Raw genomic sequence first — 112,371 nt, 5'->3', positions numbered from 1 at the left:
GGCTTTGGCGAAACTGCATGCTGGGGCGCAGGTCGATGGCTGCGATGCTGCCGTCGGCCAGCCCGGCCGCCAGTGCTTTTGTGCTGATTCCGGGCAGCGCGGGCAAGGCTGCGGGCGCTGGGGCGGGCAGGGCCAGGCCGCTGGCTAGGCCGTGGTCCAGCACGCTGGCGTCATGGCCCAGCTGGCGCAGCCAGCTGGCCACTGTGAGTGCACGTATGCCGTCCGCATCAAATAGCACCAGCCGCGCCCGGCGCACGCCGATGTACTGGTCGGTCGCCTGGATCAACTGGCCGCCCGGCGTGTGCTGTGCGCCGGGCAGGCTGCCGCGCGTGAATTCCTCGGGGCTGCGGACGTCGCACAAAAAGAGCGTGCGCTGCGTGTCGCCGGCCCAGCCGCGCACCGTCTGCGCATCGACCACGGGTACGTTAAAACGTTTTGCCAAGGCCTGTGCTGCCGCGCGCATGCCAACGGGCTCGCCGGGCTGTGCTGATTCCGCGTAGCGGCGTGTGCCGCCGTGCTCCAGTTTCAGGTCGGCCAGGTACCAGCCCTGGGTGCCGTTCTCGAGCGCCGACACCGGGTTGCTCAGGCCCAGGTTGATCAGTGTTTGTGCGCCTATGATGCTGCGCGTGCGGCCCGCGCAGTTGATCACGATGTGGGTCGTCTCACTGGGCACAAGGTCCCGTATGCGCAGGGCCAGCTCACCGTTGGGGCAACTGATCGCTGTCGGGATGTTCATCTTGCGGAACTCAGAGAACGGTCGCCCGTCCAGCACGACAACATCGTCCTTGCGATCCAGCATGGCCGCCAGCTCGGTCGCGCTGACGCGCGGCGTGTGATAGACCTGCTCGGCCAGCTCGCCGAAGGTTTTGGACGGTACGTTGACGCCGGCAAACAAGGCGTGGCCGGCGGCCTGCCAGCCGGCCGTGCCGCCTCGCAGCACGTGCACACCGGAATAGCCGAGCGCGGTAAGGCGTTGTGCGGCCAGGGGCGCTGCACTGCTGCCGTCGCTGTCATAAACCACCAGCCGCACACTTTGGCGCGGCGCCAGGCGCGGCGCGTCCGGCTCCAGCCGGCTGTAGGGCAGGGTAATGCCGTAGAACAAATGCGACTGGCCGTACTGGCCGTGTTCGCGCACATCAAACAGGGCGATTTCTTCGCCGTCGTGCAGCCAGGTTTTCAGCGTGGCGGCGTCTACAAAACGTGTCATGAATGGAAAGTGATGTTCGAAAGATTCGAGAGGAAGAAACGGGGAGGAAACGGCGAAGAAGCCGGCGGATGCTCAGCGGCGCGTCTGCACGCCGATGCCCATGGTTTCGTACGTGCCTTTTTCCAGGTCGTAGCCGGTGCGTGTGTTCAGCGTTTCAAGTGCGCGGCCATACATGTGCAGGTGGCGTATCACCTGGCCGGCGGGGATCTCCACCGAGTGAATGTCTTCGGGCATCAGCGCGATGCCTGTGCCGGGCTCGACCACGACGGAGCTGACCTCCTTGAGCTGTGCCTTGCCCGGCACCGAGCCGTCATCCTGGCGTTCATACACGCGGTTGATCTCGGTGCCTTCGACGGCGCTGATGCAGGCCCAGGTCGTGTGGTTGTGCGGCACGATGCGTTTGCCTGGACGCATCACGTTGAGGTACAGCGCAAAGCTCTGGTCGGCGTCTTCGGCGATCAGGTAGCGCGCCTGCAGTTCGGGGCTGACGGGCGAGGTGAAATCGGCGTCGCTCCATAGCTCCTTGCGGCCGGCCAGCTGGTTCAGCACCGCCAGTACTTTGGCCAGGGACTGGCGGTTTGCTTCGCCGCTTCCAACAATAAACTTAATGTTTTGAATGGCGGCGCCAACCACCTCACTGCGTTCTGCTGCTGCGTTCATGGGCGTTTTCCTGAGAGAGATTTCGAATTAATGGACTTAATATAGTCAAGCCGTATTGTTCAAACAACTCAGAAATTGAGATAAACGCATTAGCTTTTGTAATATGAAGATGGCGCAGAGGAGCTTCCCCACATGAAAACCCTTGACCTGGAATTGCTGAGGTCCCTGGTCGCCATCGACGAGCAAGACAGCTTCGCCGGTGCGGCGATCCATCTCGGAAAAACGCAGTCGGCGGTGACGCAGCAGATGCAGCGCCTGGAAGACCAGATAGGCCACCCCCTGTTTGAAAAGCAGGGCCGCAACAAACGCCTGACGCCGCATGGGCAAAAGCTGCTCGACTACGCGCGCCACCTGCTGGCCATCAATGACGACGCACTGCGCAGCCTGCAGCAAGGCAACCTGGAAGGTGTGCTGCGCATTGGCGCGCCGCACGATGTGGCCGATACCATGCTGCCCACGCTGCTGGCGCAGGTGGCGCGCGCGTCGCCGCTGCTGCAGCTCGACATCCATGTAGGGCGCAGCCCCTTCCTGATGGAGTCGCTCAAGCGCGGCGAGATCGACATGACGATTTCCAACCGCAACGATCCGGGGCTGGACGGCGTGGTGCTGCGCACTTCACCCACGGTGTGGCTGTGCTCGGCCAGCTATGTGCATGACCGCGCCAAACCGGTGCCGCTGATTCTGGTGGAAGGCCCCAGCGTGTTTCACCGGCTTGCGCGCGAAGCACTCGATGCAGCCGGCATTGCATGGTCGCCCAACTACACGGCGTCGAGCCTGATCGGCATCAAGGCCGCGCTGCGTGCGGGCCTGGGCGTGACCGCGCGCAGCATTGAAACCGCGGGCCCTGACCTGCGTGTGCTCGGAGAAAACGACGGCCTGCCACGATTGCCCGATCTCGATTACTACCTTTTCATTCGCAGGAATGTCATCAACCCGGTGACGCGCAAAGTGTTCGACATGCTCAAAGCCAACCTCGGTTTGATACGCAGTGCGTCGGCTCCACCTTCGCAGAGCGCGTAGTAGAAGCCAAAAATTCAAGCACCAAAAAATGTTTTGAGGTGCACGACGCAAGCCTTCGATGTGACGTTGACTTTCTGATTACTTTGCAAAAAAAGTGCGCGCTAATTTTTTGACGGGCGCACGCTTATGCACAAACAAACATACGGAAAAATGTTGGACGTGAACCACATGAAGGTGCTGTACCCGCGCGGTAACGCTACGGTTTTTTCTATCCAAGGTGTACGCTCGCCGAACGCTGACGATGTCCAAGAGGAGGTGGAATCGTCAGACGTATTCGACCAATACAACAGGAGCATTCATGTCAGTTCGAACATTCCCCATCAAGCGTCGTACCCTGCTTGCAGGTTCCGCTGCGACTCTGGCGCTTGGCGCGGCACCCGCATGGGCTGCTTACCCGGACAAGCCCATCAAGATCATCGTTCCCTGGGCAACAGGCGGCAGCACGGATGCCATTACCCGCGTGCTGGCACAGCGCCTGAGTGAAGGGCTGAAGCAGCCGGTCATCGTCGACAACAGGCCGGGGGGCGCGGGCCACGTGGGGATTGATCAGGCTGCCAAGTCGGCGCCCGATGGCTACACACTGGCGATCGTCGAGTTGTCTCATGTGTATGCACCCGCGGTTGTCGCCAACCTGCCTTACGACATGCTGCGTGACTTCACGCCGATCACGCTGGTGGGCACTTCGCCCATGGTGCTGTTCACCGGCATGGGCCCCGAGAATGCAGACTTCAAGACCTTCCTGAAAACCGCCTCGACGACCAAGGGTGGGCCGCCTGCGATGGCGAACAGCGGCACGGGGTCCATCAGTCACCTGGTGGGTGAGCTCTTTTCCCAGGAAACCAAAATCAAGTTCAACATGATTCCCTACAAGGGCGGCGCACCGGCCATGGTGGACCTGGCTGCAGGACAGGTGGGCTCCTACTTCGCCACGCTGGCGACGGGCTCCAGCCTGATGGCTTCCGGAAAAGTCAAAGCCCTGGCGGTGACGGGCCGCAAGCGTTCTGATGTTCCTATCCTGCGTTCCTTGCCGACGATGACGGAACTCGGCCTGAAGAACATGGATGTGGCCCAGTGGTGGGCGCTGGTGGCCCCGGCGACCACGCCGCTCGAGGTCACCGAGAGGCTTCGCCTGGAACTCCTGACGTCGATGTCGGATTTCAAGGTGGTGGAGCGCATGTCTGCGCTTGGGGTTGAGATGAAGGGCACCTCGCGCGACCAGCTGCGTGGATTCCTGCGGTCGGAGTCGGAGCGTTGGCGCACCCTTGCGCGCAATGTGGGGCTGAAGCCGCAATAAGCTCAGGTCAAATCTGAACTTGTGAATCCTCGGTGTCGATCCTTCAAGCCGGCGCTACAGGTTCAGCCAACGTTTCGCTGCGGCGTTCAGCGCTTCTTGCGGTCCCGTCGCCAGCAGCGTGACGCTGCCGGGTACGCTGCCTTGCCGCAGCTGCCCGGCGGCTTCAAGCAGGCGTCGGGTTTGCCGCGCAACCGGCTCGCCGGTTTCGATCAGGCGTACATCGGGGCCCACCAGCGCCTGCAGTGTGTCCCACGCGAAGGCGTAATGCGTGCAACCCAGCACCAGGGCGTCGACTTGCCCTGGCTGGTTGCCGAAGGGCCCGATCGCTTGCGTGTATTGCCCGCACAGCGCATTGATGCGCGCGACATCGTGGTTCTGTATCGCGTCGGCCAAACCGTCGCAGGGCTGCAGGATGAACTCGGCCTGGCCTTTCAGCGAGTCGTGCAAGGCGCGCAGCTTGCTGCTTTGCACCGTGCCGCGCGTCGCCATCACGCCGATGCGACCTGTCTTGCTTAATGCGACCGCAGGCTTGAGCGCCGGTTCGACGCCGACCAGGGGCAGGTCGGGGTGCTCGGCTCTCACGAGGTGGATTGCTGCCGCGGTCGCAGTGTTGCACGCGATCACCAGCGCCTTGATTGCATACTCATCACGCAATTGCCGCACAACGGCACGGGTGCGCTCGATGACAAAAGCATCGCCCCGCTCGCCGTAGGGCGCAAACCGGCTGTCGGCCAGATAGACAAAAGCCTCGGCGGGCATGTGCGCCCGCAGCGCCTTGAAGACGCTGAGGCCGCCCACGCCGCTGTCGAACACGCCGACTGGCCGGGTCATATCGGCCTGGCTTTGGGTCACGCGGCTGCGACTGGGATTTTCTTGAACTCGCCGGTGGCGATCTTCTTTTGCCACTCGGCCGGGCCGGTGATGTGGGCGCTGGTGCCGCCCGCATCCACCGCTACCGTGACCGGCATGTCGACCACGTCGAATTCGTAGATCGCTTCCATGCCCAGGTCGGCAAAGCCGATGACCTTGGCAGTCTTGATGGCCTTGCTGACCAGGTAGGCCGCACCGCCGACGGCCATCAGGTAAGCGCTCTTGTGCTTCTTGATGGCTTCGATGGCAACCGGGCCGCGCTCGGACTTGCCGATCATCGAGATCAGGCCGGTTTCGGCCAGCATCATTTCAGTGAAGCCGTCCATGCGGGTGGCGGTGGTCGGGCCGGCGGGGCCCACGGCTTCATCACGCACAGGATCGACCGGGCCGACGTAGTAAATGACGCGGTTGGTGAAATCCACCGGCAGTTTTTCGCCCTTGGCCAGCATGTCTTTGATGCGCTTGTGCGCGGCGTCGCGGCCGGTCAGCATCTTGCCGTTGAGCAGCAGGGTCTGGCCGGGCTTCCAGCTGGCGACTTCTTCTTTCGTGAGCGTGTTGAGGTCGACCTTCTTGCTCTTTTGGTAGTCGGGCGTCCAGTTCACGTTGGGCCAGAGGTCCAGCGACGGCGGGTCCAGGTAGACCGGGCCGCTGCCGTCCATCACGAAGTGCGCATGGCGCGTGGCGGCGCAGTTGGGGATCATCGCCACGGGCTTGCTGGCCGCGTGTGTCGGATACATCTTGATCTTGATGTCGAGCACAGTGGTGAGGCCGCCCAGGCCCTGCGCGCCTATGCCCAGCGCGTTGACCTTTTCAAACAATTCAAGTCGCAGCTCTTCGGTCTTGGTCAGCGTGGCGCCCGAAGACGATTTGGCTTGCAGCTCGTACATGTCGAGATCGTCCATCAGGCTTTCCTTGGCCATCAGCACGGCTTTCTCGGCGGTGCCGCCAATGCCTATGCCCAGCATGCCGGGCGGGCACCAGCCGGCGCCCATGGTGGGCACGGTCTTGAGCACCCAGTCGACCACCGAGTCGCCGGGGTTGAGCATGACCATCTTGCTTTTGTTTTCACTGCCGCCGCCCTTGGCCGCCACGGTGACGTCGATGGTGTTGCCGGGCACCAGCTCGGTGAAGATCACGGCCGGTGTGTTGTCCTTGGTGTTCTTGCGGTCGAACTGCGGGTCGGCCACCACCGAGGCACGCAGGGTGTTGTCGGGGTGGTTGTAGCCGCGCCGCACGCCCTCGTTGATGGCGTCGTCCAGGCTGCCGGTAAAGCCTTCCCAGCGCACATCCATGCCGACTTTGAGGAACACATTGACGATGCCGGTGTCCTGGCAGATGGGGCGCTGGCCGGTCGCGCTCATCTTGCTGTTGGTGAGAATCTGCGCGATTGCGTCTTTGGCTGCGGGGCTTTGCTCGCGCTCATAGGCGCGTGCCAGGTGGGCGATGTAGTCGGTGGGGTGGTAGTAGCTGATGTATTGCAGGGCAGCGGCTACGGATTCGATGAGGTCGGCTTGCTTGATCGTGGTCATGGTGGGGTCGTCGTGAGGGATCGTTTCGAGGGGCGTTATGGGAATTCCGGGCAAACCCTGCAATTATCCCCGGCGCCCGGCCCGGCCGACGGCTTTCGGCAAAACCCTTTAGATGAGAATCTTTCTCGTTTGCCGTCATACTTGCATCCTTACCCTTTTGTTTTTCCTCTTTTCTCTCCCCTCTCTCCTTCTTTTTGACAGCGCAGGACATTCCATGACGACAAGCAGCACCACGCGCACGGAGCGCGACACCTTCGGCCCCATCGAAGTGCCGGCCAACAAACTCTGGGGCGCGCAGACGCAGCGTTCCCTGCAGAACTTTGACATCTCCGGCGAGCAGCAGCCGCGCGAAATCATCAAGGCGCTGGCGCAGGTCAAGCGTTCGTCGGCCAGGGTCAACCACGCGCTGGGCTTGCAGGACGAGAAGAAGACGAAGGCGATCGTGGCCGCGGCCGACGAGGTGATCGCCGGCAAGCACGCGGACGAATTTCCCCTGGTGGTCTGGCAGACGGGCTCCGGCACGCAGACCAATATGAACGTCAACGAAGTACTGGCCAACCGCGCCAGTGAAATTTTGGGCGGCGAGCGCGGCGAAGGCCGGCTGGTGCACCCCAACGACGACGTCAATCGCAGCCAGTCGTCCAATGACGTGTTTCCCACCGCCATGCATGTGGCTGCGGTGGAGGCGTTGACGCACAAGCTGCTGCCGGCGATTTCGAAGCTGCGCGGCACGCTGGCGCAAAAGGCCAAAGACTTTGGCGGCATCGTCAAGATTGGCCGCACCCACCTGCAGGATGCGACGCCGCTCACCCTGGGCCAGGAGTTCTCGGGGTATGTGGCGCAGCTGGACCATGGCGAAAAACATGTGCGCGCCGCCTTGCCGCATCTGTATGAACTGGCGCTGGGCGGCACCGCCGTCGGCACTGGCCTGAACGCACCCAAGGGCTATGCGGAGCAGGTGGCGGCTGAGCTGGCTGCTCTTACCGGCTTGCCCTTTGTCACCGCGCCCAACAAGTTTGAAGCATTGGCCTCTGTAGACGGCCTGGTGCATGCGCATGGTGCTTTGAAGACGCTGGCTGCCAGCATGATGAAGATCGCCAACGATGTGCGCTGGCTGGCCAGCGGCCCGCGCAGCGGCATCGGCGAACTCAGCATTCCCGAGAATGAACCCGGCTCGTCCATCATGCCGGGCAAGGTCAACCCGACGCAGAGCGAAGCCGTCACGATGCTGGCGGCACAGGTGTTCGGTAACGACGTCGCCATCAACTTTGGTGGAGCATCGGGCAACTTTGAACTCAATGTGTTCAGGCCCATGGTGGCGCACAACTTTTTGCAAAGCGTGCGCCTGCTGGCCGATGGCATGGTGAGTTTTAACGACCATTGCGCTGTGGGCATAGAGCCGAATCGTGAACGCATCACCGAGCTGGTCGATCGCTCGCTGATGCTGGTGACGGCGCTCAACACGCACATCGGCTACGACAAGGCCGCCTTCATCGCCAAGAAGGCCCACAAGGAAGGCAGCAGCCTGCGCGATGCAGCGCTGGCCTCCGGCCATGTCACTGCCGAGCAGTTTGACCAGTGGGTGGTGCCGGGGAATATGGTGGGCTGAGCCTGGCGACAAGCCGGTTTTGAGGGCGGTTGATTGACGAAATTAAGGGTTTACCCTAAGATCTCCTTTTTAGGCTATCCACGCCGGCCACAAAGGAAAATCATGACCGCTTTCGCCCTCTATTCGAAGATTGCCCAGCCTCTGCTCAGCGCACACACGCGTCTCTTGTTGCGTGAATTGATCGCTGCGACGCCTCTCTCGATTTTTATCAGCGCTGCGCGAGGCCGCTGATCATCATGGGCGGTTTGCGCCGCCCGTGATAAACCGCGTGATGCGGTTTGCATTTTTTATTTTTGCTTTTGTTTTGATGTCTCTCAAGCCCGGTGCAATGCCGGGTGTTTGCTGACCTTCGCATTGCGCGCTCAGGTTCAGCCTCGTTGATACGCACTCCCCATCTTGTGAATCAAGTCCGCTGCAGCGGATGGGGCTTTGCGCCCGGTGAATCTTTCAATCAGCTTTCGTTTTTTTGGCGTTGCGTAAAGTTTTTTTCAAACTTGATCACGGTCAAGCGGGCTTGCAAATGCACGCTCTCACAATCCGCTCACAACAACAGCATCAGCGATTGCAATTGCAATTTCCTCGGCATAAAACGACTGGAGACTTTCATGACTTACGCCAACAAGGCAACCCCCACAACATCCAGCGCTTATCGCTGGATGCAACTTCTCTTAGGCATCGTCTGTATGGCGATGATCGCCAACCTGCAATATGGCTGGACACTTTTTGTGAATCCAATTGCCGACAAGTACGGCTGGAGCAAGGCGGCCATACAGGTGGCCTTCACGATTTTTGTTTTGACCGAGACCTGGCTTGTGCCGATTGAAGGCTACCTGGTCGACCGCTTCGGCCCTCGTCCGGTCGTGATGATCGGCGGCCTTCTTTGCGGTGTGGGCTGGGTGATGAATTCTTATGCCGATTCGCTGACACTGCTCTACATCGCTGCTGCAATCAGCGGTATCGGCGCCGGCGCGGTGTACGGCACTTGCGTGGGCAATGCCTTGAAGTGGTTCCCGGATCGCCGCGGCCTGGCGGCGGGCTTGACGGCGGCGGGCTTTGGCGCGGGTTCTGCGCTCACGATTCTTCCGATCTCGGCCATGATTAAGGACAGCGGCTACCAGTCGGCCTTCCTGTACTTCGGCATCATTCAGGGCGTGGTGGTATTCGTCGTGTCCTTCCTGCTGACGCGCGCACCGGAGAACCTGGCCAAGAGCGGTGCCATCTCCACGATCAATGTGCAGCAGAGCCGGCGCGACTACAAGCCGTCTGAAGTCCTGCGCTCGCCGGTGTTCTGGGTGATGTACGTCATGTTCGTGATGGTCGCGGCCGGCGGTTTGATGGCCACTGCCCAGCTCGGCCCCATCGCCAAGGATTTCCATGTCGGTGATGTGCCTGTCAGCATCATGGGCCTGGCGCTGCCCGCGCTCACGTTTGCCCTCGCCATCGACCGCGTGCTTAACGGCCTGACCCGTCCTTTCTTCGGTTGGGTGTCGGACCAGATCGGCCGTGAAAAAACCATGCTGATCGCCTTTGGCATCGAATCGATCGGCATCCTGGCGCTGTACCAGTTCGGTCACAACCCGGTGGCCTTTGTGGTCCTGACGGGCATGGTGTTCTTCGCCTGGGGCGAGATCTACAGTCTCTTTCCGTCGACCTGCGCCGATACCTTTGGCTCCCGGTACGCCGCTGCCAACGCCGGCCTGCTGTACACCGCCAAGGGCACTGCGGCACTGCTGGTGCCTCTCTCTAGCGTGCTTACCGCGATGACCGGCAACTGGCACGCCGTGTTCATTGTCGGCAGCGTCATGAACGCGATCGCGGCGCTGATGGCCTGGTATGTGTTGCGCCCGATGCGGCGCGCCGAGATGGAAAAGGCCGTGTTGCCGGCCGCCGCGCCGGCCAGCGCGGCCGGCTTCAATCCCATTCCGCGTTCCGCGCAATAAGGCAACAAGAACAGGTCTTGCTGCGGCCCGCGGCCCTCAGTGGCGCCGGGCCGCAAGGCCTCACGGCTGAGCCGGATCTGCGGCCCGCTGTGTCTGGGACAATAGGGGCATGCTCAAGTTTGTCCACCGCACACTGAACCAGTTCATCAATTCGCAGTCGCTTTCGGGCGTGGTGCTGGCGCTCGCAGCAGTGCTGGCGCTCATCGCCAGCAACTCACCCTGGGGTGATGCCTACCAGCGCCTCGTGCACCTGCCTGGCGAATTGCGCGTAGGCGAGGGGTTGGTGCTTTCCAAGTCACTGCTGCACTGGGTCAATGACTTGTGGATGGCGGTGTTCTTTTTTCTGGTGGGGCTGGAGATCAAACGCGAATTGATCGAAGGTGAACTGGCCTCGCGCGCGCAGGCACTCTTGCCGGCGGGCGCTGCCTTGGGCGGCATGGTGGTGCCGGCCCTTATCTATATGGCGATCAATGCCGGCGATCCCGTCGCGCTGCGCGGCTGGGCCATCCCGGCGGCCACCGACATCGCATTTGCGCTGGGCATCCTGGTGCTGCTGGGCAGCCGTGTGCCGGCGTCACTGAAGGTGTTTTTGACGGCCGTGGCCATCATCGACGACCTGGGCGCCATTTTGATCATTGCGTTTTTCTATACCGACGGCCTGTCGCTGTCGGCACTGGCTGCGGCCGGCGTGGGTGTGCTGGTGCTGCTGGCTCTCAACCGCGCCAAAGTCATGGCAATAGGACCTTATGTTGCAGTGGGGCTGGTGATCTGGCTCTTTGTCTACAAGTCCGGCATTCACGCGACGCTGGCGGGTGTGGTGACTGCGCTGGCAATTCCTTTGTCCGACGGTAAAGGCGGCTCGCCTTTGAAAGCAGCCGAGCATGCGCTGCACCCATGGGTTGCTTTTGCCGTGTTGCCGGTGTTTGCCTTTGTCAATGCCGGTGTTTCGCTGCAAGGCGTCACCGTGTCGACCTTGCTGCAGAGCGTGCCGCTGGGCATCACGGCGGGCTTGTTGCTGGGCAAGGCCATGGGCGTGTTTGGCGCTTCGTGGCTGCTGATCCGCTTTGCCGGTGCGCGCCTGCCCGCAGGGTCCGGCTGGAGCCAGTTCTTTGGCGTATGCCTGTTGTGCGGCGTTGGCTTCACCATGAGCCTTTTTATCGGCGCGCTGGCCTTTGCAGGTCAGGATGCGGTGTACGAGACGCAGCTCAAGCTGGGTGTGCTGTGCGGCTCGCTGCTCTCGGGGGTGTTGGGGGCGCTGATGCTGATGCGCACCAGCAGCGCTGAAAAGGCGCCGGACTGACTGCCCGGCGCGGTGCGTTCAGTGCTTTTGTGCGGCGATGCCCGACATGATCTTGTCGGTGTAGGCAATCGCAATCGCTGACAGCAGGAAGGTGATGTGGATCACTGTCTGCGCGATCAGCACCTTGTTGGTGTAGTTGTCGGCGTTGATGAAGGTTTTCAGCAAGTGGATGGAGCTGATGCCGATGATGGCGGTGGCCAGCTTCACTTTCAGCACCGAGGCGTTCACATGGCTCAGCCACTCGGGCTGGTCGCGGTGGCCTTCAAGGTTCATGCGGCTCACAAAGGTTTCATACCCGCCCACGATCACCATGATCAAGAGATTGGAGATCATCACCACGTCGATCAGCGCCAGCACCACCAGCATGATGACGGTCTCATTGAGCGACACGATGGGGGTGGCGGTTTTGTAGCCGATGCTGGTGATCAGCGACTGCAGGGCGGTCTGGCTGCCGAAGGCGGCCTCAATCAGGTGCCACAGCTCGACCAGGAAATGCACCACATATACCGCCTGTGCGGCAATCAGGCCCAGGTAGAGCGGCAATTGCAGCCAGCGGCTGGCAAAAATCAGGTTGGGAAGCGGGCGCAGCGGAGAGATTTTGGTGGAGCCGGGGGGTAGGGTAGGTTCAGTCATGATGGCGTAAGCTGGGAGGTTGCGGCATTGTAGAGGGAGGGCGGTTACCGCCCGAATTTGACGAATTTGTAAGGTTCAAGCCAGTCAGTGGCTTGTAAGTGCGGCAGATGACAGTACCACGCATTCAGTGACAAACAGGAGACAAAACCAATGAGCGCCCCTAACTCCGCGATCGAATCCACCCTGGTCGAGAATCGCATTTTCCCGCCGGCACCGGCCACCGTGAAGGCTGCGCGCATTTCAGGCATGCCGGCTTACCAGGCACTGTGCGCGGAAGCCGAGAAGGATTTCGAAGGTTTCTGGGCCCGCCTGGCGCGCGAAAACCTGAGCTGGAAAAAGCCCTTTACCCAAACACTGGACGAGTCCAAGGCCCCGTTCTACAAGTGGTTTGCCGACGGCGAGCTCAATGCCTCGTACAACTGCCTGGACCGCCACCTCGGCACGCCGACCGAAAACAAAAAAGCCATTATTTTTGAAAGCGATGACGGCAAGGTCACCAACGTCACCTACAAAGAGCTGCACGCCAAGGTCAGCCAGTTTGCCAGTGCGCTGAAAGGCGCCGGCATCAAGAAGGGCGACCGCGTCATCATCTACATGCCGATGACGGTCGAAGGCGTGGTAGCCATGCAGGCCTGCGCGCGCATAGGCGCCACGCATTCGGTGGTGTTTGGCGGCTTCTCGGCCAAGAGCTTGCAGGAGCGAATCCAGGACGCTGGCGCTGTGGCCGTCATCACCGCCAACTACCAGTTGCGCGGTGGCAAGGAGCTGCCGCTCAAGGCCATCGTCGATGAAGGCATCGCCATGGGCGGCTGCGAGTCGATCAAGAATGTGATCGTCTACCAGCGCACGGCGACCGCCTGCAACATGGTGGCCGGGCGTGACAGCCTGATGCACGAAATCACCGCCAAGGCGGCGCCGGTGTGTGAGCCCGAGTTCGTCGGCGCGGAGCATCCGCTTTTTATCCTCTACACCTCGGGTTCGACCGGCAAACCAAAGGGCGTGCAGCACAGCACCGGCGGCTACCTGCTCTGGGCCAAACTGACGATGGACTGGACCTTCGACATCCAGCCCGCCGATGTGTTCTGGTGCACGGCCGACATCGGCTGGATCACCGGGCACACCTATGTGGCCTACGGCCCGCTGGCAGCAGGCGCGACGCAGATCATCTTTGAAGGCATCCCGACTTTCCCGAACGCCGGCCGCTTCTGGCAGATGATCGAAAAACACAAGGTCACGATCTTCTACACCGCGCCTACGGCGATCCGCTCGCTGATCAAGGCCGCCGAGGCTGACGAGAAAGTGCACCCGGCCCGCTCCGACTTGAGCAGTCTGCGCATCCTGGGCTCCGTCGGCGAGCCGATCAACCCGGAAGCCTGGATGTGGTACTACAAGAACGTGGGCGGCGAGCGTTGCCCCATCGTGGACACCTTCTGGCAAACCGAAACCGGTGGCCACATGATTACGCCGCTGCCCGGCGCAACACCGCTAGTGCCTGGTAGCTGCACGCTGCCCTTGCCCGGCATCATGACCGCCATCGTCGACGAAACCGGCAAGGATTTGCCCAATGGCGCGGGTGGCATGCTGGTGGTGAAGCGTCCCTGGCCTTCGATGATTCGCACCATCTGGAATGACCCGGACCGCTTCAAGAAGAGCTATTTCCCCGAGGAAATGGGCGGCACGATTTACCTGGCCGGCGACGGCGCGGTGCGCAACGTGGATAACGGTTACTTCCGCATCACCGGCCGCATCGACGACGTACTCAATGTGTCGGGCCACCGCATGGGCACCATGGAAATCGAATCGGCGCTGGTGGCGCATTCCGCACTGGTGGCCGAGGCTGCAGTGGTGGGGCGGCCCGATGACCTGACGGGCGAGGCCATCGTGGCTTTTGTGGTGCTCAAGCGCTCACGCCCCACGGGCGATGAAGCCAAGGCGATTGCCAAGGAGTTGCGCGACTGGGTCGGCAAGGAAATCGGACCCATCGCCAAACCCAAGGACATCCGTTTCGGCGACAACCTGCCCAAGACCCGAAGCGGCAAGATCATGCGCCGCCTCCTGCGCGGTATTGCCAAGGGCGAGGCGATTACGCAGGACACTTCTACTTTAGAGAACCCCGCCATCCTCGATCAGCTGGCTGAAAAACAGTGAAGTGAATCAGGCATTAAAAAAAGCCCGTCGATGACGGGCTTTTTTGTGGGCGTGTGAACTGCTTATTTGACTGTCAGGATCCAGGCTGCCAGTTTCTTGGCTTCATCGGGGCTTACCTGCGGGTTGGCAGGCATTGGCACCGGGCCCCAGGCACCTGAGCCGCCTTTGATAACCTTGGCGGCCAGCTTGTCGACAGCGTCTTTCTGGCCGGCGTATTTGGCGGCCACGTCTTTGTAGGAAGGACCCACCAGTTTCTTGTCGACGGCGTGGCAGGTCATGCAGTTTTTGGCAGTTGCCAGTTGCAGGTCAGCCAGGGCGGGAGTCGATACTGCAAGACCTGCAGCCATGGAAGCGATTACCAAAAGAATACGTTTCATGAAGAGTCCTCGTGGGGTAGTTATGGATTCGGTTACAGTCAATTAACGTGATTGTAGTGATGTCGGTTGACCCTTGTTTCGAGGGGATACCCCTTGGTTTCGGCCGGCATTTTCAGGAATATTCTCAGGAGAAACCCATGTATTTTTTATTGATTGGCATTGCGGCGCTGGCGCTGAAGTACCTGGAAATCGGACCCGTCGCAACGTGGAGCTGGTTCATTGTGCTGTCACCGTTTGTGCTAGCCGTCGTCTGGTGGTGGTACGCTGATGCATCGGGTTACACCAAGAAAAAAGAAATCGAAAAAATGGAGCAGCGCAAGCAGGACCGCATCGACAAGCAGCGTGATGCCATGGGCATGCTTTCAGCCAAGAAAAGGAAGAAATAAACGGAGCTTGCACGGGCAGTTGCAAGCTACCTGATAAGAACCAATGTAGTGGCGTTCCATGAGCGGTATGTGACCCGCAAGCAAAGAGCCCGTGAAGTATGTAACTTCACGGGCTCTTTGTTTTCCAGCGTGTCACCGACCCAAACCTGGGTCGGGATAAGCGCTCAATAGTCGTCCAGCACAGCGCCCTTGCTGGCGCTTGACGCATTGAACGCGAATTTGGCCTGCACACCGCGGGTGTAACGCGGCGCGGGGGCCTTCCAGCCCACCTTGCGCTTGGCCAGCTCCGCGTCGCTGATGTTCAGTTGCAGCAGCAGTTGCTTGGAGTCGATGGTGATGGAGTCACCTTCGTGGATGAAGGCGATGTTGCCGCCGGCTGCGGCTTCTGGCGCGACGTGGCCGACCACCATGCCCCAGGTGCCGCCCGAGAAGCGCCCGTCGGTGATCAGGCCCACGCTCTCGCCCAGGCCGGCGCCTATCAGCGCGCCGGTGGGGGCCAGCATTTCAGGCATGCCGGGGCCGCCCTTGGGGCCGAGGTAACGCAGCACCATCACATCGCCAGCCTTGATCTTGCCGGCCAGGATGGCGGCCAGTGCGGACTGCTCGTCATCAAACACGCGGGCCGGGCCGGTCATCACTGGGTTTTTCAGGCCGGTGATCTTGGCCACGCAGCCTTCGGGCGAGAGGTTGCCTTTCAGGATGGCCAGGTGGCCTTGCGCATACATGGGGTTGTTAATGGGGCGGATCACGTCCTGGTCGGCGCGCGGCACTTCGGGCACGTCCTTGAGTGTCTCGGCGATGGTCTGGCCCGAGATCGTCAGGCAGTCGCCGTGCAGCAGGCCGGCGGCCAGCAGTGTTTTCATCACTTGCGGGATGCCGCCGGCGCGGTGCAGGTCGACCGCGAGGTATTTGCCCGACGGCTTCAGGTCGCACAGCACGGGTGTGCGCTGGCGCACGCGCTCGAAGTCGTCAATGCTCCATTCGACGCCGGCGGTGTGGGCGATGGCCAGGAAGTGCAGCACGGCATTGGTGGAACCACCGGTGGCCATGATCACCGCCACGGCGTTTTCGATCGCCTTTTTGGTGACGATGTCGCGCGGTTTGATGTCCTTCTTGATAGCTTCAACGAGCACCTTGGCCGACTCTTTGGCCGAGTTCATTTTTTCGTCATGCGGATTGGCCATGGTGCTGGAGTAGGGCAGCGAAATGCCGAGCGCTTCAAAAGCGCTGGACATGGTGTTGGCCGTGTACATGCCGCCGCAGCTGCCGGTGCCCGGAATGGCGCGGCGCTCGATCTGCAGCAGGTCCTCGTCGCTCATGCGGCCGGCGGCGTTTTCACCCACAGCTTCAAACACGCTGACGATGTTGAGGTCCTTGCCCTTGTAGCTGCCGGGCAGGATGGTGCCGCCGTAGACGTAAATCGACGGCACATTGGCGCGCAGCATTCCCATCAGGCCGCCGGGCATGTTCTTGTCGCAGCCGCCGACTACCAGTACGCCGTCCATCCACTGGCCTTGTACGCAGGTTTCGATGCAGTCCGAGATCACTTCGCGGCTCACGAGGGAGTACTTCATGCCCTCGGTGCCCATGGCCATGCCGTCGGAGATGGTGGGGGTGCCGAACACCTGGGCGTTGCCGCCGGCTTCTTCAATGCCGGCAATCGCCGCGTCGGCCAGTTTTTGCAGGCCGCTGTTGCAGGGCGTGATGGTGCTGTGGCCGTTGGCCACGCCGATCATCGGCTTCTTGAAATCGTCCGCCTCGTAACCCATGGCGTAGTACATGGAACGGTTGGGCGCGCGCGATTTGCCCTCGGTGATGTTTTTGCTGCGCGGATTGGCGACGATGTTGACGGTTTTGGTGTTCATGGCTGTCTCGTGGGTGGGTTGCTTGCCGGGCGTCTGATAAGGCCCAGGCATGTTCTCGGGAAACCAGAGTATGCGTGCTTTGATTGATTCTTTCCAATCCATTATGTGTGGTGTATTAATATGTATTGCATATAAGTGATGCCGTGAAAGCGACCCGAGTCCCGAGAACCCTATGGACACAAATTTCCGCAAAACGCCTTTGATCGAGCTTCGCCTGTGGCGCCAGTTTCTGGCTGTGGCCGAAGAGCTCCATTTCGGCCGCGCGGCCCAGCGCCTGAGCATGACCCAGCCGCCGCTGACGCAGGCCATTGCGCAACTGGAAGTGCTGCTGGGCTTGCGGCTCTTTGATCGCACCAAGCGCAGCGTGCAGCTCACGGCGGCGGGCGCTGCCTTGGTGCCTGAGGCACGCGACCTGCTGGCGCGCGCCCAGGCCCTGCCTGCCTACGCACGTGCCAGCGCCGACGGCGAGGCCGGGCGCCTCAGGCTGGCCTTTGTCTCGACGGCGGGTTTTGACCTGCTGCCGCGCTGGGTGCGGGCTTTTCGCGAGCAATACCCCAAGGTGCAGCTGGAGCTGATCGAGGCGACCGGTGACGTGCAGCTACAGGCTTTTGAGCGCGGCGAGATCGATGCGGGTTTCATGCTGCATTCGCCCGGGTTTGCGCCGCCAGGTCTCGCATCGCGGCGCATCAGCCAGGACCCGCTGGTGGTTGCCATCCCGGAGCAGAGCGAACTCGCCGGCCAGACGGCGCCGGCCCTGAAAGACCTGCTGGCGCAACCGCTGGTGATCTTTCCCCGGCGCATCCTGCCTTCGCTGTACGACGCGATCTTTGCCATGTACCACGGCGCCGGCAATTTGCCGCGGGTCGCGCAGGAGGCCATCCAGATGCAGACCATCGTCAACCTGGTGTCGGCCGGGCTGGGCGTGGCCTGGGTGCCTGAAAGCGTGCGGCAGTTTCAGCGGCCCGGCGTGGTGTACCGCAGCGCAGCGGCCGGGGCTGTGCGTTCAGGTTCGCGTGCTGCCGGTGTGGTGGTGCCGGGGTGCGAAACCAGCCTGGTCTGGCCCGCCGCCAGCGCCAACCCTGCGCTGGCGCGCTTCATGGCCTTTATCGATTCATCGACCGGTTAAAAGCCTCTTCGCGCTCGCGCTGCCGGCGCGCCGCTACCGCACTTTGCTGCTGCTGCCTTTCCGCCGGAGTGAGCTCGCGCTGTTCCATCCTGCGCTGCGCGATCTCTCCGGCGCTGCTGCAGCGGGCGCCGTGACTGGCTTCACAGCTGGCAATGATCTGTTTATCGGTGGGCGCGGGCGTAGGTGCGGTGCCGCCTTTGCGCAACCCGCCCACGGCGGCGGTCTGCCGCGATCCGCCAGCGGAGGCGTCTGCCGCTGCCGCCCGTGCATTGGCCGCCGCGTTTTCCGCTGCCCAATCCTTGGGTGGTGGCGTGCCGGCTACCGGTGCCGCCGGCGCGACGGGTGCTACAAACCCGGGCGCCCGCATGATGAGCTTTTCATCTTTGGCGGCCGGCGATGCACAGGGCAATTGCGAGAAAACTTTTTTTCCGCTGGCGTCAAGGCATTGGTAGACCTGTGCTGCAGCGTGTTGCATGAACAGCAGGCCCAGGAGGCCTGTAACAAGGGCAGGGCGGAAAGCAGGGCGCATGGCGGCTCCGGTTAGTGTTCTTTGCCAAGTCTAATCCAGCACGGCCTGTGTGTAAGCCCTTTTGGTGACTCTGTTTCGAGGCTTGCGTGCAAAATACCGTATGCTTACTCATCCCCAAATCAATCCCGTCGCGCTTCAGCTCGGCCCTGTCGGCATCCACTGGTACGGCCTGACTTACCTGGCGGCTTTCGGCCTGTTTTTCTTTTTGGCGACGCGGCGCCTTCGCCATGAGCCTTTTGCGTCCATCACCGGCCCCGGCGCCTGGTCGCGCAAAGACATCGAAGACATCCTGTTTCTCGGCGTGATGGGCGTGGTGCTTGGCGGGCGCATTGGCTACTGCCTTTTCTACAAACCCGGCTATTACCTTTCACACCCGCTGGAGATTTTTTTCGTGTGGCAGGGCGGCATGAGCTTTCACGGCGGCATGCTGGGTGTGCTGGCCTCGCAGTGGTGGTTTGCGCGCTCGCGCCAGCGGCCCTGGCTGCAGGTGATGGACTTTGTGGCGCCTTGCGTGCCGACGGGGCTGGCGGCGGGTCGCGTCGGCAACTTCATCAACGGCGAACTGTGGGGCCGTTTCAGCGACCCGGCGTTGCCCTGGGGCATGGTGTTTCCGGGCAGCGGCTCCATGCAGCCGCGCCATCCTTCGCAGGTCTACCAGTTCCTGATGGAAGGGCTGCTGCTTTTTGTGCTGTTGTGGCTGTACGCGCGCAAACCGCGCAAGACAGGGCAGGTCTCCGGCGCTTTCCTGCTGGGCTATGGCGTGTTCCGCTTCATTGCCGAGTTCTTCCGCGAGCCCGACGAGTTCCTCGGCATCCTCGCCCTGGGTATGAGCATGGGTCAGTGGCTGTGCGTGCCCATGATTGTGGGTGGCGCCTGGCTCTGGGTTTGGGCTTCAAAGCGGCCCCAGGCCTTATAGGACGAGCGTAGGCAGCTATCTGTTTGATAGCGGGCAGGGTGGCCGCGTGCAGGCGGCCTGCCCGGGCAGGCCCACTCCGGTCCGCCTGTCCGCCTGGCCCGGCGTACCCCCAAGCTCCCAAGCTCCCAAGCTCCCAAGCTCCCAAGCTCCCAAGCTCCCAAGCTCCCAAGCTCCGGTCTGGCGTCTACGGGTTTTTCCCTGTCGTTTTCAGGCACATACCACTTGATGGCGTGCTTGTTATTTTTCATAATTACAGGTAATTACTTGAAATTATTGCTGCTTCAGGCGATACGCCAGTCGTGAAATGAGTTTTCGGGCGGGTGTTTGCAAAGGGCCGTCTCGCCGACGGGTTGTGTGTCAGTCAAGGGGTCATGCCATGCGTCTTGTCCAGAGTTCATTGCACCAGGAAGTCGCCGACACGCTGCGGGAGCAAATCTTTGCCGGCCAGCTGGCGCCCGGAAGCTTTCTGGACGAGGTGGCGCTGTGCGAGCGCCTGGAGATCTCCCGCACGCCGTTGCGCGAGGCGCTCAAGGTGCTGACATCGGAAGGCTTGCTGCGCCACGAACCCCGGCGCGGCTGCTTCGTCAATGAAGTCACCGAAAAAGACCTTGACGACATCTTCCCCGTCATTGCGCTGCTGGAGGGCCGCTGCGCCTACGAAGCGGCGCGCAACGCCACCGATGCCGACCTGGCGGCGCTCACCACGCTGCATGAGCGCCTGAACAGCCACGCCAGCGCCGGCAGGATCAACGAGTACTACGCCACCAACTTTGCCATCCACGAGGCCATCATCCTGTTGGCCGACAACCGCTGGCTGGCGCAGGCCATTGCCGACCTGCGCAAGATCCTCAAGCTGGCCCGGCTGCAACAGCTGCACGCGCCCGGCCGTCTGGCGCAAAGCCTGTCGGAGCACATGACGGTGTTCGCCGCCCTCAAAAGCCGCGACAGCGAGGGCGCCGAAGCCGCCATGCGCACCCACCTCACGCGCCAGCGAGAGGCGCTGCGCGACCTGGCCCGCAACCAACGCTCGCGGGTGGCCTCATGAGCGCCGCCGACTGGCTCAGCCGCAACGTCTCCCGGCTCACGTCGGGCGACAAGGCTTCTACAGAAAAAACCGCTGCCGCGTCCGCGGATAAAGCACAAGCCGCCGGTAAAAAGACTGCGGCGAATGCAGTCCTGCCATCACGCAACACACACGAGCGTTTGCAGGCCACGTTGAGCCAGAAAGACGAGGCGCTGTCGCCGCGCGTGCTGCGCCGCACGCTGCAGGAGTTGCAGGCCATCATCGACCCGCGTGTGAGCGAGGTGGAAGGCGGCCGCCGGGCCATGTCGATTGCCGCCTGGTACGAAGGCGCCACACCCGCGCGCCGGCGCGACCTGTGGATGCTGATGAGCGAGCAATTCGTCGCCAATCCGCAAAAGGTCAAGGCCGCGCAGGCGCAGTTTGCCGCGGCGGTGGGCACGCCTGAAGAAGCGGTGGCCGAGGTGCGCTACCGCCGCGCCACGGTGTCGCCGCGCCGGCGTTTGCTGCAACGCTTCAGCGTCTACCCGGGCGGCATCCAGTTTCTGGTCGACATGCGTGCCGACATGCAGCCCAGCCTCAAGGCCGACAAGCGCCTGCTGGCGCTGGACGTCGAGATGGAATACATGTTTTCCACCTGGTTCGACGTGGGCTTTCTCGACCTGCGCCGCATCACCTGGGATTCACCAGCCTCGCTGATTGAAAAGCTCATCAAGTACGAGGCCGTGCATGACATCAAGGGCTGGGCTGATGTAAAGAACCGGCTCGACAGCGACAGGCGCTGCTACGGCTTTTTCCACCCGCGCCTGCCCGAAGTGCCGCTGATCTTTGTGGAAGTCGCCATGGTCGAGCAGATCGCTGGCGACATCATGCCGCTGCTTGACGAACTGGCCGCGCCGTCGGACCTGAGTCGCGCCACCACCGCGATTTTTTATTCCATCAGCAACACGCAGGCAGGCTTGCGCGGTGTGAGTTTTGGCGATTCATTGATCAAGCGTGTGGTCGAAACACTCAAGGAAGAGTTCCCCAAGCTCAAGACCTTTGCGACGCTTTCGCCGATTCCGGGCTTTCGCGGCTGGCTGGGCAAGAATGCCGGCGCGATGCTCGACAAGTTGAATGAGAAGGAACGTTCGGCTCTCGGCCGTGCCGTGGGTTTTGAGCCTCCGGGCGCGGGGCATTTTCTCAGCGCGATTGAAGACCCGCTGCAACTGGCCGATAAATCGCCGGTGCGCAAGATGCTACTGCAATGCGCGGCGCACTACCTGGGCCGTGCGATGGAAGAGGGTAAGCCGCTGGATCCTGTGGCGCGCTTTCACTTGGGCAACGGCGCGCGCATAGAGCGCATCAACTGGGCTGGTGACCCAACGCCCAAAGGGCTGAAACAGTCTTATGGCCTGATGGTGAATTACCTCTATGACCTGAGGCGCCTGGACCGGCACCGCGCGCTGCTCGCACAGGGGGAAATCCCCGTATCAGGTGACATTGAAGATTTGTACATTTGAATGTGTACTTAGGATTGCGGCGGGTAATCGTCGCACCGTGTTGAGTGTGCTTTTTTTACTGGGTTTATTTTTCTGATTCAACAACGACAGGAGACAGAGATGACTTTCAATTTTGAAGCCAGCGGTTCCCGGCGCGATATCTTGCGCGCTGCGGCGGCCGGTGCAGCCACGATGTCCTTCGGCGCCTATGCCCAGTCGGCATGGCCCACCAAGCCGGTGACGATGATCGTGCCGTTTCCGGCCGGCGGCGGCACCGACGCGTTCGCGCGGCCCTTGTCGTCCCAGTTCGCCAAGCTCACGGGCAAGACGCTCATCATCGACAACCGCGGCGGCGCCGGCGGCACGCTGGGCGCCAGCATCGCCGCCAAGGCGCAGCCCGATGGCTACACACTCTTTATGGGCGCGGTGCATCACACCATTGCACCGTCGATGTACCCCAAGCTGGACTACGACATCGAAAAAGACTTTGCGCCCCTGGCGCTGATGGCCAACGTGCCGCAGGTGCTGGTGGTCAACCCGCGCAACATGCCTTTCGCCGACTTCAAGGCCTACATCGAGGCCGTGCGCAAGGCGCCGGGCAAGTACAACTACGGCTCGGCCGGTGCAGGCACGTCGCACCACCTGGCGGGCGAGCTCTTCAAGCAGCAGACCAAAACCTTCATCACGCACATTCCTTACCGCGGTGCGGGCCCGGCCCTGCAGGACTTGATCTCCGGCAACGTCGATATGATGTTTGACGGGCTGGGTTCCTCGGCGGCGCATATCAAGGGCGGCCGCATCAAGGCGCTGATGGTGGCCGGCACCAAGCGCAACCCGGCCTTCCCCGATGTACCTTGCGCCGGCGAGCTCGGTTTGCCCGAGTACACCGTGACCACCTGGTACGGCATCTGGGCGCCCAAGAACACACCGGCCGACGTGCAGGCGCGCATCGTGGACGACCTGCGCAAGGCCTCCGCCACCGATGAACTCAAGACCATCTGGGCCAGCAACGGCGCGGACTTCGGCAACCTCACGCCGCAGCAGTTCGGCACCTTTGTGAGCAATGAGGTCAAACGCTGGTCGGCCGTGGTGAAGGCCTCCGGCGCCAAACTTGAATGACCTTTGAATGACCGGCGCCGTTCTGCTGGAAGTGAAGGGCGCCCTTGCCTTCGTGACCCTGTCTCACCCCGGCAAGCTCAATGCGATGTCTCGCGCCATGTGGCGCGAGCTGCGCGCGGTGTTTGAAAGCATCCAGCAAAACGCAGCCTTGCGCTGCGTGCTGATGCGAGGCGAGGGCGGGCACTTCTGCGCCGGTGGCGATATTTCGGAGTACGCCGGTTTCCGGTTTGAAGAAACCGGCCTGCGCGAATTTCACGAGGGCGATGTCTGGGGCGGCTTGCAAGCCATGCTGGACTGCGATGTGCCCGTGGTCGCGCAAGTTGAGGGCAACTGCATGGGCGCCGGCATGGAGATCGCCAGCTGCTGCGACATCCGCGTTGCCGGTGACACGGCGAAATTCGGCGCGCCCATTGCGAAGCTTGGGTTTCCCATGGCGCCGCGCGAGGCCGCGCTGGTGATGCGTGTGGCTGGCGAGTTGACGGCCCGCGAGATGCTGCTGTCGGCTGCAGTGCTGGGCGCCGCGGAGATGAAGCAGCGCGGCTTCCTCAACCAGGTGGTGGCAGCTGGCGATGCGAGCGCTGCGGCCATGGAATACATGAACCGCTGCGCGACACTTGCACCGGGCGCCGCGCGGCTGAATAAACAGGCATTTCGGGCTCTGGCCCCCGCCGGTAGCCCGCAAGCGGCTACCGAATTAATAGCAGGCGCTTACCGCTACGCTGCGTCGCCCGAGCACCGCGAAGGCGTGACCGCCTTTATTGAAAAACGCCCGCCCCGGTTTGACGCCCCGGAGCACTGACTTCCGCTGATCTTTTTATTACTGACCGTCTGACTTATGAAAAACCATAATTTGTTTGCCGCGCTGCGGGCCGCTTTCCCTGCTTCGCTGGATGAGGTCGCCGTTGAAACCGACACCGGCCTGAGCTATTCGTGGCGTGACCTCGAACGCGGCACCGCAATGATGGCCAACCTGCTGGCCTCGCTCGGCTTGCCTGAAGGCGCCAGGGTGGCGGTACAGGTTGAAAAATCGGTGGAGGCCATGATGCTTTACCTGGCGACCTTGCGCGCCGGTTATGTGTTTTTGCCGCTCAACACTGCCTACCAGAGCGCCGAGATCGAATACTTCATCGGCAACGCCGAGCCCTCGGTGATGGTGTGCAGCGGCAAGAACTTCGGCTGGGTCAGCAAGATCGCCTTCAAGGCCGGCACACAGAATGTGTTCACGCTGGACGATGACCGCACCGGCTCGCTGCTGGACCGGGCGGCGCATTGCAGTGACCAGCACGAGGCGGTGGCGCGGCAGGCAGATGACCTCGCCGCCATCCTCTACACCAGCGGCACCACGGGCCGCAGCAAAGGCGCAATGCTGACGCACGGCAATATGCTGAGCAATGCGCTCGTGCTGAAAGACTACTGGGGCTGGAAAAAGGGCGATGTGCTGATCCATGCCTTGCCGATCTTTCATGTGCACGGCCTTTTTGTTGCGATTCACGGTGCGCTCATCAACGGCAGCAAGATGATCTGGCTGGCGAAGTTTGACCCCAAACTGGTGGTGAAAAAACTGCCCGAAGCCACAGTGTTCATGGGCGTACCCACCTTGTATGTGCGCCTGCTGGCGGAGCCGGGGCTGACCCGCGAGGCCTGCCGCAACATGCGCCTCTTTGTGGCGGGGTCGGCGCCTTTGCTCATCGAAACCTTCAACGAATGGAAAGAGCGCACCGGCCACACCATCCTGGAGCGCTACGGCATGTCGGAGACCGTCATGCTCACCTCCAACCCGTATGAAGGCGCCGAGCGGCGCGGCGGCACTGTGGGCTTTGCGCTGCCCGGTGTCAGCCTGCGTGTACAGGACGAAGGCGGGCAGTCCTTGCCGGCCGGCGAGATAGGCGGCATCCAGGTCAAGGGTCCGAACATCTTCAAGGGCTATTGGCGTATGCCGGAGAAGACGAAAGAGGAGTTCACCGCAGACGGCTACTTCAAGACGGGCGACGTCGGCAAGATCGACGAGCGCGGCTACATCGTCATTGTGGGCCGAAGCAAAGACCTCATCATCAGCGGCGGCTACAACGTCTATCCGGCGGAGATCGAGGGCTACATCAACGACATGCCCGGCGTGGCCGAAAGCGCGCTGGTCGGCGTGCCGCATCCGGATTTTGGCGAAGTCGGCGTGGCAGTCGTCATTGCCAAGCCAGGCGCCTCGCTTGAGGGCGGCAGGATTGTGGGTGAGCTGAAGTCGAAGCTGGCCAACTTCAAGATTCCCAAGCAGTGCTTTGTCGTCAATGAACTGCCGCGCAACACCATGGGCAAGGTACAGAAGAATCTGCTGCGCGAGCAGTACAAGGCGCTATTCGCCTAGAGGGCCGGCGCCGCCAGCCGCGGCGAACAGCCGCACGCCCTCAATCAGCCTTGCCAGGCCGAAGGCAAAGGAGCGCGCAGGGTCGGTGGTGCCGCCGTACTCAGCGCCGGCCTTGGCGCCTATCCTGACGGCGAGTGGGAACACCTGCGGATCGACCAGCTGCTGCATCAGGCCCGCATGCAGCGCCCACCACTCTTCATCGGAGTTGCCGGTGACCTGCATCGCAGTCCGGGCATCGATGGCGTTCCTCGCGGCGCCGCGCACAAAGTCGGACACGGCCGCAACCACCAGGTCCATATCGAGATCGCCAAGGCCCGCATCGGCCACCGCGCTCAGTTCGCGCTCGTATTTGCGGATCGAGTGCGGCCCCAGCGAAGCGCGGTAGGTTGATACCTCCAGCATCCAGGGGTGGCGCTGGTACAGCGCCCAGGCATCGCGCGCCACGCACTGAAGGCGTGTCTCCCAGCCGGCGTCCGGCAATGTTTCGGGCAGCTCGGCATAGGCGAGTTCAACGATGAGGTCCAGCAGCTCCGGTTTGCCGGGCACATAGCGGTAGAGCGACATGGCGGACACGCCTAGCCGCTCACCCAGCGTGCGCATGGTCAGGGCCTCCAGGCCGGAGGCATCGGCCAGCGCCATGGCCTGGGCGCCTATGAGCGACGGCGTGAGGCCGGGCCTGCGCCCGGGTTTGGTGCTGCGGGGCAGGTCCCACAACAGCGTGAGCGTGGTCTGCGGATCGCCACGACCCGTGAATCTGGATGGCACCTTGTTCGCTCCTTCATTTGACATTGGGTGTCGATATTATGCACAATGGCGTACGTTGTAAACAAAAAAGGAATCCATTGAAAGCTTTCGAAGAACAGCTTGATCGCCTGGTGGCGCTCGGGTATCCGGCGATGCTCGGTTGCTCAGCAGGAGAATTCCGCGAACACCTTGATGGTTTGCGTGCCCATGTTTCTGCCGAGGCGCCGGGGCTGGACGTGGCAGAAGGGACGGTTGCTTATGTGCTGGTCGTGAATTGCGCGGCTGCGCCGGTAGCCAAGACCTTGCCGCTGGTCGTGCGTGACGGCCGGGCGGCGATTGAGCGGCTCTTTCCCCGCAAGCCCGATTTCTTCCGGCCGGCCCCGTCCCTGGCGATTCCGTCAGGGCACGCCTATTTGCTGCTCGATGTCGACCGGGGCAACAGCTCCCTCAATGCAGTGCCAAAGGACGCGCGGGCCCGGATCGCCGCCGAAGGCAGAATGCCGCTCACGATCGAAGAGGGCGTGGCCTTGCTGACGCAGTACCCGGAGTTCCTTCAGCCCAATCACTGCTTCATGATGCTGGGCTCACGCGGTGACGACAAGCGGGTGCCGGCGCTCTGGCTCAGCGGCAAGCAGCCCAAGCTCGGCTGGTGCTGGGAGGGCAACCCGCACACATGGCTTGGCTTCGCTTCGTGCAGCGGCCGGTCACCGGGCGTGGCTATTCCTGGCTAGGAAAGTCGTCGACCTGGATCACCTTGTCGGCGGCGCGCAGGTAGGCCAGCGCCAGTTCGGGCCGGCTTGAGGCCTGCGCGGCGCGTTCCATCGACTGGTTGCTGCGCACGGCTTTGTTGAGTGTCACGGTGTCTTCGCCCAACTGCGCCGCCAGATCCAGCGCATCCATCAGGTTGCGCAGCCCGCCGCTGGTGGGTGTGGCCAGGTCCGGGCACAGGCGCTTCGCCACAGCGGGGCTGGTTCGTAGCAGCTTGGCAAGTTCGAGCAACTGAACATCGCGAAGCGGCGCCAGGCGCGTGCTGCGGTTGAGCACCATCGCGCCCACTACACGCCTGAGCGGTGACGGGAAGTTGGCGTAAAGCGCCTCCAGCGCATCGCCGGCCTGGTCGAGCTGCATGCGAATCGCGGCGCGCGCAACCGGCAGCATGTCCGCATCCTTTTCGTAGGCGTAACGCCACAGGCTGGCACTGGCCATGTAAAGGTGGGCCAGCACGTCGCCGAGCCGGGCCGAGAGTAGCTCCATGCGCTTGAGTTTCCCGCCCAGAAGGCCCATGGCCAGGTCGCAGGTCAGCGCGTACTGGCTGCTCAGGCGGGCGATCAGCCGGGCTTCTTTTTCGAGCCCCGCGGGCGGCGTGCCTTGCAGCGGCGCGCCGGCAATGCTGTGCCAGAAATTGCGCAGTACGTGGCCGCCGTGGCCCATCAGCGCTTCGCCCAGTGCCTCCGCATTGTTGTCACGCACTGCCTCCATTTCCTTCATCACATAAGGGTGGCAGCGCACGGCGCCCTGGCCAAAAATAATCAATGAGCGGGTGAGGATGTTGGCGCCTTCCACCGTGATGGCGATGGGCGCGCCGCGGTAGGCCACCGACAGCAGGTTGGACGGGCCCTGGATGATGCCCTTGCCGCCCAGGATGTCCATGCCGTGGTTAACGGCCCGCCGGCCGGCTTCCGTGAGATGCACTTTCAGGATGGCGCTGGCCACGCTGGGCTGCTCACCTTTGTCGAGCACGGCCGCGGTGTAGCGGCGGGCGGCGTCGGTTGCGTAAAGCTCGCACGCCATTTCCGCAATTACGCCGGCGATCGCGTCAAAGCGGCCAATTGGCAGGCCGAACTGCTCGCGCACCTGGCCGTAGCCGTTGGCGACAAAAAGGGCTGTTTGCTGCATGGCCGAGCCCAGCGCCGGCAAGGAGATGGCGCGCCCGGCCGCCAGGCATTCCATCAGCATGCGCCAGCCCTGGCCGACTTGCTGCTCGCCGCCGATGATCCATTCCATGGGGATAAAGACTTCGCGGCCTTCGATGGGGCCGTTCATGAAGGCGGCGTCCATGGGACGGTGCCGCCGGCCGATCTGCATGCCGGGCTGCGGCACCGGGATCAGCGCGCAGGTGATGCCCAGGTTGCGCTGGCCTTCCGGCAGAGTTTCGTCGATCGCGTTAAAGGCCAGGCCGACGACAGTGGCGACAGGCGCCAGCGTGATGTAGCGCTTGGAGAAATTGACGCTGAAGCCGCGCACCATGACGCCATCAATTTCCCGCTCGGTGAGAACGCCCCGGTCGGGGATGGAGGCGGCGTCGGAGCCTGCGTAGGGCGAAGTCAGGCCGAAGCAGGGCAGGTCGCGGCCGTCGGCCAGGCGGGGCAGGTAGTGCTGCTTTTGCACGGTGGTGCCGTAGCGCAGCAGCAGTTCGGCCGGGCCCAGGGAGTTGGGCACCATCACGGTCACGGCGGCTGAAATGTTGAGGGTGGCGATGCGCGTCACCACGGTGGCGTGGGCGTAGTGGCTGAAGCCCAGGCCGCCCCATTCCTCGGGGATGATCATGCCGAAGAAGCGTTTGTCGCGCATGAAAGTCCAGACTTCGGCCGGCAAGTCGCCGGCCTGGTCGATGGCGAAATCATCCAGCAGGGCGCACAGCGCGCGGACTTCGTTGTCCAGGAAGGCCTGTTCCCTGGCGGTGAGCACATTGGGGCCGGCAGCCAGCAGCGCATCAAAATCGGGCGTTCCCGAGAACAACCGGCCTTCAAACCCGACGGTGCCGGCTTCCAGTGCGGCCCGTTCGGTGTCGCCCATGGCGGGCAGGGCACGGGCAAAGGGTTTCATGGCGGCCTGGCCTAGCCACTGGGCAAATCCCATGGGTTTCTCCTGAGTTGAAGGTAAAGGACTGGCCTTTAGCGTACGCAGGGTGGGCCCGGGTGTCAGGTGCCTATGGGCGTGTCCTGCTGTAGGCGGATTTGCCACGTTAGCGGACAGGGCGCCCGGTTGGGGCCTCCGGAGAGGGATAAAAAGCCCCCGGGCCGTAAGCCCTCTTATACAATTGCTCCGGTCTGATTTTTGCTTGTATTTTTGCGTGTGTTTCCTGGTTTCACTTCCAAGTTTTAAGAGGAGTAGCGGACATTATGAAAAAGCATCTTGGGTATCTGGCGTTCTCGACCATCCTGTTAGCCGTGCTGGCAGGTTGCGGTAAAAAAGAGGAAGCGCCTGTCGCTGCCACACCGGCCCCCGCTGCCAGCGCACCCGCTGCGGCGCCCGCCGAAGAAAAGGTGCTCAATGTCTACAACTGGCCCGACTATGTCGCCAAAGACATGGTTGCCAACTTCGAAAAAGAAACCGGCATCAAGGTCAACTACCAGACCTTTGAAAACAACGAAGCCTTGCATGCCAAGCTGGTCGCGGGCAACACCGGCTACGACATCGTGGTGCCGGGCGCCGTCTTCGCCAAGCCGCAAATCGACGGCGGCCTGCTCGCCAAGCTCGACAAGTCCAAGGTCGCCAACTACGGCAACCTCGACCCGGCCATCATGGAAAAGCTGGGCACCATCGACCCGGGCAATGCCTACCTCGTCCCCTGGGCCTGGAGCTTCACCACCGTCGGCATCAACAAAGCCAAGGTGACCAAGGCGCTGGGCTCCACCCCCATGCCTGAAAACGCCTGGGACCTGGTGTTCAACCCGGTCTACACCGCCAAGCTCAAATCCTGCGGCATCGCCTACCTGGATTCGCCAACCGAAGTGCTGCCGCCGGCCATGCACTACCTGGGCAAAAACGCCTACTCCAACGACCCGGCCGACCACAAGGCCGCCGCTGAAATGCTGGCCAAGGTTCGCCCGCACATCCGCATGTTCTCCAGCACCATGATTGATGACCTGGCCGGCGGCAAGGCCTGCGTGGCCCTGGCCTGGGCCGGCGACATCAACATCGCGCGCGGCCGCGCCATTGAAAACAAGAGCGGCAACGACGTTGAAGCCCTGCTGCCCAGCACCGGCGGCCTGATCTTCTTCGACACGCTAGCCATTCCGAAGGATGCCAAGCACCCGAACAACGCGCTGGCCTTTATCAACTACTCGCTGCGCCCTGACGTCTCTGCTTCGCTGACCAACGAGCTGGGCTACGCCACGGCCAACAAGGCCAGCATTCCCAACGTCAAGCCTGAAATCGCGCAAGACAAGGCTGTCTTCCCCGATGCAGACAACCTGAAGAAGATGGTGTCCCCGGCCAGCTTCAGCAACGAGGCGCGCGAGTCGATGAGCAATGTGTTCACCGCCTTCAAAAAAGGCAAGTGACGTTTTACTGATCTCTGGCAAGCGCTGATTTCAGTGTGACCCCGGCTGTGCATGCAATGCGTTGTGTGCGCAGCTTTTTTTCATCTTGTTGAGTCGGCAGGAAACCCTGTTCATGAATCTACCCCTCTCGGCCGGCGACGGATTTTTGCGGACAGACCAGCTGGTCAAGCGGTTTGATGGCGTGGCGGCAGTCGACGATGTGTCCCTGTCCATCCATAAGGGCGAAATCTTCGCGCTGCTCGGCAGCTCCGGTTGCGGCAAATCGACCTTGCTGCGCATGCTCGCCGGTTTTGAAAAACCCACCGAGGGTTCAGTGATCCTGGACGGCGTGGACATCGCGTCATTTCCACCCTACGAACGGCCCATCAACATGATGTTCCAGTCGTATGCGCTCTTCCCCCATCTGACGGTGTGGGACAACATTGCCTTCGGCCTCAAGCGTGAAGGCATGCCCAAGGGCGAGATCGAGGCGCGCGTGCAGGAGATGCTCAAGCTGGTCCAGCTGGAGACTTTTGCCAAACGCAAGCCGCACCAGCTCTCAGGCGGTCAGCAGCAACGCGTGGCCCTGGCGCGCAGCCTGGCCAAACGGCCCCAGTTGCTGCTGCTGGACGAACCGCTGGGCGCTCTCGACAAGAAGCTGCGTGAACGCACGCAGTTTGAGCTGGTCAATATTCTTGAATCCGTGGGCGTGACCTGCGTCATGGTGACGCACGACCAGGAAGAGGCCATGGCCATGGCCTCCCGCATTGCCGTGATGAGCCACGGCCGCGTGCTGCAGGTGGGCACGCCCAAGGAAATCTACGAACATCCCAACTGCCGTTTTGTGGCCGACTTCATCGGCAACGTCAACATGTTTGAAGGCGAGCTCACGGTGGACGAGGCAGATCGCTGCGAGGTCACGACGGAGCAGGGCGTGGTCAATGTCGGCCACGGCATCAGCGGGACGCTGGGCATGTCGGTGGCCATCGCGGTGCGGCCTGAGAAGATCCATATCGACAAAACCAGGCCGGACGTGAACGTCAATCTCTTCACCGGCAAAGTGCGCGAGATTGCCTATTTCGGCAGCTACAACACCTTCATTGTGGAAATGCCGGGCGGGCGCAGGGTGAAGATCACCGAGACCAACACCACGCGTCATGAAAGCTCCCTGATCACCTGGGAGGATGCGGTGTTCTTCTGGTGGGACGATTCGGCGCCTGTGGTGCTGACCCAATAAGCCGCTGTAGCGATGAAAATCCCTTCCTGGCTTCAACTCAACCTGGGGCGGCGCTTCGTGATCGGCGTGCCCTATGCATGGCTGCTGCTTTTCTTTGTGCTGCCTTTCCTCATCCTCTTGCGCATCAGCGTGACGGACATGGGCAACGGCGTAGACCCCTTTGCACCGCTGATCGAGACGGTCGAAGGATCGTGGCATGTCATGCTGCGCTACAACAACTACGCATCGATCTTTATCGACAGCGCGGCCGATGCGGTGGGCGGCTTCGGCAACACCATCTATATGGAGGCCTACAAGACCTCGCTGAAATACGCCTTGCTGACCACGCTGTCGTGCTTGGTGATCGGCTACCCCTTTGCCTACTTCATCGCCCGCTCGCGGCCCTCGATTCGCCCGGCCTTGCTGATGCTGGTCATGCTGCCGTTCTGGACGTCCTTTTTGCTGCGCGTGTATGCCTGGAAGGGCATCCTGGCCGACCAGGGCGTGCTCAACAACCTGCTGATCTCGCTGGGCATCATCCATGAGCCTATGGTGATGCTCTACACCGATGTGTCGATGCTGGTGGGCATGACCTATGTGTATTGCCCCTTCATGATCCTGCCGCTGTATGCCAATCTGGTGAAGATGGATTTCCGCCTGCTGGAGGCCGCCCATGACCTTGGCGCGAGCGCCTGGAAGGCCTTCTGGCTGATCACCGTCCCGCTCAGCAAATCGGGCATTGTGGCCGGCTCCATGCTGGTATTTATTCCCAGCGTGGGTGAGTTCGTCATCCCCTCGCTGCTGGGGGGCGCCGAAAACATCATGATAGGCCGCGTGGTGTGGGATGAAATGTTCAGCAGCAACAACTGGCCGCGCGCATCGGCGCTGGCGGTGGTGATGATCCTGCTGATTCTGGTGCCGCTGGCGTTTTACTACCGCTCCAGCAGCGACCGCGATGCAAAAGGGCGCCACTGACATGAAGAGCGGCATGAGAACTTTCCAGCGCCTTGTAGAGGGCAACGTAGGCCGGGTGTGGATGGGGCTGGTCTATCTCTTCCTGTATATCCCGTTGATCTTCCTGATCGTCTTTTCCTTCAACAGCACGCGGCAGGACGGTGTCTTCACCGGCTTCTCCCTGCGCTGGTATGAGGCGCTTTTGTCGGATTCGCGGCTGGTTGAGGGCTTTTTCCTGTCGCTGAAAGTCGCGCTGATCACTGGCACCTTGTCGGTGGTGCTGGGCAGCTTTGCCGCCTTTGTGCTGGTGCGCTATTTGCGTTTTACCGGCCGCACGCTGTTTTATGGGCTGGTGAATGCGCCGCTGGTGATGCCCGAGGTCATCATCGGCCTGGCCCTGCTGCTGTTGATGGTGGCGGTGCAGCGCACCATAGGCTGGCCGGACCGGGGCTTTATCACCATCGTGACGGGGCACACGCTGCTGGGCATGGCTTACGCCACAGTGGTCATCCAGTCACGGCTCAGTGAAATGGACCGCACGCTGGAAGAAGCTGCCATGGACCTGGGCTGCCGGCCCATACAGGTGTTCTTCCTGGTGACTTTGCCTAGCATTGCGCCGGCGCTGGTGTCGGCCTGGCTGCTCACGTTTACGCTGTCGTTTGACGACGTGGTGATTTCCGAGTTTTTGTCGGGGCCTGGCGTGACGACCTTGCCGCAGGTGATCTTCAGTTATGCCCGGCGCGGCGTGAACCCGTCGATTTATGCGGCGGCCACGATTTTGATCACGGTGGTGTCGCTGGGCATCATTGCCTACAGCATCTCCGTGATGCGCCGGCAAAAGCGTCTGGACCGCGAGATCAGTGCGGCGGCCCGGCCTGAGCAGGCGTTTCCCGACCCCGACCCGGCAAAGTAGCCAGCACCACACCGGCCAGCGCGATGCCAAAGGCGCCGATCTGCGTCGGGTTCAATGTTTCACCGAGAACGATGACACCGACGGCCGCGGCGCTGACCGGCAGCATGACGGTAAACACACCGGCCTGATTGGCGGGGATGGTTTTGAGTCCGGTCATCCAGAGCCAGACCGTCCAGACGCTGGCGGCCAGCGAGTAAAACAGCAGCAGCATCCAGGACGAAGGCGCCACGCGGCTGAAATCAAAACTCCAGGCCATCCAGATCCCTAAAGGCGTGATCAGCGCAAAACCCCAGAGATTGATCAGCGCCGTGATGCGTTTGGGGCTGAGCACGCCGGTCAGTTTCTTGCCGATCACGGCATAGGCGGCTTCGCACAGTACCGCCCCCACCAGCAGAAGATTGCCCAGCCAGGCCTTTTTGGACGCTAAATCGGCCTCCAGCCCAGTAGCGACGTGCGCAGGAAGCTCATTTTTTGATAGCGATACCAAGCCGATGCCAATGACGGCGCAGGCCACGGCGCCCCATACCCGCAGGCCGATGCGCTCGCGCAGGAACATCCAGCTCATCAGCGCCACGGCCGCCGGAATGGACGCCATGATGACGCCGGCGGCCACCGCGCTGGTCATGCTCACGCCAAACAGCATGCAGATCGAAAAAAGGAAGTTGCCCAGGAAGGACTCGAGGAATAGCAACTGGCCGGTTTGCCGGCTCATGGGGGCTTCTTCTGCGGGTTTTTTCAGCCAGTGCAACATGGCCGCACCGCCGATGCCAAAGCGCAGCCAGGCCAGCAAAAAGACGGGCAGGGCGGCGACCAGGGGCTTGGAAAGCGCTACATAGCTGCCTACCAAAGACATGCTGAGCGCGAGGCAGGCGTACGCCACAATGCGGTTCATTAAACTGGGAATTCCTGTTGCAGCGGCCTTGCAGCCCGTCGATTGAATAGATCGCCTGACGTTGCCAGGCGCAGGCTGAAATCATGCCTCAATTTTCAGTGCTCGATCCGAATCACCGATGAAGCCCGAAGCGATGTCGCCATCTACTCCCCGTTATGTTTTTGTCTATGGCACCCTGCGCAAGGGAGAAGAGCGGGACATCAACCGCCTGCGGCCGGCGCCGCGCTGGATAGGGCCGGCTTGCGTGACCGGCGTGATGCACCATCTGGGTAGTTATCCCGGGCTGGTGCTGGGCGCGCAGGGTACGGTGCACGGCGAGGTGTATGCCGTTGAGGCCGAACTTGAACGGGTGCTCGACGAGATCGAAGAGGTTTGGCCGCAGCAAACCGGTGAATACGCCAAGCGGGAAGTGGCGGTGCGGCTCGATGCGTCGGACGCTCTACCCGGGGCGATTGACGCAGCCCGTGAGCTCGTGTGCGTTCTCTATGAGATCGCGCCTGAACGCACGCAGGGCAAACCCATCATCGCCGGTGGTGACTGGGTTGCGCATCGAATGAGCCACAAGACCTGAGTCAAACCATCTGAGATCCAGTGGCCTGCCCCGAAGGGCGTGCGTGCTTCACTTCGCGCGGCAAGCGCAGCAGTCGCTTCTGATGCATTTCATCATTCGATAAATTCATTCCGTAATATGGAATGAAAGAATGGTGCGCTGCAAAAATATTTCTCAATGCAAGAAATTGAATTTTGTATTGCGATATTTAAAGTAAATATTGTTGATTTTATTGGATTTTATTTTTATCTTATATAAGACATAAGAGCTTCACAAAGTCTTGTAGAAGACTTAAAGTTAACCCATCGAGTTAGCCAATTTCTTCTCTTTTCTTTTCAACCTACGGAGCCCACCATGCCGCAAACCCTGACCGAACAATTGAGCCGCGACCAGCAGATTTCCGCCCTGGAAAAAGACTGGGCCACCAACCCGCGCTGGAAAGGTATCAAGCGCGGCTACAGCGCTGCCGACGTGGTCCGCCTGCGCGGCTCGTTCCCCATCGAGTACACCCTGGCCCGCCGCGGTGCAGAAAAGCTCTGGAACATCCTGCACAGCGAACCCTACGTCAACTGCCTGGGCGCGCTCACTGGTGGCCAGGCCATGCAGCAGGTCAAGGCCGGCGTCAAAGCCATTTATCTGTCGGGCTGGCAAGTTGCCGCTGACAACAATACCTATTCGTCGATGTACCCCGACCAGTCGCTGTATCCGGTGGATTCGGTGCCCAAGGTCGTTGAAACCATCAACAACACTTTCCGCCGTGCTGACGAAATCCAGCACTCCAAGGGCATTGATGCCGGTGACAAGGGCTACATCGACTACTTCGCTCCCATCGTGGCAGATGCCGAAGCCGGCTTCGGCGGCGTGCTCAATGCGTTCGAACTGATGAAGGCCATGATCCGCTCCGGCGCAGGCGGCGTGCACTGGGAAGACCAGCTCGCATCCGTCAAGAAGTGCGGCCACATGGGCGGCAAGGTGCTGCTCCCGACCCGCGAATCCTGCCAGAAGCTGATCGCAGCCCGCATGGCGGCTGACGTGTGCGGCGTGCCCACGCTGGTGATTGCCCGCACCGATGCTGAAGCGGCCGACCTGCTGACCTCCGACTACGACGAGATCGACAAGCCTTTCCTGACTGGCGAACGCACGGCTGAAGGCTTCTACAAGACACGCAAGGGCCTGGACCAGGCTGTTGCCCGCGCCAACGCCTACGCCGAGTACGCCGATCTGGTGTGGTGCGAAACCGGCACGCCTGACCTCGACTTCGCGAAGAAGTTTGCCGACGCCGTGCACAAGGTTCACCCCGGCAAGATGCTGGCCTACAACTGCTCGCCGTCGTTCAACTGGAAGAAAAACCTGGACGACGCCACCATCGCCAAGTTCCAGCGCGAACTCGGCGCCATGGGTTACAAGTACCAGTTCATCACGCTCGCCGGTATCCACTCCATGTGGTACAACATGTACGACCTGTCGCAAGACTACGTCAAGCGCGGCATGACCGCCTATGTCGAGAAGGTGCAAGAGCCCGAATTCGCAGCACGCGACCGCGGCTACACCTTTGTGTCGCACCAGCAGGAAGTGGGCACCGGTTACTTCGACGAAGTCACCACCACCATCCAGGGCGGCAAGTCCAGCGTGACCGCGCTGACCGGCTCCACCGAAGAAGAGCAGTTCCACTGAGCTGACTTCAACCCGATAAATTACCCAGACGCTTGTGCCTTCACAGGTACAGCTTTAGCCCGGACAGGAACTTAGGGCCTGTCCGGGCTTTTTTGTGGGCGCTTTTTGGCGTAGAGTGCAGTTTGTTACATAAAACACGACTGTGAACATCAATTCGAGGAGGCTGCCGTGTCGGAACTAACCGTGGGGTTCAAGCGTATTTCGTGTCCTGATTGCCAGGGGTCTGGCGAGTTGCGCATCGAAAGTGAAAACATCAACGAAGATTTCGAAGTCGAAAAGCAGACCGTCATCACAGAATGCCCGCGTTGCCTGGGCCTCGGCTTTTTGCCGCCCGGCTCGCCGCAATAACAACAACCGCACCTGCTTAAAGGGCCCGATGTGAATGGGCCTTGCCAACCTGCCGTAAAATAACGGCATGCAATCAATCAAGCTGGAAACAGGAAGGATCGTTCGGGTTATGACACCGCGAACTACGACTTCGTCCGTTTTCTGGAGTCATCCAGGGCGCTAGTCCGCACCCCTTGGTGATTGTTAGCTACAAATTTCATAGCTTAAATCCAAATCTCCCCATCAAAGCGCGGCATGTTCCGCGCTTTTTTGTTGCGTTTTCCTGTTTTCTGTTTGTCCTGAAAAGATACTCCCATGATTCAAATCACGCTCCCCGATGCCTCCAAACGAGAGTTTCCGCAAGCTGTCACGGTCGCTGAAGTCGCCGCTTCGATCGGCGCCGGCCTGGCCAAGGCCGCGCTGGGCGGCAAGGTCGACGGCAAGGTTGTCGACACCAGCTACCTGATAGCCAGGGACAGCGCGGTTTCCATCATCACGGCCAAGGATGCCGATGGCCTGGACATGATTCGCCATTCCACGGCGCACTTGCTGGCCTATGCCGTCAAAGAGCTGTTCCCGGATGCGCAGGTCACCATCGGCCCGGTGATTGAAAACGGCTTCTTCTACGATTTCTCGTACAAGCGTCCGTTCACGCCGGAAGACCTGGTGGCCATCGAAAAACGCATGACAGAGCTTGCCGCCAAGGATGAGCCCGTCACACGCCGCGTGTTGCCGCGCGACGAGGCCGTCGCGCATTTCAAGAGCATCGGCGAGCATTACAAGGCTGAAATCATCGCCAGCATTCCCGCCAACGAAGATGTCTCGCTTTACCGCGAAGGCGCCTTTGAAGACCTCTGCCGCGGCCCTCACGTGCCGAGCACGGGCAAGCTGAAATTCTTCAAACTGATGAAAGTGGCCGGCGCCTACTGGCGCGGCGACCACCGCAACGAAATGCTGCAGCGGGTTTACGGCACGGCCTGGGCCACCAAAGACGAGCTGCAGCAGTACCTGACGATGCTGGAGGAGGCGGAAAAGCGGGACCACCGCAAGCTCGGCAAGGAGCTGGACCTGTTCCACATCGACGACCATGCTCCCGGCCTGGTGTTCTGGCATCCCAAGGGCTGGACGGTCTGGCAGGGCGTTGAGCAGTACATGCGCAAGGTCTACCAGGACAACGGTTATCAGGAGGTCAAAGGCCCGCAGATCATCGACAAGACGCTGTGGGAAAAAACCGGCCACTGGGACAAATACCGCGACAACATGTTCACCACGGAGAGCGAAAAACGCGAATACGCGCTCAAGCCGATGAACTGCCCCGGCCATATCCTGATCTTCAAGCAGGGTATCAAGAGCTACCGCGACTTGCCGCTGCGCTACGGCGAATTCGGCCAGTGCCACCGCAACGAACCTTCGGGTGGCTTGCACGGCATCATGCGCGTGCGCGGTTTCACGCAGGACGACGGCCACATCTTCTGCACCGAAGACCAGATCCTCAAGGAATGCGTGGATTACACGACCTTGCTGCAGAAGGTGTATGCCGACTTCGGCTTCAAGAACATCATCTACAAGGTTGCCACGCGTCCCGAGGCCCGCATCGGCTCCGACGAAAGCTGGGACAGGGCCGAGCACGCCTTGATGGAAAGCCTGCGCGCGTCGGGCTGCGAGTTTGAGATCGCCCCTGGCGACGGCGCCTTTTACGGCCCCAAAATCGAATACACGCTGAAAGACGCGATCGGCCGCCAGTGGCAGTGCGGCACCATGCAGGTCGATTTTTCGATGCCGGAGCGCCTTGACGCCGAATATGTAGGCGAAGACGGCAACCGCCACCGCCCGGTGATGCTGCACCGCGCGATTGTGGGCAGCCTGGAGCGTTTTATCGGAATTTTGATCGAGGAACACGCCGGCGCCCTGCCGACCTGGCTGGCCCCGGAGCAGGTTTCGGTCCTCAATATCACCGATTCCCAGGCCGAATATGCCCAGGAAGTTGCCAAAACGCTGCAAAATCAAGGGCTTAGGGTCCACCTCGACCTGCGCAATGAGAAAATTACGTATAAAATACGGGAGCACTCGATGAAAAAGCTGCCGTACATCCTGGTCGTGGGCGACAAGGAGAAGGCAGCCGGAGCCGTTGCAGTGCGCGCCCGGGGTAACAAAGACCTTGGAGTGATGCCTCTCGATGCGTTTGCCCAGCAAATTGCCTCTGACATCGCACAAAAAGCCTGAATCGCCGACAAACTCACCAGAGTTTGCAGGGATTGAGCTTCTCGTCCTTGTGGGACGGGCGCAAGCCGCTATAGCTTTTATAGCAAGAGTTAAAGGATAGAACCATCGCTACTGAATTTCGTGACCGCCGTCACCGTGAAGAACGCAAGCACCGCTTGAACCGTGAAATCATGGCCCCCGAAGTGCGTCTGACCGGGCCAGACAACGAGCCTTTAGGCATTGTCAGCATCATGGAGGCCTTGCGCCTGGCAGGTGAGGCCGACGTGGATCTTGTTGAAATCTCCCCCACAGCGGTTCCCCCGGTGTGCAGGTTGATGGATTACGGCAAGTTCAAGTACGCCGAGCAGAAGAAGGCGGCGGAAGCGAAGTCCAAGCAAAAAGTGATCGAGATCAAGGAAGTCAAATTCCGGCCCGGCACTGACGATGGGGACTACAACATCAAACTGCGCAATATCAAGCGCTTTTTGGAAGAAGGCGACAAGTGCAAGATTACCTTGCGCTTTCGCGGTCGTGAAATCACGCACCAGGAACTGGGCTTGGCCCTGCTGGCGCGTATCCGCGACGAGTTGGCTGATTTGATTGTGGTGGAGCAATTCCCCAAGCTTGAAGGCAGGCAGATGGTCATGATGATCGCGCCGGGCCGTAAAAAGCCGGGTGGCGCCAAGTCGGCAGCCGATGCGGCTCCAGCTCCGGCACCGTCCGCAGCCTGAGGCCGGTGGGTAGAGAAAAGATCAGGGGCGCTTAGCTGCGTTCCGGTGAAAGCAGGCGAAAGCCCGCTTTCCAAAAGCAGAAGGGTCAAACCTTTTGCGACCGGTGAGGAGTCGAAAGACTCCTTGCTTAACAAGTGTCTCGGGGCCATCAAGTCTGCGGAAGGTTCGCAGCGCCTCACGAGCACAAATGAAAAGGAGCATTTATATGCCCAAAATGAAGACCAAGAGTAGCGCGAAGAAACGCTTTCGCGTTCGTCCGGGTGGTACCGTCAAGCGCGGCCAAGCCTTCAAACGTCACATCCTGACCAAGAAGACCACCAAAAACAAACGCCATCTGCGCGGTGCGGTGACTGTTCATGAGACCAATATGGGTCACATGGCACAGATGCTCCCAGGCCAGGGCATTTAATTTAACGACGAACAAGGAGTACACACATGCCTCGCGTCAAACGTGGTGTAACGGCTCGCGCCCGCCACAAAAAAGTTCTAGCCCTTGCAAAAGGTTTCCGCGGCCGCCGCGGCAATGTCTTCCGTATCGCCAAAGAAGCGGTAATGAAGGCTGGGCAATATGCCTACCGTGACCGCCGTACCAAGAAACGCGTGTTCCGCCAGTTGTGGATCGCCCGTATCAATGCAGCAAGCCGTTCATTTGGCTTGACCTACAGCCAGTTTGCCAATGGCCTGAAGAAAGCCGGCATCGAGATCGACCGCAAGGTTCTGTCCGACATGGCTATCAATGACAGCGCCGCTTTTGGCGCCATCGTTGAACAGGTGAAAGCCAAGCTGGCCGCCTGATTTTCAGGCCAGGCAGTATTGATGCTATCAAATCAATAGCTGCTTATCCAGAAGATTAAAGGGCTGGAGCTTGAAAAGGCTCTGGCCCTTTTTTATGGTCTTTTCCGCAGCGCTTGCGACTCCCGACGGGATGAGAGTGCTGCCGAAAGTGCCTTTGCTGTTTTGTATTTCGACCAAGAGAATTTATGAATCCACCTGACGCCCTCAATGAACTGGTCAGCAGCGCCAAGTCGAGTTTTGCGCAGGCCCTGACGCCCGCTGACCTGGAAAACGCCAAGGCCCAGTTCCTGGGCAAGACCGGCCGCGTGACCGAACTGATGAAGGGTATGGCTGCGCTCAGCGTCGAAGAGAAGAAATCCCGGGGCGCTGCCATCAACCTGGCCAAGCAGGCCATCGAGGCCGCGCTGACCGAGCGCCGCCAGGCGCTGGCCGATGCAGAACTGCAAAAGCAACTCAAGGCTGAAGCACTCGACGTCAGCCTGCCAGGCCGTCAGCGTACGCAGGGCGGCTTGCATCCAGTGTCGCTGACACTGGAGCGCATTGAAGGCATTTTTGGTTCCATGGGCTTTGATGTCGCCCAAGGCCCCGAGATTGAAACCGACTGGTTCAATTTCACGGCGCTCAACACGCCCGAAGACCATCCGGCGCGCTCCATGCACGACACCTTTTATGTCGAGGGTGGCACCGAAGCCGCGCCCAACCTGCTGCGCACCCACACCAGCCCCATGCAGATCCGCTACGCGGTCCAGCATGTCAAAAAGCACCGCGCAGTGATCGATGCCGGCGGCCGCATGCCGGAGATCCGCGTCATCGCGCCGGGCCGCACCTACCGCGTCGACAGCGACGCCACCCACTCGCCCATGTTCCACCAGTGCGAAGGCCTGTGGATCGGCGAGAACGTGAGCTTCAAGGATCTCAAGTTCGTCTTCACCGATTTCTGCCGCACCTTCTTTGAAAGCGACGATCTGGTGCTGCGCTTCCGGCCCAGCTTTTTCCCGTTCACCGAGCCCAGCGCCGAGATCGATATCCAGTTCCAGACCGGGCCGCTGGCTGGCCGCTGGCTGGAAGTGGCCGGCTCCGGCCAGGTGCACCCGAACGTGGTGCGCAACATGGGGCTGGACCCCGAGAAGTACATCGGTTTTGCCTTCGGCATGGGCCCCGACCGCCTGACCATGCTGCGCTACGGCGTGAATGATTTGCGCCTGTTCTTCGATGGCGACATCCGCTTCCTGTCCCAGTTCCAGTCCTGAAATACAAGAACAAGAAAAACAAGGTTAGACCATGCAATTCCCAGAATCCTGGTTGCGCGAATTCTGCAACCCGCCTTTGAATACCCGGCAGCTCGCCGACACGCTCACCATGGCCGGCCTGGAGGTCGAAGAACTCAAGCCGGTGGCGCCGCCGTTCACCAAGATCGTTGTGGGCGAAATCAAGGAGGCCGTCCAGCACCCCGACGCCGACCGCCTGCGCGTCTGCCAGGTCGACGTGGGGCAGGGCAGCCTGCTCAACATCGTCTGTGGTGCGCCCAATGCCCGCGTGGGTATCAAGGTGCCGTGCGCATTGGTCGGTGCGGAGTTGCCGCCCGGTGAAGACGGCAAGCCTTTCCTGATCAAGGTCGGCAAGCTGCGCGGCGTGGAAAGCCAGGGCATGCTGTGCTCCGCGCGCGAGCTCAAACTCTCTGAAGACCACGGTGGCCTGCTCGAGTTGGCCGCTGATGCGCCGCTGGGCCAGGACATCCGCGAGCACCTGAAGCTCGACGACACCCTGTTCACCCTCAAGCTCACGCCCAACCTGGCGCATTGCCTGAGCGTTTTTGGCGTCGCGCGTGAAGTGGCTGCACTCACGGGTGCGCCGTTGAAGACGCCGGCCATTCCCGCAGTGAAGGCTACCGATGCCACGAAGCTGCCGGTCAAGATCAGCGCGCCCGACTTGTGTGGCCGCTTTTCCGGGCGTGTGGTGCGCAATGTCAACACCAAGGCCGTTACCCCGCAATGGATGGTTGACCGCCTGGCCCGTTGCGGCCAACGCAGTGTGACGGCGCTGGTGGATATTTCCAACTACGTGATGTTCGAGCTGGGCCGCCCCTCGCACATCTTTGACCTCGACAAGATCCACGGTGGGCTCGACGTCCGCTGGGGCAAGCCCGGCGAGACGCTGAAGCTGCTCAACGGCAATACCGTGACGGTTGACGAAAAGGTTGGCGTCATTGCCGATGACGTGCAGGTCGAGTCGCTGGCCGGCATCATGGGCGGCGACGCAACTTCCGTGTCTGACGACACAAAACACGTTTACGTCGAAGCCGCCTTCTGGTGGCCGAAAGCCATTGCCGGCCGTTCACGCCGTTACAACTTTTCGACGGACGCGGGTCACCGTTTTGAGCGAGGTGTAGACCCCGGCCAGACTGTCGAACACATCGAGCGCATCACGCAGCTGATCATCGACATCTGCGGCACGGCAGATACCGTCTGCGGCCCCATGGACGACCAGCAAGTCAATGTGCCCAAAGCCGCGCCAGTCACCTTGCGTGTGGCGCGCGCGGCCAAAGTGATTGGCATGCCGCTGACACAGGCGCAATGCCTGGATGCCCTGCAACGCCTCGGCCTGCCGGTGACGCAAGGTGCTGGCGGTGAGGGCACACTGACCGTAACCCCACCCAGCTACCGTTTTGATCTGCAGATCGAAGAAGATCTCATTGAAGAAGTCGTGCGCATGGTGGGCTACAACCAGCTCCCCGAAACGCCACCGCTGGCGCCCATCACCGCCAGCTTGCGCGCTGAGGCCGAGCGCAGCCCCTTTGGTGTGCGCCGCGCACTGGCATCGCTGGGCTACCAGGAAACCATCAACTTCAGCTTCGTGGAAGAGCGCTGGGAGCATGAGCTTGCCGGCAACCCCAATCCCATCAAGCTGCTCAATCCCATTGCCAGCCAGATGAGCGTGATGCGCTCCTCGCTGCTGGGGTCGCTGCTGCAAGTGCTCAAGTTCAACCTGGACCGCAAGGCGCCACGCGTGAACGTGTTTGAGCTCGGCCGCGTCTTTCTGCGTGATGCGCAGGTCCAGAACACAGACACCACTGTGGCGGGTTTCAACCAGCCCATGCGCGTGGCTGGCCTGGCTTACGGTCCGCGCGCCGCGCTGAACTGGAGCCAGTCTGACAAGGCCGTGGATTTCTTCGACATCAAAGCTGACGTGGAGGCATTGCTCGCGCCACTCCAGGCCATCTTTGCGCCGGCTGTACACCCCGCCATGCACCCCGGCCGCTGCGCCAGCGTGTCCGTGGGCGGCAAGCCGATCGGCTTTGTCGGTGAATTGCACCCGCAGTGGCGCCAGGGCTATGACCTGGCCCAGGCGCCGCTGCTGTTCGAACTGGACCTTGAAGCCGTGCTGCAGCGGCCTGTGCCGGAGTTCAAGCCCGTCAGCAAGCTCCAGCCGGTTGAGCGCGACATCGCCGTCATCGTGGCCGAAAGCGTCACCCATGCCGCGCTGATGGCGGCCATCCATGGCGCCAATACACAGGGCCTGCTCAAAGGCGCGACGCTGTTTGACGTCTATCGCCCCCAGCAGGCCAGCGCCAGCATGCAGATGGGTGAAAAAAGCCTGGCGGTGCGCTTGGTGCTTTCGAGCGACGCCGCTACACTGACCGACGAGGAGATTGAGGCGGCCGTTCAGGCGGTTCTCGCAAATCTGCAGGGTCAGCTGGCGGCACGCTTGCGTGCCTGACCCGCCACGACAAGCTTTCAAAAATAAAAATCGCAGGAGTACCGCCGCATGGAATTTTCTGTAGAGAGCCTGGAAACCCCGGCGCTGACCAAAGCTCACCTGGCCGAGTTGCTGTTTGAGCAGATCGGGCTCAACAAGCGCGAATCCAAAGACATGATCGACGCGTTTTTTGACCTGATCTCAGACAGCCTGGTGGACGGAAACGATGTAAAAATTTCCGGTTTCGGCAACTTCCAGATCCGCACCAAGGCCCCGCGCCCTGGCCGCAATCCCCGCACCGGGGAGGCCATCCCCATCCAGGCCCGCCGCGTGGTCACATTCCACGCCAGCCACAAGCTCAAGGACCAGATCCAGGGCGAAAATCCGGCTGAGTAGAGTAGGGGGCGGCAGTCCGCCGCCGGTTGCCGTTTATTGCACCGTCGGCGTGGCTTTGTAACGCCATGTCAGTTGTGTGACGGAACAACACATTTCAAAAAACCCAAGCAACTCTTTGCGCTAAGTTTCGACTTAGAGTAGATTTGGAGGTTTCCTCCTTAGCGCATTGATTTAATTGGAGAAAACCCTTCCACCCATCCCGGCGAAACGCTATTTCACCATCGGTGAAGTCAGCGATTTGTGCGGCGTCAAACCTCACGTGCTCCGTTATTGGGAGCAAGAGTTCACGCAGCTACGCCCGATGAAAAGGCGCGGCAACCGCCGCTACTACCAGCACCATGAGGTGCTCATGATCCGCCGCATCCGTGATTTGCTCTACGACCAAGGCTTCACTATTAGCGGCGCGCGCAACAAACTCCAGGAAATCGTCCAGATCGAACGCGACAAGCGCCGCAACGGCGAAGTCATGCTTGACGGTGTTGAAGTGCTTGAAGGCGGCGATTCCTTGCTTGAGGATTTCGAAGACTCCGTGGACCACTCCGATTTCGAAGACAGTGAACCCGAAGGCGCTGACCTGCCCACGGGCACCGCCGCGCAGCAAAGGCTGCAACTGGTACGCCGCGAGTTGTTCGAAATCCGCGATCTCCTCGGCACCAACCACTGAGAAGCACTCAGCGGCAGGCTATAATCTGAGGCTTGTCGGTGTGTGGCGCAGCCTGGTAGCGCACTTGCATGGGGTGCAAGGGGTCGAAGGTTCGAATCCTTTCACACCGACCAATATTGATAGGGGTTAGCAGATTAGCGTCTGCTAACCCTTTTTCATTGGCGGGCCAGAAACCGCAAAGAGCAGGGTGTGCAAAAGGACTGCAAGCGGCCTACGCTGCGGCGGCAATGCCCTGCGTAGCGCGCTGCAGCGCAGCCCGCGCCAGCAAGCGTGTGGAGTCCAGCGTCGGCAGCGGTGAATTCGCGTCGCTCATGATCAGCGGGATCTCGGTGCAGCCCAGCACCACCGCATCACAGCCTTCGCTTTTCATGCGCGCCATGACTTGCTGGAAATAGGCAATCGCTTCAGGCTTGAAGACGCCGTACACCAGCTCATCCATGATGATGCGGTTGATTTCATCGCGTTCGGCGTCGGCAGGGCGCAGGTATTGCAGACCGCGCGCCGACAGCTTTTCAGGATAGACCTCGCTGTTCGTCAGCCAGCGGGTGCCCGTGATGCCGATGCGCCGGTAGCCACGCTGCGCTGCTTCTTCCGCGACGACTTCTGCGATGTGCAGCCATGGCAAAGGTGAACGCTCCTGAACATAGGCAAACGCCTGGTGAATGGTGTTGTCGGGGCAGATCAGGAAGTCGACGCCCGCTTTGGCCAGCTTGTGGGCTGAGGCCAGCATCACGTCGCCCACGCCCTGCCAGTCGTCCCGGTAGATGTGCACCATATAGTCCGACAGCGAAGGCGTGTGCATCGACACCTCCGGATGGGCGTGCGGCCCCAGGTGTTTGGCGCCTTCCGCGCAAATGGTCTGGTAACAAAGCGCTGCGCCTTCCGCAGAGCAGCCGACGATGCCGATGTGCTGGGGTTTCGTTGTGGAGTTCATGGGCTTGAGTGAGGTAGGTGCCGCGCTGGCCTGATTGCGTGTCTGTTTGATCAGCTAGCGCCGCGACCGCCTGTTTTCAACCCCGCGGAAAACCCTGAGTGGTGTCTGTCCACCCACTTGTTTTTATTTGCCTATCGAATCGGCAAGAAACCCAATCAGGTGGCGTTGTGCCGTGTTGAGCGGCATGGGTGACGAGATCAACGCAAGCTCGGTGGGCGCAAGCACCGGAAAGCCCTCGTCTTCACGCAGCGCGCGGTGTTCCGGCAATACGGCTGTGGTCGGCAGCACGGTGATGCCCAGCCCCGATGCGACAGCGGCCTGAATGCCGGTGAGGCTATGGCTGCCAAACACCACGCGCCATCGTTTCCCGATTTTGTCCAGCGCCCGGATGGCGCGCTGCCGATAGACGCAGCCCTGTGGAAACACGGCCAGCGGCACTTCGTCTTCGTTTTGCAAAGCCGCTTTTCCGGCAACCCATACCAGGGATTCGGGCCACGACGCGATGCACTCCCCGCTGCCGGGTTCGCGTTTGATCAAGGCGATGTCGATCTCGCCAAGGTGCAGCTTGTGGCTCAGGTCCGTACTCATGCCGCTGACGGTTTCCAGCCGCACGCCTGGGTGGATGGCCAGGAAGTCCGACAACATCGCCGACATGCGTTGCGCGTTGAAGTCCTCGGGCACGCCCACACGAACGGGAGTCAGCGCCGTGGGCGCCGACAGCACGTCTTCCGCCTCCTGCGCAATCGCGAGCAGGCGGCGCGCGTAGGCCGCGAGTATCTCTCCATGCTCGGTGGGGCTGACACGCTTGCCTGTCCTGTCGCGAACCAGCAAGGCACGTCCGACGCTTTCCTCCAGCTTGTTGATTTGCTGGCTGACGGTTGACTGGGTGCGGTGCACGCGCTCTGCGGCCCGCGTGAAGCTGCGCTCGTCGACAACACAGACCAGGGTTTTGAGGAGTTCGAGATCGAGCATAGATGCTTATTGATAAATCAACTGATAGACAAATGATAATTTAATTTGCAAATATCAAATGGGGATTGCATAGTCCCTGGCGTACAAGACTTACGGGACCGATTCATGACCCTTGAACACACGCCAAGGCCAAGCTGGCTCACCTTTGACTGCTATGGAACCCTGATCCAGTGGGACGAAGGCCTGCGCGCGGCGGTCCAGAAAATCCTCAGGCTCAAAGGTGCGCCCGACATTCCTCCCGCCGACTTGATTGCCCTGCACGACCGCTACGAGCACCAACTTGAGCAAGAGAGGCCGCACCGCTCGTTTCGCGAGGTGTCTGACCAATCGGTGCGCATGGCGCTTGAGGCGCTGGGCTTGCGCAGCGACGCCGGGGACGGCCGCATCCTGACCGACGGCATCGGTGCGATGCCGCCGTTTCCCGAGGTTGTCGGCGCACTGCGGCGGCTCAAAGAACTCGGCTTCAAGCTGTGCATCGTGTCCAACACCGATGACGACATCATTGCCGGCAACGTGGCGCAACTGGGCGGGACGATAGACCGTGTCATCACGGCCCAGCAAGCCGGCGCCTACAAACCGGCAAGGCGCCTGTTCGACTACGCCCATGCAGAACTGGGCGTGAGCAGGCATGACGTCGTGCACATCTGCGCAAGCCCGCATCTTGACCATGCCGCCGCGCGCGACATCGGCTTCAGGTGTGTGTGGATAGACCGCGGCGTCAGGGCGCCCTTGCCGGACTACACGCCTGATGCAACACTGGCCAGGCTGGATGAAGTGCCTGGCCTGTTTCAGAAGCTTGGCTGGTAACCGGCAATCAATCGCTCAATGTGAAGGAGATTCTTGAATGGCCCATACCCTATCAGTAGCGGCGCCGGCTGTGAAGGGCCGGCGCGTCGACCTGGCCTCCGATGCCGTGCAGCAAACCCGCTTCGAGCTTGCCGCCTGCTTTCAGCTTGCGGCTAGGTTCGGCTTTGAAGAAGGCATCTGCAATCACTTCTCGGCCCTGGTGCCTGGCCATGACGACCTGTTCTTCGTGAACCCCTATGGCTATGCCTTTCGCGAGATCACAGCGTCGCGCTTGCTGGTCTGTGACTTTGACGGCAACGTGCTGGACGGCGAGGGGCAACCCGAAGCCACCGCATTTTTTATTCATGCGCGCCTGCACCGCCTGCAGCCGCGGGTGCGCGTCGCCTTTCACACCCACATGCCCAACGCCACCGCGCTGAGCATGCTGGAAGGACCGCCCCTTCTGTGGCTGGGCCAGACGGCCCTGAAGTTCTACGGGCGCGTCGCTGTTGACGAGCACTACAACGGCCTGGCGCTCGACAACTCCGAGGGCGACCGCATCAGCGCTACATTGGGAGACGCCGACGTGGTGTTTCTGAAGAACCACGGCGTGATCGTGACAGGCCCCACCATCGCCGAAGCCTGGGACGATCTTTATTACCTTGAGCGCGCCGCAGAAGTCCAGCTCAAGGCGATGAGCACCGGGCGGCCGTTGCGCAGCATTCCTCATGAGGTGGCGCAGCGCGCCTACGAGCAGATGCGGGTGGGCGACCCTGCCAGTGCGCGGGCGCACCTTGACAGCATGCTTCGCATGTTGAAAGAGGGCAGCGCGTAGCGGCCGTTCGTGTTGGGCCCGCCGTCAGGCGGGCTCGGGCGCCAGTTCCGCCGCAGCTTCAGCTTGCCCGGCCTCGGCCTCACCATCGCCGAGTTCACCGCCCAGTGCGTCCAGCACGTCAGGGATCAGCGACGACAGCTCGCCGGTGATGATGGCCGCGTCGGTGTCAAAGCCATCGTCGTCCTTGCCGCTTTCCTGCACGCCGTCCAGCACCACATCCAGCAGCTTGAGTTTTTTGAGTTGCGCGGTTTCCGTCAGCACAAAAGACACGCGCTCGTTCCACGTCATCGCCAGTTGCGTCGGCAGTTTGCCGGCGGCGATGTGCTGGGCCACTTCGTCAATCTCCAGCGTGTGGCGTGAATAGCGCACTGTCGATTTCTGATCGTCCGGTGTCTTGAGTTCGCAGTCGCGGTCTACCGTGAAGTTGTAGGGCGCTTCGCGGGTCGACAGCCAGTGCGACATCGCCGCCGCGGCCGACATCTGCGTCTGGATGGGGCTGGCCTTGAGGCCGGGCAGGGCGCCTGGCACTTCACTCAGCGCTTCCACCAGGTAACTCACGATTTTGTCGGCGCCTGTGAGGTTGCCGGCGTCGACCACCAGGAATCTGTTGGTCATGTCGATCCAGAGCGTGGTCGTTGAGCGCTTGGTGAAGGCGCGCGGCAGCAAGTCGAGCATGACTTCCTGCTTGAACTCCTTCTTGATCTTGGCGCCCACCCGTTCGCGGCCGGTTTCTTCCTTGTATTTCTCGATGCGCTCTTCCACCGCAGCCTTGATGGCCGACGAGGGCACAGGCCGGCGTTCGGTGCACAGCCGGGCGATCAGCTGGCGGCCCACGCTTTCGAGCAGCACCGTGCTCTTGTTGCCGCGCGGCGGCACCCAGCCGCTGGATTCGGGCTCTGTGGCGCCGCAGGGCACAAAGCGATGGGACTGGAAAATTTCTTCAAGCGCTTCCAGCGGTGGAAGCACAAAATCGTCGGCAATGCGAAAAAAGATTGCGGTGTTGAACATGGAATCCGGGGAAGGGGTTGAAAGAAAGAAGAGGGAGGCGGGCTGAAGGCCGGGGGAGTGGCTTGCCGCTTGCGGGGAAATTCTAGCGGTGCTTTTTTTGCAAGGCGTCGAATCCGGCTCAGGCTCAGATGAGAAGGCTGTCGTTAACCTTCATTCAATATCAAAGGCGTGGATACCGTAGGCGCCCTTGCGGCGGTCTTCAAAGTACTGCTCTAGCGTCTGCTTGACTGTCTTGAAGGCAATTTCGTCCCAGGGGATTTCGGCCTCGGTGAACAGTTTTGCTTCCATGGTCTCGTGGCCCGGGTTGAACTCGGTGCTCAAGAGTTTTGCCCGGTAGTACATGTGAACCTGGCCGACGCGCACCACGTTCATGAGGGTGAAAAGGCCCAGCAGCTCATACTGGGCGCCGGCCTCTTCATCAGTCTCGCGGGCCGCACCCTGCGCGGTGGTTTCGCCCAGCTCCATGAAGCCGGCGGGCAAGGTCCACTTGCCGCGGCGCGGTTCGATATTGCGTTTGCACAGCAGCACCTGGGCGCCGTCTTCGCCCCAGGTAGGCACCGTACCGACCACATTGAGCGGGTTTTCGTAATGGACCGTATTGCAGGCCGGGCAGACGGCCCGCTCTTTTGTGTCGCCGTCATCCGGCAAACGGTACACCACGGCGGTGCCGCAGACGCGGCAGTGGTTCAGGGGCGGGCGTTGCATTCAATGAGTGTAGCGGCTTTGCGCCTGCCGACGCCCGCTGGGGCGCATGGCAGGTTGGCTGATGCGCTATAAAAAAAGTAGCACCTTACGCCCGCTCCTATTGGGTTGAGTGGATTTTTGGTTGATTCACGCTATTTGAGCGACGAGTAATTCACCGGTACCCAGGTGTAAGCCTTGCCTGCACCCTTGCGCACATGGCCCAGGCCGGGGAATGCGATATGCGCCGCGCCGACCAGGTAGCCGTTTTTTGCGGCATCGGCATAGGCCTTGGCGCGCTCTTTGGCAGCCGGGGGCGATTCCGAGTCAAACTTGATGGTGACTTCCGGGTTGTCGAACTGAACGGCCGCCACATGCATCAGGTCGCCCCACAGCACCAGCTTTTCGCCTTTGCTTTCCACCACATACACGCTGTGACCGGCAGTGTGGCCGTGGGTGGGTTGCGCCTTGACACCGGGCACCAGCTCGGTGGCGCCTTCAAAGGTCTTGAGCTTGCCGGCCGCGGCATAGGGCTTGATGGACGCCATGGCGCCCTGGAAGAAGCCCTGGGACTCTTTGGGCGCTGCGTTCATTTTGGCTTCGTCCAGCCAGAAGTCGGCGTCTGCCTTGTCCACACGCACCACGGCATTCGGGAAGGCCATGGCGCCGTTGACCACCAAACCACCCACATGGTCGGGGTGCAGGTGGGTGATGTAGATCTCGTCGACCTGCTCGGGCTGGTAGCCGGCGGCCTTGAGGTTGGCCTGCAGGCTGCCCAGGGTAGGGCCGAAGAGGCCGGAGGCGCCGGTGTCGATCAGCACCAGCTTGCTGCCTGTGTTGATGAGGTAGGCGTTGACCGAGGTCTCGACTGCATCAGGCAGGAACGAACGCTTCAGTGCCGCGCCGACCTTGGCCGGTGTCGTATTGGTCAGCAAGTCTTTCACCGGCAGCTTGACGGTGCCGTCCGACAGGGCGGTGACTTCAAAGTCGCCGAGTGGCAGGCGGTAATAGCCGGGGGCCTGGGTTTTGACCATGGGGCCGGCGGCCAGGGCCGGTGCTGCAAAACCTGCCAGGCCGCATAGCAGGGCGGTGGCTGCAAGATTTTTCAAAGAACGTGACATGAAATGACTCCCTTGGGTTGAATGCAATGTTGGGGCGGTGCGGGGTGGATTCTTATGCAGCTGCGCCGTGGGTGAAGGCGCAGCCGCAGTAACCCGGCTTGCGGCACAGGTTTTCCGGCAGACGGGTGGCTATGAAGTTGATAGCCGTTTTCCGGTGTATTAACTGGGTAAAAGGCCAATCCGGCATAAAAAAACCGGGCATGAGCCCGGTTTCCTGGATGCGTACCTGACGCAACTGCAGCCTCTTGATCAGGCCTTCGTCGTCTTGGTGTGCTTTTCGATCAGGCTGCGTGCCGTGTCCAGCAGCTTTTTGCCGTCAAAGCCCTTCTTGTTCATGTCTTCCACCCACTCGACTTCCACCGTGCGGGATTTGCGGCGGAACTCCTGGGCTTCGGCGGCGCTCACGGTGTAGATCGTGTTGCCGCGGTCGCTGGCGGTCTTGCGGCCCGGGACATCATTGCCCTGCTGCACCTTGCCCAGCCAGGCCGAGGTGGCCATGCCAGAGTTGTTGTCGATGACTTTCTTGAGATCGGGCGCCAGCGAGTTGTACTTGGCCTTGTTCATTGCCATCACAAAAGTGGTGGTGTAGAGGCTGCCGCCGGCAGGGTCGAACTCTGCGTGGAACTTGGTGAGCTCGTTGACCTTGACCGAAGGCACGACTTCCCAGGGAATCACGCAGCCGTTGATGGTGCCCTTGCTCAACGCGTCGGGAATCTGCGGCAGCGGCATGCCGACGGGCGTCGCGCCCAGCACGCCCATCAGCTTGGTGACCTGGCGGGTCGGCGCGCGCAGCTTGAGGCCGCGCATGTCGGCGATGGACTTGACGGGCTTGTCCACCGTGTGAATGACGCCAGGGCCGTGCACCTGCAGCGCCAGCACCTGGGTGTCTTTGAACTCATCGGGTGCGACCGTCTGCACGTATTCCCAATAGGCCTTGGAGGTGGCTTCGGCATTGGACATCATGAAGGGCAGCTCAAACACCTCGATGCGCGGGAAGCGCCCTGCGGTGTTGCCGGGCAGCGTCCACACCACGTCGACGACGCCATCTTTGGCCTGGTCATAAAGCTGCACGGGCGTGCCGCCCAGCTGCATGGCGGGGTAGCCTTCAAACTTGATGCGGCCGCCGGATTCTTTTTCGACCTTGTCCATCCAGGGTTTGTGCATGGCCAGCCACACATTCGATTGCGGCGACATGAAGGTGTGGAACTTGAGCGTAACGGCCTGTTGCGCCAGGCCGCTCAGGGCCGGTGCACCCAGCGCCACGGCGGCGCCGGATTTCAGAAGTGTGCGACGTTGAATCATGAGGGTCTCCTGGGATGGTCTTAAGGTAACGTTAAAAGCGGCCTGCGGCGTCTGGTGCTTACCCCAGTCCTGCCCGGGTAAAAGTCACTGGATCCGTTAACGACAGTGTCATTTGATGAACCCCACCAGCCATAAGGGAATGATGGGAAAGAACAAAAAGAGCATGGTGCGGATCACGTCGCTGATGAGAAATGGCATCACGCCGCGGTAGGTTTCGCCCATGGGCACCTTTTTGGCCAGGCCGTTGACGATGTAGACGTTCAGGCCCACCGGTGGGGCGATCAGCCCGAAGCCGACCGTCATCAGCACCATGATGCCGAACCAGATCGCCACCGACTCCTTGGCCATGCCGAAGTCCAGCGCCATCACCATGGGGAAAAAGATGGGGATCGTCAGCAGCAGCATCGACAGCTCGTCCATCACCGCGCCCAGCAGCACGTAAAAGAGCAGGATGGCCACCACCACGATCAGCGGCGAGAGGCCCCAGCCACCGACAAGCGCCGCCAGCTGGTTGGGCACCTGCGTCAGCGCCAGCGCGGAGTTCATCAGGTCGGCGCCGATAAAGATCAGGAAAATCATCGCCGCGCTCACGGCCGTGCCGTAAAAACATTCCTTGAACTTTTGCAGCGTCATTTCGCCCTTTAGCAGGGCGGTGATGAAGGTAGATGCGGCGCCTACGGCAGCGCCTTCCGTCGGCGTGAAGTAGCCGCCGTAAATGCCGCCAAACACCAGCAGGAAGATGATCACGATGGGCGCTACACCGATCAGCGACTTCATGGTGACGCCCTGGTGGCCGGCCTGCACTTCAGGTGCATGGCCGGGCACCACGCGCACATAAATCGCCACGGCAATCATGTAGCCGCACATCGCGATGATGCCGGGAATGATGGCGGCTGCAAACAGCTTGCTGATGTTCTGCTCGGTCAGGATCGCATAGATCACCAGCACGATGGAAGGCGGCAACTGGATGCCCAGCGTGCCGCCGGCGGCCAGCGTGCCCGTGGCGAGGCGCCCTGAATAGCCGTGGCGCTGCATCTCGGGCAGGGCCACGCCGGTGATGGTGGCCGCCGTGGCCACCGACGAGCCGCTGATGGCGCCGAAGGCCGCACAAGCCAGCAAGGACGCCATGGCCAGCCCGCCCTTGAAGCGGCCCATGACACCCGCCGCAAACTCAAACAGCGACTTGCTGATGCCTCCCTTGGTGGCGAAGTGGCCCATCAGGATGAAGAGCGGGATGACGGAGAGGTCGTAACCGGCAAAGCGCGCAAAGGCCTGCGAATTCAGGAAGCTGGCAAAAGGCGGCCAGCCGGTCTGCGTGACATAGCCGATGGCCCCTGCGGCAAACATGCTGACGGCAATCGGCACGCGCACGGCCATCAGGGCCAGCATGCTGCCGAAGATCAGCAGCGTCAAACTCAAGGAACTCATATCGGGGTCTCCACAGCTTCAGTCTTGCCGAAGCCGAACACGGTTTGGTGCAGCGCGATCAGGCCCGTCAGCACAAAGGGCGGGACCATGGAGGCATACACCACCCATTCAGGAAAGCCCATGATCTGTGTCTCTGAATGGGCGGACCACACATTGAGCCCGCCCAGCGTGGTGCGCCAGGCCAGCAGGCCGAAGATCACCACCAACAGCAAAGTGCCGAAGCGATCCAGCTTGTCATTGACTTTGTCGCTCAGGTTGGCGGTGAAGAAATCCACAATGATGTTGCCGCGGCGCAGCTGGCATAGCGGCATAAAGAGGGCAATCGCGGCGCCGGCGGCCACGCCGGTGAGCTCAAACGCGCCGACGATGGAGTCGCCGGTGGTGTTGCGGCCTATCAGGCTGGCGCAGGTCATCAGCGTGATGCAGGTCAGCAGCACGCCGGCCAGGATGGCGCACAGCTTGGCAAGTTTTTCAAGAATCTTCAAACGCGTCTCCAGTGATCCAGTGATTTTGTACGGGAGGGGAACAAGGCATACGGGTTGCCATCATTGCTGCATTTTGCAGGCCTTGTGACAGCCCCCGGTATCTGGCGGATTATGAAGAAACCCGCCCGCAGGCGGCAGGTGGGTTACCCCGGGGCTTCCGGGGTAATTGCGCGGTGATTAAAACAGGTGCGCGGTGATCGCGCAAGCTGCCACCTCCTGTTTTTGCCATGCAAAACGGCCGCACAAGGCGGCCGTTTGTCTCATCTCTGCATTCGCAGCAGGTGCGGTGCAATGTCTGTTTGTTTGCTTGCGCTTATGCAACCTTGACGGTCAGCGTGGTCAAACCCGCTACACCGCCCACCATGGTGTCACCCGACACCACGGCATTCACGCCTTCGGGTGTTCCGGTGTAGATCAGGTCGCCGGGCTGAAGCTCCCACGCGGCTGACAGGTGCTCGATGGTTTCAGCCACATTCCAGATCAGCTTGGAGACATTGCTGCGCTGGCGGTCCTTGCCGTTGACCTGGATATAGATCTCGGCGTTGTTCACGTCACCGGCCTGGGCCGCGGGTGTGATGGGGCCGATGGGCGCTGAGTCGTCGTAGGCCTTGCCGATGCACCAGGGGCGGCCCTGCTTTTTCATCTCGCCCTGCAGGTCGCGGCGCGTCATGTCCAGGCCGACGGCGTAACCATAGATGTGCTTTTGCGCGTCTGCCGCCTTGATGTTTTTGCCGCCCGTGCCGATGGCCACGACCAGTTCAATCTCATGGTGCAGGTTCTTGGTGAGCGACGGGTAGGGAATGGTGCCGGTGGCGCCGGCGTCTACCACGACGGCGGCATTAGCGGGCTTGAGGAAGAAGAAGGGCGGCTCGCGGCCGGTGAAACCCATCTCCTTGGCGTGCTCTTCGTAGTTGCGGCCCACGCAGTAAATGCGGTTGACCGGGAAGCGGTCTTTGGTGCCGACGACGGGGACGGACACTGCGGCCGGTGGGGTGATAACAAAACTCATGACAACCTTTCTTCTCTGTGTATGCCCAATGCCTGATGCACCGGGCGGTCTGAAAAACTGAACAGCACACAACCCTGCGCCGAACGCAATTGCGCAGTGTGCCACGACGGAATCACAAAATGGTCTCTGGGGCCAAACTCGAAAGTCGAAGTCTTGCCGCCTTGCTCAATGCTGACGGAACCGGTACCTTCGACCACGCTGAAAACAGCCCCGTCGGTCTGCCGCCAGGGCTTGCCCGCAAAGCCCGCCGGCAGGCGCTGCATGAAGGTCGCCATGGTCGGCATGGGCGAGCCGCCGGTGGCCGGGTTTACATAGCGCAGCTTGACGCCGTCCCAGGCATCGATGTCGGCATGGGTTTCCAGCTGGTGCAGCGTCTCGCGCGTGCGGTCGTAGGGGTAGCTGAAGATGGGCGAGGTCTTGCCGCCGAAGGGTGCGTCATAACGCATCGGCAGCATGTTGGCGCCATAGCGGTGGGTGCTGATGCCTTCGGGCTTGGTGACCTCTTGTTGCTTGGCCGTGCCGTTTTCGGCAAAGCCCGCATCAAAGAAGCGCAGCATGGGAATGTCCAGGCCGTCCAGCCAGACCACGGGCGTGTCGGATTCCACGCGGCCTTCGTGCCCGTGGTCGTGCCAGGTCCAGCTCGGGGTGATGATGAAGTCGCCCGGTTTCATTTGTGTGCGTTCGCCGTCCACCGCGGTGAAGGCGCCATGGCCTTCCACCACAAAGCGCAGCGCGCTTTGCGTGTGGCGGTGGCTGGGCGCGATTTCGCCCGGCATGATGACCTGCAGGCCCGCGTACAGCGACTGCGTGATGCACGACTGCCCGCGCAGGCCCGGGTTCTCCAGGATCAGCACGCGGCGCACCGCTTCTTCAGCGGTGATCAGTTCGCCCGACTTCATCAGGAAGGGATGCACGTCAGCGTACTTCCACAGCGCCGGCTGGCACGGCGTGCTGGGCGACTGCGGCACCAGGGCATGCAGCACTTCCCATAGCGGCGTCATGCTGTGTGCCGAAATCGCATCGTAAAAAGCTTTGCGCGCGGCGCTGTTGGGCGCTGTGCTCTGGCCGTGGGTGGGTGGGGGCGTCATGTCCATGGTGGGTGTCCAGTCTCTGGTTTTAAAGATCGCCGTTGTCGAAATCGTTGTCGAAGTACACGCCGTCATGCGTGAGCAACTGCTGCAGTTGTTTCACGTCTGTATCGGAAAAAGATTGCCCGGCAGACAGCATCGCCGCCGCCGTGCCCGCGGCCTGGCCCATCACAAAGCAGCCGCCGCTGGCGCGTGCGGCCGACTGGCCCTCATGCGTCATCGAGGCGCAGCGGCCCGCCACCAGCAGGTTGGCCACGCCCTGGGGCACCAGCATGCGCCAGGGCAGGTCGTTGTAGGCGCGGCCTTGCGCGGCATCTACATTGCGCGGAAATTGCCAGTCGATACGGCCATCGGCATGCAGCTCCATCGGCCAGGCGTTGATGCCGATGGCATCGTCAAAGCGGGCCGAGGAGAGGATGTCTTCGCCGCTCAAGGCATAGAGGCCCTGAATGCGGCGCGTTTCGCGGATACCGACTTGCGGTGCGATGTCCACGATGGCGGAGTCTTCAAAGCCCGGCACCTCGCTGCGCAGAAAGCGGAAGTATTCGGTGATCTGGCGCCGGCCTTCAAGCTCGCCTTCGCTGAGCTGGCGCGCGTCGGTGGCGTCCATGGCCGTGCCCTGGGCGTTGCGGATTTGCGTGACGTTGGCGCGCCACTCGGTGGGGTTCTTTTGGGGCCGAAGGATCGCGCCTTCGCGTGGGAATTTGTAGCGGCCCGGCGCGCGCGCCTGGCTCTCGGCCATCAGCGTGTTGATAGCCTTGAACTCTCCCACGGCCGCCAGTGCGCGCGGCGCATCGACATGGCCGACGCGGAACATCGTCGAAGGAAACAGCGCGCTGCCATGGCCGTCGCCCAGCTCAAACGGCACGCCGGCAAAGTTCGCCACGTCGGCGTCGCCTGAGCAGTCGATGAAACGCGACGCGCGTATCGCCTGCCGGCCGGATTTGGTTTCGACCACCAGGGCGCCGATGCAATCACCGTCCATCACCACAGCGGAGGCCCAGGCGTGAAAAAGAATGTGAACGCCAGCCGCCACCAGCAGCTGGTCCGCCGCGCATTTGTAGGCCGACACGTCATAAGAGCGCACACGGATGCGGCTCTGCATGCCGTCTTGCGGCGCGTTCAGGCCGCCCAGTGCGTCTATGCGTTGCAGCAGGTCGTCGGCCACGCCGCGCACCACCTGGTGCATCTGGCCGTTCTTGCGGCCATAGACGCCTGCGAAGTTGGTGACGCCGCCGGCTGTGCCCATGCCACCGAGAAAGCCGTAACGCTCTACCAGTAGCGTGCGCGCGCCATGCCGTGCGGCGCTGACGCTGGCGGCCAGGCCAGCAGGTCCGCCGCCGACCACGACGACGTCAAACTCGCCGTAGACCGGCAAGGTGCGTGCGGGTTCAGTGATCGAGGCCATGACTCTGCTTATTCCAGCTTGATGCCGCGCGACTGGATGATGCCGCCCAGGATGGCGGCTTCATCTTTGACGCGGCTCCTCAGGCCGTCGGGCGACGTGCCCACAGCCTGCCAGCCCTGGTTGAAGAGTTTTTGACGCGTGTCGGCGTCGCGGATGATGCGCGGCACTTCTTGCGCCAGCCGGGCCTGCGCGGCTTTGGATAGGTTTGCCGGGCCGATCAGTGCCGTCCAGACTTCGAGGTTCACGTTGGTCACACCGGCATCGGCCAGCGGCGGCACCTCGGGCACAAGCGAAGAGCGACCGCCGGCCAGGCCGATGGCCTTGAGCTTGCCCGAGCGCACATGCGGCATGGCCACGCCGGGCGGAATCAGCGCCATCTGGATCTGGCCGCCCAGCATGGCGGTGACCACCTGAGGGTTGCCGGCAAAAGGCACGTGCACCGGCGTCAGGCCGGGTACGCGGCTTTTCAGCAGCTCCATGCCAAGGTGGGCGACTGAGCCATTGCCGACCGAGCCGTAGTTCCACTGGCTGCCGCCCTGGCGCGCGGCGGCGAAGAACTCGGCCCCGGCTGGTTCATTGGCAGGCGCCACCAGCATCAGCGGCGCGGTGGCCATCAGCGAGATCGGCGCAAAGTCTTTGGCCGGGTCGTAAGGCAGCTTGGGGTAGAGCAGCTTGGCCGAGGTCAAATTGCCGTTGATGACGACACCCAGCGTGTGGTCGTCGGTGGCCTTGGCGACCTGGTCGGCTGCGATGTTGCCGGATGCGCCGGGTTTGTTGTCGATGATGACTGGCTGGCCCAGGGCGCGGCTCAGCGGCTCGGCCAGCGTGCGGGCGGCCATGTCGGGCGTGGAGCCGCCGGGAAAGCCCACCAGGATGCGCAGCGGCTTGCTTGGCCAGGTTTCCGGAGATTTTGAATCTTTTGGGCCTGCAGCGCCCGCAGAATGAGCGTAAGCCGCTACCAAAAAGATAGCGAGAATTTGGCGGGAAAAGTTGGCAAAAACAGGCTTCATCACAGTCCCTGAGGCTTTAAAAGCGTCATTGGAACAGTTTTGACGGCTCGATCCCGTCGTACATCCACTTCAGACCCGCAAAGCCCGCGCTCTCGGTGCCGCTCTGGAACATCTGGTTGCGCAGCTCGCGCTGCACGCCGGCCGCATGGTAAATATCACCATAAAAACGGGCGGTCAGCTGCACGCGGCCGGTGCGCAGGTAGCGCTTTTGCTGGTATTTCTGGAAGGCCTTTTCCACATCGCCGCGGGTAAAGCGCAGCGCTTCGCGCAGCACCACCGCGTCTTCAATCGCCTGGCCGGCGCCCTGGGCCAGGTATTGCAGCATGGGATGGGCGGCGTCGCCCAGCAGGGTGACGCGCTTGTCGGTCCAGTTCTTCACCGGTTCGCGGTCGCACAGCACCCACATCTTCCAGGTTTCGATCTTGCCCAGCAGCTCTTTGACCTGCGGGCAGGCGTCGGCAAAGCGCTCAGTCAGCTCGGCGGTGTCGCCGAAAGTGTTCCAGCCTTCGTCGTATTTATTGCTGTGAAAGACGGCCACCAGGTTGAACAGCTCGCCGCGGCGCAGCGGGTAGTGCACCAGGTGGGTCTTCTCGCCGCCCCAGAGCAGCACGTCGTCGCTCCACAAATGGGCAGGGACATCCTCGCGCTTGAGCACCGCGCGGTAGGCGATATGGCCCGACACGCGGGGCTTGCCGTCACCCACCACCGCTTCGCGGATGCGGCTCCACATGCCGTCGGCGCCTATCAGCGCGCGGCCTTCAACGACCTCGCCGCCTTCAAGCTGTACGGTCACGCCGTCGGCAGTCTGGTTAAACGACTCCACCTTGGCGCTGGTGCGCAGGGTGACGTTGGGCTGGGCGCGGCAGGCGTCCAGGAACACCTGGTGCAGGTCGGCGCGGTAGATCACGCCGTAAGGAAAACCGTAGGTGGCGCGGGCCACATCGCCCAGCGGCACGCGCACCACTTTCTCGCCGGTGCGCACATCGTTCATGCCCAGGCCGGGCGGGAAGAAGGCCACGCGGTTGATGGCTTCGGTCAGGCCCAGGTAGTCGAACATGCGAAAGATATTCGGGCCCAGCTGGATGCCGGCGCCGATTTCACCGAAGCTCGCCGCCTGCTCCAGGAGTGTCACCGGGTGGCCGTCCTGGGCAAGCACCATGGCCGCGGCCAGTCCGCCGATGCCGCCGCCCGAGATGATGAGGGGAGAAGTGTGTGCCATAGTGGGGTGGGTCAAGCCGGGAATGTCGTTGCAATTTGCTGTGAATGCATTAATGATAAGTATACTTATTAATTGGCGGATTAGTACATACCCTGAACCGCAAACCTGAACGGTAAACTCGGCAAATGGCAAAAAGTTTCAACTTCGGAGAAGCGCCCGGGCACCTGATCCGGCGCGCGCAGCAGCTGGCAGTGGCAATCTTCATGGAGGAGACGGCAGGTTTCGACGCCACCCCCGTGCAATTTGCCATCCTCAATGCGCTGATGGACGACCCCGGCGAAGACCAGATCACGCTGTCGGGCCGCGTCGCCTTTGACCCGGCTACCTTCGGCTCCGTCATCGGCCGCCTGGAGGCCAAGGGCTGGGTCAAGCGCGAAGCCGACCCGCGCGACAAGCGCCGAAAGCTGCTCTGGAACACGCCGGAAGGTGAAAAAGTTGCCCTGCAGATGAAGCGGGCGGTCGGCAAGACCCAGCAGCGCATCCTGGCGCCCCTGGCGGAAGAGGAGCGGGTGCAGCTCGGCGTCTTGCTGACCAAGCTGGTCGCCGGCCACGAGAACGATGCCAAGTAAAGCGACGCCAGGTAGTAAGACGGCTAAGCAAACCAGATAAAAAAACGGGGCTGATAAGCCCCGTTTTTGTTTTGCGTGTCTTTTTCAGTTCGATTTGGCCAGCAAGTCGAAATGCTCCACCGTAGGAGGCCCTGCAAAAAACGGCCCGACGATGGCGCGCCAGTCGGCAAAGGCGGGCGACTGGCGGAAGTCGATGGTGTGGTTTTCCAGCGTATCCCAGAAGATCTGCAGGATGTAGCGCTCGGGGCTTTCAATGCCTTTGTTGACCTTGTAGCCCTGAAAGCCCTTGGCCTTGGAAATCACGTCCTTGATGCCGCGCTGGATGGCTTCGTCAAAGGCGGCTTGCTGGCCGGGGTGGATGCGGATGTCGGCGAGTTCGAGAATCATGTAGGCACCTGTCGGTTGTTAATACTGGGTAGACGGCAACTCTACCGCCAAACCGTCCAGCGCTTGCGTGAGCTTGATCTGGCAGCTCAGGCGGCTGGTGGGTTTGCGCGGTGCGGCGGTGAATTCGATCATGCCCAGTTCTTCTCCGTCGGGTGGCGGCAGGAGGCTGGCATCCGAGGCAAAAGGTTCCTGCACATACACGTGGCATGTCGCGCAGGTCAGCAGCCCGCCGCAGTCGGCGGCTATGCCGTCAATGCCGGCCGAGACGGCCGCTTCCATCAGGCTTTTCCCAATCTTGCCGCTTATCTGTGTGGTGCTTCCACTTGATGCTATTAAATTGACAGTGATGGTGGTCATGAGTGATCTTAGATACGGCTGAAATATTCACGGCGCTGCCAGTCGTCCTTGTCTTCGGCTTCGGCATGGCGGTCGATTTCGGCCTGCTTGATGCGTGCGAGATAACGGACGAAAGTGTCGCCGAAGGCGGCCGTCAAGGCTGCGTCGGCTTTTAACGCGTCCAGCGCCTCACCCAGGCTGGTGGGGATTTTCTCCGTGGCGGACCCATACGGCGCGTCAGTCGCCGGCGGAGCTTTCAGGCGGCGGGCCATGCCGTCCAGCCCGGCATAGATCTGCGACGCCAGATAGAGATAGGGATTGGCCGCCGGCTCGCCCAGGCGGTTTTCGATGCGCGTGCTGTTGTCGTTGCATTGGCCGACCACGCGCAGCATGGCGCCGCGGTTGTCGCGGCCCCACAAAATGGATTGCGGCGCCAGTGCATTGGGCCGAAAGCGCCCAAAGCCGTTGATGGTGGGCGTGCAAAACGCCGTCATGCCGCGCGCATGCGCCAGCAGGCCGGCCAGGTACTGCTCGCCGACTTCCGACAGCGTGTATTGCGCGTCGGTGGGCGTGCTTCCTGTTGCGGGGTTGGCGCGCTTGAACAGGTTGGCGCCGGTTTTCAGGTCGACCAGCGACTGGTGCAAATGCCAGCCGCTGGACATGATGTTCGGAAAGGGCGGCCTGCACATAAAGGAGGCGTGGTAACCGGCACGCCTCAAAGCTTGCTTTACCGCACTGCGAAACAGCACCATGTTGTCGGCGGCGGCCAATGCGTCGGTCGCATCGAACACTGCTTCGACCTGGCTGGGGCCCAGCTCAATCTCCAGCGACAGCAGCGGCAGGCCCAGCGCTTGCGCGGTGCGCTGCACGATGCGCAAAGGCTCCTCGGCCATGTCCACCCATTGCTCCGACAGCAGGTGGTAGCCCGGGTGGATCATGCTGACCTCAGGCGGCAAACCCGGCCAGGCGGCCAGCTCCGGGTCCAATTGGGGCGTGTTGCCGTTTTCACCGATGCGGTAAATATGGAACTCAATCTCCAGCCCGCACTTCATGCCGTAGCCGGCTTTAGCCAGCTTGGCGAGCGCAGTTTGCAGCACCCGGCGTGTGTCAAAGGCCACCGGGCTGCCGTCGGGAAACCAGGGCTGACATTGCAGCCAGCCGGTTTTGTCGGCCCAGGGCAATTCCTTCAGGCTCGCCGGGTCAGCCAGCAGCATCACGTTGCCGCCAAATTCAAAGCCCGGCAGTTCGGCCGCGCCACCGGCTTCAAACACCTTGTAAGCGGTGCGGTCGGCGGTGTCTTTAAGCAGCAGCGTGCTCACCATGCCCACGCCGCCCGTCATGGCTTCCGCGGCGGCCGAGGCTACCAGCGTCTTGCCGCGCAGCATGCCGTGCAGGTCGCACCAGGCAAAGCGCACCAATTCCAGTCCGCGCGCCTCGATGCGCCGCACGGCATCGGCCAGCGCCGCCTGCCTTGCGGCGTCATGCACGCCGCATTGCGCTGCAAAGCCGCTCATGGCAGCGTAGCGGTGCTGGGTGTGCCGGCGGCGGCTTTGGCCTTGAGCCAGGGCGCGCCTTCTCGTTTGGCGCGGGCGGTGGTTTGCCACCACTGCGCCCATTCGCCGGCCGGCGCAATGCCGTCCACCGTGTCCGGGCCGGTCATCTCCGCGGCCAGCGCGGGGTCGGCAATGCCGGGCGCCACACCGCCGTTTTGCACCGTCTCAATAGCCTTGAGCAGCACACGCCGGTTGGCCATGATGACCTTGTCGGAGGTGCCCAGGTGTTCGCGTGTGCGGTCTTGAATCGCGCCCATGCTTTCCACCGCCCACTGGTCGTGCACATTGATGTCTTCTTCACCCATGCCCAGATAGGTGGTGCTCATCTGCTCTTCGGCGTTAAAGCCCCAGTTGTTGTGACGGCCGGCCTTGGGGATGTAGTCGGGCAGGGCGATGAACTGCTGGCGCTGCGCGCGCATGCTCTCGCGGTCCAGCGGGCCGGCAAAGCTGGTGAAGAAGGTGTACCAGTAGGTGTGGGTGTCGTCCACCGGCACGTGCATCTGCGTGATGGTCATGGTTTCCGACAGCGGAATCACAAAGGTGGCCGGGAATATCGCGTCGGTCACGCGCACATGGGTGAGCTTGTCGGTCATGGCGCGCAGCGCGGTCAGCTGCATGCCCCAGGGCTTGGTCTCAAAGCTGATGTCGGGCTGGGCGAACTCGCGCATGATGCGCGTCATCGGCCACTGCTCACCGTCCTTGCTGCCGGCGCTGGCGCTGCGAAACTGCTTGCCCGCCGGGTTGTCGCCGATTTCGGCTAGAGGATCATCCTGCAAAAACCGATGCAAGAAGGACGGGTGTGCCGGGTCAATGCCCACCTCAAAAGCCTGCAGCCAGTTGGCGTTCCACAAACCCTTGAAGGCAAAGCTGTGCGTGGCCGGCGCGGCAAAGCAGTCAAAGGCGGGGAAGGGCGGTGGCGTGCTGCCTTCGTCGCCCAGCCAGGCAAACAGCACGCCGGCTTTCTCAATCACGGGGTAGCTGCGCTGGCGTATGCGCTCGCAGAGTTTGCTGCCGGTGGGTTCGGCCGGTGTTTCCAGGCAGCGGCCGTCGGTGGCGAACTTCCAGCCATGAAAGGGGCAGCGCAGGCCGCCGCCTTGCGCGGCGCTTTCACGGCGGCCAAAAGACAGGTCGGCGCCGCGGTGCGCGCAGTCGCGGTCCAGCAGGCCCCAGGCGCCGGATGCATCCTTGAACAGCACTAGGTTCTGGCCGAGCAGCTTGATGGCTTTGACCGGGCGGATCTCCATGCGCGGGTCCAGCGCCGGGTTGAACTCATCGACCAGCGCGGCGGGCTGCCAGTACTGGCGCAGCAGCTTGCCGCAGGGCGTGCCCGGCGTGATGCGGGTCAACAACTCGTTTTGTTCAGCGTTCATGGCGGCCTTGTTAGGTGGCTTTGAGGTCAATTTGGCAGATAAACCGCAAAACGGTATACCGAAATTAAAATTCAGTGTACATTCTGCGCCATGAACTTGCAAGAAACCGTTTTGATGCAGTTGCGCGACCTGATCCTGCGCGGCGAGTTTGAGCCCGGCGCGCGCCTGGCCGAGCAGCAACTGGCCGAACGCCTGGGCGCCTCGCGCACGCCGGTGCGGGCCGCGCTGGTCACGCTGGAGCAGGAGGGCCTGGTTGAAGCCAACGACACCGGCAAATACCTGGTGCGCCAGTTCACGCCGCGCGAAGTGGCTGATGCGATTGCGGTGCGCGGCCACCTTGAAGGCATGGCGGCGCGCTTGGTGGCTGAGCACGGCGTGTCACGCCAGTTGCAGCTGGATTTGCAGTCATGCCTGGATGAAGGCGACCGCGCGCTGGCCGCCAACCCGCTGGGCTATGACAACTACGCGGCCTATGCCGCCATGAACGACCGCTTTCACGCGCTGATCCTCGAGGCCAGCGGCAACCGCGCGCTGCAGCGTGCCATCGAGCTCAACGACAAACTGCCCTTTGCCTCGGCATCGGCCATGCTGCCCATGCAGTCGACGCTGGAGCAAGACCGCGACTGGATGCATTACGCGCACCGCCAGCACCACATGCTGTTTGCGGCGCTCAAGGCGGGTGAGGGCGCGCGCGCCCAGGCGCTGGCGGTGGAGCACACTGAAGTCGCGCAGATGAATATGCGCATGGCGCTGCAGCGGCGCGCCGAAACCGAAAGCCTGATGCCTGGTTTGCGCCTGGTAGTTGGCGGCTAGCGTTCGCCCAGCAGCAGCTTCAGGGCTATAGCTTCGGCAACAGCCTTGTTGCCCGCATCGCCCAGGTGCAGATGGTCGCCCGAGTCATAGGCGGGCAGGATGCGCAGCGGGTTCTGCGGGTCACGCACCACCGCATCAAAATCCAGCACCGCATCGAATTCGCCACTGCCGCGTATCCAGCCGTTGATGCGCTGGCGCACAGTGTCTTTTGCGGGGCTGTGGTAATTCGCAATCGGTGAGCCCGGCATGGTCAGCGCGCCTTCAAAAGGCGTCAGAGTGGCGCCCACGATGCGCACGCCGCGGCTTTTGGCGCGCGCAATCAACTGGCGGTAACCGGCAATCAGCGCCTCGGCCTGCGTGGCCTGCTCGTCCGGCTCAAAAGTGCTGCCGGGCCAGCTGATGTCGTTGATGCCCATGAGCAGCACCACGCTGGCGATGCCGGGCTGGCCCAGCACATCGCGGTCAAAGCGGGCCAGTGCATTCATGCCCATGTGGTTTTTGAGCACGCGCCCGCCCGAGATGCCGGCATTGAGCACCGCCACGTTTTGCCCGGCCAGGCGCCGCGCCAGAAAGTCCGGCCAGCGCTGGTCGGTAGCGGGCGTGGACGCTGCACCGTCGGTGATCGAGTCGCCGAAAGCTACCACCGTGCGCGTGCCGGGCGCGGCCTCCACCAGCACGGCACTAAGGAAGAGGCGGCTGTTCACCGTGCTGTCGGCTTTGAGGGCGTTCGCGCTCACGGCATTGCCTGCCGTGATCTGCGCGGGCTGCAGGCCGTCCCAGTGAATGGTCGTGAGCGGCGTCGTCTGCGGAAAGTAGAGGCTGACCGACAGGCGGCCTAGCGGTGCAACGGCCATCTCGACCGGGTCACTCATCACGACGGCATTTGCCGGCACAGTGACCGCCGGCTGGCCGCCAAAGGTCAATGCCTTGCCGGTTCCGTCTACGGGGGCGATGTGCGCCGCGCCAACCTGTAAAGCCTGCGAGCCGTACTCGTTAGACAGCACGATGCGCACGCGCGAGCCGCCTACGCTGGCCCGCACGGTCTGGCGCACGGTTTGATCCTGCAGCGTGGCGGGAAGGCCCAGCGGCAGCACAAAGCTGCTACCCCAGATGGGTTGCGGGCTGGCGGTCCAGCTGGGTGTCCACACACCAGTATCGGCTGCTTGTGCAGAGGCGCCGGCCAGCAGCAAGGTAAACGACAGCAGGGCTTGAAGCGCGCGCCGCTTTGAAGAGAAGAAGGTGTTCATCGCGATGACCTCTTAGCAAGTTGCGGGAATGGCGTGCACTTCGGCCTTGTCGCGCGACAGGCTGTACAGCGCCACAGCGAGGCCGACTACAGTGATCAGCGCAGCCAGCCAGCTCAAGCCGCCCAGGCCAAAGGAGCTGCTGACCACCAGGCCGCCCAGCCAGGCGCCCAGCGCATTGCCCACATTAAAGGCGCCGATATTGAGGCTGGCCGCCAGGTTCTGGCCCGCGCCGTGCGCTTGCTGCAGCACACGCATCTGCAGCGGCGCCACGGTGGCAAACGAAGCCGCGCCCAGCAAGCCGACAAACACCACCGTGGCGACGGGCGAGTGCAGCACAAAGCCCATCACGCCCAGCACCAGCGCCAGCGCGGCCAGCGTGAGCAGCAGCGACATCCGCAGCCCGCGGTCGGCCAGGCGGCCACCCAGCAGGTTGCCGACAAAGAAGCCGCCGCCAAACACCAGCAGGATGGGCGACACCGCCGCTTCGCTGAAGCCGGTGATCTGCGTCAGGATGGGCTGGATGTAGGTGAAGATCGCAAACAGGCCGGCAAAGCCGAGCACCGTCATCAAGAGGCCCAGCAGCACCTGCGGGCGGGCCAGGCCGGCCAGTTCTTGCCGGATGGAGGTCGTGCCGTTTTCGGCCGCGCTGCGCGGCACAAAAATGGCCAGCACCACAAAAGCCAGCAAGCCGATCAGCGTCACCACCCAGAAGGTGGAGCGCCAGCCGTAGTGCAGGCCCAGCCAGGCGCCGGCAGGCACACCCAGCAAAGTGGCCAGCGACAGCCCGCTGAACATGATGGCAATCGCCGAGGCCTTGCGCTCGGGCGCGACCAGGCCGGTGGCCACGATGGAGCCCACACCAAAGAAGGTGCCGTGCGCCATCGAGGTGATGACGCGCGCCGCCATCAGGCTGCCGTAGTCGGGCGCCAACGCGCAGGCCAGGTTGCCCAGCGTGAAGATGGCCATGAGCGCCAGCAGCACGGTTTTGCGCGGCAGCTTGCGCGTGGCCAGCGTCAGCACCGGCGCGCCCACCGCCACGCCCAGCGCGTAGCCCGAAATCAGCAGCCCGGCCGAGGCGATGGTCACGCCCAGGTCGGCGGAGACCTGCAGCAGCAGGCCCATGATGACGAACTCGGTCGTGCCTATGCCGAAGGAGCCGGCGGTGAGGGCCAGCAGGCCCAGGGGGAGCCGTGAAGGTGTTGAAAGTGATGTGCTCGCAGCCATGGAAGTCGCTTTAAAAAGAGGATGTGGGTAGTATGGAAACGAAGTAGTGCTTTGACTAGAATGGCCTGAAGACAAGAATTTGTGAATTGAAGTCACATTAAACCGGGCTGATCCCTTCAACATCCCCTCCAAAATAGCCTCACCATGCCCCGCAACGACGTCAACCGCTCCGGTGAAATGGAGGCCTTTGTCCAGGTCGTGGAAAAGGCCGGCTTCTCGGCCGCCGCCCGGCAGCTGTGCATGACGCCTTCGGCCGTCAGCAAGCTGGTGACCCGGCTGGAGGCGCGGCTGGGCACGCGGCTGGTCAACCGCTCTACCCGCAAGCTGCAGCTCACGCCCGAAGGCGCCACGTTTTATGAACAAAGCACGCGCGTGCTGGCCGACATGGACGAGGCCGAGCGCGGCGCGGCCGCCGGCGCCATGCCGCGCGGGCGGGTCAGCGTCAACGCCAGCATGCCGACGGCGCACCGCCTGCTGCTGCCGCTGGTGCCGGCCTTTCATGAGCGTTTTCCCGACATCACCCTGGACATCACGCTGACCGACCGCGTGGTCGACCTGCTGGACGAGCGCACCGACGTGGCGATCCGCTGGGGCGCGCTGGCCTCGTCGCAACTGGTGGCACGGCGTCTGGGCGATACAGCGCAGGTGATCGTCGGCAGCCCGGCCTACCTGGCGCGCTACGGCACTCCGCGGACGCTGCAAGAACTGGAGGCGCACCAGCGCCTGGCCCATACCTTCAAGCGCAATATGCATTACTGGCCGGTGCGGGTAGATGGGCAGATCCAGCAGTTGCCCATCACCGGTTATGCACGCGCCAGCGACGGCGAAGCGATGCGGCACCTGGTGCTGGCGGGCGCGGGGCTGGCCCGCATGTCGATCTTTCACGTGCGCCGCGACATCGACGCCGGCCGCCTGGTGCCGGTGGCTGAAGACCTCAACCCCGGCGAGCGCGAGCCCATCCATGCGGTGTTTGTCGGCCGGGGCGGTCGCCTGCCGGCGCGGGTGCGCGTGCTGCTGGATTTTCTGGTGGAGCAGGTCACGCAGGACGTGCTCGACGGCGGCGGCTTCGGGCTGGACTACCAGCTGCACCAGCCCTGACGGCTGCCCCGGCTCCAGACTTTCGGCTTCCGGGGTGGGTGGATACAAGCCAATAAAACTGAGCAATTGCAACTTGGCTATTGCAACTTAAGCACCGGCTTGCTAGGTACTACCCACTACATAGGTTCCCTATGGCAGCGCGCGCCCAACTTGCCTAGCATCGGTAACAAGTCGTAAGGCTGCAAGGGCCACTTCGGCCACGGAGGTTTTTCTATGCACCGCGTTCCTGTTCACACCCTGGGTCTTTCCCTGTCTCTTTTATTGCTGTCGCTGCCCGGCGCCGGCTTTGCGCAAGAGCGTTTCACCGCGTCCGCCGATGGCCAGGAAGTCACCGACAGCCGCACCGGCCTGACCTGGCGGCGTTGCGCTGAGGGCATGACCTTCAAGGGGAAAACCTGCACTGGGCAGGCAGCGTTTTTAAGCGCACCCGACGCGGCTGCGCGCGCCAAGGCTGCTTCCGCGCCGGGAGCCGAATGGCGGCTGCCCATTCTCAAAGAGCTGTCCAGCATTGTTTCTGCGCGGGAGGCCGATGTGGACAAGGCCGCGATAGACCCCAACGCCTTTCCCGGCACGCCGGTGGCGCGTTTCTGGACCTCCAGCAGCACCGGCCCGGGTTATTTCACCTTTGTGGGTTTCAGCGACGGCAGCGCGGGTGAAGCCCCGCGCGCCACCGCGGCCGCCGTGCGGCTGGTGCGCAGCGCGAAGTAACCGACTGAAAGGGCTGTCTCAGTCCTTGGCGACCTGCAGCACCAGCTTGCCGAAGTTCTCGCCGTTAAAGAGCTTGAGCAGCGTCTCGGGGAAGGTGTCCAGGCCGACGACGATGTCTTCCTTGCTCTTCATGGTGCCGGCCTTGAGGTAGCCCGCCATCTCGGCCACGCCCACGTGGTAGCGGTCGGCGTAGTCGAACACCACGATGCCTTCCATGCGGGCGCGGTTCACCAGCAGCGACAGGTAGTTGGCCGGGCCCTTCACCGGCGTGGTGTTGTTGTACTGGCTGATGGCGCCGCAGATGATGATGCGGGCGCCGCGCGCAAGGCGTGCCAGCACCATGTCCAGGATTTCGCCGCCCACGTTGTCGAAGTAGACGTCGATGCCTTTGGGGCAGTGCTCTTTCAGCCCGGCGCGCACGTCGCCATTTTTGTAGTCGATGCAGGCGTCAAAGCCCAGCTCGCTCACCACCCAGTCGCACTTGGCCTTGCCGCCGGCAATGCCAACCACGCGGCAGCCCTTGAGCTTGGCGATCTGGCCGACCGTCTGGCCCACCGCGCCGGCCGCGCCCGAGACCACCACGGTTTCACCCGCCTTGGGCAGGCCCACTTCCAGCAGGCCGAAATAGCCCGTCATGCCGGGCAGGCCCAGCACGTTGAGCCACGAGGTCAGGCCCAGGCGCGGGTCGATCTTGAACATGCCGCTGCGCTTGATCTGGTCGGCCGAGATCAGGCAGTACTCCTGCACGTCAAGTGCGGCATTGACATAGTCGCCCACGGCAAAGGCCGGGTTTTGCGAGGCAATCACCTTGCCCACGCCGCCGGCGCGCATCACGGCGCCAATCTCAACCGGCGGGATATAGCTCTTGGCATCGTTCATCCAGCCGCGCATGGCGGGGTCGAGCGACAGGTACAGGGTTTTGACGAGCACGCCGCCAGGGCCGGGTTCTGCGACCGGCTCGGTGGTAAAGCTCCAGTTGTCGCGCGTGGGCAGGCCGACGGGGCGGCTGGCAAGGCGAATCTGGTGGTTGCTCAGGGTGGTGATGGCGCTCATGGGTGTCTCCGGGAGTGGCGGGTGGGCAAAAAGGCAATGGTAGTGACGGACTGCCCGCGCGTCAGTCGCCCACGCGATTGCCCTGCCACATGGTGGTCGCGACGGCGGGGATGTATTTAACCCAGCCGGGGCCGCGGAACCGGCTTTGCCGGGCCGCAGGCGCAGCACCCCCTCGGGGGGCAGGGAGCGACACGAAGTGCGCGACCGTGGGGGCCATCGTTTATGCTTTAGAGATGAAACTCCATAACTATTTCCGCTCTTCTTCATCCTTTCGTGTACGCATTGCGATGGAGCTCAAGGGCCTCAGCTACGACTACATCCCCGTGCACATCGCCAAAGGCGACCATAAACACCAGCCCTATGCCAGCCTGTCCGCAGACACCCTGGTGCCGCTGCTGGAAGTCGACGGCGAAAAGCTCTCGCAGTCCATGGCCATCATCGAATACCTGGACGAAAAGCACCCCACGCCGGCCCTGTTGCCGGCCGACGCGCTGGGCCGCGCCAAGGTGCGCGCGCTGGCGCAGTCCATTGCCTGCGAGATCCACCCCCTTAACAACCTGCGCGTCCTCAAGTACCTGGTGAAAGAGCTCAAGCTCGACGACGCCGCCAAAGCCGCCTGGTACGTCCACTGGTGCCGCGACGGGCTGGAAGCCTTCGAGCGCCAACTGGCCCTATTGCCTCCTTCAACATACTGCTATGGCGAGACGCCCACCCTGGCCGATTGCTGCCTGGTGCCGCAGGTATTCAACGCCAAGCGCTTTAACGTGAGCTTTGACGGCTTGCCGCGCACCATGGCTGCGTTTGATGCGTGCATGAAGCTGCCGGCCTTCCAGAAGGCCCAGCCGTCTGCTTGCCCAGACAACGAAGCTTGAGCGCGCTGTGCATGCGGATTGGCTGATTCCCGACTGGCCGGCGCCGGCCGGCGTGCAGGCGGTGTTTACCACCCGCGCCGGCGGCATCTCGGCCGCGCCTCACGACAGCATGAACCTGGGCGACCATGTCGGCGACCTGCCGGCCAAAGTCGCGGCCAACCGCGCTTTGCTGCGCCAGGCTCTGGGCAGCCGCGCGGTTTTCCTGCAGCAAGTCCATGGCAGCGACGTACTCGCGCTGGATACCGCCACCGATGACGGCTTGCAGGCGGATGCCTGTTTGACGAAAGAAGCCGGTGTGGCCTGCACCATCATGGTGGCGGACTGCTTGCCGGTTTTGCTGGCTACCGAAGACGGTGCAACGGTGGCCGCGGCCCATGCCGGTTGGCGCGGGTTGGCGGGGCAGGGCGGGCAAGGCGTTCTGGAAAGCGTTCATGCCGCCATGAAGGCCGGCACCCGCGCACTCGCATGGCTGGGCCCGTGCATCGGGCCTTCGGCTTTTGAAGTCGGCGCTGAAGTCAAAGCGGCTTTCGAGGCCGTTCAGCCCGAGGCCGGCCGCCTTTTTGCACCCAGCAGCGCAGGTAAATACCTGGCCGATCTGCCGGGCCTGGCGCGACTGCGCCTGAAGGCTTTGGGGATCACGCAGCTATACGGCAATGACGGCAGCGATGCCTGGTGCACGGTGCGCAATCCCTCAAAGTTTTTCTCGCACAGGCGCGATGCCGGGCCCACGGGCAACGGCTTTGGCACGACCGGCCGCATGGCGGCCTGCATCTGGCGCGTCTAAAGCGCCGGCGCTGTCTTCAGCGGCTTATCTGCTCAGCGGCAGCACCTCAAACATGGTGCGCCGGGTATTGGTAAAGCGCGGCCGCATACGGCTGCTCCATTCGGTGCCGCGCACGGCCAGCCAGGGCGGCGAGCCCAGCGTCTCTTCACTCACCAGGTCATAGCAGGCCAGCGACAGCGGGCCGTGGTCATGGTTGAGGAAGCGGCTGGCGCGTATGCAGCCCGTCACCTTGGCCAGGCCCGGCATGTGCTCGGTGTCATACCAGGCCGACAGCTCGGGCATCCAGCCCGCTTCGGGGTCCATTTCAACGACGTAGTGAAAAACTGGCGTGGCGCTTGCCGAAGCGCCTGGTGTGTCAAACACGCGCTCCAGCCGGGAGATGTTGAGGTCTTGCAGGCCGGGCCAGTGTTTGTGCAAACTGGATTCCAGCGCCTGCGCAGCAGATGGGCCCAGAGCAGTGCGCTGGTCCAGAAACAGGTAGCCGTAAAAAATCCCCTGGGCTTTGTTGAAGGCCGCGCGCGCTGGCTTGGCCGCAAGCCCTGCGGTGGCGGGCAGCTGCGCCAGCATGGCGCTGAAGTCTGCTGCATGGCCTGCCGGCGCATGGGCCTGCACCAGCAGCGCGTCGGTGGCTTGAGGCGTCTGGCTCACGTCAATGCCCAACCCTGAGCGCCACCAGAAAGCGCGACACCATGTTGTAAGACGCTACCGTGGCGACCAGGTCCACCCGTTGCTGCTCGCTGAAGAAGGGCTTGAGCGGGTCAAAGACGCTGTCGGGCACTTCGATATCGCGTGTCATCGCATCGGTGAGGGCAATGACATGGCACTCCAGCGGCGAGAACATGCCGGCTTGTGTGCCCGCGCCAGGCTCGCGTAGCGCCTCGATTTTTTCTGACGGCATGCCGGCCGCCAGCGCGTGCGGCACATGGGCTTCAAATTCATACGGCGCACGGTTCAGCACCGCCACCCGCAAGATGATCATTTCGCGCAGCAGCGCGGGCACCGAATTGCGGTTGCGCACGGCTGTCAGCAACTGTTCCCAGCCCTGCGCGAGCGGCGGGCTGTTCAGCAGCACCTGGTAGAGCGGCGAGACGCGGCCGCGCTCGGCCATGATGCCGGCTTCGATGGCGGCCAGTTCAGGCCGTGTACCGGGGGTGACGGGTGTGATGCGCATAGGTGCGTTTGCCTTTACTCGGGTTTGATCTTCTTGGCGCGTATGACCTTGCCCCACTTGGCCGTGTCATTTTTCAACAGCAGGGCCAGCTCCGCCGGGCTGGAGGCGGCGGGCTCGGCGCCGGACGCCAGCAGCTTGCTGCGCACGCCTTCGTTGGCCAGCGTGCGCCTGACCGCTTCATTCAGCCGTGTGATGTCGGCGGCCGGTGTGGCCTTGCCTACAAACAGCGCATACCAGTTGTCGGAGTCAACGCCGGCCATGCCCATTTCCTGGAAGGTCTTGACCTCGGGCAGCAGCGGGTGGCGGCGGCTGGAGGCGATACCGATGGGCTTGAGCTTGCCGGCCTTGATGAAGCCGACCAGGCCGGGAATGTCCCCGAAAAAGCCGTCCACATGGCCGGCAATCACGTCGGTGATGGCCGGCGCCGCGCCTTTGTAGGGCACATGCACCAGCGGCGCTTTGGTGGCGTCGGCCAGCAGCTCCATCGCCAGGTGCGGCACGCTGCCGGTGCCGGATGAGGCCATGGTGACGCCGTCCTTTTTCAGCCTGGCGTTGGCGATGAATTCAGCGCCGGTGTTGGCCGGGTTGCCCGCGCCGACCACCAGCAGCTCCACATTGTTGGCCACCAGCGAGACCGGCGCGAGGTCGCGCACAGGGTCATAGGGCAGCTTTTCATACAGCGGCGGGTTGATGGCCACCGCGCCCACGCTGGTCAGCCAGATCGTATTGCCATCGGGTGTGGCGCGCGACACATATTCGGCCGCGATCGCGCCGTTGGCGCCGGCCCGGTTCTCGATGATGACCTGCGAGCCCAACTCTTTGCCCAGTTGCTCGCCCAGGGTGCGTGCCACAAAGTCAACCGGCCCGCCGGGCGGGAAGGCCACCACGAGGCGGGTGATTTTGGCTTGCGCATAGACCGATGGGGCTGCGAAGCCCAGGGCCAGCGCGGCGGTGGTGAGCAGCAGGGCGGCCCTGCGGGGAATGTTTTTGCTTGTCATGGTGTTTTCCTTTGTCTCCGTGAAATCCCAATTTCTCAATTTCTGAACTTCTAAATTTCTAACTTTCTCAATCGCAACGCACCGACATGCCGCCGTCCACCACGATCTCGGTGCCGGTGATAAAACGGGCTTCGTCCGACGCGAGGAAGAGCGCAGCATTGGCGGTGTCGCGGCCGTCACCCATAAAGGGCAGTGGAATGCGCGACTGGCGCTGTTGCAACAGGGCGGTCACGTCGCCGCCGGTGCGTTGCTTGGCCAGGCGCACATCAACCATGGGTGTGTAAAGCTGGCCGGGCACCACGGTGTTCACGCGAACGCCCGCTTTGGCGTACTGCACCGCCACCACGCGCGAGAACTGGATCACGCCCGCCTTGGTTGAGGCATAAGCGACCTGGGCCGAGCCCGTCCAGCGCAGGCCCGAGGTCGAGGCGATGTTGACGATGGCGCCGGCCGCTTGCGCTTCCATCAGCGGCAGCACGTGCTTGCAGGCCAGGAACACGCTTTTCAGGTTGTGGTCAATCTGGGCGTCCCAGGTTTCCTCGGCCATTTCCACCGGGCCGCCGGCGGCCGAGCCGCCCACGTTATTCACCAGCACATCGATGCGGCCGAAACGGGTCACGCAAGCTGCCACAACTTCCGCGATGGAGGCCGACTGGGTCACGTCGCATTGCGCGGTGGCGATTTCGCCGCCTGCTTCCTCGACCAGGCGTACGGTTTCCTGCATGCGTTCGATGTCGCGGTCTACCGCAAACACGCGGGCGCCTTCCTGGGCAAAGCGCACGGCAATCGCACGGCCGTTGCCCCAGCCGGGGCCGACGGAGCCGGCGCCGGTGACGAAGGCCACCTTGCCTGCGAGGCGGCCGGCAACCGGCGAGTTGACTGAGTGAGTAGAGGCGTTCATGCGGGAAACTGGTAAAGGCGTTGCGGGTTTTGCACCAGCAAGCGGTCTTGCAAGTCGGGCGTGGGGGCGATGGCGGGCAACAAGTCCACCAGCGCGCCGTCGTCCGGCACATGGGTGTGATTGGGGTGCGGCCAGTCGGTGCCCCAGAGGCAGCGGTCGGGGAAGGACTCGACCAGGCGGCGAGCGAGGGCCACGCCATGTGCGTAGGTGTGGGGTGGGCTGGCGTCGATGCGGTCTGCGCCGCTGACCTTGACGTAAAACAGCGGGTCTTCCATGAGCGTGCACAGCGCACGGAAATCCGCATGGTCCGCGCCCAGCCGTGCATCGACGCGGGCCATGTGGTCTATCACCACCGGCACGGCCGAGGTTTTCAGCACCGGGCCCAGGTCGTGGATCAGGCTGCTGTCGAAATGCACCTGCAAATGCATGCCCAAAGGCGCCAGGCGATGGGTGAGGGCGACAGCCTGCTGCACCGTGGCGCCCTGGCCCAGGTGCTTCATGAAGTTAAAGCGCACACCGCGAAAGCCGGCGGCCATCAGGCGCCGCAGCTCGGCGTCAGGCACGTCGTGCGGCGCCAGCGCCACGCCGAGGTAACGTCCCCGGCCGGCCGAGATGGCGTCTTCCACCACCGAATTGTCAAAACCGTGGATGGCGGATTGCACGATGACGCAACGCGAGATGCCCAGCTTGCGGTGCAGGCTGAACAGGGTTTCGCGAGGAGCATCGGCCGGGGTGAAGTTGCGCGTGGCCGCAAACGGAAAGCGCGCGGCCGGCCCGAAGACGTGGACGTGGCTGTCGCAGGCACGCAGCGGCGGGCTAAAGCCCGGCTGTGAGGGCTCGGGCAGGTAAGTGAGGACGGGTTCTGTGTTCATGGTGCTGCCCGTATTCTGGTGCCCATCCACGGGGATTGGCGTGTCTTATTCTGAATATCAGTTATCGGAAATAACAATGACTTTAGAATGGCTGGAATCTGACTTTTGGGGAGCCCGCCATCGACCTGCGCCGTCTTGAGTACTTTGTGGCCGTTGCCGAGGCCGGCAGTTTCAGCAAGGCCGCTGCGGCGCTGGTGATGTCGCAGCCGGCGCTGAGCCAGCAGATCGCCACGCTGGAGCAGGAAACCGGCCACCGGCTACTGACCCGCACCGGCCGCGGCGCCGAGCCGACCGCAGCAGGGCTGGCCCTGCTGCAGCATGCGCGCGGCATTTTTGATTTGGCGGAGCGGGCCCGCGCCGACATGCGCGAGCGGCAACTGATTCCCAGCGGCCGCATCACCATTGGCCTGCCGCCCCGCGTGGCGCATGCGATGACGGCCGACCTGGTGGAGCGCTTTCGCGCGGAGTTTCCCGATGCCGCCATCAGTGTGGAAGAGGGCCTGAGCATCCGCCTGCGCGAAGGCCTGGTGGCGGGGCGGCTTGACGTGGCTGTGCTGTTTGACCCGCCGGCCTCGCCCTTGCTCGATGTTGAAACGGTGGCGCGCGAATCGCTGGTGCTCATGGCCTCCACGCCCTTGCCCGCGCGCATACGCCTGGCTGAGGTGGCAGCGCTGCCCCTGGTGCTGCCCAGCAAGCCCAACTCCTTGAGGCAGTTGCTGGAAAGCGAAACCAAACCCCGTGGCTACAACCTCAAGGTGGTGGCCGAGGTCGATTCGATCAAGACGGTGTTGTCACTGGTGGCGCGCGGCGTGGCGGCCACCGTGCTGCCGGCCAGCTCGGTGCGCGAGTGGACGCATGCCACGCCGCCTTTCACTGCCGCCATTCATGCGCCGCAAATCCGCAACCGCCTGTGCATCGCCGTGCCCAAGGCCAGGCCGGCTACACGCGTGAGCCGCTTTTTGGTGCAGCTGACGCGGCAATTGTGTGTGCAGCATTACGGTGAGGCGGCCCGGACGCGGCAAGCCTGAATGCTGTCTGTCAGCCTTTGGGTGGCTCTTGCGCGTCTGCCGTGGGTGCTTGGGCGGCTTTTTCGCGGGCTGCTTCGGCATCTGCAGTTTGCTGCAGGAGTTCTTGCGCTGCGCGTTTCTTGATTGCCTTGCTGCGCGCAGGCGCACCCATCAGGTAAACCACCAATGCCACAGGACCCAGTCCATAGAGTACAAAGGTAACCAGTGCACCCAGAAGTGTGCCGGTGCTGTTGGTGGCTTCGGCAACGCTCATCATGAGCACGACGTAGATCCAGGCGATGACAATCAAATACATAAATACGTAGAACTCCGGTGCCTGGCGGGTAATTTGTAATGCAAATCCTACGATACTGTTGGTGTACTCAAAAGAGTCACCGAGACTCAACATGATCGGGGAGACGAGATGAATTTTGACGCAAAGCAGGCCCAAGCGGCCCGGCAGATGCAAGAAACCTTTGCGGCAGGCCTGCAGCAGGCCATGGGAGCCCTGGCAAACGCCGGGGCAAGCGCCGGTTTGAACAACACCGGATTCACATTACCAGACGCGTTTCAAGCGGGCCAGGCCCAGCCGCCCCTGCAGTTCGACCCGGCCAAACTCCAGGAACTGCAGCAGCGCTACATCGCCGACGCCTCCGCCCTGTGGAACCAGGGCCTGCAAGACGGCGCAGACACCCTGGTGTCCTCCGACCGCCGTTTCTCCGGCGACGCCTGGAAGGCCAACCCGGTCTCCAAATTTTCCGCATCCGCCTATTTGCTGAATGCCCGCACCTTGATGGAGATGGCCGAAGCCGTGCAGGCCGATGCCAAAACCCGTGCACGTGTGCGCTTTGCGGTTGAGCAATGGATGGCGGCCACGGCGCCCAGCAACTTCCTGGCGCTCAACGCCGAAGCCCAGCAAAAAGCCATCGACAGTCGCGGCGAAAGCATTGCCCAGGGCATCACCAACCTGCTGCACGACATGAAGCAGGGCCATGTGTCGATGACCGACGAAAGCGTGTTCGAGGTCGGAAAAAACGTCGCCACGACCGAAGGCGCGGTGGTTTTTGAAAACGAATTTTTCCAGCTGCTGGAGTACAAACCGCTCACGGCCAAGGTGTATGAAAAGCCTTTCCTGCTGATCCCGCCCTGCATCAACAAGTTCTACATCCTCGACCTGCAACCCGAGAACTCACTCATTCGTTATGCGGTGAGCGAAGGCCATCGCACCTTTGTGGTCAGCTGGCGCAACCCCGACGAGTCCATGGCCGGCAAGACCTGGGACGACTACATCGAGCACGCCGCCATCAAGGCGATTGACGTGGTGCAGGAAATCACCGGCGCCAAAACGCTCAATGCGCTCGGCTTCTGCGTGGGCGGCACCATCCTCGGTACGGCGCTGTCGGTGCTGGCAGCGCGGGGTAAAAAGCCGGTGGCCAGCGCGACCCTACTCACATCTTTTCTTGACTTCACCGACACCGGCATCCTCGACATCTTCATCGACGAAACCTCAGTCAAGTACCGTGAGGCCGAGATGGGGCAGGGCGGTTTGCTCAAGGGGCAAGACCTCGCGTCCACCTTCAGCTTTTTGCGCCCCAATGACCTGGTGTGGAACTACGTGGTCGGCAATTACCTCAAGGGCGAAACCCCGCCGCCCTTTGACCTGCTCTACTGGAACAGCGATTCGACCAACCTGCCCGGGCCTTTTTATGCCTGGTACCTGCGCAATACCTACTTTGAAAACAACCTGATCAAACCCGGCAAAGCCGTGGTGTGCGGCCAGAAAGTGGATTTGCGCAAGGTCGACATTCCCGTTTACCTCTACGGCTCACGCGAAGACCATATCGTGCCGATTGGCGGCGCCTACGCGTCTACCCAGCATCTGCCGGGCAAGAAGCGTTTTGTCATGGGCGCGTCGGGCCATATCGCCGGCGTGATTAACCCGCCGGCCAAGAAAAAGCGCAGCTACTGGACCAACGACAAGCTGCCGCAAGGCAAATTTCCGGCCACGCAGGCTGAGTGGCTCAAAGGCGCGACGGAACACCCGGGCAGCTGGTGGACGGACTGGTCGGCCTGGCTAAAAGGGCACGCTGGCAAGCAAATTGCTGCGCCCAAAACCTATGGCAACCGCCAGCACAAAGTCATCGAGGCCGCACCGGGCCGCTACGTCAAGGCCAAGGCCTGAGCCGGATTTGCCATCCGGGCAGCACTTCAGGCAACACCTCAGCCAAAGCATTCTTCAAGACCGCATTCAGAAACTTTAAAAAGGGAACACATCATGGAAGACATCGTTATCGTTGCAGCCGGCCGTACCGCAGTGGGCAAATTCGGCGGCTCGCTGGCCAAGATTCCGGCCACTGAACTCGGCGCCGCAGTCATCAAGGGCGTGCTGGAGCGTTCGGGCCTGAGCGCCGACCAACTGGGCGAAGTCATCCTGGGCCAGGTGCTGACGGCCGGTGTGGGCCAGAACCCGGCGCGCCAGGCTGTCATCAAGGCAGGTTTCCCCAACGGCATTCCTGGCCTGACCATCAACGCGGTCTGCGGTTCGGGCCTGAAGTCCGTCATGCTGGCGGCGCAGGCTGTGGCCACGGGCGACAGCGAAATCGTGATCGCCGGCGGCCAGGAAAACATGAGCGCTGCTCCGCACGTGCTCAACGGTTCGCGCGACGGCCAGCGCATGGGTGACTGGAAGATGATCGACTCCATGATCGTCGACGGTCTGTGGGACGTTTACAACCAGTACCACATGGGCATCACCGCCGAAAACGTGGCCAAGAAATACAACATTGACCGTGCAGCGCAGGACGCCTTGGCCCTGGCCAGCCAGACCAAAGCCGCGGCCGCGCAAGACGCCGGCAAGTTCAAGGATGAAATCATCCCCATCACCATTCCCCAGAAAAAGGGCGACCCGGTGGTGTTTGCCGCTGACGAATTCATTAACCGCAAGACCAGCGCCGAAGGCCTGGCGGGCCTGCGCCCGGCGTTTGACAAGGCCGGCGGTGTGACGGCCGGCAATGCATCGGGTCTGAACGACGGCGCGGCCGCCGTGATGGTGATGACGGCCAAAAAGGCTGCGGCCCTGGGCCTCAAGCCGCTGGCGCGCATTGCCAGCTACGCCACCACGGGCCTGGACCCCGCCTACATGGGCATGGGCCCGGTTCCCGCATCCACCAAGGCCCTGCAGCGCGCCGGCTGGAAGGCGCAAGACCTGGACCTGCTGGAAATCAATGAAGCCTTTGCGGCGCAGGCCTGCGCGGTCAACAAGGAAATGGGCTGGGACACCAGCAAGGTCAATGTGAACGGCGGTGCGATTGCCATCGGCCACCCCATTGGCGCGTCCGGTTGCCGCATCCTGGTGACTTTGCTGCATGAGATGGCCAAACGCGATGCGAAAAAAGGCATCGCCAGCCTGTGCATTGGCGGTGGCATGGGGGTTGCCCTCACACTGGAACGCTGAATATCAGGTAGAACAGCCTCTGGCGGGCATGAATTGTGCGTAAGCAGCTATTAAATCAATAGCGCACCGCAAGAAGGCAGCTCAAATAGTTCAAGCGTTCAAGAAATTCAACGGTTTTAAGAATTCACAAAATCAAGGAGAGAGTTATGGCAAAGAAAGTAGCGTACGTCACGGGTGGTATGGGCGGCATCGGAACCGCCATCTGCCAGCGGCTGGACAAAGACGGGTATACCGTGGTGGCGGGTTGCGGCCCCACGCGCGACTACACCAAGTGGCTTGACGAGCAGAAAGCCCTGGGCCACACCTTCTACGCCTCGGTGGGCAATGTGGGCGACTGGGACTCCACCGTGGCCGCTTTCGACAAGGTCAAGGCCGAGCATGGCCCCGTGGCGGTGCTGGTCAACAACGCCGGCATCACGCGTGACGGCCAGTTCCGCAAGATGAGCAAGGCCGACTGGGACGCGGTGATTTCCACCAACCTCAACAGCATGTTCAATGTGACCAAGCAGGTCATTGAAGGCATGATCGAAGCCGGCTTCGGCCGCATCATCAACATCTCGTCGGTCAACGGCCAGAAGGGCCAGTTCGGCCAGGTGAACTACTCCACCGCCAAGGCTGGCCTGCACGGCTTTACCATGGCGCTGGCGCAAGAAGTCGCCTCCAAGGGTGTGACCGTCAACACCGTGAGCCCGGGCTATATCGGCACCGACATGGTCAAGGCCATTCGCCCCGATGTGCTGGAAAAGATCGTGGCAGGCGTGCCGGCCAAGCGGCTTGGCCAGCCTGAAGAAATCGCGTCCATCATTTCCTGGATCGCCTCTGACGAAGGCGGCTACGCCACCGGCGCGGACTTCTCGCTCAACGGCGGCTTGCATATGGGCTGAGCGCAGGGTTCTGCGCGCTTGCCAAAAACCCGCTCAGGCGGGTTTTTTTATGTGCAGCGTTCGCGATATGGATGCGAACACCCTGCAATGCCGTGGGGATTTTTTGTGAGGGCCCAAGAGGCAACTGTAGTAAATTAAAGAAACGTGTTCTACGGGGACAGCCTGCTTGCCGGGCTGCGTCGCAGGCCTTCCTTGGAGTCTTGACGGGCTCTTAACCGCTTTTTAAAGGAATCCCTTTCGCATGCCCCATAGCGTCTCTTTGATCAGCACCATCGCCGCGGGCCTTGGCCTCGCCCTGATTTTTGGCTTTCTTGCCGTTCGGCTTCGCCTGCCTGCGCTGGTCGGTTATCTGCTGGCGGGCGTGATCATCGGGCCGTTCACGCCCGGCTTTGTGGCGGATGCCGAGATCGCCAGCCAGCTCGCAGAAATCGGCGTGATGCTGCTGATGTTCGGTGTGGGCCTGCACTTTTCACTGGATGACCTGCTGGCGGTACGCAAGATCGCCATACCCGGCGCTGTCGTCCAGATGACGGTTGCCACAGCGCTGGGCATGGGCCTGGCGCACTGGTGGGGCTGGAACCTGGGCGGTGCGCTGGTGTTCGGCCTCTCGCTGTCGGTGGCCAGCACGGTGGTGCTGCTTCGCGCGCTTGAAAGCCGCGGCATCCTGGACTCTGTCAATGGGCGCATCGCGGTCGGCTGGCTGGTGGTGGAAGACCTGGCCATGGTGCTGGTGCTGGTGCTGCTTCCGCCGCTGGGTGGATGGCTGTCGGGCAAGACCAATGCGGACGTCAACGAGCTGTGGAAGACCCTGGGCGTCACGCTGTTGCAGGTGGGAGGTTTTGTCGCCCTGATGCTGGTGGTGGGGCGCCGCTTCTTCCCGTGGGTGCTGTGGCAGGTGCAGCGCACCGGCTCGCGCGAGCTGTTTACCTTGTGCGTGGTGGCGGCTGCTGTGAGCATTGCCTTCGGCGCGACAGCGCTCTTTGGTGTGTCGTTTGCGCTGGGCGCCTTCTTTGCCGGTATGGTGATGCGTGAGTCAGAGTTCAGCCACCGGGCGGCGGAAGAGTCGCTGCCGCTGCGCGACGCTTTTGCCGTGCTGTTTTTTGTCTCGGTCGGCATGCTGTTCGACCCCTGGGTTCTGGTGGAGCGGCCGCTGCAGGTGCTGGCGGTGGTCGGCATCATCATCGTCGGCAAGACGCTCGCGGCCGGCGTGCTGGTGATGGCCTTTCGCTACCCGCTGAACACGGCCTTGACGGTCTCCGCGAGCCTGGCGCAAATCGGCGAGTTCTCATTCATCCTGGTGGGCCTGGGCGCTTCATTGGGCCTGCTGCCGCCCGAGGGCCAAAGCCTGGTGCTGGCGGGTGCGCTGATCTCGATCGCACTCAACGAACTGGTTTTCAAGTCGGTCGAGCCGCTGCAGAAGTGGATACTGGCCAAATCGCCGCTGGCCCGCAAGCTGGAGGCGCGCGACGACCCGATGGCCGAGCTTCCGGCTACAACGGACGAGAAGTATTTGTCACACCATGTCGTGTTGGTGGGCTACGGCCGGGTAGGGCGGCGCATCGCCGACGCGCTCAAGGCCCACCACATTCCTTTTGTGGTGGCCGAACAGAACCGCGAAGCGGTGGAGCGGCTGCGGGAGCAAGGCATGGCAGCGGTGTCTGGCGATGCCGTCGAGGCGGAAGTGCTGATTCAGGCCCACATCGCGCAGGCGCGCATGCTGGTGATCGCCACGCCCGACACACTGGATGTGCGGCAGATTGTGGCGACGGCGCGGGCGCTTAACCCCGGCATCGAAACCGTTGTGCGTACCCACAACGAGGCCGAAGCGCGCTTGCTGGACAACGAGAAGGCCGGCAAGGTGTTCCTCGGCGAGCACGAGTTGGCCCAGTCGATGACGCGTCATGTACTGGAGCGCGCGGCGGCTGCCGCCTCAACCGGCGCGCATTAATCAGGCTTTGGCTTTGGCCCGCAGCACGGCCGAGCGCACCAGCGACAGCCTGTCATTGCCGAAATACATGTCCTCGCCCACAAAGAAGGTGGGTGAACCGAATGCGCCGCGGCGGATGGCTTCATCGGTATTGGCCTTGAGCTGCTCCTTGATATCGGGCTGTGCAATGCCCGCCAGAAATGCATCGGCGTCAATGCCGGTCTGGCGGCAGATGGCGGCCAGCACTTCGTCCTGCGAGATGTCTTCTTCGCGGGTGAAATAAGCCGCGAAGGTGGCTTCGACAAATTCAAGGTAGTGCGGCTGCGCCGCGGCATCCTGCGCAATCCACAGGCAGCCGCGCATGGCTTTGACGCTATTGACCGGAAAAACCTTGGGCGGGAAGGCGATCTTCAGGCCCGCTTCGCGCGCGCTGTCCTGCACATCCTTGAGCATGTAGCGGTTCTTCGGCGAGTTCATGTCTTCCCGCGCGGCGTAAACGCCCTTGTTGACGCTGTTGAAGATGCCCCCAACCAGCACAGGCCGCCAGCGAATGGTTTCGCCGAGTTCAGCCGCCATGGGCTGGATATTGCGAAAGGCGATGTAAGTCCAGGGGCTGGAGCAGTCGAAGAAGAATTCAATCATGGATGTCTCGTTTTTAAGGGGAGAAAGGGAAGTCAGGAAACCTTGTGCGCGCCGTCCCGCACGCTTTGTGCAGTCTGGCCGAACAAGGCCTTGCGCGCTTCTTCGGTCAGTGCCGGTGCACGCAGTTCCTTGCCCAGGTCCAGCCCGCGCTTGACGGCCGGCCTCTCAAACAGGGCGTCGTACCAGCGCTGCACATGGGGAAATTTTTGCAGGTCTACCTGCTGGGCCTTGTGCGTGCGCACCCAGGGGAAGATAGCCATGTCGGCAATCGAATAGCCGTCGCCGGCCACATGCGCGCCGGTGCGCGCCAGCTGTGCATCGAGCACGCCGTAAAGGCGGTCGACTTCTTTGCCGTAGCGCTCAATGGCGTAGGGGATTTTGTCGGGTGCATACAAAAGGAAGTGGCCGTTTTGCCCCGCCATGGGGCCCAGCCCGCCCATCTGCCACATCAGCCACTGCATGGCCTGGTAGCGCTCGCGCAGCTCGTTGGGCAGAAAGCGGCCGGTCTTTTCAGCCAGGTACATGAGGATGGCGCCGCTTTCAAACACCGCCACGGGCGCGCCGCCGCCGGCGGGTTCATGGTCAACAATGGCCGGCATGCGGTTGTTGGGGCTGATGGCCAGAAACTCCGGCGCGAACTGTTCACCCTTGCCGATGTTCACGGGAAGCAGCCGGTAGGGCAGGCCGCACTCTTCGAGCATGATGGAAATTTTCCATCCGTTGGGGGTGGGCCAATAGTGCAGGTCAATCATGAAAAATCCTGGTGAATGCGTGAGATGTATTGAGCGCTAGATCAGTGGCGCCAGCGACGGATGGTCGGCGGCGATTCGCAGCGCTTCGCTGCCGCCGGGCTCCATCATCCGGAAGTCCGAGAAGTCAAAGCCCGGCCCCACCGTGCAGGCGACGAGGGTGTAGCCTGCGGTGTCGGCCGGTACTGGCCTTGCGGCCTGCCACAAGCCGGCGGGCACGATGTGTTGGGGGGTGGTGACCGCGTTGACAGGCCCTAGCGTCGTGCGGCTCAGTGTGCTGTCCGTTGCGTCCCAGATCCAGAGGTCCACCGGCGCACCCTCCAGGTGGACCCAAACCTCATCGGACAGCACGCGGTGCCAGCGTGAGTGCTGCCCGGCTTCGAGCAAAAAATAGATGGAGGTCAGCGCGTTGCGCGCGGGCCGGCCGTCCTGCGGCATGACCTGCTTCCGGGAGCGGAACACCTCGCGGTACCAGCCGCCTTCGGGATGGGGCTGGAGTTGCAGCTGTTCGATTAGTTGCAGGGCGCGGGGTGTGCTTGGAGGAATGGCATTGCTGGGCAGAGGCATGAGGCGCAGTGTGCCTCAAAGCCGCCAGGGCTTTCAATCAGCGGCGATTGCCCGTTGACCCGTGGGGGACAGGCTTGACTTCGGGTGTTTATTCCAGGTCTTCGATAGCCAGGCTGTGGTACTTCTGGGCATAAGAAAAAGGAACCCTGCGCACCACCGCCATGATGCGTTCCGTGGTGTCCTTATTGGGCACAGGAATCATCAGCGCATGGTGGCCTTCCCGCGCCAGGTCCACGTACTTGTGCACGGTCGCGCCCTCGGTGCCGACGCGCGGCAGGCGCACATCCGAATGGCCGTCCGCATGGCTGATGCTGTCGATGATCTCGTCCGGTGTCAGCAGCATCACGCCGTCGCTGGCCACTTCAAGTTCATGGGCCACTTGTCTGGCATCGTCCGGGTCCGGGAACATGATGAAGGCGTAGCCGGTGGGATAAAACACACCGCCCATACTGAGCATTTTTTTGGTCAGTTCAAAGTGCTTCATGGCGAGTCCTTTCATGGATTGCGTTGCTTCAACGAATCATTAAGGCGCGGAAAGGGGGAATTTCCGGTCAGCGTTTACATCCTCTTCCTGTAAGACGTGAACGTCAATCCCCCCCGTCCAGGCTCACTGCGTGTAGCCTGTTCCCCCCTCAAGGGGGCGGTGCCTGCGGTCTGGCAAAGCCAGTCCCGCGGCACCCACTGGTAGTGCTCATTGAAATCTTCAACCCAGCATGAGCCGCGGAACCGGCTTTGCCGGGCCGCAGGGCGGGCGGCCCCCGTGGGGGGCAGGGAATTACACGCAGTGAATGACCGTGGGGGCTTAATTGATTTCTTCGAGCTTCACGGTCGGCTCAGCCATCACACGCACCGTGCTTTGCAAGCCGCGCACGATCTGGTTGGCGAAAAAGCTGCTCTGGGTGTCGGGCTCAAGCGCCGCCAGCACCAGGTTGGCCATGGGCTGGTTGAGGGGCACGTAGTAGCTGCCGCGCGGCACGTCGACCACGCCGCGTGTCAGGCTGACCTGCACCTTGATGATGGCGTTGGCGTCAGCAATCGCGCCGCGCACGTCCTGGCGCTCTCCGGAGGTGCTGGAGGTTTCGCGATAGCTGTCACCCAGCATGGAGCCTTGCTCGGCCACGCGCATGACTTGCACGCCATGCAGACGCAGCCTGTCCACAGCCACGGTGGACGCCGCCGACAGCCAGTAGCCGCAAGGGCGCGCACGTGACTTGAGGTTGCGCAACGCCAGCGCGGAGTCCCAGTCGACGGAGAGGGATCTGTCGGCACCTGTCACAGGGTCCAGCATGATCAGGTCGTACTGGGCTGCCGTGGCGCCGGCTTCGACGACGGCTTGCTCTTTGCAGGCCTGGGCGGCGACTTCCTTGTCGAGGTAAGGTCGCAGCTGGTGCAGCTCGTTGGCGCGCTGCGCGGTGCTGGCCAGCACACTGGTGATGGCGGTGACATGGGTGTGCACGCGCCGCTGGATATGCAGGCGGCCTATTCCGACGCCACGCGTCTCGATCAGCAGGCTCACGGCGTTTTTCAGGCCATTCACATTGCGGCCGGTGTCCGGCTGCGTGCCGCCCATGGAGATTTTTTTGTCGGCCAGATCGCTGGACGTGGTGTAGTACCACTCGGTGCTGAGGTTCTGGCTCTTGAGCGCCGCCAGCAGCGGGCGGCGGTACCACTCTTCGGACGCCTTGGTCAAAAACTCGGGCAGGTTGGCGGTGGTGGCGTACTGGAACAGCGCGTCGAACTTCTGCACCGTGCCGAACTTTTGCAGGTAGCGGCCCACCACGGTGTATTCATGGGCATCCACCACCACGGTCGGGCTGTAGTCGCGCGCCAGCCGGGCCAGCGCCTGGGCTTCGGGCGTGTTGAGCAGCAGGTGGTCGCGGTTCATGTCCAGCCCGCCGGTGGTGGCGCGCTGGTCGCTGGCCGCGCCGTCCGGGTTGGCGCGTGGAACGATCACGACGTTGATGCGTTCCAGCACGGGTGACAGCAGGCCCTGCGCGAGCTCACGCGCAATGACCAGCAGCGCCTCGCTGCCGGCGGGCTCATCGCCATGCTGCTGGCCGACCAGCAACACCGTGGGTTTGCCCGCGGCCTGCAGTACGGCGGGGTCTGTGCCGCCTGCGCGGGTCAGCACCAGCGCCTCCAGAGCCTCACCGCGCTGCGAGCGGCCGATCGGCAATACGCTCGCCCGCACGCCGGGTGAACGCGATGCGGCCGCCGCCTGCTCGCGCAGCCAGCCCTGAATCTCGGCCTGGCTGGTGAACGTGGTGCGTCCGGGTTGCAGCCCCGGTGTGTTGTAGGTCACGGAAGGCGCGGGGAAACGGGCGGCCACCGCGGCGCTGTAGGGAGCGGCCTGGTCGGCGGCAGGTGATACAGGGGATGCAGGCGAGACAGGTGATGAGGGCAGGGCGGCCGGCGCCACGGGGGCAACCGGCGTCACCTGGACCACTGCCGGCGCCGGGCGCTGTGCAGCGGGCGCCGCAGGAGCGGGGGCTGGCGCGCTCGCGGCGGGGCCGGGCAGAGCGGCTGGTGTCCAGGGCGGCAGGGGCGTCGATGCGCAAGCGGCCAGCAAAACCAGGGGCGCCATCACGGCAAGAGGGCGCACACGAATGATGGGGCGGGGAATAAGCAACGCGTGAGAGGCTATCGGGAGGGGGCGCGTCATTGTCATCGTCCTTTTCATCCTTTTGAAGTCCTGTTCCTCATTCCTGTATCGGGGGCACGGTTTGATCTCGTGGCGTGACTGCTCATGTTACCTGCACGGTGGTGCGGCGGCGTGACAAGCGGGGCTATTTCGGCAGAGTTCGTAAGCAGCCTGTTACGGTGCAAAACCCCACCCGGGCCGGATGGCGCTCTTTCTGGGAAAATGCCTCATGCCTGCCCAGTCCGCCCCCCCGATTTCGCTTCTGCGCCCGACAGGCGCCGGCACGCCTGCATCCGGTGATTTCTCCGGCGATTTCTGGCGCCTGAGTGTGGCGCCGATGATGGACTGGACCGACAGGCATTGCCGGCACTTCCATCGCTTGCTGTCGCGCAATGCCCTGCTCTATACCGAAATGGTGACTACCGGCGCGCTGATTCATGGCGATGTGGAACGCCACCTGCGCTTTAACGCGGAAGAGCATCCGGTGGCACTGCAACTTGGCGGCAGCGAGCCCGCCGATCTGGCCCGCTGCGCCCAGCTGGGTGAGCAGTGGGGCTACGACGAGATCAACCTCAACTGCGGCTGTCCCAGCGAGCGTGTGCAGCGCGGGGCCTTCGGCGCCTGCCTGATGGCCGAACCGCAACTAGTGGCCGATTGCGTCAAGGCCATGGTCGATGTGGTGGATGTGCCCGTCACTGTGAAGCACCGTATCGGCATCGACAAGGCTGAAAGTTATGACTTTGTGCGCGACTTTGTGGGCACGGTCAGTGAGGCTGGTTGCAAGGTGTTTATGGTGCATGCCCGCAATGCCTGGCTCAAGGGTTTGTCGCCCAAAGAAAACCGTGAAGTGCCGCCGCTGCGCTATGAGCTGGTGCACCGGCTGAAAAAGGAATTCCCGCATCTGGTCATCGGTATCAACGGCGGCATCAACACCAGCGCGCAGGTGGCCGAGCAGCTTGCTGGGCTCGATGGCGTGATGGTTGGCCGCGAGGCCTATCACAACCCCTGGTGGCTGGCGTCGTGGGACACCGAGTTCTTCGGCGACGCCGCCCCCGAGGAGAGCCTGACGCGCGAACACATAGAGTCGCTGATGTGCGACTACATGGTCCGCGAAGCCGCCGAGCACGGCACGCCCAAAAGCGCCATCGCGCGCCACATGCTGGGCCTGCGCAACGGCCTGCCCGGTGCGCGGCGCTGGCGCCAGGTCTGGAGCGACCACCGCCTGCGCGATGTGCCGCCGCATGCCGTGATGGCGATGGCGCATGAAATGCCCGCCTCGCAGCCACACGAGCCTGCAGACGCTACGGCCATGGCCGATGCCTGATACCGCGCAGAAACAGGCGCGGCAGGCGCTAGCCCTGCTATGGCTGGTGCCGGCGCTGTGGACGGTGAACTACATCGTGGCGCGCAAGGCGCCTGGGGTGATAGGCCCTTATCTGCTGGCCTTCGGGCGATGGGGCCTGGTGGCGGCCTTCCTGCTGGTACTGACCCGTTCAGAACTCTGGCGGCAGCGCGCCGACATTGCCAAAGTGTGGTGGCAGTACCTGATTCTGGGCACCTTGGGCATGATGATTTGCGGCGCCTGGGTGTACCAGGGCGCTCGCTCCACCGGGGCGATGAACATTGCACTGATTTATTCCGCGTCGCCGGTGCTGATCGGTCTGGGCGCCGTGCTGTGGCTGGGTGAGCGCTTTGGTGTGCGTCAGGGGCTGGGCGTGGCGCTGGCGATCGCGGGTGTGGTGCATGTGGTGGTGAAAGGGCAGTGGACGGCGCTGGCCGATGTGCAATTCGCCGCCGGGGATTTGTGGATCGTGGCTGCGACGGTGTCGTGGGCGGCTTACGCGCTGCTGCAAAAACAATGGCCCAGCCCGCTGGGCGCGACGGCCCGCCTTGCCGCCATCTGCATAGGCGGCACGCTGGTGTTGATTCCGCTGACCGCCTGGGAAATGTCGCAGCCCGATGCCTTGCCGCTCACGGGCTATGGCCTCTGGCTGATCGTGGTGGCCGCGATTGTGCCGGGGCTGGGCGCCTACTGGATTTACGGCTGGGCGCAAAAAATCCTGGGCGCCAGCCGTGTGGCTGTGTCGCTTTACCTGGGGCCGCTGTATGCGGGGCTGGTGGCCTGGGGCGTGCTGGGTGAGCCCTTGGGCTGGCATCACGCGATAGGCGCCTTGCTGATTCTGCCCGGCGTCTTTCTGGTGACGGCCAAGCCGCCGGCGCCGGTCAGGCCGCCGCTTCCAGCCCGTTCCTGAAATGCTCGCGCATGCGCTGCGCGGTGGCGTCTGCGTCGCGTGCGGCCAGCGCCTGCATGATGGCGCGGTGTTCGGCCAATGACTCTTCGATACGGCCGCTTTTGAGCAGCGAGTTGTGGCGGTTGAGTTTCATTACCTTGCGCAAATCGGCCACCATCTGGTCACGCCAGCGGTTGTTGGCGATCTCCAGCAGGCGCATGTGAAAGGTTTCATTGATCTCGAAGAAACGTTCGCGATTGCCGGCGGCTTTTTCCAGCTCGTTGTGCAGGCCTTGCAGTTCTTTTAACTGTGAGGCGGTGGCCTGGGTGGCCACCACGCCGGCAGCGTCACTCTCCAACAGCGCGAGCAGGTGGTACACATCGGCCAGGTCGCGCTCAGAGACCTCGGTCACATAAGCGCCGCGCCGCACCTTCATGGTGACCAGGCCCTCGGTGGCCAGCACTTTCAGGGCCTCGCGCAGCGGGGTGCGGCTGATGCCGTATTCCTCGGCCAGTTTGAGCTCGTCAATCCAGCTGCCCGGCACCAGCTCGCGGTTGAAGATGCGCTGGCGCAAAAGCTCCGCCACTTCTTCGTAAAGTGCTCGGGGGGTCAGGGACACGGCGGCCATGGGCATAAGGGTGTTTTTTGGGTGTGCGAAAGCTCGGGATGCGCTGCTTCCCGTCAGCGCTCAAGGCTAATTAAGTGGCATCTTACCGCAAACTGAATTTTGCATCAATAATTATAAATGATGTAAACTTGGCCAAATTCATGACTTCCTCTCATGCCGGGCCTATGCTGTTCCCATCGCGGTACCCGGTGTGAAGACCCGTTACGGTAAAACCCATCCCATCCATCCCATGCTCAAGCCCAGCCAAGCACCCGAATTTCCCGCAGCCAGCCTCGAAGCCTGGGCTAAAGCCGCAGCCAAATCGGCGCCCGGCGGCGATGTGGGCGCACTGAACTGGCAGACGCCGGACGGCATCAGCGTCAAACCGCTCTATACGGCCGAAGACACCAAAGACCTTCCCCATACCAACACGCTGCCGGGGTTTGAGCCTTTCATCCGCGGCCCGCAGGCCACCATGTATGCGGTGCGTCCTTGGACGATTCGTCAGTACGCAGGTTTCTCTACAGCGGAGGAATCAAACGCCTTCTACCGCAAGGCGCTGGCCGCCGGCGGGCAGGGTGTGTCGGTCGCGTTTGACCTTGCCACACACCGCGGCTACGACAGTGACCATCCGCGTGTGACCGGCGACGTGGGCAAAGCCGGCGTGGCGATTGACTCGGTTGAGGACATGAAGATCCTGTTCGACCAGATCCCGCTGGACAAGGTCAGCGTCTCCATGACCATGAACGGCGCGGTGTTGCCGGTGCTGGCGGGCTATGTGGTCGCGGCCGAAGAGCAGGGCGTGAGCCAGGACAAATTGAGCGGAACCATCCAGAACGACATCCTCAAGGAGTTCATGGTCCGCAACACCTACATCTTTCCGCCCCAGCCCAGTATCCGCATCATCGGCGACATCATTGAATACACGGCGCAGAACATGCCGAAGTTCAACTCGATCTCGATTTCGGGTTACCACATGCAGGAAGCCGGCGCCAATCAGGCGCTGGAGCTGGCCTTCACTCTGGCAGACGGCAAAGAGTATGTGAAAACCGCGCTGGGCAAAGGCCTGGACGTGGATGAGTTCGCCGGGCGCCTGAGCTTTTTCTGGGCCATCGGCATGAACTTCTACCTCGAAGTCGCCAAGATGCGCGCTGCCCGCCTGCTGTGGTGCCGCATCATGAAGGGCTTTAACGCCAAGAGCCCCAAGAGCCTGATGCTGCGCACGCACTGCCAGACTTCAGGCTGGAGCCTGACCGAGCAGGACCCTTACAACAACGTGGTGCGCACCACCATCGAGGCCATGGCTGCCGTGTTTGGCGGCACGCAAAGCCTGCACACCAACTCGTTTGACGAAGCGATTGCGCTGCCCACCGAGTTCAGCGCCCGCATCGCCCGCAACACCCAGCTCATCATCCAGGAAGAAACCCATATTCCCCATGTGATCGACCCCTGGGCCGGCAGCTACATGATGGAAAAGCTCACGCAGGACATGGCCGACGCCGCCTGGGCCATCATCGAAGAAGTCGAAGCCATGGGCGGAATGACCAAGGCCGTGGATAGCGGCTGGGCCAAGCTCAAGATTGAAGCGGCCGCGGCCGAAAAGCAGGCGCGCATCGACAGCGGCAAGGATGTCATCGTCGGCGTCAACAAATACAAACTCAAGACCGAAGACGCCATCGAGTCACGCGACATCGACAACGTGGCGGTGCGCGACGGGCAAATCACCCGGCTCAAGGCCATCAAGGCCAGCCGCGACAGCGCGGCGGTGCAAGCCGCGCTGGACGCCTTGACGGCGGCGGCCGAGAATAACAACGGCAATCTGCTGGACCTCAGCATCAAGGCGGTGCGCCTGCGCGCCACCGTGGGTGAGGTCAGCGATGCCCTCGAAAAAGTTTACGGGCGCCACCGCGCCGATACACAAAAGGTGACCGGTGTGTACGCTGCCGCTTATGACTCGGCCGAAGGCTGGGAAACCCTCAAGACTGAGATCAACGCCTTTGCTGAAGAGCAGGGCCGCCGCCCGCGCGTGATGATCTCCAAGCTCGGCCAGGACGGGCACGACCGCGGCGCCAAGGTGGTGGCCACGGCTTTCGCCGACCTGGGCTTTGACGTCGACATGGGCCCGCTGTTCCAGACGCCCGAAGAATGCGCGCGCCAGGCGATTGAAAACGATGTGCATGCGGTGGGCGTCTCTACATTGGCCGCCGGCCACAAGACGCTGGTGCCGGCCATCATCGCCGAGCTCAAAAAGCAGGGCGCCGACGACATCATCGTATTTGTCGGTGGTGTCATCCCACGGCAGGACTATGAGATGCTCTACGAAGCCGGCGTGAAGGGCATTTACGGTCCGGGCACGCCTATCCCGGCCAGCGCCAAGGATGTGCTGGAACAGATTCGCGCTGCTGTGGCGAAGTGAGCGTGCGGTGACGGACATCAGTTCCCGCCTGTCCTTGCAGCCGGTTATTGCCGGCGACTTCGAGGAGATGCTGGCCTTGCGCATAGACGCGATGAGGCCCAGCCTGGAGCGCGTCGGCCGGTTTGACCTTGCGCGTTCGCGCGAGCGCTTGTCGGCAGGTTTTTTTCCTCAATACATGCAGCACATCCTGCTTGACGGCGGGCGCGTGGGTTTCTTCACGCTCAAGCCTGAAGGCGAAGGGGCGTTGCGGCTTGATCATCTCTATCTGCGCAGCAGTGCCAGCGGCCAGGGCATTGGCTCGTGGGTGCTGCGGCAGGTGCTTGACCAGGCACGCGAACTCGGCCTGGCCGTCAGGCTGACCGCACTGAAAGAAAGCGATGCCAACCGCTTCTATCTGCGCCATGGTTTTGTACTGCAAGGCGAAGAGGGCGTTGACTTGCACTATGAGTGGTGCGTGACGGAGGCAGCAACATGATGGCCGCGCCTGATTTCCTGCAGGCCATCCTGGGCGCGGACACGATGGCGCAGCGCCGCGCCATCGCCAAAGCCATCACGCTGCTGGAGTCCACCCGCACTGACCACAGGGCGCAAGGCGACGAACTTTTGACAGCCTTGTTGCCCCACACCGGCAAGGCCATGCGTTTGGGCATCAGTGGTGTGCCGGGCGTGGGCAAGTCCACCTTTATTGAAGTGCTGGGCCTGCATCTGATTGCGCAAGGTCATCGCGTCGCCGTGCTCACCATCGATCCCTCTTCTTCCGTCTCCGGCGGTTCCATCCTGGGTGACAAGACCCGCATGGAGAAACTCTCGGTGCATGAGCGTGCCTACATCCGGCCCAGCCCTTCCAGTGGCAACCTGGGCGGCGTAGCTGAAAAGACGCGCGAGGCCATGCTGGTCTGCGAAGCCGCTGGTTTTGATGTGGTGATTGTCGAAACCGTGGGCGTGGGCCAGAGCGAAACCGCCGTTGCCAACATGACCGACATGTTTGTGCTGATGCAGTTGCCCAATGCTGGGGACGACCTGCAGGCCATCAAAAAGGGCGTGATGGAGCTGGCCGACCTGGTCATCATCAACAAGGCCGACATCGATGCCGATGCGGCCATGCGGGCCGAGGCGCAGATCACTTCGGCCATGCGACTGTTTGGCCTGGTCAATAACGCCATGGACGGCGCGCAGGCCGCCAACTTCGACAAAAACTGGCACCCTCAGGTGATTCAGCTCAGTGCGCTGCATAACAAGGGCGTTGATGTGTTCTGGAAAGCGGTCACGCAGTTCAAGTCTTTGCAGACCACCAATGGCCAACTGGCGGCGCGGCGCCAGCAGCAATCGCTTGCCTGGATGTGGGAACGCATTGATGCAGGCCTCAAGCAGGCCTTCAGGCAGGATCCGCAGGTGCAAGAGCGCCTGCCGGGTTTGCTGGCCGAGGTGGCGCGCGGTGAAGTTGCCGCGTCGACAGCCGCCAGAAGCTTGCTGGCCCTGGCGTCCAAGGGGTGGAACCTGTGAAAAAAACCGGCATCTTTTGTGTGCTGCTTTTTCAGGCCTGCATGGTCTGGGCCGGCGGCATGGTGACTGGTGAACCGCAGAGTTTTGTCTTCACCGACAAAGGCTATTTCGCGGATAAGCCCGTCACCGTGCATTACTACAAGGCACGCAGCGCCGGCCCGGATGCCAAAGTCATTGTGGTCATCCATGGAACGGAGCGCCAGGGCCCGCGCATGCGGGACAACTGGATGCCCCTTGCCGAGAAAAACAAGCTGATCGTGCTGGCCCCGGAATTCGATGAAGCGCGGTTTCCCTCCCGGCTCTTCAACATGGGCGGCATCGAGACACGCGACCGCAGCAAGTGGTCGTTCCAGATCGTCGAGCATCTCTTCGACTTTGTTCGTGCCGATGAGGGGCTCGCTGCGCCCGACTACCTGCTGTTCGGCCATTCGGCCGGCGGGCAGTTTGTGCACCGCTTTATGTTGTTGACCGAAGCGCCGCGCGTTTCCGTTGCCATGGCGGCCAATGCCGGCAGCTACACCATGCCCCGCTATCCGGGCCTGACGGATGACAAGTTTCCTTATGCGCTTGACGAGAGCATCGTCGGCCCCGACAAACTCAAGCAGGTGTTTTCGCGCAAGCTGATCGTGCTGCTCGGCGAGGCCGACATACAAACCGATGCGGCCAACCTTCCCAAGGCCAGGCAGGCCACGGCCCAGGGCGCGAACCGGCTCGAGCGCGGCAGCAACTTCTTCGCGCAGGCCCAGGCGCAAGCACAGAAGATGGGCGCACCGCTGGCCTGGGAGCGAGTGACCGTGCCGGGCGTGGGGCACGACTCACGCCGCATGAGCCAGGCGGCCGCGCGACTTCTGTTTGAATCTGCCAAATAATTTTCACCGTCCCAAAAAATTGCGGAACACACCATGCAAGAAATCCTTGAACAACTCGAAAAGAAACGCGCCGCAGCCCGCCTGGGCGGCGGGCAAAAACGCATTGACGCGCAGCACGGCAAAGGCAAGCTGACGGCGCGCGAGCGGCTGGAGCTGCTGCTGGACGAAGGCACCTTCGAAGAATGGGACATGTTTGTCGAGCACCGCTGCACCGACTTCGGCATGCAGGACAACAAGATTCCGGGTGACGGCGTGGTGACTGGCTACGGCATGATCAACGGCCGCCTGGTGTTTGTCTTCAGCCAGGACTTCACCGTGTTTGGCGGCGCCCTGAGCGAAGCCCATGCCGAGAAAATCTGCAAGGTGATGGACCAGGCCATGAAGGTCGGTGCGCCTGTCATCGGCCTCAATGATTCGGGTGGCGCTCGCATTCAGGAGGGCGTAGCGTCCTTGGGCGGCTATGCCGATGTGTTCCAGCGCAATGTGATGGCCAGCGGCGTGATCCCGCAGATCAGCATGATCATGGGCCCTAGCGCCGGTGGTGCCGTGTATTCACCGGCCATGACCGACTTTATTTTCATGGTCAAGGATTCGAGCTACATGTTCGTCACTGGCCCCGAAGTTGTGAAAACCGTGACGCATGAGGAAGTAACGGCTGAAGAACTGGGCGGCGCCACCACCCATACCACGCGCAGTGGCGTGGCTGACCTGGCCTTCGAAAACGATGTAGAGGCGCTGTTGATGCTGCGCCGCCTCTACAACTACCTGCCGCTGAACAACCGCGAAAAAGCCCCGGTGCGCCCCAGCGCCGACCCGGCCGGCCGCATGGACCTGAGCCTGGACACGCTGGTGCCCGAGAACCCGAACAAGCCCTATGACATGAAAGAGCTCATCGTCAAGACGGTGGACGACGGCGACTTCTTCGAGATTCAGCCCGAATACGCCAAAAACATCATCATCGGTTTTGCCCGCATGGAAGGGCAGACCGTCGGCATCGTTGCCAACCAGCCGCTGGTGCTGGCCGGTTGCCTGGACATCAAGAGTTCCATCAAGGCGGCACGCTTTGTGCGGTTTTGCGATGCCTTCAACATCCCCGTCATCACCTTCGTCGACGTACCTGGCTTTATGCCCGGCACATCACAGGAATACGGTGGCATCATCAAACACGGCGCCAAGCTGCTGTACGCATATGCCGAATGCACCGTGCCCAAGATTACCGTCATCACGCGCAAAGCCTATGGCGGCGCTTACGACGTGATGGCTTCCAAACATTTGCGCGGTGACGTTAACTTCGCCTGGCCCAACGCCGAGATCGCCGTGATGGGCGCCAAGGGCGCGGTGGAAATCATCTTCCGTGAAGACAAGGGCGACCCGGCCAAGCTGGCTGCCAAGGAAGCCGAGTACAAGGCACGATTTGCCAATCCTTTTGTGGCCGGTGCTCGCGGCTTTATCGACGATGTGATCTTGCCGCACGAGACCCGCCGGCGTATCTGCCGCTCGCTGGTGATGCTGCGTGACAAGAAAATCGAGAATCCGTGGCGCAAGCACGGGAACATCCCGCTGTAGGCCGTGGCCGGAATTTTCACCGTGAACGCTTCTACCCCGATTCCCGACAGCTACCATCCCGGGCCGATGCGCTGGCTCTTGCTGGCGATCGGCATCTTGTTGCTGATCGATTGCATTTACCTTGTGACCGTCAAGGTCACGCATCTCGGGGTCATTGTGCCGGCAGTCATCTCGGCCGCGCTGATCGCACTCTCGCTGTTTATCAAACCCTGGCAGGCGTGGTTGCGCGGGCGCCGCTGGCGATTGCTTGCGTGGCGGTTGTTGCTCACCGGGTTTTTCCTGTGGCTGGCCTCCCTGGTGGTCTTTTTTGTTGCCATGCAACGGCTGCAGCCATCGGGCGCGATGGATGCCGATCCACGGGTTATCGTGGTTCTTGGTTCCAGCACGCCGAACGGGCAGGCCTCGCCGGTCCTGGTGGAGCGGCTCAAGCTGGCCTACAGTCTCGCGGGGCAACACCCCCGTGCGCTGGTTGTGGTCAGCGGCGGAACGGACTTCAGACAGGAGATATCCGAAGCGCGTGTGATGGCCGACTACCTGGTCGGCCTTGGCCTGGATGCTGCTCGCATCACCCTGGAAGACCAAAGCACCAGCACCTACGAAAACCTGGTTTTCTCGGCGCGATTGCTGGAGGCTGCCGGCGTCAAGCGGGACGTGCCCATGGTGCTGGTGACCAGTGACTTCCACACCGCGCGGGCCGGCTGGATTGCCGAGGAGGCGGGCTGGTCCAACGTGCGCGCGGCGGGTTCCCTTACGCCGCTTTATATGCGCTACAACGCCTGGACGCGCGAGTATTTCGCCTGCCTGTCAGGCTGGTTGCTGCGGGAATACTGAGCTGACGCATCACAAGAAAATCGACTGGAAATTAACATGTTTACCAAAATTCTTATTGCCAATCGGGGTGAAATCGCTTGCCGCGTGATCCTCACCGCCCGCAAGATGGGCATCCGGACCGTCGCCGTTTATTCCGATGCCGACAAAGATGCACGCCATGTCGAGTTGGCCGACGAAGCCGTCAATATCGGCCCGGCGCCCAGTCGTGACAGCTATCTGCAGGCCGACAAGATCATCGCGGCGTGCAAGCAGACAGGCGCGCAGGCGGTGCACCCTGGCTACGGCTTTCTGAGCGAGAACGCGGGCTTTGCCAAGCGTGTTGAAGAAGAGGGCATCATCTTCATCGGCCCCAAGCATTATTCGATTGCCGCCATGGGCGACAAGATTGAATCGAAAAAACTGGCTGGCGCGGCGGGTGTGAACTGCATTCCCGGCGTGAACGATGCGATTGAAACGGCCGAGAAGGCGGTGGAGATTGCCAAGGGCATTGGTTACCCCGTAATGATCAAGGCCTCTGCCGGCGGCGGGGGTAAGGGCCTGCGTGTGGCCTTTAACGACAAGGAGGCCTTTGAAGGTTTTACTTCTTGCCGCAACGAAGCCCGCAACAGCTTTGGTGACGACCGCGTCTTTATCGAGAAGTTTGTCGAGGAACCCCGTCACATCGAGATCCAGTTGCTGGGCGACAGTCACGGCAATGTGGTTTACCTGAACGAACGCGAGTGCTCCATCCAGCGGCGCCACCAGAAGGTGATTGAAGAGGCTCCATCACCCTTTATCAGCGACGCGACGCGCAAGGCCATGGGTGAGCAGGCAGTCGCTTTGGCCAAGGCGGTGAAGTACCAGAGCGCCGGCACGGTGGAGTTTGTGGTCGGCAAGGACCAGAGCTTTTATTTCCTCGAGATGAACACCCGGCTGCAGGTGGAGCACCCGGTGACGGAATGCATTACCGGGCTGGACCTGGTGGAGCTGATGATCCGCGTGGCGGCCGGCGAGAAGCTGCCGATTGCACAGAAAGACGTGCAGCGCAACGGCTGGGCGATTGAATGCCGCATCAATGCCGAAGACCCATTCCGCAGCTTCCTGCCTTCCACCGGCCGGCTGGTGCGCTTTCAGCCGCCCAAGGAGACGATGTTTGCGGCCGACACCTCGCAGCTGTACGGCGTTCGTGTGGACACTGGCGTGCAGGACGGTGGCGAGATACCGATGTTTTACGACTCGATGATTGCCAAGCTCATCGTGCACGGCAAGGACCGCAAGGACGCCATCGCCAAGATGCGCGAGGCGTTGAATGGGTTTGTGATTCGCGGCATCTCCAGCAACATTCCTTTCCAGGCGGCACTGCTGGCGCATCCCAAATTTGTGGCCGGAGATTTCAACACCGGCTTTATCGCTGAAAACTACAGCAAGGGCTTTCATGCGGAAGACGTGCCGCACGACGATCCTTCGTTCTTGCTGGCGCTGGCGGCTTACGTCAATCGCCGCATGCTGGGCCGCGCGGCTGGTATCAGCGGACAGCTACCGGGCCATGGCGTGACCGTGGGTGAAGAGTTCGTGGTCGTCAGCCTGGGCGCTGCGGGGCAGAACACGCAACACCCTGTGACGGTGCGGAATTATCAGGCCCAATCGGGCTCCGGCACAGTAGAAACGGGCGCAAGCAGCTATGAAATATGTAGCAACTGGCATTTGGGCGGTGCGCGCATCCGCGGCACGGTGAACGGCCAGCCCTTCGCCGCACAGGTCGAGCGTGGCGTGGGGCGCAATCCGCTGGCTATCCGCATCGCACACAACGGCACACGGCTGGATGCGCTGGTGCTGTCGCCGCGTGCGGCGCAGCTGCACGCGCTTATGCCCTACAAGGCGCCGCCCGATATGAGTCGCTATGTGCTGTCGCCCATGCCGGGCTTGCTGGTGGACGTTGCCGTGCAGGTGGGCCAGAAAGTGCAGGCCGGTGAGCGAGTGGCGGTGATTGAAGCGATGAAGATGGAGAACGTGTTGTTTGCGGTCGCCGACGGCGTGGTCGGCAAAGTGCTGGCCGCCAAGGGTGAATCGCTGAGTGTGGACCAGCCGATTGTGGAGTTCCAGGCATGAGTGGACGTCCATTCAAGGTGCTGGGCATCCAGCAGATTGCCATTGGCGCCACGAGCAAAGACAGGTTGCGCACGCTGTGGGTTGACATGCTGGGCCTGGAAGTTACGGGCAACTTCGTGAGCGAACGCGAAAACGTCGACGAAGACATCTGCGCGATTGGCAGCGGCCCGTTCAAGGTCGAGGTTGACCTGATGCAGCCGCTAGACGTGGACAAGAAGCCTGCGGTGCACACCACGCCGCTGAACCACGTGGGCCTATGGATCGATGACCTGCCCAAAGCGGTGGAATGGCTGACGGCCAAGGGCGTGCGGTTTGCGCCTGGCGGGATTCGCAAGGGCGCGGCGGGGTTCGACATCTGCTTTCTTCATCCCAAATCGAACGATGAGTTCCCGGTTTCAGGCGAAGGTGTATTGATTGAGATGGTCCAGGCGCCGCCAGAAGTGATCAAGGCGTTTGCCGCGCTGGGTTAAAAGGCTCTCCTCTGCACACCAATGGTGCAGACGGCACAATGGGGGCTGACTTTTTCAATCAACCGATTCGTCTGGAGCATCGTTTCATGGATTTGAGCCGTTTTCCGCGCCGCCGTTACACCGAAGGCCACACGCCGCTGGAGTTTCTCCCTCACTTCACCAAGGCCCTTCGGGCCACTTGCGGCCCCGATGGTGGGCCCAATGTCTGGATCAAGCGCGACGACATGCTGGGCCTCACGCCCGGCGGCAACAAGACCCGCAAGCTGGAGTTCCTGGTCGCCGATGCGCTGGCCCAGGGTGCCGACACGCTGATTACCTGCGGCGCGCCGCAGTCGAATCACTGCCGTGCCACGCTGTCCGCGTCCATCAAGGAAGGCCTCAAGTGCCGTTTCGTGATTGAAGAACGTGTGCCCAACAGCTACAAGGAAGACGCCAGCGGCAACAACTTCCTGTTCCGCCTGCTGGGTGTTGAAGCCATTACCGTTGTGCCGGCCGGCACCAACATGCTGGAAGCGATGCAGAAAGTAGCGGCTGACCTGGCCAAAGCAGGCCGCAAGGGTTACATCGTGCCTGGCGGCGGCTCCAACGCCATTGGCGGGCTGGGTTATGTGGCCTGCGCGCAAGAACTGCAGCAGCAGTTTTTTGAGCAGGGCGTGCGCATCGACAAGGTCGTGGTGGGTTCGGGCAGCTCGGGCACGCATGGCGGCCTGCTGGCCGGCTTCATGGGCAACCACATCAATATTCCCATCGTCGGCATCGGCGTGAGCCGCGACCCGGCCGACCAGAATCCGCTGGTGCACAAAGAAGCGCAGGCCGTGGCCGACTTGCTGGGCCTGGGCATGACGATTCCGCCTGAAGCGGTGGTGAGCCATGGCGACTGGTGGCGGCCCAAGTACTCGGTGCCCAATCAGGCCATGGTCGAGGCCGTGCAGATGCTGGCGCGCACCGAGGCCGTCTTGCTGGACCCGGTCTACACCGGCAAGATCATGGCCGGCCTGATCGGCCTGGCTCGCAAGGGTTTCTTCCGCAAGGATGAGAACGTGCTGTTTCTCCACACGGGCGGTGCGCCTTCGCTGCACGCCTATGAGGCAGAAGTGCTGGGTCTGACGGAACTGCCCGCCTGAGATCCGGGCGTTGCAGCAAGGCCGGCTCTTTAGCCGGCCTTTTTTTCGCGCTGCGCCCGGGCGCGTGCGAGCGCGGCCTCAATCACCGCGCGTTTGCGATCGGCAACGGCAGGGTCGGCTTCAGGGCGTGCTGCAGCCCCGGAGGATGTGGGTGCAGGGCTTTCGGTTTTGCCAACCTTCGACAGAGGCTTGTCGCCGGAGCCGACTCCCTTGCTGAGCCGCTTGCGGTGAATTTCATAACGGTGAAGCGCCGTCCCGGCCTCCTGTTGTGACCACGCCGCCCAGCCGGTTCTTTCGCCGGTGACGTTTTCCAGGCTGATGCAGTCGACAGGGCAGACGGGAATGCACAGCTCGCAGCCGGTGCACCAGGGCTCGATCACGGTATGCATCATCTTGTTGCTGCCCATGATGGCGTCGGTCGGGCAGGCCTTGATGCACAGCGTGCAGCCTATGCACCAGTCTTCGTCGATGATGGCGAGGGCGCGCGGGCCTTCGGTGCCGTTGGCGGGGTTGAGCGGCTGCACAGGCTGGCCCGTGATGACCGACAGGCGCTGAATGCCTTCAGCGCCGCCTGGCGGGCATTGGTTGATGGCGGCCTGGCCGTTAGCGATGGCGGTGGCGTAGGCCGCGCAGTCGGGGTAGCCGCAGCGGGTGCACTGGGTTTGGGGCAGTGCGGCGTTGATGCGCTCGAAAAGATGAAGGTCGGCGGGGGAGGTCACCGGCCTATTGTCCTACCAGTCGGGGCCAGCCAGGCTGGCCCTGCCGGAGATGCCTTCAGGCTTGCTTGCTGCGCACAGCCTTCCTGGCAGCCGGCTTTGCAGTGGTTTTCGCTGCAGGTTTTGTGGCTGCGGCACGAACCGGTTTAGCTACCTTTTTAGGAGCAGCTGCCGCACGTTTGGCGGGGGCTGCAGCCTGGTTGTGCTCAAGGATGAAGGCCTTGACCTGCGGGTAGACGATGTCGCGCCAGCGGCGGCCGCTGAAGATGCCGTAGTGGCCTGCGCCTTTGACTTCCAGGTGCTTTTGCAGCGCCTTGGGAATGTTGTGGCACAGGCTGTGGGCGGCTTCGGTCTGGCCGGAGCCGGAGATATCGTCCAGCTCGCCCTCGACGGTGAAGTGTGCCGTGGTCTTGATGTCCTGCGGGCGCACGCGTTCGAGTTCGCCGTCTGCATTGGCCACGTCCCAGGTGCCGTTGACCAGCTTGAACTCCTGGAACACCGTCTTGATGGTGTCCAGGTAGTAGTCGGCATCCATGTCGAGCACGGCGTTGTATTCGTCGTAGAACTTGCGGTGTGCTTCGGCGCTGGCGTCGTCACCCTTGAGCAAATCCTTGAAGTAGTCGTAGTGGCTCTTGGCGTGGCGGTCGGGATTCATCGCGACGAAGCCGGTGTGCTGCAAAAAGCCGGGGTAGACGCGGCGTCCGGCGCCCGGGAAATTGCTGGGCACGCGGTAGATCACATTGTTTTCAAACCACTCGTAGCTCTTGTTCATGGCCAGGTTGTTCACGGCGGTCGGCGACTTGCGCGCATCGATCGGGCCGCCCATCATGGTCATGCTCAAGGGCGTGGTTTCGCCGCGCGAAGCCATCAACGACACGGCCGCCAGCACCGGCACGGTAGGCTGGCAGACACTGACGACGTGGCAGTTGCCGTAAATGCCCTGGATGTGGCGGATGAATTCCTGCACGTAGTTGACGTAGTCGTCCAGGTTGAAGGAGCCGTCGGACAGCGGCACGGTGCGCGCGTTCTTCCAGTCGGTGATGTAGACCTTGTGGTCCTTGAGCATGGTTTTGACGGTGTCGCGCAGCAAGGTGGCGTAGTGGCCCGACAGCGGCGCCACGATCAGCACCGCGGGCTCGCCTTTCAGCTCCGTGAGGGTGGCGGGGTTGTCGGTGAAGCGCTTGAAGCGGCGCAGCTCGCAAAAGGGTTTGTCGATCTCCACACGCTCGTGGATGCTGACATCGGTGCCGTTGACGTCGACGGTGTGGATGTCGAAGGCCGGTTTTTCGTAGTCTTTGCCCAGACGGTAGATCAGGCTGTAGCCGGCTGCGACGCGCTGGGCAAACGGGTTTTGCCCAAGTGGGGAGAGGGGGTTGCCGTAGAGCTTGGCCGCTGCCTGCGCAAAATCAACAAAAGGCTCCATCAATGTGCGCTGGGTTTCATAGACTTGGTACAGCATCGGGGATCACCTTGGTTATGTAAATTTTTTACGTAAAACGTAGTATGTTGCAGTGCAATATAACAGGCGGGCGATGCACTGATTTAGGGAAATCTACTAATTCCGGGCGGTTTTCACGGTGTTGGTGCCCATGCACCACAGCGTGCCGGCGGGCTTGTTTTACCGGGAGACCGCCGCCACCTGAGGAATTGAAGGAATACTTATCATTTTGCCTCCCGGCGGCGGTTTTTGCCGGCTCTGGCGCAGCCCCTGAACAGGAAAAATAACATGCTCCCCTCGATCGACACCTCCGCGCTGGACCAACTGGCCTCACTGAAAAAATCCGACCGGATGCCGGTCCTTTTTGTGGGCCATGGCAGCCCGATGAACGCCATCGGCGACAACGAATACCGGCGCAGCTGGCAAGCGATGGGAGCCGAATTCGGTACCAAGTACCCGCGTCCGCAACTGATCCTGTGCATTTCAGCCCATTGGCTGACCGAAGGCTGGTGGCTGACCGCGATGGACAAGCCCAAGACCATCCACGATTTCGGCGGTTTTCCGCAAGAGCTGTTTGACCAGCAATACCCCGCACCCGGCGATCCGGCGGCGGCCCGCGCTATCAGCCAGTTAGTCAGGCAAAGGGCTTCGGCGCCGCTGGGGCTGGATGAAAGTGAGTGGGGCCTTGACCACGGCACCTGGTCAGTCCTCAAGCCCATGTTTGCCTATGCGGACATTCCCGTTATCCAGCTCAGCATGGACTACGGCCGGGCGCCCGAGGATCACTACGCGCTGGCAAAGCAGCTCAAGGCCCTGCGCGACCGGGGTGTGTTGATCGTGGCCAGCGGCAACATCGTGCACAACCTGCGCCAGATGCAGCGCGGCGCAGCGGGCAACCAGGCCTACGACTGGGCGCTGGAGTTCGACCAGACGATTGGCGGTTACCTGCAGCAGGGCAACCTGGATGCGCTGCAGAACTTCCAGAAACTGGGGCAGGTGGCCAGGATGGCGCACCCCACCTACGAGCACTACCTGCCTTTGCTGTATGCGGCAGGCGCGGCTGATGCGAAGGAGCCGATGCGGTTTTTCAACACCAGCTTCCAGGCCGGCTCGATTTCAATGCGCTCGGTGATCTGGAGTTGAGGCTGAGGGCGCACGCGGCCTGCTTTTGATTGCTATCAAATTAGCAGCAGGCCGCGCTTGGTGGTTGCGGTTTGCGGCTTGCCTCAGAACGTCTTGCTCACCCTCGCCGCCAGGGTATTGACCTGGGTATTGCTGGCGCCGCTATAGCTGTACTCGTAGTAAAAGTCGAGCGCGACGGCGTTGCGGAACTGGTAGCGGCTGCCCAGCGCCAGGCGTGCAGTGTTGGTATTGAAGCTGACGCTGTCGATCTGGAAGATCACCCCGGGAAGCTGGTTGGCAAAGCTCATCTGGGCGACGCCGGACTTGGCGAAGTCGTGCAGGTATTCGACGCGGAAATAGGGCCGCGCGATGGTGCCGCCGGACAGGTAAACCGTGGTTTCGCCGCGCACGCCGAGTGCCAGGCTGGTGGTGGGGATGTCTTGCGCCGAATAGTTCAGGCTGAACTGGGCGCCGCCGCTTTCGGTAGTTCCGTTCAATCGGGTCCTGGCGAGGTCCAGGCGGGCGTACGGGGAAATCAGCATCTTCCTGCCGCTATATTCGAACTCGTGGTCGTAGCCGCCGGCAAGCGAGGCGAACCATTGCGAGCCCGTGCGGCTGGAGGAGGCTATTGCGCCGTTCTCGATCACGAAGCGCAGCGCATCGAAGCGCAGGCTGCCGTAGCCGAGCAGGCCGTCGACGAAGAAGCCGTCGGCCGGCTGGTAGCTGCCGTACACGCTCAGCGAGTAGCTGTCGCCGGTGTTGCGCGTGCCGTTGGAGCCGATCTTCTGGCGGTCGTGGGCATAGCCGCCGCCCACGCCCAGCACCAGCTTTTCGCTGACGCGCTTGTCGGCGCCGACGGTGATGCCGGCGGTGCTGAAGTGCGAATCGGTGCTGCCTTGCTTGCCGACGTTGACGACGCCCGCAGTCCAGGCATCGATCCCCATCCCCATCACGTTCTGCTGCGTGCCGTTCAAAGGTATCCCGGAAAGCGCTCCCGAGCCGGACGCCTGCGCAACCAGCGGATCAGGGAAACCCTGCATGCCCATGGGCAACAGTCGCGGATCGCCGCGCGCCGCCAGGTTGCTGCCCATAGAGCTGCTTCCCGGCATCGAGTTGCCTGCACCCAAATCGCCGTCGCTTCCAAGGCCTAGGGTCTGGCGCGGCTGGCCGCGCCATTGCGTATCGCCTGAGGCGGAGACGCCGGTCTCGGTCGATTCCGGCTTGCGTCGATGCAGGCTCTCCATGCGGCTCTGGAAATTGACCGTCTGCGCGGCGGCAAAGCGCCGCGCGGTATCTCCTTGCGCGGTGACCAGGCCGATCACTTCCGCGTTCTTGTCCGGGTCGCGCGCGCAGGTATTGGTGTCGATGGCGACGCAGCCGGGGCCGTTCATCGTGAACGTGAAGGGCTGCGAGCCAACGTGGGGGGTGTTGAAGGCGATCAGCACACTGTACTGCACGTTGGCCTGCAGGGTCAGGCCGATGCCGGTGAAGGTGGCGGTGTTCGGTATGCCGGAGGCAAGCGCGGAGACCAGGAACTGCGAACGGACGGCCGGCGAGCAGGGCGTGGTCGAAGGGGTATACGTACCCCGCAGGAAAAAGGTCGTGTTCAGCGTCGTCGGCGTGACAACGCTCGCCGTGTAGGTGCCGGTGGTATCCACCGTGAAGGTGTACAGCTTGTAGTTCCAGGGGCCGGCGGTGCACGAGGTGAAGTTCGTGTTCTGCCCCACCTGGATGTTGGGCGTTACGGTGATCGCCGCCGCAGCCTCCGCATTACCGTTAATGGTTACCGGAGCAGCCAGCGCCGGCGCGCTACCTGCCATCCATCCCACCCCCGCGAGCAGCAGCCCGCCCAGCAGGCGCGCCAGGCGCCATTCCCGTTTGATCGTGTTCATAAATTTGCTCCCTTTATGTCGTTTGCTCGTTTGCGTTAGCGGACAAACCCACCTCTTCACGTGTCCCTTGGCCACCCAACCGCCATGCGAAACGCATGGAGATTGCCCGGCAGGAAAGAACGTTGCGCGTGCGGCGGAAAACCGTATGCCGCGCGGGCACGATCTTGCTGTCGTGTAACGTAATGTAACTTAAGGTAACTTAATTTTAAAGCAGGTAAAGCGCGAAGACCTAATCAAAGCGCCAGGGTGTGTCGGCGAAGCAACTGAAGGTGTTGCAGGAGCGCGGCGGGCAGCCAGGCCTGCGGGCTAGAGCGCCGGGGTTTGATGCGCTTTTTCAGCACCCGCTACCAGGCGGATGCGATTTCCAGCCAGCTCCAGCGCTCCTGGTAGGCCTTGGCCTTCTTTTCAAACAGCGGCAGATGAGGGCACAGCGGGTTGGGGCTGAGCTTGCCCTGGTAGAGGTCCGCCAGCCCGTTCGGGGCATAGAGCGCCAAGCCCGAGGCCTCCGCCTTCAGCCCGGCGCAGGTGCAGCTGACCAGAAAGCGGTCAATGCCGTCCGTGGAACTGCGCAGCGCCGGATAGGGAAAGCCGAAGTACTCCTGGTACCAGGTATGGACCCGCGCCTGGTTTTTGGCTTCCACCACGATGCCCTAGCCTGAAAAGCAGGCGCTCACCCGTTCGTTGGCGCGGGCTTCAGCCGCCTCCGACAAATCAGAGGGGTCGAAGTAAAACAGGTCGTAGTCCTTGATCTGCGCTTCGGGCGGCTGGCCCGAGCGCAGATTCCAGATGGTCTGGAAGAGGCAACCGGCCACCAGCCAGGCGTCAGGCAGGCCCAGCGCGGGCAAGCGATCCAGGATGGCCCGGTTGTGGCGGTTTTGCAGCGCGTCCCGGATGAATTGCTCCGGGAGCGGAGCGGTTACAGCGCCGTCACCAGGCAGCGTCACATCACTTTAGCGATAGAGGCGCAGACGTAGTCGATGTTTTTGCTGTTGAGCGCGGCCACGCACATGCGGCCGGTGTCGGTGCCGTAAACGCCGAACTCATTGCGCAGGCGCACCATCTGGTCTTTGGAGAGGCCCGAATAGCTGAACATGCCGATCTGGGACGTGATAAAGCTCATGTCCTCCTTGACGCCGGCGGCCTTCAGGCCGTCCACGAGTTTTTGGCGCATGGACTTGATGCGCACGCGCATTTCACCCAGTTCCTGCTCCCACTGGGTGCGCAGCGCCGGCGTGTTGAGCACCGTGGCCACCACCATGCCGCCGTGGATCTGCGGGTTGCTGTAGTTGGTGCGGATGACCAGCTTGAGCTGGGACAGCACGCGGTCGGCTTCTTCCTTGGACTCGCAGAGCACCGACAGGGCGCCCACGCGCTCGCCATAGAGGCTGAAGCTCTTGGAAAACGAGGTCGACACAAAAAAGCTCAGGCCGGCAGCCACAAATTTACCGATGACGGCGCCGTCTTCTGCAATACCGTGGCCAAAGCCCTGATAAGCCATGTCGAGGAAAGGCGTCAGCTTGCGCGCCTTGACGGCGGCGATCACCTGGTCCCATTGGGCTGCGGTGATGTCGTAGCCGGTCGGGTTGTGGCAGCAGGCGTGCAGCACGACGATGGTGCCTTCGGCTGCTGCATTGAGGGCGGCGAGCATGCCGTCGAAGTTGACGCCGCGCTTTGCCGCATCGTAGTAAGGGTAGCTTTCAACAGCGAAACCGGCCTGGCTGAACAGCGCGCGGTGGTTTTCCCAGCTGGGGTCGGAAATCAGCACCTTGGCATTGGGGCTGAGCTTTTTGAGGAAGTCGGCGCCGATCTTCAGGCCGCCCGTGCCGCCAATGCCTTGCGCGGTAGCTACGCGGCCGCTCTTGACGGGTTCGCTGTCGACGCCGAAGACGAGGCCTTTGACGGCCGCGTCATAGGCGGCGATGCCGTCGATGGGCAGGTAGCCGCGGGCCTTGGGGTCGGCCATCATCTGCTTTTCAGCTGTCTTCACGCATTCAAGCAGGGGGAGTTTGCCGTTGTCGTCGTAGTACACACCGACGCCCAGGTTGACCTTGGCGGGGTTGGCGTCGGCGTTGAACTGCTCGTTAAGGCCCAGGATGGGGTCACGCGGGGCCATTTCGACAGCGGTAAACAAAGACATGAAAAATCCTCTGAAAAGTGAAAAAAAGCGAAAGCGTCGGTGTTCTGGGGGCCGGCTTTTACGGGGCCGGAATTTAGGTCACAAGTTGACCGGAAACAAGGCTACAAGAGGTATCAAAAAAGGCCATTTCGGGGCGAATAGGGATTGCAATTCCCATTTTCGGCCGAATGTCGTATTCTGTTTGGTTGCCCCGAATTTTAACGGGGCTTGATCGAGGTTTTATGCCAGAAGCTATAGAAGTCATAACTGATGCGGTGGATTCGGCCCCTGCCGAGGGCCAGTTTGTTCAATTCCCAGATTCGCCGTTTCAGCTGTTCCAGCCTTATCCGCCTGCGGGCGACCAGCCCACGGCGATTGACCAGCTGGTCGAGGGCGTCAATGACGGCGAGGTGTTTCAGACCCTGCTGGGCGTGACCGGCTCGGGCAAGACCTTCACCATGGCCAATGTGATCGCCCGCCTGGGCCGCCCGGCCATTGTGTTTGCGCCCAACAAGACACTGGCGGCGCAGCTGTACAGCGAGTTCCGCGAGTTTTTCCCCAAGAACGCGGTGGAGTACTTCGTCAGCTATTACGACTACTACCAGCCCGAAGCCTATGTGCCGCAACGCGACCTGTTCATTGAAAAAGACTCGGCCATCAACGAGCACATTGAACAGATGCGCCTGTCGGCCACCAAGAGCGTGCTGGAGCGGCGCGACACCATCATCGTGGGCACCGTCAGCGCGATTTACGGCATAGGCGCGCCCGAGGATTACACGCAGATGCGTTTCATTGCCCGCATCGGCGACAAGATGGGCCAGCGTGACGTGATCGCGCGCCTGATTCGCATGCAGTACACCCGCAACGAACAGGATTTCGCCCGCGGTACGTTCAGGGTGCGGGGTGACGTGATCGACGTCTTCCCGGCCGAGCATTCCGAGCTGGCCATACGCATCGAGCTGTTTGACGACGAGATCGAGTCGCTGCAGTTGTTCGACCCGCTGACCGGCCGTATTCGCCAGAAAATCCCGCGTTTTGTGGTCTATCCCAAGAGCCACTACGTCACGCCGCGCGACAAGGTCATGACGGCGGTGGAAACCATCAAGCTGGAGCTGTCTGAGCGTGTGGCCCAGTTCGTCGCTGACGGCAAGCTGGTGGAGGCCCAGCGCATCGAGCAGCGCACGCGCTTTGACCTGGAGATGCTCAGCGAAATCGGCCACTGCAAGGGCATTGAGAACTACACACGCCACTTGAGCGGCTCACCGGCGGGCTCACCGCCCTCGACGCTGTGCGACTACCTGCCCAAGGATGCGGTGATGTTCCTCGACGAGAGCCACGTCATGATCGGCCAGCTCAACGCCATGTACAACGGCGACCGCGCGCGCAAGACCACGCTGGTGGAGTACGGTTTTCGCTTGCCGAGCGCGCTGGACAACCGGCCGCTGAAGTTCGAAGAGTTCGAAACCAAGATGCGGCAGGCGATCTTTGTATCGGCCACGCCGGCAAACTACGAGAAAGAGCACGCCGGCCAGGTGGTGGAGCAGGTCGTCAGGCCCACCGGCCTGGTCGACCCGCAGGTGGAAGTGCGGCCGGCCACACACCAGGTTGACGACGTGCTGCAGGAAATCCGCATCCGGGTCGAGAAAAACGAGCGTGTATTGATCACCACGCTGACCAAGCGCATGGCCGAGCAGCTGACTGACTACCTGAGCGACAACGGCGTGAAGGTGCGTTATCTGCACAGCGATGTGGACACGGTTGAGCGCGTGGAAATCCTGCGTGACCTGCGGCTGGGCGCCTTTGACGTTCTGGTGGGGATTAACCTGCTGCGTGAGGGTCTGGATATTCCCGAGGTATCGCTGGTGGCCATCCTGGACGCCGACAAGGAAGGCTTTCTGCGTGCCGAGCGCAGCCTGATTCAGACCATTGGCCGGGCGGCTCGTAATCTGAACGGCCGGGCGATTTTGTATGCGGACCGCATCACGGATTCCATGAAAAAAGCCATGGATGAAACCGAGCGGCGGCGCAACAAGCAGATTGCCTTCAACGTGGAACACGGCATTACGCCGCGCAGTGTGGTCAAACGTATCCGCGATCTGATCGACGGCGTCTATAGCGAGAAATCCGGCAAGGAAGCCGAAAAGATCGAGATGCAGAAAGCGCTGGTCGAAGACATGAGCGAAAAAGACATCGCCCGTGAGATCAAGCGCCTCGAAAAGCAGATGATCGAACACGCCAAAAACCTGGAGTTCGAAAAGGCCGCACGGGTGCGGGACCAGTTGCATATCCTCAAGGAACAGGCTTTTGGCGCGCCCGGCACCGATAATGTGGTGCCGCTGACCGCTGCCGGCCAAGCCCGCGCCTAGACTCGCCAAGCCCGCCACCCACTTTGCGCACTGCAATGGTGCGTAAATTGGGTGCGACTACGGGTTAATCCTCATGTTTTGAGCGCTCCCAGCAGGAAAAACCCTAGCTGTGTTATACTTGACGAAAACAGTCAAGATCAATACCAGAACAACAAAAAGCCCCCGCGATACCGGTTGACTGACCTGGGCGGCTGGAGGAAGAGTTCCCTGTAAGTCACAAGCTTTCAGGGTGAAAACGACAGTCAAGCCATTTAAAGGAGCTTGTTATGCGCCTCACGACCAAAGGCCGCTTTGCGGTCACTGCAATGATTGATTTGGGACTGCGTCAGAACAACGGCCCGGTCACTCTGGCCGCCATCAGCCAGCGTCAGCAAATTTCCCTTTCCTACCTCGAACAGCTCTTCGGCAAACTGCGCCGCCACGAACTGGTGGAATCCACCCGTGGCCCCGGCGGCGGTTACACGCTGGGCCGCAAGGCTTCTGAAATCACCGTGGCCG

At 62.2% G+C, this 112,371-nt stretch carries 105 protein-coding genes, 1 tRNA gene and 1 pseudogene (2 of these 107 cut by a window edge); 59 read left to right on the top strand and 48 right to left on the bottom strand.

The window, feature by feature from the left end; translation table 11 throughout:
* Together BM408_RS07255 and BM408_RS07250 are read right to left on the bottom strand one after the other, a co-directional pair.
* A protein-coding gene (locus tag BM408_RS07255) for a rhodanese-like domain-containing protein (protein ID WP_092128368.1) crosses the window boundary here: on the bottom strand, positions 1–1,207 show its 5' portion. 395 nt of this gene lie to the left of the window's left edge; 1,207 of the gene's 1,602 nt are visible here — the first part of the coding sequence; it begins with the start codon at positions 1,205–1,207; its stop codon lies beyond the left edge, outside the window.
* Between the two features lie 72 nt (positions 1,208–1,279).
* Positions 1,280–1,867 (bottom strand): cysteine dioxygenase family protein, encoded by a 588-nt coding sequence (locus tag BM408_RS07250; RefSeq protein ID WP_092128365.1) that lies wholly within the window; start codon positions 1,865–1,867, stop codon positions 1,280–1,282.
* A 132-nt stretch (positions 1,868–1,999) separates the two neighbouring features.
* On the opposite strand from BM408_RS07250, the gene BM408_RS07245 reads away from it, so the two are divergent.
* Both BM408_RS07245 and BM408_RS07240 read left to right on the top strand, forming a co-directional pair.
* Positions 2,000–2,887, top strand: coding sequence for a LysR substrate-binding domain-containing protein (locus tag BM408_RS07245; RefSeq protein WP_092128363.1), 888 nt, complete (start codon positions 2,000–2,002; stop codon positions 2,885–2,887).
* Between the two features lie 298 nt (positions 2,888–3,185).
* Positions 3,186–4,181 (top strand): Bug family tripartite tricarboxylate transporter substrate binding protein, encoded by a 996-nt coding sequence (locus BM408_RS07240; protein ID WP_092128360.1) that lies wholly within the window; start codon positions 3,186–3,188, stop codon positions 4,179–4,181.
* A gap of 54 nt (positions 4,182–4,235) precedes the next feature.
* Here the strand turns inward: BM408_RS07240 and murI are convergent, their stop codons facing one another.
* A complete protein-coding gene (gene murI, locus BM408_RS07235) occupies positions 4,236–5,012 on the bottom strand; it encodes a glutamate racemase (RefSeq protein ID WP_092128569.1) in 777 nt (258 codons plus the stop codon).
* Between the two features lie 17 nt (positions 5,013–5,029).
* The gene (locus BM408_RS07230) at positions 5,030–6,580 is read right to left on the bottom strand and encodes a fumarate hydratase (RefSeq protein ID WP_092128357.1); all 1,551 of its coding nucleotides are present in this window, start codon (positions 6,578–6,580) and stop codon (positions 5,030–5,032) included.
* A 214-nt stretch (positions 6,581–6,794) separates the two neighbouring features.
* Here BM408_RS07230 and fumC point away from each other — a divergent pair, with 214 nt between their 5' ends.
* From fumC to nhaA, 4 genes are all read left to right on the top strand, one after another.
* The gene (fumC, locus tag BM408_RS07225; protein WP_092128355.1) at positions 6,795–8,189 is read left to right on the top strand and encodes a class II fumarate hydratase; all 1,395 of its coding nucleotides are present in this window, start codon (positions 6,795–6,797) and stop codon (positions 8,187–8,189) included.
* 102 nt (positions 8,190–8,291) lie between these two features.
* Positions 8,292–8,420 (top strand): hypothetical protein, encoded by a 129-nt coding sequence (locus BM408_RS23210; protein ID WP_256375252.1) that lies wholly within the window; start codon positions 8,292–8,294, stop codon positions 8,418–8,420.
* A gap of 374 nt (positions 8,421–8,794) precedes the next feature.
* On the top strand, positions 8,795–10,129 hold the full coding sequence (gene oxlT, locus BM408_RS07220; protein ID WP_092128353.1) for an oxalate/formate MFS antiporter: 1,335 nt from the start codon (positions 8,795–8,797) through the stop codon (positions 10,127–10,129).
* Between the two features lie 109 nt (positions 10,130–10,238).
* Complete coding sequence (nhaA, locus tag BM408_RS07215; RefSeq protein WP_092128351.1) at positions 10,239–11,429, top strand: Na+/H+ antiporter NhaA; 1,191 nt, start codon at positions 10,239–10,241, stop codon at positions 11,427–11,429.
* Between the two features lie 18 nt (positions 11,430–11,447).
* Here the strand turns inward: nhaA and BM408_RS07210 are convergent, their stop codons facing one another.
* Positions 11,448–12,062 (bottom strand): YqhA family protein, encoded by a 615-nt coding sequence (locus BM408_RS07210; protein ID WP_092128349.1) that lies wholly within the window; start codon positions 12,060–12,062, stop codon positions 11,448–11,450.
* 150 nt (positions 12,063–12,212) lie between these two features.
* On the opposite strand from BM408_RS07210, the gene acs reads away from it, so the two are divergent.
* On the top strand, positions 12,213–14,210 hold the full coding sequence (acs, locus tag BM408_RS07205) for an acetate--CoA ligase (RefSeq protein ID WP_092128347.1): 1,998 nt from the start codon (positions 12,213–12,215) through the stop codon (positions 14,208–14,210).
* A gap of 62 nt (positions 14,211–14,272) precedes the next feature.
* Here acs and BM408_RS07200 read toward each other — a convergent pair whose 3' ends face one another.
* Positions 14,273–14,587 carry a c-type cytochrome gene (locus tag BM408_RS07200; protein WP_092128344.1) on the bottom strand — a complete coding sequence of 105 codons (315 nt, stop codon included), beginning with the start codon at positions 14,585–14,587 and terminating at the stop codon, positions 14,273–14,275.
* A 137-nt stretch (positions 14,588–14,724) separates the two neighbouring features.
* On the opposite strand from BM408_RS07200, the gene BM408_RS07195 reads away from it, so the two are divergent.
* Positions 14,725–14,973, top strand: coding sequence for a TIGR04438 family Trp-rich protein (locus BM408_RS07195; RefSeq protein WP_092128341.1), 249 nt, complete (start codon positions 14,725–14,727; stop codon positions 14,971–14,973).
* Positions 14,974–15,137: 164 nt separating this feature from the next.
* On the opposite strand, the gene ilvD is transcribed toward BM408_RS07195, so the two are convergent.
* On the bottom strand, positions 15,138–16,838 hold the full coding sequence (ilvD, locus tag BM408_RS07190; protein ID WP_092128567.1) for a dihydroxy-acid dehydratase: 1,701 nt from the start codon (positions 16,836–16,838) through the stop codon (positions 15,138–15,140).
* 172 nt (positions 16,839–17,010) lie between these two features.
* Between ilvD and BM408_RS07185 the strand changes: the two genes are divergently transcribed.
* Positions 17,011–17,964 (top strand): LysR family transcriptional regulator, encoded by a 954-nt coding sequence (locus tag BM408_RS07185; protein ID WP_092128339.1) that lies wholly within the window; start codon positions 17,011–17,013, stop codon positions 17,962–17,964.
* On the opposite strand, the gene BM408_RS07180 is transcribed toward BM408_RS07185, so the two are convergent.
* Complete coding sequence (locus BM408_RS07180; protein WP_092128337.1) at positions 17,942–18,493, bottom strand: DUF4124 domain-containing protein; 552 nt, start codon at positions 18,491–18,493, stop codon at positions 17,942–17,944. The two genes, BM408_RS07185 and BM408_RS07180, sit on opposite strands and share 23 nt — an antisense overlap.
* A 100-nt stretch (positions 18,494–18,593) precedes the next feature.
* On the opposite strand from BM408_RS07180, the gene lgt reads away from it, so the two are divergent.
* The 6 genes from lgt to BM408_RS07150 all read left to right on the top strand — a co-directional run bounded on the left by lgt (position 18,594) and on the right by BM408_RS07150 (position 25,386).
* Positions 18,594–19,409, top strand: coding sequence for a prolipoprotein diacylglyceryl transferase (lgt, locus tag BM408_RS07175; RefSeq protein ID WP_092128335.1), 816 nt, complete (start codon positions 18,594–18,596; stop codon positions 19,407–19,409).
* A 376-nt stretch (positions 19,410–19,785) separates the two neighbouring features.
* Positions 19,786–20,454, top strand: a complete 669-nt coding sequence (locus BM408_RS07170) for a GntR family transcriptional regulator (RefSeq protein ID WP_092128332.1) — start codon at positions 19,786–19,788, stop codon at positions 20,452–20,454.
* A complete protein-coding gene (locus tag BM408_RS07165) occupies positions 20,451–21,932 on the top strand; it encodes a malonyl-CoA decarboxylase domain-containing protein (protein ID WP_092128330.1) in 1,482 nt (493 codons plus the stop codon). The genes BM408_RS07170 and BM408_RS07165 overlap by 4 nt, the downstream gene beginning before the upstream one ends.
* A gap of 99 nt (positions 21,933–22,031) precedes the next feature.
* Positions 22,032–23,030 (top strand): Bug family tripartite tricarboxylate transporter substrate binding protein, encoded by a 999-nt coding sequence (locus tag BM408_RS07160; RefSeq protein ID WP_092128328.1) that lies wholly within the window; start codon positions 22,032–22,034, stop codon positions 23,028–23,030.
* 7 nt (positions 23,031–23,037) lie between these two features.
* A complete protein-coding gene (locus BM408_RS07155; protein WP_092128326.1) occupies positions 23,038–23,829 on the top strand; it encodes an enoyl-CoA hydratase/isomerase family protein in 792 nt (263 codons plus the stop codon).
* Between the two features lie 36 nt (positions 23,830–23,865).
* Positions 23,866–25,386 carry a malonate--CoA ligase gene (locus BM408_RS07150; protein ID WP_092128324.1) on the top strand — a complete coding sequence of 507 codons (1,521 nt, stop codon included), beginning with the start codon at positions 23,866–23,868 and terminating at the stop codon, positions 25,384–25,386.
* Here the strand turns inward: BM408_RS07150 and BM408_RS07145 are convergent.
* A complete protein-coding gene (locus BM408_RS07145; protein ID WP_092128322.1) occupies positions 25,375–26,151 on the bottom strand; it encodes a TetR/AcrR family transcriptional regulator in 777 nt (258 codons plus the stop codon). The two genes, BM408_RS07150 and BM408_RS07145, sit on opposite strands and share 12 nt — an antisense overlap.
* Before the next feature lie 77 nt (positions 26,152–26,228).
* On the opposite strand from BM408_RS07145, the gene BM408_RS07140 reads away from it, so the two are divergent.
* Positions 26,229–26,861 (top strand): DUF5701 family protein, encoded by a 633-nt coding sequence (locus BM408_RS07140; protein WP_217649420.1) that lies wholly within the window; start codon positions 26,229–26,231, stop codon positions 26,859–26,861.
* On the opposite strand, the gene BM408_RS07135 is transcribed toward BM408_RS07140, so the two are convergent.
* Positions 26,848–28,989, bottom strand: a complete 2,142-nt coding sequence (locus BM408_RS07135; protein WP_092128320.1) for an acyl-CoA dehydrogenase — start codon at positions 28,987–28,989, stop codon at positions 26,848–26,850. The two genes, BM408_RS07140 and BM408_RS07135, sit on opposite strands and share 14 nt — an antisense overlap.
* Positions 28,990–29,252: 263 nt before the next feature.
* Between BM408_RS07135 and BM408_RS07130 the strand changes: the two genes are divergently transcribed.
* The 4 genes from BM408_RS07130 (at position 29,253) to BM408_RS07115 (ending at position 33,478) form a co-directional block, all read left to right on the top strand.
* A complete protein-coding gene (locus BM408_RS07130; protein ID WP_092128318.1) occupies positions 29,253–30,416 on the top strand; it encodes an extracellular solute-binding protein in 1,164 nt (387 codons plus the stop codon).
* Between the two features lie 112 nt (positions 30,417–30,528).
* The gene (locus BM408_RS07125) at positions 30,529–31,632 is read left to right on the top strand and encodes an ABC transporter ATP-binding protein (protein WP_092128316.1); all 1,104 of its coding nucleotides are present in this window, start codon (positions 30,529–30,531) and stop codon (positions 31,630–31,632) included.
* Between the two features lie 12 nt (positions 31,633–31,644).
* Positions 31,645–32,586 carry an ABC transporter permease gene (locus BM408_RS07120; protein ID WP_092128314.1) on the top strand — a complete coding sequence of 314 codons (942 nt, stop codon included), beginning with the start codon at positions 31,645–31,647 and terminating at the stop codon, positions 32,584–32,586.
* Between the two features lie 13 nt (positions 32,587–32,599).
* Entirely contained in the window at positions 32,600–33,478 is an 879-nt protein-coding gene (locus BM408_RS07115) for an ABC transporter permease (RefSeq protein ID WP_254774729.1), read from the top strand.
* On the opposite strand, the gene BM408_RS07110 is transcribed toward BM408_RS07115, so the two are convergent.
* Positions 33,423–34,370, bottom strand: coding sequence for a DMT family transporter (locus tag BM408_RS07110; RefSeq protein WP_092128312.1), 948 nt, complete (start codon positions 34,368–34,370; stop codon positions 33,423–33,425). The two genes, BM408_RS07115 and BM408_RS07110, sit on opposite strands and share 56 nt — an antisense overlap.
* A 133-nt stretch (positions 34,371–34,503) precedes the next feature.
* Here BM408_RS07110 and BM408_RS07105 point away from each other — a divergent pair, with 133 nt between their 5' ends.
* The 12 genes from BM408_RS07105 (at position 34,504) to BM408_RS07055 (ending at position 45,518) form a co-directional block, all read left to right on the top strand.
* Positions 34,504–34,941 carry a gamma-glutamylcyclotransferase family protein gene (locus tag BM408_RS07105; RefSeq protein WP_092128561.1) on the top strand — a complete coding sequence of 146 codons (438 nt, stop codon included), beginning with the start codon at positions 34,504–34,506 and terminating at the stop codon, positions 34,939–34,941.
* Positions 34,942–35,274: 333 nt separating this feature from the next.
* On the top strand, positions 35,275–36,594 hold the full coding sequence (gene aceA / locus BM408_RS07100; RefSeq protein WP_092128310.1) for an isocitrate lyase: 1,320 nt from the start codon (positions 35,275–35,277) through the stop codon (positions 36,592–36,594).
* Between the two features lie 168 nt (positions 36,595–36,762).
* Positions 36,763–36,942 carry a hypothetical protein gene (locus BM408_RS22685; protein ID WP_139237312.1) on the top strand — a complete coding sequence of 60 codons (180 nt, stop codon included), beginning with the start codon at positions 36,763–36,765 and terminating at the stop codon, positions 36,940–36,942.
* Positions 36,943–37,236: 294 nt separating this feature from the next.
* A complete protein-coding gene (gene thrS / locus BM408_RS07095) occupies positions 37,237–39,144 on the top strand; it encodes a threonine--tRNA ligase (protein WP_092128308.1) in 1,908 nt (635 codons plus the stop codon).
* A 104-nt stretch (positions 39,145–39,248) separates the two neighbouring features.
* A complete protein-coding gene (gene infC, locus BM408_RS07090; protein ID WP_092128306.1) occupies positions 39,249–39,854 on the top strand; it encodes a translation initiation factor IF-3 in 606 nt (201 codons plus the stop codon).
* 205 nt (positions 39,855–40,059) lie between these two features.
* Positions 40,060–40,263 (top strand): 50S ribosomal protein L35, encoded by a 204-nt coding sequence (gene rpmI / locus BM408_RS07085; RefSeq protein WP_066266229.1) that lies wholly within the window; start codon positions 40,060–40,062, stop codon positions 40,261–40,263.
* A gap of 26 nt (positions 40,264–40,289) precedes the next feature.
* Complete coding sequence (gene rplT / locus BM408_RS07080; RefSeq protein WP_092128304.1) at positions 40,290–40,649, top strand: 50S ribosomal protein L20; 360 nt, start codon at positions 40,290–40,292, stop codon at positions 40,647–40,649.
* Positions 40,650–40,834: 185 nt separating this feature from the next.
* Complete coding sequence (gene pheS, locus BM408_RS07075) at positions 40,835–41,899, top strand: phenylalanine--tRNA ligase subunit alpha (RefSeq protein ID WP_092128302.1); 1,065 nt, start codon at positions 40,835–40,837, stop codon at positions 41,897–41,899.
* A 31-nt stretch (positions 41,900–41,930) separates the two neighbouring features.
* Positions 41,931–44,366, top strand: coding sequence for a phenylalanine--tRNA ligase subunit beta (gene pheT / locus BM408_RS07070; RefSeq protein WP_092128300.1), 2,436 nt, complete (start codon positions 41,931–41,933; stop codon positions 44,364–44,366).
* Positions 44,367–44,414: 48 nt separating this feature from the next.
* Positions 44,415–44,741 carry an integration host factor subunit alpha gene (locus BM408_RS07065; RefSeq protein WP_074575303.1) on the top strand — a complete coding sequence of 109 codons (327 nt, stop codon included), beginning with the start codon at positions 44,415–44,417 and terminating at the stop codon, positions 44,739–44,741.
* Positions 44,742–44,916: 175 nt separating this feature from the next.
* Entirely contained in the window at positions 44,917–45,405 is a 489-nt protein-coding gene (locus BM408_RS07060) for a MerR family transcriptional regulator (protein ID WP_092128298.1), read from the top strand.
* Between the two features lie 36 nt (positions 45,406–45,441).
* Positions 45,442–45,518, top strand: a tRNA-Pro gene (locus BM408_RS07055).
* A 98-nt stretch (positions 45,519–45,616) separates the two neighbouring features.
* Here BM408_RS07055 and BM408_RS07050 read toward each other — a convergent pair.
* Both BM408_RS07050 and BM408_RS07045 read right to left on the bottom strand, forming a co-directional pair.
* Entirely contained in the window at positions 45,617–46,339 is a 723-nt protein-coding gene (locus tag BM408_RS07050; protein WP_092128296.1) for an aspartate/glutamate racemase family protein, read from the bottom strand.
* A 123-nt stretch (positions 46,340–46,462) separates the two neighbouring features.
* Positions 46,463–47,311: a LysR family transcriptional regulator gene (locus BM408_RS07045; RefSeq protein ID WP_092128294.1), complete on the bottom strand. Its 849-nt coding sequence runs from the start codon at positions 47,309–47,311 to the stop codon at positions 46,463–46,465.
* A 105-nt stretch (positions 47,312–47,416) separates the two neighbouring features.
* Here BM408_RS07045 and BM408_RS07040 point away from each other — a divergent pair, with 105 nt between their 5' ends.
* On the top strand, positions 47,417–48,118 hold the full coding sequence (locus BM408_RS07040; RefSeq protein ID WP_092128292.1) for a haloacid dehalogenase type II: 702 nt from the start codon (positions 47,417–47,419) through the stop codon (positions 48,116–48,118).
* Between the two features lie 37 nt (positions 48,119–48,155).
* The gene (locus BM408_RS07035; protein ID WP_092128290.1) at positions 48,156–48,932 is read left to right on the top strand and encodes an aldolase; all 777 of its coding nucleotides are present in this window, start codon (positions 48,156–48,158) and stop codon (positions 48,930–48,932) included.
* Positions 48,933–48,956: 24 nt separating this feature from the next.
* Here the strand turns inward: BM408_RS07035 and BM408_RS07030 are convergent, their stop codons facing one another.
* The 11 genes from BM408_RS07030 to BM408_RS06980 form a co-directional block, all read right to left on the bottom strand.
* Positions 48,957–49,940 carry a recombination-associated protein RdgC gene (locus BM408_RS07030; RefSeq protein WP_092128288.1) on the bottom strand — a complete coding sequence of 328 codons (984 nt, stop codon included), beginning with the start codon at positions 49,938–49,940 and terminating at the stop codon, positions 48,957–48,959.
* A gap of 150 nt (positions 49,941–50,090) precedes the next feature.
* Entirely contained in the window at positions 50,091–50,645 is a 555-nt protein-coding gene (locus BM408_RS07025; RefSeq protein WP_092128286.1) for an NUDIX hydrolase, read from the bottom strand.
* A gap of 131 nt (positions 50,646–50,776) precedes the next feature.
* Positions 50,777–51,742, bottom strand: a complete 966-nt coding sequence (locus tag BM408_RS07020) for an MBL fold metallo-hydrolase (RefSeq protein WP_175541713.1) — start codon at positions 51,740–51,742, stop codon at positions 50,777–50,779.
* A gap of 249 nt (positions 51,743–51,991) precedes the next feature.
* Complete coding sequence (locus BM408_RS07015) at positions 51,992–53,044, bottom strand: TRAP transporter substrate-binding protein (protein ID WP_092128282.1); 1,053 nt, start codon at positions 53,042–53,044, stop codon at positions 51,992–51,994.
* Between the two features lie 108 nt (positions 53,045–53,152).
* Positions 53,153–54,472, bottom strand: a complete 1,320-nt coding sequence (locus tag BM408_RS07010) for a TRAP transporter large permease (protein ID WP_092128280.1) — start codon at positions 54,470–54,472, stop codon at positions 53,153–53,155.
* Positions 54,469–54,957, bottom strand: a complete 489-nt coding sequence (locus BM408_RS07005) for a TRAP transporter small permease (RefSeq protein WP_092128278.1) — start codon at positions 54,955–54,957, stop codon at positions 54,469–54,471. Before BM408_RS07005 ends, BM408_RS07010 begins: the two co-directional genes overlap by 4 nt.
* Positions 54,958–55,270: 313 nt before the next feature.
* Entirely contained in the window at positions 55,271–55,966 is a 696-nt protein-coding gene (locus BM408_RS07000) for a fumarylacetoacetate hydrolase family protein (RefSeq protein ID WP_092128276.1), read from the bottom strand.
* Entirely contained in the window at positions 55,963–57,060 is a 1,098-nt protein-coding gene (gtdA, locus tag BM408_RS06995; RefSeq protein ID WP_092128274.1) for a gentisate 1,2-dioxygenase, read from the bottom strand. Before gtdA ends, BM408_RS07000 begins: the two co-directional genes overlap by 4 nt.
* Before the next feature lie 22 nt (positions 57,061–57,082).
* Entirely contained in the window at positions 57,083–58,462 is a 1,380-nt protein-coding gene (locus tag BM408_RS06990) for an FAD-dependent oxidoreductase (protein WP_092128272.1), read from the bottom strand.
* An 8-nt stretch (positions 58,463–58,470) separates the two neighbouring features.
* Positions 58,471–59,472, bottom strand: a complete 1,002-nt coding sequence (locus BM408_RS06985; protein ID WP_092128270.1) for a Bug family tripartite tricarboxylate transporter substrate binding protein — start codon at positions 59,470–59,472, stop codon at positions 58,471–58,473.
* Between the two features lie 25 nt (positions 59,473–59,497).
* Positions 59,498–60,691: a 3-hydroxybenzoate 6-monooxygenase gene (locus BM408_RS06980; protein ID WP_092128268.1), complete on the bottom strand. Its 1,194-nt coding sequence runs from the start codon at positions 60,689–60,691 to the stop codon at positions 59,498–59,500.
* Between the two features lie 125 nt (positions 60,692–60,816).
* Between BM408_RS06980 and BM408_RS06975 the strand changes: the two genes are divergently transcribed.
* Positions 60,817–61,260 carry a MarR family winged helix-turn-helix transcriptional regulator gene (locus tag BM408_RS06975; RefSeq protein WP_092128266.1) on the top strand — a complete coding sequence of 148 codons (444 nt, stop codon included), beginning with the start codon at positions 60,817–60,819 and terminating at the stop codon, positions 61,258–61,260.
* Positions 61,261–61,344: 84 nt separating this feature from the next.
* Here BM408_RS06975 and BM408_RS06970 read toward each other — a convergent pair whose 3' ends face one another.
* The 4 genes from BM408_RS06970 to BM408_RS06955 are packed head-to-tail and all read right to left on the bottom strand — an operon-like array spanning position 61,345 to position 64,906.
* Positions 61,345–61,647, bottom strand: a complete 303-nt coding sequence (locus BM408_RS06970; protein WP_092128264.1) for an antibiotic biosynthesis monooxygenase family protein — start codon at positions 61,645–61,647, stop codon at positions 61,345–61,347.
* Between the two features lie 18 nt (positions 61,648–61,665).
* On the bottom strand, positions 61,666–62,004 hold the full coding sequence (locus tag BM408_RS06965; RefSeq protein WP_092128262.1) for a 2Fe-2S iron-sulfur cluster-binding protein: 339 nt from the start codon (positions 62,002–62,004) through the stop codon (positions 61,666–61,668).
* An 8-nt stretch (positions 62,005–62,012) separates the two neighbouring features.
* Positions 62,013–63,497: a type I glutamate--ammonia ligase gene (locus BM408_RS06960; protein WP_092128260.1), complete on the bottom strand. Its 1,485-nt coding sequence runs from the start codon at positions 63,495–63,497 to the stop codon at positions 62,013–62,015.
* Positions 63,494–64,906 (bottom strand): Rieske 2Fe-2S domain-containing protein, encoded by a 1,413-nt coding sequence (locus BM408_RS06955; protein WP_092128258.1) that lies wholly within the window; start codon positions 64,904–64,906, stop codon positions 63,494–63,496. Before BM408_RS06955 ends, BM408_RS06960 begins: the two co-directional genes overlap by 4 nt.
* Before the next feature lie 90 nt (positions 64,907–64,996).
* On the opposite strand from BM408_RS06955, the gene BM408_RS06950 reads away from it, so the two are divergent.
* Positions 64,997–65,719: a GntR family transcriptional regulator gene (locus BM408_RS06950; RefSeq protein WP_092128256.1), complete on the top strand. Its 723-nt coding sequence runs from the start codon at positions 64,997–64,999 to the stop codon at positions 65,717–65,719.
* On the opposite strand, the gene BM408_RS06945 is transcribed toward BM408_RS06950, so the two are convergent.
* Positions 65,716–66,966, bottom strand: a complete 1,251-nt coding sequence (locus tag BM408_RS06945) for an SGNH/GDSL hydrolase family protein (RefSeq protein ID WP_092128255.1) — start codon at positions 66,964–66,966, stop codon at positions 65,716–65,718. The two genes, BM408_RS06950 and BM408_RS06945, sit on opposite strands and share 4 nt — an antisense overlap.
* 12 nt (positions 66,967–66,978) lie before the next feature.
* Positions 66,979–68,190, bottom strand: coding sequence for an MFS transporter (locus BM408_RS06940; protein WP_092128253.1), 1,212 nt, complete (start codon positions 68,188–68,190; stop codon positions 66,979–66,981).
* Positions 68,191–68,334: 144 nt separating this feature from the next.
* Here BM408_RS06940 and BM408_RS06935 point away from each other — a divergent pair, with 144 nt between their 5' ends.
* Together BM408_RS06935 and BM408_RS06930 are read left to right on the top strand one after the other, a co-directional pair.
* Positions 68,335–69,288: a LysR family transcriptional regulator gene (locus BM408_RS06935; RefSeq protein ID WP_092128251.1), complete on the top strand. Its 954-nt coding sequence runs from the start codon at positions 68,335–68,337 to the stop codon at positions 69,286–69,288.
* A 213-nt stretch (positions 69,289–69,501) separates the two neighbouring features.
* The gene (locus BM408_RS06930) at positions 69,502–69,996 is read left to right on the top strand and encodes an Lcl C-terminal domain-containing protein (protein WP_092128249.1); all 495 of its coding nucleotides are present in this window, start codon (positions 69,502–69,504) and stop codon (positions 69,994–69,996) included.
* 18 nt (positions 69,997–70,014) lie between these two features.
* Here BM408_RS06930 and BM408_RS06925 read toward each other — a convergent pair whose 3' ends face one another.
* Entirely contained in the window at positions 70,015–71,049 is a 1,035-nt protein-coding gene (locus BM408_RS06925) for an NADP-dependent oxidoreductase (protein ID WP_092128247.1), read from the bottom strand.
* Positions 71,050–71,282: 233 nt separating this feature from the next.
* Here BM408_RS06925 and maiA point away from each other — a divergent pair, with 233 nt between their 5' ends.
* Both maiA and pgeF read left to right on the top strand, forming a co-directional pair.
* Entirely contained in the window at positions 71,283–71,921 is a 639-nt protein-coding gene (gene maiA, locus BM408_RS06920) for a maleylacetoacetate isomerase (RefSeq protein WP_092128559.1), read from the top strand.
* 7 nt (positions 71,922–71,928) lie between these two features.
* Positions 71,929–72,705, top strand: coding sequence for a peptidoglycan editing factor PgeF (gene pgeF, locus BM408_RS06915; RefSeq protein ID WP_092128246.1), 777 nt, complete (start codon positions 71,929–71,931; stop codon positions 72,703–72,705).
* Positions 72,706–72,729: 24 nt separating this feature from the next.
* On the opposite strand, the gene BM408_RS06910 is transcribed toward pgeF, so the two are convergent.
* The 5 genes from BM408_RS06910 to BM408_RS06890 form a co-directional block, all read right to left on the bottom strand.
* Positions 72,730–73,353, bottom strand: a complete 624-nt coding sequence (locus BM408_RS06910; RefSeq protein ID WP_092128557.1) for a hypothetical protein — start codon at positions 73,351–73,353, stop codon at positions 72,730–72,732.
* A 1-nt stretch (position 73,354) separates the two neighbouring features.
* Entirely contained in the window at positions 73,355–73,876 is a 522-nt protein-coding gene (locus BM408_RS06905; RefSeq protein ID WP_092128245.1) for a carboxymuconolactone decarboxylase family protein, read from the bottom strand.
* Between the two features lie 14 nt (positions 73,877–73,890).
* Entirely contained in the window at positions 73,891–74,874 is a 984-nt protein-coding gene (locus BM408_RS06900; protein WP_092128243.1) for a Bug family tripartite tricarboxylate transporter substrate binding protein, read from the bottom strand.
* A 67-nt stretch (positions 74,875–74,941) separates the two neighbouring features.
* Positions 74,942–75,775, bottom strand: a complete 834-nt coding sequence (locus BM408_RS06895) for an SDR family NAD(P)-dependent oxidoreductase (RefSeq protein WP_092128241.1) — start codon at positions 75,773–75,775, stop codon at positions 74,942–74,944.
* On the bottom strand, positions 75,772–76,647 hold the full coding sequence (locus BM408_RS06890; RefSeq protein WP_175541712.1) for an amidohydrolase family protein: 876 nt from the start codon (positions 76,645–76,647) through the stop codon (positions 75,772–75,774). The genes BM408_RS06895 and BM408_RS06890 overlap by 4 nt, the downstream gene beginning before the upstream one ends.
* Before the next feature lie 98 nt (positions 76,648–76,745).
* On the opposite strand from BM408_RS06890, the gene BM408_RS06885 reads away from it, so the two are divergent.
* The gene (locus BM408_RS06885; RefSeq protein WP_371326996.1) at positions 76,746–77,675 is read left to right on the top strand and encodes a LysR family transcriptional regulator; all 930 of its coding nucleotides are present in this window, start codon (positions 76,746–76,748) and stop codon (positions 77,673–77,675) included.
* 10 nt (positions 77,676–77,685) lie between these two features.
* Here BM408_RS06885 and BM408_RS06880 read toward each other — a convergent pair whose 3' ends face one another.
* Positions 77,686–78,063, bottom strand: coding sequence for a hypothetical protein (locus BM408_RS06880; protein WP_371326994.1), 378 nt, complete (start codon positions 78,061–78,063; stop codon positions 77,686–77,688).
* A 15-nt stretch (positions 78,064–78,078) separates the two neighbouring features.
* Here BM408_RS06880 and BM408_RS06875 point away from each other — a divergent pair, with 15 nt between their 5' ends.
* The 4 genes from BM408_RS06875 to ybaL all read left to right on the top strand — a co-directional run bounded on the left by BM408_RS06875 (position 78,079) and on the right by ybaL (position 83,940).
* Positions 78,079–79,836 carry a PHA/PHB synthase family protein gene (locus tag BM408_RS06875; protein ID WP_092128234.1) on the top strand — a complete coding sequence of 586 codons (1,758 nt, stop codon included), beginning with the start codon at positions 78,079–78,081 and terminating at the stop codon, positions 79,834–79,836.
* A 93-nt stretch (positions 79,837–79,929) separates the two neighbouring features.
* Entirely contained in the window at positions 79,930–81,108 is a 1,179-nt protein-coding gene (locus BM408_RS06870; RefSeq protein WP_092128232.1) for an acetyl-CoA C-acetyltransferase, read from the top strand.
* A 146-nt stretch (positions 81,109–81,254) separates the two neighbouring features.
* Entirely contained in the window at positions 81,255–81,992 is a 738-nt protein-coding gene (gene phbB / locus BM408_RS06865; protein ID WP_092128230.1) for an acetoacetyl-CoA reductase, read from the top strand.
* Between the two features lie 241 nt (positions 81,993–82,233).
* Positions 82,234–83,940, top strand: a complete 1,707-nt coding sequence (gene ybaL / locus BM408_RS06860; protein WP_092128228.1) for a cation:proton antiporter domain-containing protein — start codon at positions 82,234–82,236, stop codon at positions 83,938–83,940.
* Here ybaL and BM408_RS06855 read toward each other — a convergent pair whose 3' ends face one another.
* The 5 genes from BM408_RS06855 to BM408_RS06835 form a co-directional block, all read right to left on the bottom strand.
* The gene (locus BM408_RS06855) at positions 83,941–84,561 is read right to left on the bottom strand and encodes a 2-hydroxychromene-2-carboxylate isomerase (RefSeq protein WP_092128226.1); all 621 of its coding nucleotides are present in this window, start codon (positions 84,559–84,561) and stop codon (positions 83,941–83,943) included.
* A 32-nt stretch (positions 84,562–84,593) separates the two neighbouring features.
* Entirely contained in the window at positions 84,594–85,313 is a 720-nt protein-coding gene (locus tag BM408_RS06850; RefSeq protein WP_092128224.1) for a glutathione binding-like protein, read from the bottom strand.
* A 36-nt stretch (positions 85,314–85,349) separates the two neighbouring features.
* On the bottom strand, positions 85,350–85,877 hold the full coding sequence (locus tag BM408_RS06845) for a cupin domain-containing protein (protein WP_092128222.1): 528 nt from the start codon (positions 85,875–85,877) through the stop codon (positions 85,350–85,352).
* An 88-nt stretch (positions 85,878–85,965) separates the two neighbouring features.
* Positions 85,966–86,361, bottom strand: coding sequence for a hypothetical protein (locus BM408_RS06840; RefSeq protein ID WP_092128220.1), 396 nt, complete (start codon positions 86,359–86,361; stop codon positions 85,966–85,968).
* 318 nt (positions 86,362–86,679) lie between these two features.
* Positions 86,680–88,545 (bottom strand): M14 family metallopeptidase, encoded by a 1,866-nt coding sequence (locus BM408_RS06835; RefSeq protein WP_092128218.1) that lies wholly within the window; start codon positions 88,543–88,545, stop codon positions 86,680–86,682.
* A 202-nt stretch (positions 88,546–88,747) separates the two neighbouring features.
* Here BM408_RS06835 and dusA point away from each other — a divergent pair, with 202 nt between their 5' ends.
* Both dusA and BM408_RS06825 read left to right on the top strand, forming a co-directional pair.
* Positions 88,748–89,842, top strand: coding sequence for a tRNA dihydrouridine(20/20a) synthase DusA (gene dusA / locus BM408_RS06830; RefSeq protein WP_092128553.1), 1,095 nt, complete (start codon positions 88,748–88,750; stop codon positions 89,840–89,842).
* Positions 89,835–90,770: a DMT family transporter gene (locus tag BM408_RS06825; RefSeq protein WP_092128216.1), complete on the top strand. Its 936-nt coding sequence runs from the start codon at positions 89,835–89,837 to the stop codon at positions 90,768–90,770. Before dusA ends, BM408_RS06825 begins: the two co-directional genes overlap by 8 nt.
* Here the strand turns inward: BM408_RS06825 and BM408_RS06820 are convergent.
* Positions 90,742–91,377: a GntR family transcriptional regulator gene (locus BM408_RS06820; protein WP_092128551.1), complete on the bottom strand. Its 636-nt coding sequence runs from the start codon at positions 91,375–91,377 to the stop codon at positions 90,742–90,744. The two genes, BM408_RS06825 and BM408_RS06820, sit on opposite strands and share 29 nt — an antisense overlap.
* Before the next feature lie 229 nt (positions 91,378–91,606).
* On the opposite strand from BM408_RS06820, the gene scpA reads away from it, so the two are divergent.
* The 9 genes from scpA to BM408_RS06775 all read left to right on the top strand — a co-directional run bounded on the left by scpA (position 91,607) and on the right by BM408_RS06775 (position 102,223).
* Positions 91,607–93,772 carry a methylmalonyl-CoA mutase gene (gene scpA / locus BM408_RS06815; protein ID WP_092128214.1) on the top strand — a complete coding sequence of 722 codons (2,166 nt, stop codon included), beginning with the start codon at positions 91,607–91,609 and terminating at the stop codon, positions 93,770–93,772.
* A gap of 7 nt (positions 93,773–93,779) precedes the next feature.
* Complete coding sequence (locus tag BM408_RS06810) at positions 93,780–94,247, top strand: GNAT family N-acetyltransferase (RefSeq protein ID WP_092128212.1); 468 nt, start codon at positions 93,780–93,782, stop codon at positions 94,245–94,247.
* The gene (gene meaB / locus BM408_RS06805) at positions 94,247–95,275 is read left to right on the top strand and encodes a methylmalonyl Co-A mutase-associated GTPase MeaB (protein ID WP_092128549.1); all 1,029 of its coding nucleotides are present in this window, start codon (positions 94,247–94,249) and stop codon (positions 95,273–95,275) included. The genes BM408_RS06810 and meaB overlap by 1 nt, the downstream gene beginning before the upstream one ends.
* Positions 95,263–96,144, top strand: a complete 882-nt coding sequence (locus tag BM408_RS06800) for an alpha/beta hydrolase family protein (protein ID WP_139237311.1) — start codon at positions 95,263–95,265, stop codon at positions 96,142–96,144. Before meaB ends, BM408_RS06800 begins: the two co-directional genes overlap by 13 nt.
* 33 nt (positions 96,145–96,177) lie before the next feature.
* The gene (locus tag BM408_RS06795; RefSeq protein ID WP_092128208.1) at positions 96,178–97,710 is read left to right on the top strand and encodes an acyl-CoA carboxylase subunit beta; all 1,533 of its coding nucleotides are present in this window, start codon (positions 96,178–96,180) and stop codon (positions 97,708–97,710) included.
* Between the two features lie 21 nt (positions 97,711–97,731).
* Positions 97,732–98,541 carry a YdcF family protein gene (locus tag BM408_RS06790; protein WP_254774727.1) on the top strand — a complete coding sequence of 270 codons (810 nt, stop codon included), beginning with the start codon at positions 97,732–97,734 and terminating at the stop codon, positions 98,539–98,541.
* Positions 98,542–98,577: 36 nt separating this feature from the next.
* The gene (locus BM408_RS06785; RefSeq protein WP_092128204.1) at positions 98,578–100,629 is read left to right on the top strand and encodes an acetyl-CoA carboxylase biotin carboxylase subunit; all 2,052 of its coding nucleotides are present in this window, start codon (positions 98,578–98,580) and stop codon (positions 100,627–100,629) included.
* A complete protein-coding gene (locus tag BM408_RS06780; RefSeq protein ID WP_092128202.1) occupies positions 100,626–101,099 on the top strand; it encodes a VOC family protein in 474 nt (157 codons plus the stop codon). The genes BM408_RS06785 and BM408_RS06780 overlap by 4 nt, the downstream gene beginning before the upstream one ends.
* An 86-nt stretch (positions 101,100–101,185) precedes the next feature.
* Complete coding sequence (locus BM408_RS06775; protein ID WP_092128200.1) at positions 101,186–102,223, top strand: D-cysteate sulfo-lyase; 1,038 nt, start codon at positions 101,186–101,188, stop codon at positions 102,221–102,223.
* A gap of 29 nt (positions 102,224–102,252) precedes the next feature.
* Here the strand turns inward: BM408_RS06775 and rsxB are convergent, their stop codons facing one another.
* Both rsxB and BM408_RS06765 read right to left on the bottom strand, forming a co-directional pair.
* Positions 102,253–102,942: an electron transport complex subunit RsxB gene (gene rsxB / locus BM408_RS06770; protein ID WP_092128198.1), complete on the bottom strand. Its 690-nt coding sequence runs from the start codon at positions 102,940–102,942 to the stop codon at positions 102,253–102,255.
* A 55-nt stretch (positions 102,943–102,997) separates the two neighbouring features.
* Complete coding sequence (locus tag BM408_RS06765) at positions 102,998–104,398, bottom strand: polyhydroxyalkanoate depolymerase (protein WP_092128196.1); 1,401 nt, start codon at positions 104,396–104,398, stop codon at positions 102,998–103,000.
* A 267-nt stretch (positions 104,399–104,665) separates the two neighbouring features.
* Here BM408_RS06765 and ygiD point away from each other — a divergent pair, with 267 nt between their 5' ends.
* A complete protein-coding gene (gene ygiD / locus BM408_RS06760) occupies positions 104,666–105,520 on the top strand; it encodes a 4,5-DOPA-extradiol-dioxygenase (RefSeq protein ID WP_092128194.1) in 855 nt (284 codons plus the stop codon).
* Between the two features lie 83 nt (positions 105,521–105,603).
* Here ygiD and BM408_RS06755 read toward each other — a convergent pair whose 3' ends face one another.
* The 3 genes and pseudogenes from BM408_RS06755 to BM408_RS06745 all read right to left on the bottom strand — a co-directional run bounded on the left by BM408_RS06755 (position 105,604) and on the right by BM408_RS06745 (position 109,528).
* Positions 105,604–107,391 carry an autotransporter outer membrane beta-barrel domain-containing protein gene (locus tag BM408_RS06755; RefSeq protein ID WP_092128192.1) on the bottom strand — a complete coding sequence of 596 codons (1,788 nt, stop codon included), beginning with the start codon at positions 107,389–107,391 and terminating at the stop codon, positions 105,604–105,606.
* A 344-nt stretch (positions 107,392–107,735) separates the two neighbouring features.
* Positions 107,736–108,329 (bottom strand): annotated as a pseudogene (locus tag BM408_RS06750) (nucleotidyltransferase family protein).
* A 2-nt stretch (positions 108,330–108,331) separates the two neighbouring features.
* Positions 108,332–109,528, bottom strand: coding sequence for an amino acid aminotransferase (locus BM408_RS06745; RefSeq protein ID WP_092128190.1), 1,197 nt, complete (start codon positions 109,526–109,528; stop codon positions 108,332–108,334).
* 221 nt (positions 109,529–109,749) lie between these two features.
* Here BM408_RS06745 and uvrB point away from each other — a divergent pair, with 221 nt between their 5' ends.
* On the top strand, positions 109,750–111,873 hold the full coding sequence (uvrB, locus tag BM408_RS06740; RefSeq protein WP_092128189.1) for an excinuclease ABC subunit UvrB: 2,124 nt from the start codon (positions 109,750–109,752) through the stop codon (positions 111,871–111,873).
* A gap of 266 nt (positions 111,874–112,139) precedes the next feature.
* Positions 112,140–112,371, top strand: partial view of a Fe-S cluster assembly transcriptional regulator IscR gene (gene iscR / locus BM408_RS06735; RefSeq protein ID WP_092128187.1) — the 5' end (the start) only. Its footprint extends 305 nt past the window's final position; 232 of the gene's 537 nt are visible here — the first part of the coding sequence; the start codon lies at positions 112,140–112,142; its stop codon lies beyond the right edge, outside the window.

The organism is Polaromonas sp. YR568 (genome assembly GCF_900116715.1).
GTDB lineage: Bacteria > Pseudomonadota > Gammaproteobacteria > Burkholderiales > Burkholderiaceae_C > Polaromonas.
Note: the sequence above shows the minus strand (reverse complement) of the source record. Positions and strands in the feature narration are given on the sequence as shown.

What these genes read in the sequence shown, in the direction of transcription:
- rplT (WP_092128304.1), top strand. Translation starts at nt 40,290, where the DNA reads ATGCCTCGCGTCAAACGTGGTGTAACGGCTCGCGCCCGCCACAAAAAA.
- acs (WP_092128347.1), top strand. Translation starts at nt 12,213, where the DNA reads ATGAGCGCCCCTAACTCCGCGATCGAATCCACCCTGGTCGAGAATCGC.
- BM408_RS06925 (WP_092128247.1), bottom strand. Translation starts at nt 71,049, where the DNA reads ATGAGCGCCATCACCACCCTGAGCAACCACCAGATTCGCCTTGCCAGC.
- BM408_RS07165 (WP_092128330.1), top strand. Translation starts at nt 20,451, where the DNA reads ATGAGCGCCGCCGACTGGCTCAGCCGCAACGTCTCCCGGCTCACGTCG.
- BM408_RS07110 (WP_092128312.1), bottom strand. Translation starts at nt 34,370, where the DNA reads ATGAACCGCATTGTGGCGTACGCCTGCCTCGCGCTCAGCATGTCTTTG.
- BM408_RS06870 (WP_092128232.1), top strand. Translation starts at nt 79,930, where the DNA reads ATGGAAGACATCGTTATCGTTGCAGCCGGCCGTACCGCAGTGGGCAAA.
- aceA (WP_092128310.1), top strand. Translation starts at nt 35,275, where the DNA reads ATGCCGCAAACCCTGACCGAACAATTGAGCCGCGACCAGCAGATTTCC.
- BM408_RS07195 (WP_092128341.1), top strand. Translation starts at nt 14,725, where the DNA reads ATGTATTTTTTATTGATTGGCATTGCGGCGCTGGCGCTGAAGTACCTG.
- BM408_RS06825 (WP_092128216.1), top strand. Translation starts at nt 89,835, where the DNA reads ATGCCTGATACCGCGCAGAAACAGGCGCGGCAGGCGCTAGCCCTGCTA.
- BM408_RS06950 (WP_092128256.1), top strand. Translation starts at nt 64,997, where the DNA reads ATGAACTTGCAAGAAACCGTTTTGATGCAGTTGCGCGACCTGATCCTG.
- BM408_RS06945 (WP_092128255.1), bottom strand. Translation starts at nt 66,966, where the DNA reads ATGAACACCTTCTTCTCTTCAAAGCGGCGCGCGCTTCAAGCCCTGCTG.
- pheS (WP_092128302.1), top strand. Translation starts at nt 40,835, where the DNA reads ATGAATCCACCTGACGCCCTCAATGAACTGGTCAGCAGCGCCAAGTCG.
- BM408_RS06795 (WP_092128208.1), top strand. Translation starts at nt 96,178, where the DNA reads ATGCAAGAAATCCTTGAACAACTCGAAAAGAAACGCGCCGCAGCCCGC.
- gtdA (WP_092128274.1), bottom strand. Translation starts at nt 57,060, where the DNA reads ATGGACATGACGCCCCCACCCACCCACGGCCAGAGCACAGCGCCCAAC.
- BM408_RS07125 (WP_092128316.1), top strand. Translation starts at nt 30,529, where the DNA reads ATGAATCTACCCCTCTCGGCCGGCGACGGATTTTTGCGGACAGACCAG.
- BM408_RS07170 (WP_092128332.1), top strand. Translation starts at nt 19,786, where the DNA reads ATGCGTCTTGTCCAGAGTTCATTGCACCAGGAAGTCGCCGACACGCTG.
- BM408_RS07010 (WP_092128280.1), bottom strand. Translation starts at nt 54,472, where the DNA reads ATGAGTTCCTTGAGTTTGACGCTGCTGATCTTCGGCAGCATGCTGGCC.
- BM408_RS07000 (WP_092128276.1), bottom strand. Translation starts at nt 55,966, where the DNA reads ATGAGTTTTGTTATCACCCCACCGGCCGCAGTGTCCGTCCCCGTCGTC.
- BM408_RS07040 (WP_092128292.1), top strand. Translation starts at nt 47,417, where the DNA reads ATGACCCTTGAACACACGCCAAGGCCAAGCTGGCTCACCTTTGACTGC.
- BM408_RS06775 (WP_092128200.1), top strand. Translation starts at nt 101,186, where the DNA reads ATGGATTTGAGCCGTTTTCCGCGCCGCCGTTACACCGAAGGCCACACG.
- maiA (WP_092128559.1), top strand. Translation starts at nt 71,283, where the DNA reads ATGAAACTCCATAACTATTTCCGCTCTTCTTCATCCTTTCGTGTACGC.
- BM408_RS06965 (WP_092128262.1), bottom strand. Translation starts at nt 62,004, where the DNA reads ATGACCACCATCACTGTCAATTTAATAGCATCAAGTGGAAGCACCACA.
- BM408_RS07185 (WP_092128339.1), top strand. Translation starts at nt 17,011, where the DNA reads ATGGACACAAATTTCCGCAAAACGCCTTTGATCGAGCTTCGCCTGTGG.
- BM408_RS06785 (WP_092128204.1), top strand. Translation starts at nt 98,578, where the DNA reads ATGTTTACCAAAATTCTTATTGCCAATCGGGGTGAAATCGCTTGCCGC.
- BM408_RS06875 (WP_092128234.1), top strand. Translation starts at nt 78,079, where the DNA reads ATGAATTTTGACGCAAAGCAGGCCCAAGCGGCCCGGCAGATGCAAGAA.
- BM408_RS23210 (WP_256375252.1), top strand. Translation starts at nt 8,292, where the DNA reads ATGACCGCTTTCGCCCTCTATTCGAAGATTGCCCAGCCTCTGCTCAGC.
- thrS (WP_092128308.1), top strand. Translation starts at nt 37,237, where the DNA reads ATGATTCAAATCACGCTCCCCGATGCCTCCAAACGAGAGTTTCCGCAA.
- BM408_RS07160 (WP_092128328.1), top strand. Translation starts at nt 22,032, where the DNA reads ATGACTTTCAATTTTGAAGCCAGCGGTTCCCGGCGCGATATCTTGCGC.
- BM408_RS06880 (WP_371326994.1), bottom strand. Translation starts at nt 78,063, where the DNA reads ATGTTGAGTCTCGGTGACTCTTTTGAGTACACCAACAGTATCGTAGGA.
- pheT (WP_092128300.1), top strand. Translation starts at nt 41,931, where the DNA reads ATGCAATTCCCAGAATCCTGGTTGCGCGAATTCTGCAACCCGCCTTTG.
- BM408_RS06850 (WP_092128224.1), bottom strand. Translation starts at nt 85,313, where the DNA reads ATGATTGACCTGCACTATTGGCCCACCCCCAACGGATGGAAAATTTCC.
- BM408_RS07130 (WP_092128318.1), top strand. Translation starts at nt 29,253, where the DNA reads ATGAAAAAGCATCTTGGGTATCTGGCGTTCTCGACCATCCTGTTAGCC.
- BM408_RS07210 (WP_092128349.1), bottom strand. Translation starts at nt 12,062, where the DNA reads ATGACTGAACCTACCCTACCCCCCGGCTCCACCAAAATCTCTCCGCTG.
- BM408_RS07020 (WP_175541713.1), bottom strand. Translation starts at nt 51,742, where the DNA reads ATGTCACGTTCTTTGAAAAATCTTGCAGCCACCGCCCTGCTATGCGGC.
- BM408_RS06895 (WP_092128241.1), bottom strand. Translation starts at nt 75,775, where the DNA reads ATGAACGCCTCTACTCACTCAGTCAACTCGCCGGTTGCCGGCCGCCTC.
- BM408_RS07025 (WP_092128286.1), bottom strand. Translation starts at nt 50,645, where the DNA reads ATGCAACGCCCGCCCCTGAACCACTGCCGCGTCTGCGGCACCGCCGTG.
- BM408_RS06855 (WP_092128226.1), bottom strand. Translation starts at nt 84,561, where the DNA reads ATGATTGAATTCTTCTTCGACTGCTCCAGCCCCTGGACTTACATCGCC.
- BM408_RS07045 (WP_092128294.1), bottom strand. Translation starts at nt 47,311, where the DNA reads ATGCTCGATCTCGAACTCCTCAAAACCCTGGTCTGTGTTGTCGACGAG.
- BM408_RS07050 (WP_092128296.1), bottom strand. Translation starts at nt 46,339, where the DNA reads ATGAACTCCACAACGAAACCCCAGCACATCGGCATCGTCGGCTGCTCT.
- BM408_RS07105 (WP_092128561.1), top strand. Translation starts at nt 34,504, where the DNA reads ATGTCGCCATCTACTCCCCGTTATGTTTTTGTCTATGGCACCCTGCGC.
- BM408_RS07230 (WP_092128357.1), bottom strand. Translation starts at nt 6,580, where the DNA reads ATGACCACGATCAAGCAAGCCGACCTCATCGAATCCGTAGCCGCTGCC.
- BM408_RS07120 (WP_092128314.1), top strand. Translation starts at nt 31,645, where the DNA reads ATGAAAATCCCTTCCTGGCTTCAACTCAACCTGGGGCGGCGCTTCGTG.
- BM408_RS07065 (WP_074575303.1), top strand. Translation starts at nt 44,415, where the DNA reads ATGGAATTTTCTGTAGAGAGCCTGGAAACCCCGGCGCTGACCAAAGCT.
- BM408_RS07180 (WP_092128337.1), bottom strand. Translation starts at nt 18,493, where the DNA reads ATGCGCCCTGCTTTCCGCCCTGCCCTTGTTACAGGCCTCCTGGGCCTG.
- rpmI (WP_066266229.1), top strand. Translation starts at nt 40,060, where the DNA reads ATGCCCAAAATGAAGACCAAGAGTAGCGCGAAGAAACGCTTTCGCGTT.
- BM408_RS06985 (WP_092128270.1), bottom strand. Translation starts at nt 59,472, where the DNA reads ATGAAGCCTGTTTTTGCCAACTTTTCCCGCCAAATTCTCGCTATCTTT.
- BM408_RS07155 (WP_092128326.1), top strand. Translation starts at nt 23,038, where the DNA reads ATGACCGGCGCCGTTCTGCTGGAAGTGAAGGGCGCCCTTGCCTTCGTG.
- BM408_RS06835 (WP_092128218.1), bottom strand. Translation starts at nt 88,545, where the DNA reads ATGACAATGACGCGCCCCCTCCCGATAGCCTCTCACGCGTTGCTTATT.
- BM408_RS06970 (WP_092128264.1), bottom strand. Translation starts at nt 61,647, where the DNA reads ATGATTCTCGAACTCGCCGACATCCGCATCCACCCCGGCCAGCAAGCC.
- BM408_RS07240 (WP_092128360.1), top strand. Translation starts at nt 3,186, where the DNA reads ATGTCAGTTCGAACATTCCCCATCAAGCGTCGTACCCTGCTTGCAGGT.
- BM408_RS06845 (WP_092128222.1), bottom strand. Translation starts at nt 85,877, where the DNA reads ATGCCTCTGCCCAGCAATGCCATTCCTCCAAGCACACCCCGCGCCCTG.
- BM408_RS07135 (WP_092128320.1), bottom strand. Translation starts at nt 28,989, where the DNA reads ATGGGATTTGCCCAGTGGCTAGGCCAGGCCGCCATGAAACCCTTTGCC.
- dusA (WP_092128553.1), top strand. Translation starts at nt 88,748, where the DNA reads ATGCCTGCCCAGTCCGCCCCCCCGATTTCGCTTCTGCGCCCGACAGGC.
- uvrB (WP_092128189.1), top strand. Translation starts at nt 109,750, where the DNA reads ATGCCAGAAGCTATAGAAGTCATAACTGATGCGGTGGATTCGGCCCCT.
- BM408_RS06780 (WP_092128202.1), top strand. Translation starts at nt 100,626, where the DNA reads ATGAGTGGACGTCCATTCAAGGTGCTGGGCATCCAGCAGATTGCCATT.
- ybaL (WP_092128228.1), top strand. Translation starts at nt 82,234, where the DNA reads ATGCCCCATAGCGTCTCTTTGATCAGCACCATCGCCGCGGGCCTTGGC.
- scpA (WP_092128214.1), top strand. Translation starts at nt 91,607, where the DNA reads ATGCTCAAGCCCAGCCAAGCACCCGAATTTCCCGCAGCCAGCCTCGAA.
- ilvD (WP_092128567.1), bottom strand. Translation starts at nt 16,838, where the DNA reads ATGAACACCAAAACCGTCAACATCGTCGCCAATCCGCGCAGCAAAAAC.
- BM408_RS07150 (WP_092128324.1), top strand. Translation starts at nt 23,866, where the DNA reads ATGAAAAACCATAATTTGTTTGCCGCGCTGCGGGCCGCTTTCCCTGCT.
- BM408_RS06930 (WP_092128249.1), top strand. Translation starts at nt 69,502, where the DNA reads ATGCACCGCGTTCCTGTTCACACCCTGGGTCTTTCCCTGTCTCTTTTA.
- BM408_RS06840 (WP_092128220.1), bottom strand. Translation starts at nt 86,361, where the DNA reads ATGAAGCACTTTGAACTGACCAAAAAAATGCTCAGTATGGGCGGTGTG.
- BM408_RS07245 (WP_092128363.1), top strand. Translation starts at nt 2,000, where the DNA reads ATGAAAACCCTTGACCTGGAATTGCTGAGGTCCCTGGTCGCCATCGAC.
- fumC (WP_092128355.1), top strand. Translation starts at nt 6,795, where the DNA reads ATGACGACAAGCAGCACCACGCGCACGGAGCGCGACACCTTCGGCCCC.
- BM408_RS06820 (WP_092128551.1), bottom strand. Translation starts at nt 91,377, where the DNA reads ATGGCCGCCGTGTCCCTGACCCCCCGAGCACTTTACGAAGAAGTGGCG.
- BM408_RS07200 (WP_092128344.1), bottom strand. Translation starts at nt 14,587, where the DNA reads ATGAAACGTATTCTTTTGGTAATCGCTTCCATGGCTGCAGGTCTTGCA.
- oxlT (WP_092128353.1), top strand. Translation starts at nt 8,795, where the DNA reads ATGACTTACGCCAACAAGGCAACCCCCACAACATCCAGCGCTTATCGC.
- nhaA (WP_092128351.1), top strand. Translation starts at nt 10,239, where the DNA reads ATGCTCAAGTTTGTCCACCGCACACTGAACCAGTTCATCAATTCGCAG.
- BM408_RS06955 (WP_092128258.1), bottom strand. Translation starts at nt 64,906, where the DNA reads ATGAACGCTGAACAAAACGAGTTGTTGACCCGCATCACGCCGGGCACG.
- BM408_RS07115 (WP_254774729.1), top strand. Translation starts at nt 32,600, where the DNA reads ATGAGAACTTTCCAGCGCCTTGTAGAGGGCAACGTAGGCCGGGTGTGG.
- ygiD (WP_092128194.1), top strand. Translation starts at nt 104,666, where the DNA reads ATGCTCCCCTCGATCGACACCTCCGCGCTGGACCAACTGGCCTCACTG.
- BM408_RS07035 (WP_092128290.1), top strand. Translation starts at nt 48,156, where the DNA reads ATGGCCCATACCCTATCAGTAGCGGCGCCGGCTGTGAAGGGCCGGCGC.
- phbB (WP_092128230.1), top strand. Translation starts at nt 81,255, where the DNA reads ATGGCAAAGAAAGTAGCGTACGTCACGGGTGGTATGGGCGGCATCGGA.
- lgt (WP_092128335.1), top strand. Translation starts at nt 18,594, where the DNA reads ATGCTTACTCATCCCCAAATCAATCCCGTCGCGCTTCAGCTCGGCCCT.
- BM408_RS06975 (WP_092128266.1), top strand. Translation starts at nt 60,817, where the DNA reads ATGGCAAAAAGTTTCAACTTCGGAGAAGCGCCCGGGCACCTGATCCGG.
- BM408_RS06900 (WP_092128243.1), bottom strand. Translation starts at nt 74,874, where the DNA reads ATGACAAGCAAAAACATTCCCCGCAGGGCCGCCCTGCTGCTCACCACC.
- BM408_RS06940 (WP_092128253.1), bottom strand. Translation starts at nt 68,190, where the DNA reads ATGGCTGCGAGCACATCACTTTCAACACCTTCACGGCTCCCCCTGGGC.
- BM408_RS06905 (WP_092128245.1), bottom strand. Translation starts at nt 73,876, where the DNA reads ATGCGCATCACACCCGTCACCCCCGGTACACGGCCTGAACTGGCCGCC.
- meaB (WP_092128549.1), top strand. Translation starts at nt 94,247, where the DNA reads ATGGCCGCGCCTGATTTCCTGCAGGCCATCCTGGGCGCGGACACGATG.
- BM408_RS06745 (WP_092128190.1), bottom strand. Translation starts at nt 109,528, where the DNA reads ATGTCTTTGTTTACCGCTGTCGAAATGGCCCCGCGTGACCCCATCCTG.
- BM408_RS06765 (WP_092128196.1), bottom strand. Translation starts at nt 104,398, where the DNA reads ATGCTGTACCAAGTCTATGAAACCCAGCGCACATTGATGGAGCCTTTT.
- BM408_RS06960 (WP_092128260.1), bottom strand. Translation starts at nt 63,497, where the DNA reads ATGAGCGGCTTTGCAGCGCAATGCGGCGTGCATGACGCCGCAAGGCAG.
- BM408_RS06935 (WP_092128251.1), top strand. Translation starts at nt 68,335, where the DNA reads ATGCCCCGCAACGACGTCAACCGCTCCGGTGAAATGGAGGCCTTTGTC.
- BM408_RS06990 (WP_092128272.1), bottom strand. Translation starts at nt 58,462, where the DNA reads ATGGCCTCGATCACTGAACCCGCACGCACCTTGCCGGTCTACGGCGAG.
- BM408_RS07015 (WP_092128282.1), bottom strand. Translation starts at nt 53,044, where the DNA reads ATGATTCAACGTCGCACACTTCTGAAATCCGGCGCCGCCGTGGCGCTG.
- murI (WP_092128569.1), bottom strand. Translation starts at nt 5,012, where the DNA reads ATGACCCGGCCAGTCGGCGTGTTCGACAGCGGCGTGGGCGGCCTCAGC.
- BM408_RS07250 (WP_092128365.1), bottom strand. Translation starts at nt 1,867, where the DNA reads ATGAACGCAGCAGCAGAACGCAGTGAGGTGGTTGGCGCCGCCATTCAA.
- BM408_RS07030 (WP_092128288.1), bottom strand. Translation starts at nt 49,940, where the DNA reads ATGTTCAACACCGCAATCTTTTTTCGCATTGCCGACGATTTTGTGCTT.
- BM408_RS06980 (WP_092128268.1), bottom strand. Translation starts at nt 60,691, where the DNA reads ATGGCACACACTTCTCCCCTCATCATCTCGGGCGGCGGCATCGGCGGA.
- BM408_RS06755 (WP_092128192.1), bottom strand. Translation starts at nt 107,391, where the DNA reads ATGAACACGATCAAACGGGAATGGCGCCTGGCGCGCCTGCTGGGCGGG.
- BM408_RS06890 (WP_175541712.1), bottom strand. Translation starts at nt 76,647, where the DNA reads ATGAACACAGAACCCGTCCTCACTTACCTGCCCGAGCCCTCACAGCCG.